This window comes from Pseudomonas sp. NPDC089758 (genome assembly GCF_044748705.1).
Taxonomy (GTDB): domain Bacteria; phylum Pseudomonadota; class Gammaproteobacteria; order Pseudomonadales; family Pseudomonadaceae; genus Aquipseudomonas; species Aquipseudomonas putida_X.
On record NZ_JBIVGN010000016.1, the window covers coordinates 1 to 106388 of the forward strand.

Sequence of the window (106388 nt, forward strand, 5' to 3'; positions counted from 1 at the left end):
GCTCGCACGAGTGGCATTCGCCCTGATGAGAAATCAGGACGAATACGTTACCAAAGGCGGGAAAATGGCTTGCTGATAACCATAGAATCTCCCACCGGCTAGTGCACGCCCCGGGCATGCGCACACCAGTGGGGCCCGCTGAGCGACTACAGGCTCAAGGCCCGTGCGCACCAGTACAAGCCGGCTTGCCGGCGATGAGGCCGGTACAGGCTCAATCGATCAGCCCTGCGGCTGCATCGCCGCAAAGTGCGCCGCGAGGATCATGGCGAATTCTTCAACGGTCATCTTCTTGCCATTGAAGTCGACCATGCCATCGACGTAATGCAGGCTAGCCACCACGTCATTGCCCTGCACGGTGGCCATGCCGCTCTGCAGCGCCATCAGGCCGACCATCTCACCCGCCTGGCTGGATTGCATGGCAATCGCCTGGGCATCGGTCTGCCCTTGCAGCAACGCCTGCAAGGTCGCCAGGTCACCGATCATCGGTTTGGACAGCGACAGCTTGCTCTTCACCTGAGTGATCAACTGCTTGCTCAACTGGTCAGGCGGCAGGTCGAAAGAGGTGGGGCTGGCGAAGTCCATCGCCAGGTTGAACCGGCTCTCACCGTTGGCCGTCTTGAACGAAAGGTTCTCCACCGCCACCTGCGGCTTGGATGCCAACAGCTGCTTCAAGTCGCCCTGAAAAGCCGCCTTCTCCTGTTCACCCATCTGGATCTGCGGGATAGGCTGGCCTGCAGCGGCAGCCTGCTCGAACTCCGGCAGATGGGCCTGATACCACTGCGACAGCGACTGGAAGGCCGGAGCGTTGAGCGACTTGATGCTGACCGCCATCTGCCCGCTGCCAACTGCGCGGCCATCCCAATTGATGTCCGCGACCTTGTAATCCACACGACCACCGACGGTGTCGGGGCCATCGAGGTTCTGCACGGCGTGCTGCTCCAGGCCTTTGAGCAGCAGGACCTGCTGCTTGGGCCCCAGCGTCACCTTGGCTTCGGCCAGCAACACATCGACGTTACCGACATAGATCGCATCATGCTGGGTGGCGGCCAGTTCACCGCCGATTTTCAGCCCCTTGAGCTCGAACGTGGCCGGTGGGTGATCCACCCCAACCATCTTCATTTCGAAACGATCGGCAGCGCCATGGAATTTCGACACTTTACCTTCACTGTCGCCACTGACCTGCAACTGCATGCCTGAAAAATCGAGGCTAGTGCCGTTGTCTTCGGCCAGCTTGACCGGCGCCAGGAGGATGCTGCCATCGACACTGCCGTCAAAGCCCAGGCTGGTTCGCGAGCTGACCGGGGCCTTGTCGCCGGCGGCGGCGAACCAAGGCGCGGTGAAGTCGTCTTTGTCCAGCGAACTGTTGCTGGCTGCCAGCACTGGTATCAGTTTGAAGGCCTTGACCCGCGACCAAGGGAAAGGGCCGTGCTCGATATGGTCGGTGACACCCACCTCGAAACTGACCGGTTCACCGTCAGACAGGCGAATGTCGCGGACCTTGAGGCGGTAGTGCGCGGTACTGGTGAAAAGGTGCTGCTCAAGCGAGGCCACTTCGATGGTCATGCTGCCGCCAACCCCGACAAGGGCCTTCTTCAACTGAGCATTACTCTGGTTGACGGTGCGCTCCAGCTGCGCAGGCAGCTGCTTGCCGGTGTACCAGGCGCCGGCGGTGGTTACGACGGCAATGGCGATGGCCAGGCCGGAAAGGACGCCTACTGATTTCTTCATGAATAGAACCGATTGATGTCCATATGGGCGTGTTCACAGCCAGGAGCTGCGCGGGAGCAGAATAGTATCACTCCTACTCCTGGCCCGAGGGTCCCACGCGGACGCAATGGGCAATCGCGACCTGCCTGACGCACGCTTGGGAATCTTCCTATTCGTTAAATTTTACGAACATCTGCATCGATCATAACCGCAAAAAAGCGCGCAAAAACCGAACATTTAGGCCAATAAATCGATAATTATTTCAATATAGCAACATCTTGTCATGTTTAACTTGACACCAACCTACCCATCGTTTTTTATTTTCACCACCTTGCCCAGCGCCACTCCACGAAGAAGAACAGACGCGCCGTCATGATGCCTCACCGCCCCTGCCCGCACGCTCCACCTTCCTAGACCAGGCACTGCCAGCTCGACCCCGGCGCATCGCCTGCGTCTACCTCTGCTCCAACAATAAAGGTGAACAACATGGAGCCCACCCGCTCGCCATTGCCGCATGCGCACTACAACTCGCCCGCCGTTCACGCCCAGCCGAAGGAGCCATGCCAGTATGCAGCCTGACCACAGCGCCAACGGCAACGGCCAACTGCGTAAAACCTTGCGCCTCTGGCACGTGATCATCATCGGCCTGGCTTACCTGACACCGATGACCGTGTTCGACACTTTCGGCATCGTCTCAGGGATTACCGCAGGGCATGTGCCCAGTGCCTACATCCTGGCGCTGGCCGGCATTCTGTTCACCGCCGTGAGCTATGGCACCCTGGTGCGCCGCTTCCCGCAATCGGGGTCGGCCTACACCTACACACAGCGCGCCATCAACCCTCATGTGGGCTTTCTGGTCGGCTGGTCGTCGCTGCTCGACTACCTGCTGCTGCCGATGGTCAATGCCTTGTTGGCCAAGCTCTACCTGTCGGCCATGTTCCCCGAAGTGCCGGAGTGGATCTGGGTAGCGGGCTTCGTCACCCTGATCAGCTTGATCAACATGCGCAGCGTCAACCTGGTGGCACACTTCAACCTGCTGTTCGTGGCCGTGCAAGTCGCGATCATCGCCGTATTCATCTACCTGTGCGTGCGTGGCCTGGACCAGGGTGAAGGCCTGGGGACCGCGTGGAGCCTGCTGCCGTTCGCCGACAGCCAGACCCAGTTCAGCGCCCTGGCGGCCGGTGCGACCATCCTGTGCTTCTCGTTCCTGGGCTTCGACGCCGTGACATGCCTGTCCGAGGAAACCCGCGACCCGGCCAAGACCATCCCACGGGCAATCTTCCTGACTGCACTGATCGGCGGCCTGGTGTTCATCACCGTGTCGTACTTCATCCAGGCCTACTTCCCGACCATGGCACGCTTCCATGACCAGGAAGCGGCGCTGCCAGAAATCGCCCTCTACGTGGGTGGCAAGCTGTTCCAGTCGATCTTCATCGCCTGCACGGTGATCAACACCATCGCCTCGGGCCTGGCTTCGCAGACCAGCGTCTCACGCCTGTTGTACGTGATGGGGCGTGACAAGGTGATCCCGGCCGGCATCTTCGCTCGCCTGCACCCGCGCTACAAAACACCGGTGCTGAACATAGCCGTGGTCGGCCTGATATCGCTGTCGGCGATCTTCTTCGACCTGGTTACCGCCACCTCGATCATCAACTTCGGGGCGCTGGTGGCGTTCAGCTTCGTCAACCTATCGGTGATCAACCACTGCTATCTGCGTGAAGGCAATCGCCGGGGGCTGGCGAACAAGCTCAGGTACCTGGTACTGCCGACCATTGGTTTCTGCATCATCGTGTCGCTGTGGCTGGACCTCAACGAACACTCGCTGATGTTCGGCGGGGTATGGGCGCTTCTTGGCCTGGTGTATCTGGCCTGGCTGACCAAGGCCTTCACTGCCGCACCCCCGAACTACGTTGCCGAATGACACTTGCCATCTCCACCGCCCGCGCCTGAACGCGGGCGTTGTCCTTGCTCGAAAAGGAACGTTCTCATGCCGCTGCGTCGCCTTTCCATCCAGTGGAAGATCACCTTGCTTGCCGGCCTGTGCCTGCTGGCCATCGTCGCACTGCTGGTGGCCACCTCGCTGACCCAGGCGCAGCGCAGTGCAGCCCTGGTCAGCCAAGCCAACAGTGAAATGCTCGACCACAGCGCACGCCTGCGCCTGCAGGCCCAAGGCGAGACCCAGACCCTGCGCATTCAGCGCTTTTTCATGGACGCCTACCAGTACGCCAACGGCTTTGCCCGCCTGGTGCAGGTGCTCAAAGCCCACGGCGCTAGCGACCTGCGCGCCGAATTGACCCGCCAGGCGCGCACCGCGCTGGCTGGCAACCCGGACGTGATCGGGCTTTATGTGGTGTTCCAGCCCAACGGGCTGGACCACCAGGACAGCCAGTTCGTCGCCCAAGACGCGGTGGGCAGCAACGACAGCGGGCGATTTTCGCTGTACTGGTCGCAACCGAGCCCCGGCACCCTTGAGCAGGAGGCGATGCCTGAAGCGATGCTGGCCGACAGCACGATCGGCGCCAACGGCGTAGCACAGAACCGCTGGCTGACCTGCCCGCAGGATACGGCCAAAGCCTGTGTCGTCGAGCCCTACCTCGATGAGGTCAATGGCCGCCAGGTATTGATGACGAGTATCGCCCTCCCCCTGCTGGAAGGCGGCAAGGTAGTGGGCGTGGTGGGCCTGGACATCGGCCTGGACAACCTGCAGCAGCTGAGCCTGGCGGGCCGCCAAGAGTTGTTCGATGGCCAGGGCCAGGTGAGCATCGTCAGCGATACCGGCTTGCTGGCTGGCCACAGCCGCGACGCCGGCAAGCTGGGCAAACCGCTGGACAACGACGTGGCGCAGGGAGTACTTCGCGTCGGTCGCCCGTTCGCGCCAATCCCAGGCGCTGCCCCCTGGCAGGTGCTGCTGGAACTGCCCGAAGCCGTGTTGCAAGCCCCCGCCGTCGCTCTCAACCACAGGCTGAGCGAACACAACCAAAGCGCCAATCTGACCAGCCTGTTGATCGGCCTGGGCGCCGCGATCGTCGGCTTGCTGCTGGTCTGGCTGACCGCACGCGGTGTGACCCGGCCGATCCTGGCCGTAGCGGCACGCCTGGAGGATATCGCCAGCGGTGAGGGCGACCTGACTCGGCGCCTGGACTATGCGCGCCAGGACGAACTGGGCCTGTTGAGCGGCTGGTTCAACCGTTTCCTCGACAAACTGCAACCTGTGATTGCCCAAGTCAAAGGCTCGCTGCTCGAAGCCCGCGGCACCGCCGACCAGTCTGCTGCCATCGCCAGCCAGACCAGCAGTGGCATGCAGCAGCAGCAACGCGAGATCGAGCAAGTGGCAACCGCCGCCAACGAGATGAGCGCAACGGCCCAGGATGTCGCCCACAATGCAGCGCAAGCAGCCCAGGCTGCACGTGGCGCCGACCAGGCGAGCCGCGAAGGCTTGGAACTGATCGCCAGCACCCGCCAGACGATTGACAACCTGGCATGCAGGATGGATGCCGCCATGGGCGAGGCACGCGCACTGGAGCAGCGCAGCGAGCAGATCGGTTCGGTACTGGAGGTGATCCGCGCCATTGCCGAGCAGACCAACCTATTGGCCCTCAACGCCGCCATCGAAGCGGCCCGCGCTGGCGAGGCCGGGCGGGGTTTTGCCGTGGTGGCCGACGAGGTGCGTAGCCTGGCGCAGCGCACCCAGGTGTCGGTGGAAGAAATCCGCCAGGTCATCGAGGGCCTGCAGCAAGGCACTCAGGATGTGGTCGGCGCCATGCACGATGGCCAGAAACAGGCGCAGGCCAGCGCCTTGCAAATGGAACAGGCACTGCCGACGCTGCAGCGCATAGGTGAAGCCGTGGCGGTGATCAGCGACATGAACCTGCAGATCGCTTCAGCCGCCGAAGAACAAAGCGCGGTGGCCGAGGAAGTGAACCGTAACGTGGCCGGCATCCGCGACGTGACTGACTCGCTCTCGGGCCAGGCGGACGAATCGGCGCGCATCAGCCAAGCGCTGAACCGCCTGGCCAATCAGCAGCAGGCGTTGATGGAGCAGTTTCGCGTCTAGTCTGTACGGGCTCCATCACCGGCTCGCCGGCAATGGGGCCCGCCCAGGCAACCCACCTTTTGAATGAGTTTCACCCATGGAAACACCCAACAGATCCGCCTTCTTCGACATCACCAGCGAACAGGGCCTGCTACGCACCTCGATCGCCGTCACCCTGTTCATCGCCACTATCGGCATCGCTTTCGGCCTGGCTTCCGGCTCGTTCTCGATCATTTTCGACGGTGTCTATTCGCTGGCCGACGCCGGCATGAGTGGCCTGTCGCTGGTGGTGGTGAAGCTGATCACTTCCCATGCCACCAGCCGGCACGTGTCACGCAAGCTGCGCGAACGCTTCACCATGGGTTTCTGGCACCTGGAGCCGATGGTGCTGGCGCTCAATGGCGTCCTGCTCAGCGGAGTGGCGCTGTACGCCCTGATCAATGCCGTCAGCAGCCTGCTCGAAGGCGGCCGCCATCTGGAGTTCGGCATCGCCATGGTTTATGCGGCGCTGACCGTGATCGCCTGCGCGACCATCGCTGCGGTCGAAGCCCGGGCCAACCGCCAGTTGAACTCGGATTTCGTGCGTATGGACGTCAAGGGTTGGGTAATGTCGGCCAGCATCACCGCAGCGTTGCTCGTCGCCTTCTGCTTTGGCTTTGCCGTGCAGGGCACGCAGTGGGCGTGGGTATCGCCGTACATCGACCCGGCGGTGCTCGCGCTGGTGTGCCTGGTCATCATTCCCTTGCCGTTGTCGGTGGTGCGCCAGGCCATGGCGGACATCTTCCTGGTCACGCCTGGCGACCTGATGCTGCACGTGGATGAGGTGGCCCGTGCGTTTGTCGCACGCCACGGCCTGGAATCCTATCGGGCGTATGTGGCCAAGGTTGGCCGCTCTCGGGAGATCGAACTGTATTTCATCGTGCCCAAGCACCTTCCAGCCAAAAGCATCGAAGCGTGGGATGCGCTGCGCTGTGAAGTCGGCGATGCGCTGGGTGGTGAGGGACCGGACCGCTGGTTGACGGTCGTGTTTACCGCAGACCCTGAGTGGGCTGAATAAGGCGGGTCAACAGCACGGGGCGCCTCTGCGGGATCCGGCCGCAGTCGCAGAAGCACCGCTTGGCGCTGATCTGCAGGCGCTGGGTGGTGCCCTGCTCGGTGATACCCCTACCGCTAGTCGGATATTTCTGAGCGTTCTGAAGCAACGGCTAGCCTCCAGCCTAGCGTCAGGGATAACGCTGAACATTCGGTCCATGAAGGGCCAGTACGCCTCGTCGTCCCGACGCTTTATCTGCTGAGGAGACGATAATGAAAATAACCCTGAAACGGTTGGCGTGCCTGGGAGCGAGCTTCACCAGTGCGCTGGCCATGGCCGATGCGGCCAGCCCGCCGGTGCTTTCACCTGCAATTCCCTTCGACGTCCACGCTACATCCCCCTTCACCCTGGACAACCTGCAACACGCTTTCGACGTGCTGTCGTGGCAGACATTCGTTGCCCTGAACTGGCCCGCCGGCGCCGACGGCAGCGCCAACACCTCGGCAAAGATCGGCGCGCCGGGGCAAACGGTGTGGGAGTCGTGGAAGGAGAGCTACGAGATTTTCCTGCCCCAAGGCCAGAAGCCGGTCGCCTGGAACCAGAAGGCGCCACTGCCCGCCGCCTGCCAAGGCAAGGGTGACCTGCCCGTGCTGCAACAGATGGGAAAGGTCGCCGGTGTGCTCGACGAATTCATCCAGCCATTCAAGACCGGCCCACTGGTGGACCAGAACGGCACCTACACGCGTAACGCGATCATGGTCAACCAGCCGATGTTCGACGACATCGTCAACAATGGCCTGTACAGCAAGGAGGGCCAGCAAGCGTTCCTGAGCAAGGCCGATAACCGCATCGCCTTTGCCTGCGGCTCGCAAGAGGCCCAACAGGTCGGCGCGATCATGGTCAAGTCGTCCTGGAAGGTACTCGGCGGCAACGACAACGCCCAGGACTTCCACGCCGTCGACGCCTTGGTCTACACGCCCGGCAACGCCGATCCGAACAAAGGCGCGGTGATACCCGAGTCGTGCAGCGCGCAGAAGGTCGGGCTGGTCGGCCTGCACATCGTGCACAAGACCAAGAGCGCGCCGCAGTGGGTATGGTCGAGCTTCGAACACGTGCGCAACGTGCCGGAAAAGACCACGCCGATGAACGAGCGCAAAGGCCCCTACCTGTTCTACGACGCCCAGGCCAGCGACCGCCCGGTGAACGAGCCGCCAGCGCAGCCGTGGGACCCCTCGAAGAAAGCCACGCCTTCGCAGATTGTGCGCGAGATCCCGCTCACCGCTGCGACCCAGCAGCTCAACGCGCAGTGGCAAGGCGCGCTCAAGGGCACTGTGTGGGCCAACTACCAGTTGATCAGCACCCAGTGGCCGACCGACGCCGCCGAGGACTGCCAAGTACCGTCGCCAACCAATCCGCTGGGCACGCCTGCGCCGAACTTCCTGGCCAACGCCACGCTGGAAACCTACAACCAGGGCACTACGCCGCAAGCTTCATCCAGTTGCATGGAGTGCCACAACAACGCGACCACCCGCGTGACCCAGTCACCGCGCACCAGCTTCGCCGATTTCACCTTCCTGCTTGAACGTGCCCAATCCACTGGCGCCAAGGAGTGATGCCATGAGCGACACTAACCTGCAGAACTTCATCGACCTGTCCGCCATCCTCACCGGCCTGTCAGCAGAGCTGCTGGCGCCTTCGGTGGACCCGATCAACCTGCCGCCGGTGTTCTTCGCCACCGCCCAGCAAGGGATGGGGACCGCAGCGTTCAGCAACCTGCTGGAGCTGTACGTCAGTATCAAGGGCCAAACCCCGGCGCAAATCGCCAGCGCCGTACTCGGCAATGCGGACCCGCAGATCGCCCAAGGCGCCCGTTCGATCATGAAGCTGTGGCTGCTCGGCAGTTGGTACCAGCCATATGACCAAGGCAGCAAGCGCAAGGGTGACACCCGCGTGGTGTCTGACCAAGCCTACAAGCAAAGCTGGGCGTGGAAGATCGCCCAGTCTCACCCCATGGGCTATAGCCAGTACCACTTCGGCTACTGGGCCGAGCAGCCACCGACCCTCAAACAATTCACCGGTGTCGACGCCAAGGAAGGGCAGCAGCCATGAGCAACGTACACACCCAGAATATCGAAACCGCCGATGTGATCGTGGTGGGCGCCGGCATGGCCGGCAGCGTCATGGCCTACCAGTTGGGCCTGGCCGGCTTGAAAGTGCTGGTGCTCGAGTCGGGCCCGGCAATCCCGCCCAACCGCAGCGAGTATCTGGAGCGTTTCTACACTGCCGTGCTCAAGTCGCCGGAGTCGCCCTACCCGCCGGAGCAGACCGAGCAGACCCCGGCCACCCAGTTCGCCCCGCGCGCGACGATCCAGGACTTGATCACCGCCGGCAGCACCGACCCTGACAAGGTGCAGAAAAGCTACCTGGTACAGAAGGGGCCGCAGCTGTTCGCCAGCACCTACGAACGGGTTGGCGGCGGCACCATGTGGCACTGGATGGGCACCGCCCTGCGCCTGTTGCCCAACGACTTTCGCATGCGCACTGCGTACAACGTCGGGGTCGACTGGCCGATCAGCTACGACGACCTGCAGGCCGCCTACTGCCGCGCCGAAGAGGAAATGGGCGTGTCCGCCGATGTCGCCTCGCAGGCCTACCTGGGCGTGACCTTCCCGCAGGGGTATGAATACAGCATGCACGGCATCCCGCCGTCGCTGGTCGACCAGGGCCTGGGCAAGAACGTCACGGGCGCGGTTTACCAGAGCCCGGAGAAAGCACCGGACGGCAAGCCGTACCCCGGTGTCACGCTCAACGTCCGGCAAACCCCGGCCGGGCGCAACTCACAGAGCGACAACGGCCGCCGGGTGTGTGCCGGTAACACCAGCTGCACGCCGATCTGCCCGATCCAGGCCAAGTACGACGCCACCGTGACCATGGCCAAGGCACTGGATACCGGCAACGTGCGCATCCTTTACCAGACCGTGGCGAGCCAGGTGCAGGTCGATGCCAATGGGGTCACGGGGATTGATTTCATCCAGTACCAGAACAATGGCACGCGTCAGAACGGCACGGCCCAGGGCAAACGCTACGTGATCGCCGCCCACGCGATCGAAACGCCGAAGCTGTTACTCAACTCCATCGGCCCCAACAGCCCTAAAGGGGTCGCCAACAGCAGCGGCCAGGTCGGCCAGGCGTTGGCGGACCACCCGGTGTACCTGGCCTGGGGCCTGATGCCCGAAGGCAAGCCGCTGTTCCCGTTCCGCGGGCCGTTGTCCACCTCGGGGATCGAGGATATGCGCGATGGCCCGTTCCGCAGCCAGCGTGCCGCTTGGCGTATCGAGATCGGCAACGAAGGTTGGAACTGGTCGGTGAACGACCCCTACGCCTCGGTCTGCGATTTCATCGACGGCACCAACGACGGCGGCGCTAACCCCAACAACCTGGCGTTGTCTGGCGAGGCGCTGGTGCAGCAGCTCAACAGCGTGCTGACCCGCCAGTTCCGTCTGGGCTTCTTGATCGAGCAGGTGGAGGAAGACCCTGACCATGCGCTGTGCCGGGTGGAGCGCAGCACGGAGTTCACCGACGGCCTGGGCCTGCCCCGCCCGCAGATCACCTACGCGCTGTCCGACTACACCAAGGAGGGCTTCAAGCAAGCGCGCCTGGCCGCCACCCATATCATCACCAAACTGATGGGTGCCACCGAGCTGACCAACCTGAACCCTGAACTCAAGCCCGGTTCGCAAACGGTGTTCAACTACGACGGCCAGAACTACGCGTTCTTCGGCGCTGGCCACCTGATGGGCACCTACCGCATGGGCGCGGACCGCACCAAATCGGTGGTGGACAAGGACCAGCGCAGCTGGGACCACCCCAACCTGTTTTTGGTCGGCGACGGCGTATTCCCCACCACCGGCACGGCCAACCCAACCTTGACCATCACCGCACTGACGTTCCAGGCGGCCGACGTGGTGGCCAGCGACCTGCTCAAACGCACGCTGCAGGTGCAGGCCAACCAGGCATGGCAGGCCACGGGCATGCAGGTCAATGGGCAAAGCTGGCAGCTGGCGGTGTGTACGGGCGGGCAGTGGACGGCCAACCCGGCCACCGGCATGGTAGGCGCGAAGGGCAACCCGGCGTTGATCGCCAAGCCGGGCTACACCCTGCCGGGGCAGAACGAAGGGGCATTGATCGGGCGCATCGGCAGCAACGGCGTGCCGTTCCTGGTGGGTGATCAGGTGCAATTGCCGCGCGGCCAGCAGGGTGAATTGCAGCTGTGCATCAACGACGACCTGGCTGGGCGTTATGGAGCTGGCCTGAGCGATAACCTGGGCAGCCTGTCGGTGGAGGTGCGTTTCGGGGCGCTCTAGGCAATGTCGTACCAACCCCACACTGCTCGGGCAATGGCGCAGCAGTGTGGGGTTGGTTTCTCAGCCCAGGTGGGGCCAGCGGTTCGCGGCAACGTGCGCTAACCGGCCGGCCAGCATGCGGCGTCAGGAAGTGGCTTTGAATGTGGGGTTCATGGAGCGGTTACAATGCATTCTCTGCCGCGTATGGCCCCCAAAACGCGACAGCCCCTGAACCATTTGAAGCGGTAAGCGAACTGCGGGGATCTTGAGCCTGATGCAGTAGGCGCGTATGAACGGGCATGATGCTTAGGGGTATCTCAGAGACTTACTACTGCGGCTTGCTACGCAGCAAGCATTTGAAATTTATCCGGTGTTGCCGCATAAATGGCCGCACCTATGTCATTACTCTTGAGAGTCCTTGTTGGACGGTGGCGCGGATGACCTCATATTCATGTTTACTGGAACTGCCGTCAGTGCAGACTTACCAGGCACTACGGACGGGCTCCGGCCTTAGCGGCAAGACGGATGAAGCCTCTGAACGAGGCCTGCCCAATACGCTCTTCGCCGTTCAGATCCTTTATGGGACGCTACCCGTGGGAATGGGGCGCGTAATCGGTGACGGAGGATGCTTCTTCCAAGTTGTGGATATAGCCGTCCTTCCCGCGCATCAAGGCAAAGGTTTAGGAAAACGAATCATGGCTGAAATCATTAAATACATTCAAGCCAACGTCCCTGAAAGTGGGTACGTCAGCCTTATTGCGGATGGCCAAGCACAAGACCTTTACGCACAGTTTGGTTTCATTCACACGGCACCACGTTCTGTTGGTATGGCTTACAGTTTCCCACCTAAGCCTACCGGTCTCACAGCTTGATGCGATGAACACAGGCTGGCGGTGACAAAGCATTGCGCCAGTTACAGGTATTCCTGGACGATACAGGCCCGGAATGCGTTGGTGAAAGGGCTTCCGCGACGTATGAAATGCTGAAGCCAAGAGCAATCCCGTCCGCTCTCATGGCCAAGGCTGCTCAGGTGCACGCTGGCTTGCTTACAAGTGGGGTGGACGCGGATGATTTTTTCCTGGAGCACTTCGACTTGCTGCAAAGCGTTCTTGCCAACGCTTCAATGGGAGTTGGTGCAGTCGGTGACGGCTGGAGCAGGCATCTGCAAAATATCAAGGACACACTTGAGGAGATCGAGAAATTACATCGCGATTACCTCGGCTCTGGCACCTTGAGTGCCCGCGACGCGTTTTATACCAAGCGCACCGCTTTGTTCATGAAGCTCGAAAAGCAGTTGGGAAACTTCGCCGCGTACGGTTCAGGGTTACGTAACCAAGGAAAGGTCAAGCAGGCATTTGGCATCTCGACCCGCAGCTACCTCCATACAGGCGAGATCGCCGGCTATGCCGATAAGGTATCTGGTGTTGCCAAAGCGTCGAATCTGGTCAAGAAAGGCACGTATATCGGTACTGCGCTGGATGTGGCTGCCACAGGCTTGTCGATTCATAAAGCCTGCACAATGGGCCGGGAAGAGCAGTGCCGCCGCGCCAAATATGTTGAAAGCTCGGCGTTGATAGGTGGCCTGGGAGGCGGCAGCCTCGGGGGGGGCTGCGGGAGGTAAGGCAGGGACTGGTGTTTGTGTAGTCGTCCTGGGGATTAGTACAGGCGGCCCAGGAGCGCTGGCTTGTGCTGTAATAGGCGGTGCAGTAGGCGGTAAAATCGCCGGTGACTTCGGGAGCGAGAGAGGCGAAAAGGTGGGTGAATTTTTATATCGTGAGGTATCGGAGTGAGTGGAGTTGACCCTGGATTGATTGCGCTGTTGATCCTTGCGCCCATAATTCTGTTTATGATCGTGCTGTGTTACATCGCACATAAGTACACTGAGTACTTTGAGTCGTTTCTTCCGAACTGTACGTACGTGACCGGCAATAAAAAAATATTCCAGCATGCAGGCTTACTGGGCAAAGTCATGCGCACGGGGTCGATCTCTCTGGTGCTGGCGATACCGACAATCTTTTTGCGCAGAGGCTTAATTGACTTAAATGAAGTCAAACGTTTCCCGCCCAACATGAAACGATTACTGGTAAGCATGTTAGCCATCCAAATCGTACTGCTCATTGCGCTTACCATTTCCCATTATGCAGATCGCTGAAAATAATTGACTGGCATTATCGGGACGATGGCCAGATAGATGGCCTCGTCCCAGCTGGCCAACTCCAATCATTTTAAGTCCTAGTTAGAAGTGTACAAAATTGCTTGTAGATGAGCTGACTATACTTTTAAGGCGTCGTTCGTGATACCTCTGGTGGTAAGGACTGATCTTCGCCCCCATCTCCCCTGCCCCTCCCAGCTGTCTAATGTCCACACAAACAACCAGCAAAAATTGCCGCGCGCTTCGGGGAGCCCCTTGCTCAAGAACGCTGCGTCGAGCAGTAAGGGGCGCTGCAAGCACCGCATGCCCAGATCAAACCTCATAGCGAAAACACTGCATATCCAAATAACTATTTCCTGGCGCGATCTTCGGGCTGCGGTTGCTATCGTTTATTGAAGCGAAGCCACACGGCGAAAAAACGCCTCGACGTGATCTCGCTGAACGCAAGACCATGTGAGTCGTGACATGACTGGTCTCTCCCCTGTGCAAGCTCCCAGAAGATTGTTTCGACCCTACCGCGTTGATGGACATGGTGCCATCTGCCAACGTTGTCTGGTCGCATAGGTGGAGTTGAAACCTCAGCTATAACTGCTGCATTTTTGAATGCATGCCGGAGTCGGTAGAACCGATAGTCGCCGAAAAACGATGACCCGCATCAGCTATGAAGCTGTTTTGCATAGGATAAATGCTTGACCCATGCGGGCAGGCAGGATGTGAGCAAAACAATGTGCCTAGTCAGGCTGGACCAACGAAAAAGCCCGCAAACCAATGAAGGTTGCGGGCTTTATCATATTTACGTCACGGTGAAGCGCGCCTGTTGCTCGCTCCATTCGGTTGAAAGACTAGAAAGCTGGCTGATACAAGCCCCTCTCCAGCACTCACGAACCGCTTTGCATATGGTGGGTCGTGTAGGATTCGAACCTACGACCAATTGGTTAAAAGCCAACTGCTCTACCAACTGAGCTAACGACCCGTTGGATGGCGCGTATAATACTGATTTCTAACGAGAAATCAACACCCCATCAAAACTTTTTTCAAAAATAACGGGTCGGGTCGTCTACACCGGCAGCCTTGAAGCCATCGGCGCGCAGGCGGCAGCTGTCGCACTTGCCACAGGCACGCCCGTCATCGTCGGCCTGGTAGCAGGACACTGTCAGGCTGTAGTCCACACCACGGGCCATACCGGCCTGTACGATCTGCGCCTTGCTCATGTTCTGCAGTGGCGCCTGGATGCGGAAGCCCTGCCCCTCGACACCGGCCTTGGTAGCGAGGTTGGCCATGCGCTCGAACGCTTCGACGAACTCAGGTCGGCAATCGGGGTAGCCCGAGTAGTCCACGGCATTGACACCGATGAAAATGTCGCGCGCCTGCAGCACTTCTGCCCAGCCCAGGGCCAAGGACAGGAACACGGTATTGCGCGCCGGCACGTAGGTCACCGGAATGCCCTCACCCGGGGTTTCCGGTACATCGATGCTGCTGTCGGTCAGCGCCGAACCACCTATGCCATCGAGGTTCAAGCCGATGACTTTGTGCTCGACCACGCCAAGGTCACTGGCGACCCGCGCAGCAGCGTTCAATTCAGCCCGATGGCGCTGGCCATAATCGAAACTCATGGTGTAGCAGCTGTAGCCTTCGGCTTTGGCCATGGCGACGACAGTGGCCGAGTCCAGGCCGCCGGACAGCAGGATTACTGCGCGTTTCTCAGTCATGTGCTTTTGCTCCTAATCAACGTCCGGGTTCGTCGTTCCACAGCAGCTTGTGCAGCTGCAGCTGGAAACGCACGGGCAGGTTGTCGGCAACGATCCAGTCGGCCAGATCACTGGCCTTCACCTGGTGATGGCTTGGCGAAAACAGCACCTCGCCGGCTCGCTCGGCGAGGTTGTACTGAATCAGCTTGGACACCGCCCAGTCATAGTCTTCGCGCGAGCAGATGACGAACTTGACCTGGTCATTGCGGGTCAGGTGCTCGATGTTTTCGTAGAGGTTGCGGTGGGACTCTTCGGAGCCCGGGGTCTTGAGGTCCACCACGCGGCTGACACGCACATCGGTAGCCGAGATGTCCAGGGCACCACTGGTTTCCAGCGAAACCTCATAGCCCGCATCGCACAGACGCTGCAGCAGCGGCAAGGCATTTGGCTGAGCCAGGGGTTCGCCGCCCGTTACGCAGACATAACGGGGCTTGAAGCCGGCCACCTGCTCCATGATCGAATCGAGGCTACGCACAGTACCGCCACTGAAGGCGTAGGCACTGTCGCAATATTGACAGCGCAGGGGGCAACCGGTCAGGCGCACGAATACCGTGGGCAGCCCAGCCGTGCGTGTTTCACCCTGCAAAGAGTAAAAGATTTCGGTGATGCGTAATGTGTCTTGCATGATCGCCACGGGCGTGACAGCTAAACAGGCTGTCCGCCTCCGTCAGGCACTGTCGCGGACTCGACATGGCGTTATCCGCAGCAGCGTGTTTAAGAAAAAGGGCACTGATTCTAACGAAAAAACCCGCGACTGGCGCGGGTTTCTTTTGAACGGTGTTACTTAGAGCTTCTGCAGGTCACGCTGCGCCAGCTGTGCGGCGGAGGTGCCGGGGTACTGGGTAATGACTTGCTGCAGGATGCCCTTGACCTTGTCGGTATGGCCCATGCGGCGCTCAACGTCGGCCAGCTTGTACAGGGAGTCCGGTACCTTGCTGTGCTTGGGATACTTCTGGCTGACCTGGGCAAAAGCCTGGCTGGCACTTTGCAGGTCACCCTTGGCCAGGTTCACCTCACCCAACCAGTACTGGGCGTTGCCTGCGTACTGGCTGTTCGGGTACTTGCGCAGGAAGGCGGCGAACGCCTGGCTGGCCTTGTCGAAGTCCTTCTGCTTGATCAGGTCGAAAGCCGCATCGTAATAGAGCTTTTCTTTCGCCGGATCACCCGGCTCGCTGTTGGCGGCCGGCTGCTGTGCAGCGGCGCCAGCGGCGCCTGCTGCTGCACCGGCGGCGGCATCGGGTGCAGCACCGGTGGAGGAATTATCGGGGGTCGCGGCAGGCGCGCCACCACTGTTGATGCGGCGGTCCAGATCCTGGTAACGCTCCAGACTTTCCTGCTTCATGCGGGCGACATCGTTTTGCAGCTCTTCGATGATGCCTTGCTGGCGGGATATCTGGTCCTGCATCTGTTGCAGCTGCATGAACAGCTGGCCCTGTGCTGAGGCAGGGGTCGAAGCCCCTGCCCCGGCATAGGCGCCGCTCGTGCCATAACCCGAAGGTGGATAAGCACCTGCGTTGTCATCTACTACAGGAACCGCAGCCCACGCCGAAAGCGGAAGGCTGAGTGCGAGGACGGTCACAGCACGACGGCACATACGCATAAGAACTTACTTACGCAGTTCTACGCGGCGGTTCTGAGCCCAGGACTGCTCGTCGTTGCCGGTGGCAACTGGACGCTCTTCGCCGTAGGAAACCAGTTCCAGCTGAGCAGGGGAAACGCCCTGCAGAACCAGGTAGCGCTGAACGGCCTTGGCACGACGCTCGCCCAGAGCCATGTTGTACTCGCGAGTACCGCGCTCGTCGGTGTTGCCTTCCAGAACAACGCGGTTGCCGTTGGCCTTCAGGTCCTTGGCGTGAACGTCCAGAGCGCGCATGGCTTCTGGCTTCAGGTCCGAGCTGTCGTATTCGAAGTAGAAGGTGGTGATTGCGCGCAGGGCGGCTTCTTCGCTCAGGGAACCGTCAACAGCGCCAGTGTTGGCACCGTAGCCAGCGTTAGGATCGACAGCGCCTTCGCCAGCGTTGTCACCGCCCTTCGAGGAGCAACCTACAGCTACAGCCATGGCCAGAGCCAGCGCAGCAAATTTACCAAACTTCAGCATTTCCATCGTGAAACTCCTAATGAAACCCCAGTGTGTTAAGCAAAACGTATTACGCCGCGATCAGTTCAGGTAAGGGGACCAGGACGGTTCTCTGACTTCGCCTTGAGCGGTAGGAAGTGGGAGCCTCACGCGGCCATTAAGCGACACGAGCATCAAGACTCCCCGGCCCTGCTGGCGGGTGGCGTAGATTAGCATGGTGCCGTTTGGCGCAACAGTGGGAGACTCATCAAGACTTGTTTCCGAGAGAATCTTTACACTTCCTCTTTGCAAGTCTTGCGCCGCCACTTTGAAGTTGGTGAAACCCTGCTGACGATGGATCATTACCAGCGTCTTTTCATCCGCCGAAAGCTTCGGGTTGGCGTTGTAGTTACCCACGAACGTCACACGCTCGGCGCTGCCGCCACTGACCGACTGTTTGTAGATCTGCGGCTTGCCGCCACGGTCGGAGGTGAAATACAGGGTGTTGCCATCCTTGCCCCAGAACGGCTCGGTATTGATACCTGGGCCGGCAGTGACACGGCTGATCTGGCGCGAAGCCACGTTCATCACGTAGATGTCCGGGTTACCGTCCTTGGACAGCACGAACGCCAGGCGCGAACCATCCGGCGACCAGGCTGGCGCGCCGTTGAGGCCTTCGAAGTTGGTCACCTGTTCACGGCGGCCTGTGTCGATGTGCTGGATGAAAATGCGCGGACGCTTCTGCTCGAACGAGACATAGGCGATACGCTTGCCATCCGGGGCGAAACGCGGCGACAGGATAGGCTCACGCGACTGCAGCAACGTCACTGCACGCGCACCGTCGTAGTCCGAACGCTGCAGGGTATAGCGGGTATTGTTGGTCGAGAAGCGCTCGGCGGTCACGTACAGCATGCGGGTGGAAAACGCACCCTTGATACCGGTGAGCTTCTCGAACGACTGGTCGGCAATGTAGTGCGACATGTCGCGCAGCTGGTCGACGCTGCCGGCAACGCTGCCGGTCAGCACTTGCTGCTCGGTGGCGACGTTGAACAGCGCGTACTGCACCTGCAGGCGGCCGCCCGACGGTACGATGCTGCCGACCATCACGTACTGGGCGCCCAGGGCTTTCCAGTCCCGGAAGATCACTTCGCTGGCCTGGGTAGGCTGGCTGATCATGTTCTGCCGCGGGATGGGCGCGTAGTAGCCGGAGTTGCGCAGGTCATTACCAATGATATCGGCCATGTCTTCCGGCAGCACGCTGCCACCCTGCAGACCGAACGGCACTACCGCGATGGGCGTTGCCCGATCGCTGCCGCTGGTGACCAGGATGTTCTTTTCCTCTGCCATGGCCATGCCTGCCACGCAGCACAGCATGACCAGCAGTCCTCGAAGGAGTTTAATCACAACGCTAGATCCTCAGGTGTAAATGTCATCTTGAACGAACGATACGGATTGAACTCGTTCGGCTTCAAGCCCTGCATTTCGGTCAGACGACCGATGTTCTTGACCGCTGCCACCGCCGAACTGTCGAACGGGCCGTCACCACTGGAGCGCGACACGCTGACATTGGTGATGGTGCCATCGGGCAGCATGTTGATCTGCAGGACTACCGTCATGCCCTTGCGCGCTGAAGGGGGACGCGCCCAACCTTCGGCCGCTCGCATGCGGATCAGGTCGTCGAAATCGCCGGCCACCTGGTCACCCTGCTCGTCGGCCAGCGCCTGCTGCCGCTCGGTGGAATCAGACAACAGCTCGGCCAGGGCCTGGGCTTTCTTGTCTTCTGCCGCCTTGCGGGCCGCTTCCTGTGCCTTTTTCTTCTGGGCGTCTGCAGCGGCCTTTTTCTTGGCCTCTTCAGCTGCCTTCTTCTTCGCTTCCTCGGCCGCCGCTTTTTTCTTGGCGTCCTCGGCTGCTTTCTTCTTGGCCTCCTCGGCTGCCTTCTTCTTGGCCTCCTCGGCGGCTTGTTTCTTCGCCTCTTCGGCAGCCTGCTTCTTGGCCTCTTCCTCAGCCTTTTTCTTGGCGATGTCGGCCTGCTGCTTTTCAGCGGCCTTTTTCGCCTCGTCGGCCTTTTTGGCTTCGGCGGCTTTCTTGGCTTCGGCGGCCTTGGCAGCGTCTTCTGCCTTCTTCGCCTCAGCAGCTTCGCGAGCCTCTTCGGCCTTTTGAGCGGCATCGGCTTTCTTTTGTTCCGCGGCCTTCACGGCTTCCTGCTCGACCTTCTTCTGCTCCAGCTGCTCGACTTCGGTCTGACGCGCGGCGGTTTTCTTCGCTTCCCCGGCAATCTTCTGATTGGTCTGGGTGGTCGCCTGGCTCTTGGACTTGAGCTGATACAGCGTAGCCTGAACGATCGGCTTGGAAGGCGGCAATTCTGGCGTCATGGCAAAACTGACGAACAGCAATGCGAACACAAGCACATGCAGGCCGATGGCCCAGACACTGGGCCAGAAGTAGCTTTCCGAGGCGGATGGCTCTCGCTGTTGCATCAGGGCGCCTCGGTAATCAGGCCAACGTTACCGACACCGGCCTTCTGCAACCCGCCCATGGCACCCATGACCGCGCCGTAGTCGACAGCCTTGTCGCCACGAATGAAGACCTGGGTCTGCTTGCCCTGGTCGCGACCGGCGGCAATGATCTTGGTCACTGCACTGGTCATTTCGGGCAAGGTCATGGCCTTGTCCATCTGCTTGTCGGTATCGACTTCGCTGCCCAGGTTCCAGTAATACGTCTTGTCGGCTTTGATGGAGATGGTCAGGATCTGGACATTGTTGTCCTGCGGCAAGGCTTCGCTGGAAACCTTGGGCAGGTCGACCTTCACGCCCTGATTGAGCATGGGAGCCGTCACCATGAAGATGACCAGCAGCACCAGCATCACGTCGATGTAGGGCACCACGTTCATCTCGGCGACCGGCTTGCGTTTGTGGCGAACTCGGGCCATGGGTTTGTACCTGATTACTCTTCGCTGGTGTGCACTTTGCGGTGCAGGATCGCCTGGAACTCGTCGGCGAAGGTGTAGTAACGACCGATCAGCACTTCGCTGCGTGCGGCGAAACGGTTGTAGGCGATAACCGCCGGGATTGCCGCGAACAGACCGATGGCGGTAGCGATCAGCGCCTCGGCGATACCCGGGGCCACGGTGGCCAGGGTCGCCTGCTGGGCGCTGGCCAGGCCGCGGAAGGAGTTCATGATGCCCCACACGGTACCGAACAGACCGATGTACGGGCTGGTGGAACCGACAGTGGCGAGGAACGGCAAGCTCTGCTCGAGTTTTTCTTCCTCACGCGAGATGGCTACGCGCATGGCCCGGCCAACGCCTTCCATGACCGCGTCGGGGTCCACACCCGGCTGCTGGCGCAGGCGAGAGAACTCCTTGAAGCCGGCACGGAACACTTGCTCAACGCCCGAATCCGGGTCCGGGTTGCTGCCTGCCTGACGGTACAGCTTGGACAGGTCGATACCCGACCAGAAGCGTTCCTCGAAGGCATCCAGCGCACGACGACCGGCGCGCAGCATGGTGCTGCGCTGGAAGATCATGATCCATGAGGTGACCGAGGCGGCCACCAGGGTCAGCATTACCAGCTGTACCACCACGCTGGCATTGCTGACCAGACTCCACATGGAGGTATGGTCGACGACGTTAGCTTCCACGCTTATTCTCCTGCATTCGATTGAGTACGCGAGCCGTCCGCCACAAAGGCGTCGCGCAGCTTGGGGGGTATGGCTCGGGGTTTGAAAGTGTCGGCGCGCACGGCGGCCACCAGGAACTGCCCTTCGCAGAGCAGCGTTTCATCCTTTTCCCGCCAGACCTGCTGCACGAAACGCAGGCTGGCGCGATTGAGTTCAAGTACGTGCGCGGTCACTCGAAGTTCGTCGTCCAGGCGCGCCGGCGCGTGATAGCGCGCTTCGCTCGAATGGACCACGAACAACAGGTTCTCACCGGCCAGTTGCTGCTGGGAAAACCCCAGGTGCCGCAGGCGCTCGGTCCGCGCGCGCTCCATGAATTTCAGATAATTGACGTAATACACCACGCCACCGGCATCGGTATCTTCGTAATAGACGCGACAGCGGTGAGCGAAAGGTTCCAGGCCATTTTGCGCGCGCATACTCTAGTGCTTACTCCTCAGCTTGCCAATCCGCTGCAGCAACTGTTTTTTCTTCATTAATGTCTATTGCCAGCGCACCTGAGGCATGCCAGCGGTAGGACCACGAAAAGCGGGTTTCGATCTGTCATTCATCGCCTGCTTCGGAAAATTCTGCCCCCTCACCCAAGCGCCCGGGAACGTTCAGGCCGAAGTGCAGGTAGGCATGGCGGGTGACCACGCGCCCGCGCGGCGTGCGCATGATGTAACCCTGCTGAATCAGATAAGGCTCGAGCACATCCTCGATGGTATGACGCTCTTCGCTGATCGCTGCCGCCAGGTTATCCACGCCCACCGGGCCGCCATCGAACTTTTCGATCATGGTCAGCAGCAGGCGGCGGTCGGAATGGTCGAAGCCACGCTCGTCGACGTCCAGCAGGTTGAGCGCCATGTCGGCCACCGCCTTGGTGATCTGCCCCTTGCCGCGCACCTCGGCATAGTCACGCACGCGGCGCAGCAAACGGTTGGCGATACGCGGCGTGCCGCGGGCACGGCGGGCGATCTCGTAAGCCCCCTGGTCCTCGATGACCAGCCCCAGAATATTGGCCGACCGGCTGACGATGGTCGCCAGGTCCTTGTCGCTGTAGAACTCAAGGCGCTGGACGATACCGAAGCGATCGCGCAGCGGGTTGGTGAGCATGCCGGCGCGGGTCGTGGCCCCCACAAGGGTGAAGGGCGGCAGGTCGAGCTTGATCGAGCGGGCAGCGGGGCCTTCACCGATCATGATGTCGAGCTGGAAGTCCTCCATGGCCGGATACAGCACCTCCTCGACAACCGGTGACAGTCGGTGAATCTCGTCGATGAACAGGACGTCATGCGGTTCGAGGTTGGTCAGCATGGCCGCCAGGTCGCCCGGGCGCTCGAGAATCGGCCCCGAGGTACTTTTGACCGACACGCCCATTTCCTGGGCGATGATATTGGCCAAGGTGGTCTTGCCCAGGCCTGGCGGACCGAAGATAAGCGTATGGTCGAGCGATTCGTTGCGACCGCGGGCAGCCTGGATGAACAGCGCCATCTGCTCGCGCACCACCGGCTGGCCGATGTATTCATCCAGGCGCAGCGGGCGGATGGCACGGTCCTGGACCTCTTCGCGGTCGCGGCCACTGGCGGCAATCAGGCGGTCGGCTTCGATCACTTGGTAATCATCCCTTTGAGGCTGCGACGGATCAGCTCCTCACTGCTCAGCCCGGCCTTGTCCTTGATCGCGGACACTGCCTTGCTGGCTTCCTGCGGCTTGTAGCCCAGGGAAACCAGGGCGCTGACGGCATCGGCCTCGGCGCTGGAGGCGCTGCTGACCGGCACCGGCCCATCCGAAACAAGCGTGAACATGGCCGGTGAGGTTTCCCAGGCCTTGAAGCGGTCCTTGAGCTCGACCAGCAAGCGCTCTGCGGTCTTCTTGCCCACACCAGGCACACGCACCAGCGCCGATGTGTCCTGGGCCTGGACGCAACGCACCAGTTCGTCGGCCTCAAGGCCCGACATCAAGGCCAGCGCCAGCTTCGGGCCCACGCCATTGAGCCGGATGAGCTCGCGGAACAGTTCGCGCTCGCGCTTTTCATGAAAGCCATAGAGCAGGTGGGCATCTTCGCGCACCACCAGATGGGTATGCACGGTGACCGTTTCGCCGACTTTCGGCAGGCGGTACAGGGTGGTCATGGGCACTTCAAGCTCATAACCCACGCCATTGACGTCGATAATCAGGTGCGGCGGTTGCTTTTCCGCCAGGGTGCCGCGCAAACGTCCAATCACGTTTCGATCCTTCCTCTCGGGGAGCCGATCAAAGACCGCTCAACCCTATCAGCAAATACGTCGGGTGAACGCGCCACCCTGACAAAATGTGTATCAGCTCATGAAGCAGCTACAGACGCAAGCGCCCACCGCGCCGCCGCGCCGTGGCCAGGCCGTGCGGCACCAGGCTGGAACGGGTATGGGCATGGCACAGGGCAATCGCCAGGGCATCAGAGGCATCGATCTGTGGTTTCTGGGTCAGCTTGAGCAGGTGCATGACCATCAGCATCACCTGTTCCTTGTTAGCCCCGCCAGTGCCGGCCACGGCCTGTTTGACCTGAGTCGCGCTGTATTCGGCGATTTCCAGGCCGGCCTCGGCGGCGGCGACGATGGCCGCGCCGCGTGCCTGGCCAAGCTTGAGCGCCGAATCAGGGTTGCGCGCCATGAACACGCGCTCGATACCCATGGTCACAGGGCCATGTTGGGCAATGATTTCACTGACACCGCGAAAAACGATCTGCAGGCGCTCGTGCAGCTCGCCGCTGCCGGTTCGGATACAACCCGACGCCACGTACTCGCAACCACGGGCAGTCTGGCGCACAACGCCATAACCGGTGATGCGCGAGCCGGGGTCGATACCAAGAATCAGAGTCATAACGCCTTTCGTGTAGGGGGTGCTTGAAAGCCTGAGCTCAATTCAAGGCTATTGGGGCCGCTGCGCAGCCCATCACCGGCAAGCCTGCTCCCACAGATGCAGCGCAACGCTTGAGGGGTGCGCTTGACTACAGGAGCAGGCCTGCCGGCGATGGGCCGCCCAGCGGCCCCAATTACAACCTTGCTGGCGACACCTTAGCCGAGTTTTTCCATGATCTCGTCGGAAATCTGTGCATTGGAATAGACGTTCTGCACATCATCCAGGTCTTCGAGCATGTCGATCAGCTTGAGCACTTTCTCCGCGCCCTCCTGATCCAGCTCGGCACTGGTGGTCGGCTGCATGACGATTTCCGCGTCTGCGGCCTTGAAGCCGGCTTCTTCCAAGGCGTTACGCACGGCATAGAAGCTGTTGAACGAGGTGAACACCTCGAACGAGCCATCTTCGTTGGCCACCACATCGTCGGCGTCGGCTTCCATGGCGGCTTCCATCAGCGCATCTTCGTCCACGCCCGGCGCAAAGCTGATCTGCCCCTTGCGCTCGAACAGGTAGGCCACCGAGCCATCGGTACCAAGGTTGCCGCCACACTTGGTGAAAGCATGTCGTACAGCGGCTGCGGTACGGTTGCGGTTGTCGGTCATGGCCTCGACCATGATCGCCACCCCGCCCGGGCCGTACCCCTCGTAGCTCAGCTCTTCAACGTTATCGCTTTCGTTGGTGCCGGCACCACGGGCCACAGCGCGATCGATGATATCGCGGCTCATGTTGGCACCCAGGGCCTTGTCCAGCGCCAGGCGCAAGCGCGGGTTGGAGGCCGGGTCACCTCCGCCCTGCTTGGCAGCGACGGTCAGCTCACGGATCCACTTGGTGAAGATCTTGCCTCTCTTGGCATCCTGGCGCTCTTTGCGGTGCTTGATGTTCGCCCACTTGGAATGACCAGCCATAACGACTCCAAACTCTTGAAACACAAACAATTGCGCCCCGAGAGGGGCGCAACGACAAATGCCTGCGCCGAAACGCAAAGGCGCATCCATCTGGATGCGCCCGGGGTCCGCTTACTCGACCTTGGTCTGTTCGCGCAGGCGGATATGCAGCTCGCGCAGGGCCTTGGCATCAACCAAACCAGGCGCCTGAGTCATCACGCACGCGGCGCTCTGGGTTTTCGGGAAGGCAATCACTTCACGGATCGACTGGGCACCGGTCATCAGCATGACCAGGCGGTCCAGACCGAAGGCCAGGCCACCGTGAGGCGGAGCACCGAACTTCAGGGCATCGAGCAGGAAGCCGAACTTCTCTTCCTGTTCTGCCGCTTCGATACCCAGCAGGCGGAACACTGCCTGTTGCATCTCTTTGCGGTGGATACGGATCGAACCGCCACCCAGTTCGGTGCCGTTCAGCACCATGTCGTAGGCACGCGACAGCGCGGTGGCCGGGTTGGCCTCGAGCTCTTCGGGGGTGCACTTGGGCGCGGTGAACGGGTGGTGCAGGGCGGTGAAGCTGCCGTCTTCGTTCTCTTCGAACATCGGGAAGTCGACGACCCACATCGGCGCCCACTCGCAGGTCAGCAGTTCGAAGTCGTGGCCCAGGCGGATACGCAGCGCGCCCAGGGCCTCGCTGACGACCTTGAACTTGTCGGCACCGAAGAACACGATGTCGCCGTCTACGGCACCTACGCGATCAAGGATCACGTTGAGGTTGGCTTCAGGGATGTTCTTGACGATCGGCGACTGCAGGCCTTCGACGCCTTTGGCACGCTCGTTGACCTTGATGTACGCCAGGCCGCGGGCGCCGTAGATGCCGACGAACTTGGTGTACTCGTCGATCTTGCTGCGCGGCATGCTGGCGCCACCTGGCAGGCGCAGTGCGGTAACGCGGCACTTCGGATCGTTGGCCGGGCCTGCGAAGACCTTGAAGTCGACATCTTTGAGCTGGTCGGCGACGTCAACCAGTTCCAGCGGGTTACGCAGGTCTGGCTTGTCGGAACCGTAGCGGCGCATGGCTTCTTCGAAGGTCATGTGCGGGAATTCGCCGAATTCCAGGTCCAGCACTTCCTTGAACAGCTTGCGGATCATGCTCTCGGTCAGGCCCATGATCTCGGACTCATCGAGGAAACTGGTCTCGATGTCGATCTGGGTGAACTCCGGCTGACGGTCAGCGCGCAGGTCTTCGTCACGGAAGCATTTGGCGATCTGGTAGTAGCGGTCGAAGCCGGCGACCATCAGCAGCTGCTTGAACAGCTGAGGCGACTGCGGCAGCGCGAAGAAGCTACCAGCGTGGGTACGGCTGGGCACCAGATAGTCACGCGCGCCTTCTGGCGTTGCGCGGGTGAGGATCGGCGTTTCGACGTCGAGGAAGCCATTTTCGTCCAGGAAGCGACGAATGCTGCTGGTGATGCGCGAACGCAGGCGCAGCTTGTCGGCCATTTCCGGGCGACGCAGATCGATGAAGCGGTAGCGCAGGCGGGTTTCCTCGCCGACGTCAGAGTATTCGTTCAGCGGGAACGGCGGGGTTTCAGCTTCGTTGAGCACGTTGAGCTGGTAACCGAGGATTTCGATGGCACCGGAAGCCATGTTGGCATTCACCGCGCCCTCGGGGCGCTTGCGCACCTTGCCGGTGATCTGCACCACGTATTCGCTGCGCACGCGGTCGGCCGCAGCGAAGGTTTCGGCGCGATCGGGATCGAAGACGACCTGGGCCATGCCCTCGCGGTCACGGATGTCGAGGAAGATCACCCCGCCGTGGTCGCGGCGACGATGGACCCAGCCGCAAAGGGTGACTTCCTGGCCGTCCAGGCTCTCGTTCAGTTGGCCGCAATAATGGCTGCGCATCATGATGGTGGTTTCGCTTCTCGTGATTCGTGTATTCGATGGAGGCCTTGGCCGCCCCAGGGGGCTAATACTGCAAGACCCGGCTACTGCAATTCAACTCAGTCGGCCTTGTCGCCGCCTGCCAGATTCTTTTTAGCCCCGGTCTTGAAGTCGGTTTCGTACCAGCCGCTACCGCTCAGGCGAAATCCAGGGACCGACAACAGTTTCTTCAATGCCGGCGCCTGGCAGGCCGGACAGTCGGTCAGCGGCGCTGCACTGATCTTCTGCAACGCTTCCATCCGGTGATCGCAGGATGCACATTGATAGTCATAAAGGGGCATGGGTGTCTCTCGTCAACCATTACGCTGGCTGCCCGGGGCAGCAAAAAGCGGGATTATATATGGTTAACAGGCACTGCGCAGCCCGCCTGGCGATCAGCGTCCTGCAACCACGCAACACAGATCACCCGCACCAGGCCGCTGAAGTTGCGTACCCCGCCCTGGCGCAGGTGCACTTCACGATCCACATAGGAAAGTATGGCACTGACGGAGCACTCATTGGCCTCTGCGATGCGCTCGAGGATGCGCCAATAGACTGCCTCCAGGCGCAAGCAGGTGGAAAAACCGTTGAGCCGGACCGAGCGCGATACCGGCTGAATCTGCATCATGTCGAAATCCGCCTTGAACGGATCAATGCTTTGCCTGCCCAGGCAGCGGCCTTTGCCTACTCCACGCTTGCTCGCTTGCATCATGCGCCCACATCCTCGCCACAGGTATGTTCCCCTGCACCGCAAGACAGGCACGGATGCAGGAACCAGAGGCTCAATGAAGCGCGTGCGGCCGGGCGCAAAGCAGCGGCAAAGCCTTCCCGCACAAACGAAAAAGCCCGGTGAGCTTCACTCGACCGGGCTTTGCAGGCCGCTTTTCATACAAGCGGCTGATCATTTACCGTCAAGCAGTACCCGCAGCATCCATGCCGTCTTTTCGTGCACCTGCATACGCTGGGTCAGCAGATCGGCAGTTGGCTCATCACTGACCTTGTCCACTACCGGGAAAATACTGCGGGCGGTACGCACGACCGCCTCCTGCCCCTGGACAAGCTGATGGATCATCTCGTCCGCTGCGGGCACCCCTTCCTCTTCCTTGATGGAAGAATGCCGTGCGTAAAAAGCATAGGAACCCGGCGCCGGGAAGCCCAGGGCGCGAATCCGCTCGGCGATGGAATCAACGGCCAGCGCCAGCTCGTTGTATTGCTCTTCGAACATCAGGTGCAGGGTACGGAACGAAGGACCGGTGACGTTCCAGTGAAAGTTGTGGGTTTTCAGATACAGCACATAGGTATCCGACAACAGACGGGACAGCCCTTCGACGATGGATTTGCGATCTTCTTCACTGATACCGATATCGATTGCCATGAAGTTCCCCTTTTTCATATGGCTTGATGATGATCAAGCGGGCCTCACACACTGTATCAATACTTCGCGCCACGCGCCCATGACACAGGGCAACTCATCGCCAGCAGCCACCTGCGGTTTGAGAAGGCCCCGCGTTTGCTGTTAAATAGGCACTGTGCCACCCGTGCGTGCTGTTATTGCCGGGTGCATAGGCTGGCTCACCATGTGTTCGCGCCCTACACCTCATGCGCACCATGCCGCCAGCTCTTCCTGTGATCGGCCTTATCAATTGCGAGCCAACCCCATGTTCAAGATCGTCCATCTGTTGACGGGCGCTGCAGCTTTGCTGCTATCGCTCATACCCAGCCTGAAAAACGACGCAACTCCCTTCCTGCAGCAACCGGACGCGGTCTACCTGGCCCTGCTCGGCCTGCTCAACCTGCTGCTGGCACCTGTCGTGCCGCTGTATTACCGCGGCGCCCGCCAGCAATTGCAGCATCTGGCCTGCGCCTTGCTGGTGGTGGCCGTGGTACTGCAAACCCTGACCTTGCTGGCCCGCCCCGAAATGGGCAACCTGGCGGCGCTGGTCTGCGCAGGCCTCGCAGTCATTCTGCACCTGGCTGCAGGCTTGGCCCGTAGCCCCAGAAAAAACCGACCCAGCCAAGGCGCGCCGCAGGAGACCGGCACGCGCGATACCGGCACGGTGAAGTGGTTCAACACTTCTAAAGGCTTTGGATTCATTTCCCGCGATTCGGGTGACGATATCTTCGTCCACTTTCGCGCCATTCGTGGCGAAGGCCATCGCATCCTGGTCGAAGGCCAGCGTGTGGAGTTCTCGGTAATGCACCGCGACAAGGGCCTGCAAGCCGAAGACGTGGTCGCGGTATCCCGCCGCTGACCCTGTGCAGCCCTGGGGCAAGCCCAGGGCTGGCACCCATTAGTAATGAGGCGGCGGCGCTTCCTCGCCCTCACTGCCATACTGCCCGACCATTTCCTCGTAACGCTTGATCAACTCGGCCATCTGCAACTGCAGGCGCTGAATCACCCGCCCCTGCTCGACCACCACATCATTGAGCTCCTGAATGGTGTCGTCCTGAAACGCCTGACGGGTTTCCAATTCGACTATGCGCGATTCCGGCGACATGTCAGGCCTCCTCATATGTGTCATCGAGCAGGACGCGCAAGCGCTGGCGAATGGCATCGACCTGCCCCGGCCCGTATTCGACAGCGGGCACCTTGCCCCAGACCGGCGCCGGCCAGGCGGCATCCCCATGGCGACGGACAATCACATGCATGTGCAGTTGGCTGACCACATTACCCAGCGTGGCAACGTTCATTTTGTCCGCCGCGAACTCCGTTTTGAGTGTCTCGGCCAGGCAGGTGGTTTCTTTCCACAACTGCGCCTGATCGTCCGGGCTCAGGTCGAACAGTTCGCTCACGCCGGCACGCTTGGGCACCAGAATGAACCAAGGGTAGTTGGCATCCTTGCTAAGCAGCAGACGGCACAGCGGAAAGTCTCCAAGAACCAAAGAGTCCTGCTGCAAACGCAAATCCATCTCAAACACTGAAAACCTCCACCAACGAAAAGGGGCCCGGCGTGCGGGTCTATGGCGCAAGGATACTCTGCTTCGCCCACGCAAGCATGCTGCACGCCCCCAGACTGCACCCTTATTGCACAGGAATCGCTTCAGCCTGCACAGGCGCGGTAACACTCCGCTACTTTTCGCACCAAAATGAGGCCGCAAACGAGTACACCACTGCGCTTTCACACACACAAATGACTCAACTTGAACAGCGAGCGGTAACACATTGACTTGCAAGGCAAGTTTTTTTTTTGCGGGCGGGCTGCTGCCAGATACGCCATCAGCCACCAGCCGCCCCGTGTTTACGGGCATTTTCCGGCCACGTGAGCGGCATTTGTGAAAATTTCATGAACCGTTGTTAATTTTGAGCACGCTTGTTGCATTCTTCTCACATCAAGTCGGCACGACATCTGCATAAAGCGATGGACGCAACAAATAACAACAGCCGCTTTGGATCCACCAGGGAGTTTCCCCAACCGAAATCGATAGTTACAGAATCGTTACGGTGACAGGAACAGCGCTGGCGTTGTACGGCTCGGAATTCCGGGACGTGATTTGCGACATGGAAATACCTGAAAGCGACATGGCCGTAAACTTCGCGAAACGTTGTATATGCCCATATCGCCAACAACAGTCTGCGTGCTATACATTTCCGCCGACATAACAAGAAAGAGCTGCCCCATATAACTAAAAGACTTGGGCGCAGCGGTACTCTTCCTAAAAACCAAAGGAGCAAATCACGATGCGCGTGATGAAGTGGAGCATGATCGCCCTGGCCGTTTCGGCAGGGACCTCGCAGCTGGCCTTTGCCTCTGCACAGGACGAATCCAAGGGTTTCATCGAAGACAGCCAGCTGAACGTCAAGACTCGCATGCTGTACTTCAGCCGTGACGCTCGTAACAATGATCGGGACCCTATTACCGGCGATCGCCAGAGCCGCACAGAAGAAACCGGCCTCGGCTTCCTCGGTACCTTTGAGTCGGGCTTCACCCAAGGCACCGTAGGCTTCGGTGTCGATGCCATCGGCATGCTCGGCCTGAAACTGGACAGCGGCAAAGGCCGTGCCGGTACCGGCCTGTTCCCGCAAGGCTCCGACGGCCGCTCGCAGGATGACTACTCCGAAGCCGGTGGCGCAGTGAAAATGCGCATCTCCAACACTGTGCTGAAGTACGGTAACCAGTTCACCGCCCTGCCGGTATTCGCTACCGACGACAGCCGACTGCTGCCGGAAGTTGCCGAAGGCGCCTTGATCACCAGCGACGAGATCGAAGGCCTGACCCTGCACGCCGGTCACTTCACCGGCATGAACGCCCAGGCCCAGACCTACCGCGACAGCCTGCGCCTGACTGAAGCCAACATCGTCGGTGGTACCTATGCCCTGACCGACAGCCTCAGCACCAGCCTGTACTACTCCAAGGTCGAAGACTACTGGCGCAAGTACTACGGCAATGTCAACTGGGCACTGCCGATTTCGGACAAGCAAGGCCTGGTGTTCGACTTCAACATCTATGACACCAAGAGCGAAGGCAGCGCCCTGTACAAAGCGTACGACGGCGACAAGCTCGACAACACCGCTTTCAGCCTGTCGGCTGCGTGGAACATCGGCGCTCATACCTTCACCATCGTGCATCAGCGCGTCCACGGTGATGGTGACTACGGTTACGGCGTCGACGGTGGCGGCACCGTCTTCCTGGGTAACTCGGTGGCCCGTTCCGACTTCAACGCAGAAGACGAGAAGTCCTGGCAAGCGCGCTACGACCTGAACTTCGCTGAGTTCGGCGTACCCGGCCTGACCTTCATGACCCGTTACGTGCGCGGTACCGACGCCAATGTCGCAGGCACTTCCAACGGTAAGGAATGGGAACGCGACATCGACATCAAGTACGTGTTGCAGGAAGGCCCTGCCAAGGACCTCAGCTTCCGCGTCCGTCAGGCCACCTACCGCTCCTCCGACGGCGTCTACTACGGCTCCCCGTCGCTGGACGAACTGCGCCTGATCGTCGAGTACCCGCTGAGCATCCTGTAAGCCACGCTTATAGTGCCCCGCACCTGAAAAAGCCCGGCACGCTCGCCGGGCTTTTTCTTGGCTGACAATTACCCCGCCCTGGGGCATCCTGTACGCCTTCGTTTCGCCCCCGTACAATGCGGGGTCATTTCAATGTCTTAGGCAATCGACACGGCTAACCATGCGCACCAGTCAATATTTGCTCGCCACCCAGAAAGAAACCCCTGCCGACGCAGTGGTCATCAGCCATCAGCTCATGCTGCGTGCCGGCATGATCCGCAAGCTGGCTTCCGGCCTGTACACCTGGCTGCCGATGGGCTTGCGGGTCATGCGCAAGGTCGAAGCCGTGGTGCGCGAGGAAATGAACGCCGCCGGCGCCCTGGAAGTGCTGATGCCCAGCATCCAGCCCGCCGAACTGTGGCAGGAATCCGGCCGCTGGGAACAGTATGGCCCCGAGCTGCTGCGCCTGAAGGATCGCCACCAGCGCGATTTCTGCGTAGGCCCGACCCACGAAGAAGTCATCACCGACCTGGCCCGCAACGAGCTGTCCAGCTATAAACAGCTGCCGCTCAACCTGTACCAGATCCAGACCAAGTTCCGTGACGAGATCCGCCCGCGCTTCGGCTTGATGCGTGGCCGCGAATTCATCATGAAGGACGCCTATTCCTTCCATGCCGACCAGGCTTCCCTGCAGGAAACCTACGACCGCATGCACCAGGCGTACTCCAACATCTTCACCCGCCTGGGCCTGGATTTCCGTCCAGTGCAGGCCGACACCGGCTCCATCGGCGGCAGCTACTCGCATGAGTTCCATGTGCTGGCATCGTCCGGCGAAGACGATGTGATCTTCAGCGACAGCTCCGACTACGCTGCCAATATCGAGAAAGCCGAAGCCATCCCGCGTGAGACCGTGCGCCCAGCGCCAACCGAGGAGCTGCGCCTGGTCGATACGCCAGAGGCCAAGACCATCGCCCAGCTGGTCGAGAACCACGGCTTGCCGATCGAGAAGACCGTCAAGACCCTGATCGTGCGCGGCGCGGAAGAAGGCAAGCTGATTGCCCTGATCGTACGTGGCGACCACGAACTGAACGAAATCAAGGCTACCAAGCTCGAGCAGGTTGCCGACCCATTGGTCATGGCCACCGAAGCCGAGCTGCGCGATGCGATTGGTGCCGGCGCCGGCTCCCTCGGCCCACTCAACCTGCCACTGGAAATCATCATCGACCGTTCGGTTGCCCTGATGAGCGACTTCGGCATCGGTGCCAACATCGACGACAAGCACTACTTCGGCGTCAACTGGGAGCGCGACCTGCCGGTCCCACAGGTTGCCGACCTGCGCAACGTCGTCGAGGGCGACCCGAGCCCGGATGGCCAGGGTACGCTGGTGATCAAGCGCGGCATCGAAGTGGGCCACATCTTCCAGCTCGGCACCAAGTACAGCGAGGCGCTCAAGTGCCAGGTACTGGGCGAAAACGGCAAACCGGTCGTGCTGTCCATGGGTTGCTACGGCATCGGCGTATCCCGCGTGGTCGCCGCCGCCATCGAGCAGAGCCATGACGACAAAGGCATCATCTGGAACGACGCCCTGGCGCCATTCCAGATTGCCCTGGTACCACTGCGCTACGAAACCGAGGTGGTTCGCGAGGCCACCGACAAGTTGTACGCCGAACTGACGGCCGCAGGCTTCGAAGTGCTGCTGGACGACCGCGACAAGAAGACCAGCCCTGGCATCAAGTTCGCCGATATGGAGCTGATTGGTATTCCGCACCGCATCGTCGTCAGCGACCGCGGCCTAGCCGATGGCAACCTGGAATACAAGCACCGCACCGAACAGGATGCTCAAGCGCTGCCACTCAATGAAGTGCTGACCTTCCTGCAGGCCCGCGTTCGCCGCTGATAATCAATGCACGAGTGATCATGTCCAAGCGAAGTACCTTTACCCTGGGGGGCGCCGCACTGTGCGGCGCCCTGTTCCTCAGCGGCTGCGCGAACCAGATGTCCCAGCGCAGCGAGCATGAGGAGCGCGTCGAGCGCAAGCTGCTCGAACACACACTGCAGATTGATGTCGGCGAGCCCAAGGTGATGGAGCTTCCGCAGCGACGTGTACGCATCAATGAACAGAGGCGCTTCGAAGTCACCGAGTTCGAAGTTACCCGCCGCTATGACCGCTATACGCCCTACCAACCCTGGCGGGAGATCTACGAAATCCCGCTGGGCGCGGTGGCGGTAGTGGCCGGTGCAGGCGCCAACGTGGTCAACGTTTTTGCATTGGGCAACCTTCCGGAAAGCATGACGCACGACTGGCTCAGCTATGGCGTCGCCGGGCTCAACCCGTTCATGAACGTGCAGTCCAACGGTCGCGCCCAGCAGAACCTGGCAGGGATCAGTGAGGTGCAAAAGGACAAGCGCGAGGAGTTCACCAGCCTGCCCTGGAGCGAGCGCCTGGTCGAGGTCAAAGCCGGCAAGATGACCCACGCACTGACCACCGACAGAAACGGCGTGCTACGCCTGAACCTGCTGGACAGCCCTTTCTCGGAGCAGCACCTGAACCACGTCGGCACCCTGCACCTGCAAGTGGTCGATGAAGACAACGCTGTGCGGGGCGACGCCAGCCTGCTGGTCAGCGCCACCCTGCGCAACAAGCTGCGTGAAGCCCATGAGCTGATTTTCGACGACCTGGAAGACGACGATGTCGGCCAGTGGGTACACCGGGTCAAGCGCCTGTCGGAGCTAGGCCTGGAAGAGGAAGCCAGCGAGATGGAGCAGAGCCTGATCGAACTGACCCGCAACGATCCGGAGCTGCAACAGGAGTTTGTGCAGGCACTGACCAAGGCCACCGGCCGGTTGGTGGCTGACCCAGGCGCACAGTAATAAAAGAAGGGGCTGCAGTGCAGCCCTTCTTTTATTCGTCTGCGAACAATTCCAACTGCTCGTGAGCCCCGCGCAAGTCGCGCAACCTCACCCCTACCCCTAGCAACCTAACCGGCTTGCCACCACGGGCGAATGCTTGCCGTAGCAACTGCCTATAGCTGTCCAGGTCCCTACCCGCCCCTGCCTGCTCCAGGGTTGTCTGGCTGAAGTCATGGAATTTGACCTTGACGAAAGGTTTGTCCGGCCGATAACTGCTGTCCATACGAGCGATCCGTTCATTCAGGCTGACCAGCAGTTCAGGCAAGCGCTCCAGACAACTGGCCAAGTCCGGCAGATCCGTGTCATAGGTGTTCTCCACGCTTACTGACTGCCTACGGCTATCGTTGTGCACGGCGCGATCATCGACCCCCCGCGCCAGCCCCCATAGGCGTTCACCGAAACTGCCGAATTCCCGCACCAGCGCCAGCCGCGACCAGTCACGCAGGTCCAGGCAGGTGTCGATACCCAACCGAGCAAGCTTGTCTGCAGTGACCTTGCCGACACCATGCAGCCTGGCAACGGGCAATGCGGCGACAAAAGCTTCCACCTGATCGGGCGTAATCACGAAAAGACCATTGGGCTTGCGCCAGTCACTGGCGATCTTGGCCAGAAACTTGTTTGGCGCCACCCCAGCCGAGACGGTGATGTGCAAGGTGCGCGCGACACGCCTGCGAATGTCTTCGGCGATGCGCGTAGCGCTGCCGGCAAACCACTGGCTGTCGCTGACATCCAGGTAGGCCTCATCCAGCGACAATGGCTCGATCAGGTCGGTGTAGTCGCGGAAGATGCCGTGAATCTCACGTGATGCTTCGCGGTAGGCCTCGAAACGCGGTTTGACGATCAACAAGTCAGGGCAAAGCTTCAGTGCATGGCGCGATGACATGGCCGAGCGCACCCCATAGGCACGCGCTTCATAATTGCAGGTGGCGATCACCCCACGATGGTCCGGGGAGCCACCCACGGCCATGGGGCGACCGGCCAGACGCGGGTCATCACGCATCTCGATCGCGGCGTAGAAACAATCGCAGTCGATGTGAATGATCTTGCGCAAAGACATGGATGACCGTCAGCACTGTAAATTCATACAGATAGTACCGCATGCTCTGTCAGCGAGACAGCCAACGCAGAGGTGCACTCGACAATTGGCCTGAAAGCCGCAGAGCGACTGAGTTGCCTGCCTTATTGAAGGGCTAAGGGTTTGAACGAAAAAGGTTTTTTTGAACGAAAAGCTTGACAGTGGGCGTTAAATCCGTAGAATTCGATCTCACAGGCGCGGGATGGAGCAGCCTGGTAGCTCGTCGGGCTCATAACCCGAAGGTCGTCGGTTCAAATCCGGCTCCCGCAACCAGATTCAAGAAAAGGCCACTGTTAACGCAGTGGCCTTTTTCTTTTGCCTAAAAATAGTCTTTGGTTGAAAACGTAAGCAAATCAATAAGTAACGCTTGACACCGCGCACGTTCACTGTAGAATTCGTTTCCACAGGCGCGGGATGGAGCAGCCTGGTAGCTCGTCGGGCTCATAACCCGAAGGTCGTCGGTTCAAATCCGGCTCCCGCAACCAGATTCGAGAAAAGGCCACTGTTAACGCAGTGGCCTTTTTCTTTTGCCTTCGAAAAGCAGGCCACCCGTAAGTTACTGACCAATCAAAAGTAATGCTTGACCGCCGCAGTCAACGCTGTAGAATGCGCACCTCTGACGCGGGATGGAGCAGTCTGGTAGCTCGTCGGGCTCATAACCCGAAGGTCGTCGGTTCAAATCCGGCTCCCGCAACCATATTCGTCAGAACAAACCTCGCCTGTGTAACAGCAGCGCGGGGTTTGTTGTTTTTCCCCTCCTGAAAAATCCCGGCCCCGTAGCCAGCCTTGGCTTTGCGGCGCCACCTGCTGGATGAACTATCTTTAACCCTCCCAAAGGACTGAAAGTCACGTTGCCCGGAGTAATATCTGGATACGTTTCCACAGGGAGATTCACTTGGCCGCACCATCCCCCTACCTCGCGCTGCTTGCCCGGGGTAACTCATGACAGACCGCAACCCAGAAGCCCAGGCCCCACTCGCCTCAACCCTGCCCACGGCTGCGCAGCGTTTGCCGTGGCTGGAGCGGGTGAGCCGCTATCGCCAACCCATCACCCTGGCAGTCACCCTGGTGCTGTTCGCGATGGCACTGATTGCCTGCCGACACTTGCTCAGCGAACTGGATATCTATGCACTGCACGATGCGATGCTCAGCGTGCCCACCCGCTCGCTGGTCGGCGCACTACTCGCGGCGACAATCGGGTTTTTGATCCTGCTGGGGTACGAATGGTCGGCCAGCCGCTACGCCGCCGTGAAGTTGCCCCGGCGTACGCTTCTGCTGGGCGGTTTCAGCGCATTTGCCATTGGTAACGCCATTGGCTTGTCGATGCTCTCGGGCGGTTCGGTGCGCTATCGCCTGTATGCTCGAGAAGGCCTGGGGGCCGCCGAAGTCGCGCGCATGACAGTGTTCGCCAGCCTTTCCTTGGGCTGTGCCCTGCCCCCCCTGGCAGCCCTGGCCACCTTGAGCAACTTGCCAGCGGCGGCTGCCGCCCTGCACCTGCCCGCCTCTGTAATGGCCGCAGTCGCTATCGGCGTGCTGGTACTGACTGCATTACTGGTGGCCGGCCTGTATCGCCGACGCCTGGCAGAGCAGCCGTTGCCAGACAGCCTGCTGGTACAACTGGGCCGCCGGACGCTGCGCCTGCCCGGCGCACGCCTGGCGGCGCTGCAATTGGTCATCACCGCGCTGGATGTAGCCGCCGCCGCGACGGTCCTTTACCTGCTGCTCCCAGAAGCCCCTCCGTTCGGCGCGTTCGTGCTGGTGTATCTGCTGGCCCTGGCTGCCGGTGTACTTAGCCATGTGCCTGGCGGGGTCGGGGTGTTCGAGGCGATCTTGCTCGCTGCCTTCGCCAATCAGCTGGGCGCCGCGCCACTGGCCGCGGCACTGCTGCTGTACCGCTTGATCTATGTGGTACTGCCATTGCTGCTGGCCTGTGTGCTGCTGCTGGCCAACGAAGCCAGGCGCTTGCTGTTTGCGCAGCAGGCGCTCAAGGCCGCCTCCGGGCTGGCCGCTCCGGTCCTGGCGATCCTCGTGTTTCTCTCCGGCGTGGTGCTGTTGTTCTCTGGCGCCACACCAGAAATCGACACTCGCCTGGAACACATGGGCTTTCTGGTACCCCACCGCCTTATAGATGCCTCGCACTTCGGTGCCAGCCTGATTGGCGTGCTGTGCCTGCTATTGGCCCAGGGCTTGCGCCGACGCCTCTCTGCGGCTTGGCTGCTGACTACCGTTCTGCTACTGGTTGGCGCACTGCTGTCGTTGCTCAAAGGCTTCGACTGGGAAGAGGCCTGCCTGCTGACCTTCACCGCAGCCCTGCTCGCGTTGTTCCGCCGTTCGTTCTACCGCCCAAGCCGGCTGTTGGAACTGCCGTTCTCACCGGTATTCCTGGCAGCAAGTGCGTGCGTGGTCGGTGCTTCGGTGTGGCTGCTGCTTTTTGCCTACCAAGACGTGCCCTACAGCCATGAACTGTGGTGGCAATTCACCCTCGATGCCGATGCCCCACGCGGCCTGCGCGCCACCATGGGCAGCGCGATACTGTTGCTGGCCGTGGCCCTGACCTGGTTGCTGCGCACTGCCCGGCCGGTCATACACCTGCCAGACGACGAGGAGATGCAGCGCGCCAACCGCATCCTGCTGGCTTCCGACCAACCTGACGGCGGCCTGGCCCTGACCGGTGACAAGGCCCTGCTGTTCCATCCCAATGACAACGCCTTCCTGATGTACGCACGCCGGGGCCGCAGCCTTGTAGCCCTATACGACCCGATCGGCCCGGCCCAGGAACGCGCCGAGATGATCTGGCAATTCCGCGACCTGTGCGACCTGCACCATGCTCGCCCGGTGTTCTACCAGGTGCGCGCGGAAAATCTGCCGTTTTACATGGACATCGGCCTGACCGCACTCAAGCTCGGCGAAGAGGCCCGGGTCGACCTGCGCCGCTTCGACATCGAAGCCAAAGGCAAGGAGATGAAAGACCTGCGCTACACCTGGAACCGCGGCGGCCGCGATGGCTTGAGCCTGGAGATCCATGAACCCGGCCAGGCCCCCCTGGCCGAGCTCAAGGAAATCTCGGATGCCTGGCTCGGCGGCAAGAACGTGCGCGAAAAGGGCTTCTCGCTGGGGCGCTTCAGCCCTGAGTATCTGCAGCATTTTCGCATCGCCCTGATTCGCTACCAAGGCCGGCCGGTGGCGTTTGCCAACCTGCTTGAGACTCACGGCCACGAACTGGCCAGCCTGGATCTGATGCGCGCCCACCCCGAGGCACCCAAGCTGACCATGGAATTCATGATGATCGGCCTGATCCTGCACTACAAAAGCCGTGACTACAGCCGGTTCAGCCTGGGCATGGTACCGCTTTCCGGCTTGCAGCCCCGGCGCGGCGCACCCCTGGCGCAGCGCCTGGGCTCGATGGTGTTCCGTCGCGGTGAACAGCTTTACAACTTCCAGGGGCTACGCCGCTTCAAGGACAAGTTCCAACCGGACTGGGAACCCCGCTACATGGCTGTGCCAGCCGGGCTCGACCCGCTGGTGGCACTGGCCGACACTGCCGCCCTGATTGCAGGCGGCCTGACTGGATTGGTGAAACGTTGATGATCCGACGCTACTGGCTGTACCTACTGATACCCCTGCTGCTGGCCGCATTGGCCGGGGCTACCGCCTTCTGGTTGTGGGCCCGTCCGGCCCCAGAGGCGCACCTTGAGCAACTGCCGGTCAATGACACCCACATCACCCGCGTCACCCCGGGCGTTCATGCCAAAGCCTGGGTGGCCATCGGCGTGCCTCAGGACCAGGCGCTGACCGACAAGCAGTTGCTTGACTTGAGCCAGGCCGGTGAGGCCCAGCTGGTGCAGGTCATCCTGCCGTCGGGGGACTGCACTCACCAGCAGCAGTCAATGGACAAGGCCATGACCCTGCTGGCCGAAAAACCGACCCTGGTGGCCGGTATCGGCCCTGGTGCGACCCAGGCATGGCGTTGGCTGGCCACACAGAATGACGACAAGGCCCGAGCCATCTCCGTCGACTTCAACATGGAGCAGCCCGGGTGCACTGCAGCCTTGCCCAAGTCCGCCCCTCATGGCCACTGGAGCGTCGCCTGGAACGACAACCCGGATGATGCCAGCGCCGCGTTCGTGCGCGACCAACGCAATGCCGAGACCAGCATCAGCGACTACGACATTCACCTGCCACAAGTACTCAAGGCGCAGCTGACCCAGGCCTTGGTGGGCCACGATGGTAACGCGCTGGCTATCCCGGTGGTGGAAGTGCCCGCCGGGCAAACCACCGACACCGTCACTCTATTCCTCTCAGGCGATGGTGGCTGGCGCGACCTGGACCGCGATGTGGCCGGTGAAATGGCCAAATTGGGTTACCCCGTGGTCGGCATAGACACCCTGCGTTACTACTGGCAGCACAAGACACCCGAGCAAAGCGCTGCCGACCTGTCGGCACTGATGCAGCATTATCGTCAGAAATGGGGTACCAAGCGCTTCGTGCTGACCGGCTATTCGTTCGGGGCCGACGTGCTGCCGGCCATCTACAATCGTCTGCCTGCCGAGGACCAGCAACGTGTCGATGCGGTGATGCTGCTGGCCTTCGCCCGCAGTGGCAGCTTCGAGATCGAAGTCGAGGGCTGGTTGGGCAAGGAAGGTCAGGAAGCACCTACCGGGCCGGAGATGGCGAAACTGCCGGCGGCCAAAGTGGTATGCATCTATGGCGTGGAAGAGGCCGACGAAAGCGGTTGCACCGACAAGACTGCCGTGGGCGAACGCATGAAGCTACCCGGTGGGCACCACTTCGACGAGAACTATCCGGCGCTGGCCAAGCGCTTGATCGATGAAATTGAAACACGCCAGGGCAAGCCTAGCGTGGCAGAACAGAACTGAGGCCTGGCGAGGGCCGCATTGCGGCCCTCACTGGCGTCAGATCTCGACCTGTGTACCCAGCTCGATCACCCGGTTGAGCGGCAGGTTGAAGAAACGCAGGTTACCGTTGGCATTCTTGAGCAGGAACGCGAACAGGTTGCCCCGCCAGCGCGACATCCCCTCAAGACGCGACGCGATCACCGTTTCGCGGCTAAGGAAATAAGTCGTACGCATCGGGCTGAAATCCAAGCCGTCCAGGTGGCATAGCTTAAGGGCCGCCGGCACATCCGGCTCATCCATGAAACCGAAGTGCAACAGCACCCGGAAGAAGCCGTCGCCATAGGCCTCCACCTCAAATCGCTCCTGCTCGGGCACCCGCGGCCGGTCTTCACTCACCACCGTCAGCAGCACCACCTGGCTGTGCAGCACCTGGTTATGCAACATGTTGTGCAATAGCGCGTGCGGCACCGCATCCGGCCTCGCGGTGAGGAACACGGCAGTACCTTCGACACGGTGCGGTGGCTGTACGCGAATGCTGCTGATGAAAACCGGCAGCGGCAGCCCACCCTCATCGATTCGCTCGACCAGAATCTGCTTGCCGCGCTTCCAGGTGCTCATCAGCAGGAACAGCACACCCCCGGCCAGTAACGGGAAGGCGCCGCCCTGGACAATCTTCGGCACGTTGGCGGCGAAGAACAGCCCGTCTATCAGCAGGAAACCAATCAGAATCGGTACCGCCAGCACTGGCGGCCACTTCCACAACAACAGCATCACCGCCGACACCAGGATGGTGGTCATCAGCATCGTACCTGTCACCGCGACGCCATAAGCAGCCGCCAGCGCGCCGGATGAGCCAAAACCGATCACCAGCAGCACCACGCCCACCATCAGGGTCCAGTTGACCGCTGCGATGTAGATCTGCCCCTGCTCGTCGCTGGAGGTGTGCTGGATATGCATGCGCGGGATGTAACCCAACTGGATAGCCTGGCGTGTCAGGGAGAAAGCACCCGAGATCACCGCTTGCGAAGCGATTACCGTGGCCATGGTCGCCAGGCCCACCAGCGGCAGCAACGCCCAGGCCGGCGCCAGCAGGTAGAACGGGTTGCGCGCAGCATCAGGGTTTTGCAGCAATATCGCGCCCTGGCCAAAATAATTGAGCACCAATGCTGGCAGCACCAGGGCGAACCAGGCCCGGGCAATCGGCTTGCGCCCGAAATGGCCCATGTCGGCGTACAGCGCCTCGGCACCGGTCAAGGCCAGCACCACTGCACCGAGGATGGCCACGCCCATGCCCGGGTGCACGATGAAGAAATGCACCGCCCAGCCCGGGTTGAACGCCTTGAGCACCTCTGGGCTTTGCGAGATGCCATGCACCCCCAGCACCGCCAGCACCACGAACCAGGTGACCATGATCGGGCCGAAGAGCTTGCCGATCTTATCGGTGCCATGCTTTTGCACCAGGAACAGCCCCACCAGCACCACCAGCGAAAGCGGCACCACCCAATGGTCGATACCCTCGAATGCCAGGCCCATGCCCTCCACTGCCGACAGCACCGAAACCGCCGGGGTGATCATGCTGTCGCCGTAGAACAGCGAGGCGCCGATCAATCCGCAGATAACCATCAGCGTGCGCAGGCGTGGGTAGGCCGCCGTGGCCCGCCGCGCCAGCGCGGTCAGGGCCATGGTGCCGCCCTCCCCCTGGTTGTCGGCGCGCAGGATGAACATCACGTACTTGAACGACACCACCCACAGCAGCGACCAAAGGATCAGCGAGAGGATCCCCAGTACACCATCGTGACTGACCGGCACCCCGTAACCGCCGGTGAAAACTTCCTTGAGGGTATACAACGGGCTGGTTCCGATATCGCCGTAGACCACCCCAACAGCTGCCACCAACAGGCTCAGCGACCGCGTCGTCCCCTGACCGCCCTCGGCGTGACTGCTTGCCTGAACCATCGACCACTCCCGCAAACGGCCATCTAGACCCGTAGAATTCTGCCCCACGCCTGGGGATCGCACATACCCCGGCGCAACGGGGCGAAGCATAGCGCAGCGTTCGTCGCATTTGTGCTGGTCAAGCGACCTTGCGCTCGCTAGAATTGCGCACTTTTTGATCAGAGGCGCCCAAAAGCGCCCGTCAGGGTCGCCGCCGTTTCCGGCCGGGCGGCCTGTATTCAATACCGAGGTTAGTCATGTCCACCACTCCCGCCACCCCCAAGGTAGGGTTCGTCAGCCTGGGTTGCCCAAAAGCCCTGGTTGATTCCGAGCGCATTCTGACCCAGCTGCGTATGGAAGGTTATGAAGTCGTGCCCACCTACGAGGATGCCGACGTGGTGGTGGTCAACACCTGCGGCTTCATCGACAGTGCCAAGGCCGAGTCGCTGGAAGTGATCGGCGAAGCGATCAAGGAAAACGGCAAGGTCATCGTCACCGGCTGCATGGGTGTCGAGGAAGGCAGCATCCGTGACGTGCATCCCAGCGTGCTGTCGGTCACAGGCCCCCAGCAGTACGAGCAGGTAGTCAACGCCGTGCACGAAGTGGTACCACCACGCCAGGACCACAACCCGCTGATCGACCTGGTGCCACCGCAGGGCGTCAAGCTGACCCCGCGCCACTACGCCTACCTGAAGATCTCCGAAGGCTGCAACCATAGCTGCAGCTTCTGCATCATCCCGTCGATGCGCGGCAAGCTGGTCAGCCGCCCGGTCGGCGAGGTGCTGAGCGAAGCCGAACGCCTGGTCAAGGCCGGCGTCAAGGAGATCCTGGTGATCTCCCAGGACACCAGCGCCTACGGCGTCGACGTCAAGTACAAGACCGATTTCTGGAACGGTCGGCCAGTCAAGACCCGCATGCTTGAGCTGTGCGAAGCGCTGAGCAGCCTGGGCGCTTGGGTGCGGCTGCACTACGTCTATCCGTACCCGAACGTCGACGACGTGATCCCGCTGATGGCCGCCGGCAAGATCCTGCCGTATCTGGACATCCCGTTCCAGCACGCCAGCCCGAAAGTGCTCAAGTCGATGAAGCGTCCTGCCTTCGAAGACCGCACCCTGGCGCGCATCAAGCGCTGGCGCGAGCAGTGCCCGGAACTGGTGATTCGCTCGACCTTCATCGTCGGCTTCCCGGGCGAAACCGAAGAAGACTTCCAGTACCTGCTGGACTGGCTGACCGAAGCTCAGCTCGACCGTGTCGGCTGCTTCCAGTACTCACCAGTCGAGGGTGCGCCTGCCAACGACCTGGGCCTGGAAGAGGTGCCGGATGACGTCAAGCAGGCGCGCTGGGATCGCTTCATGGCTCACCAGCAGGCTATCAGCAGCGCACGCCTGCAACTGCGTATCGGCAAGGAAATCGAAGTGCTGATCGACGAAGTCGAAGAGCAAGGCTCGGTTGGCCGCAGCTTCTTCGATGCACCTGAGATCGATGGCAGCGTATTCATCGATGGCGACCATGGCTTCAAACCGGGCGACAAGGTCCGTTGCCGGGTGGTCGATGCCGACGAGTACGACATGTGGGCAGAGCCAGTCTGAGGCCGCGCCTGTAGAAGAAGCCCCGCCCCACTGGCGGGGCTTTTTGCATCTATGGTTTCCTCATTGGCCACCGAGGAACACCGGCATGCATTCGGCATTGACGCTGCAAACGCCCCACCTGTCTGATTACCCGGAACTGGTTCAGGTCTGGGAAAGCTCGGTGCGCGCAACCCATGATTTTCTGCCAGACGCTTACATCCTGCTGCTGCGCGATCATGTGCTACGCAAGTACCTGGATGCCGTGATGCTGGTCTGCTGCAAGGACCGCCAGCGCATCTGCGGTTTTGCCGGTGTCGCCAATGGACGTGTGGACATGCTGTTCGTGGCACCGGAATACCGCGGCCGAGGCGTGGGCAAGCGCTTGCTCCGTTATGCCATCAGCGAACTGAACGCTCAGTACCTGGACGTCAACGAACAGAACCCCCAAGCCTTGGGCTTCTACCAGCACGAGGGCTTCGAAGTGATCGGGCGCTCGGAAACGGATGGCCTGGGGCAGCCCTATCCATTGCTTCATATGAAGCTTATTCGTACAGCGTCCTAAGACTTTGTCGCAGGATGCCGTGCAATACTTCCCAATTGACGGATTTGGCACAGATTCCCGTCATCAGCCCCGCATGGACAGGTACAATGCAAGACTTTCCCTGCCTTGCGAATTGCCCGCCATGTCCGAACCCGTCCGCCTGTCCAAACGCCTCATCGAGCAGCTCGGTTGCTCACGCCGGGAGGCAGAGCTGTACATCGAAGGAGGCTGGGTCACGGTCGATGGCGTGGTAGTCGAGCAGCCTCAGTTCAAGGTTGACCAGCAAGCGGTCGAGCTGTTGCCGGGCGCCAATGCCGAGGCGCTTGACCCGGTTACCCTGCTGCTCAACCAGCCTGCCGGTGTCGATATCGATACGGCCCGCGCCAGCATCAACATGGCCAGCCTCAGCGAAGCGCATCGCGAAGGCGTGCGGCCGCTGCACGGGCACTTCACCCGGCTGACCTGTTCGGCCCCCCTGGAGCGCGGAGCCAGTGGCCTGCAGGTGTTCACCCAGGATTGGCGGGTTACCCGCAAGATCGAAGCCGACCTGCGTCGCCTGGAACAGGAATACATCATCGAAGTGCGCGGCGAGACTACGCCACAGGCGCTGGAGCGCCTGGCGCGCGGCGCGACGCGCAATGATCGGGAACTGCCCAAGGCCAAGGCCAGCTGGCAGAACGAGACCCACCTGCGTCTGGCCCTGAAAAATCCACAGCCTGGGCAAATCTCCGAGATCTGCGCCTACCTGCGCCTGGAAATCCTCAGCATGCGTCGTATTCGCCTGGGTGGTGTCTCCATGGGCAAGCTGCCAGTGGGCAACTGGCGCTACCTGGCCGGCACTGAACGTTTCTAAGCAATGCGCCACGCCCTGGCGTGGCATTTGAACAGGATTTTGCAGCAATGAACCACAACGATGTCCTGCGCAGCCTGCGCTACATGCTCAAGGTGAACGACGCCAAGATGGCCGAGATCATCGCGCTCTCGGGCCTGGAGGTTAATCCGCTGGTGCTCGCCACCTACCTGAAGAAAGAGGACGAGGCCGGGTTTGTGCGCTGCCCCGAACGGGTCATGGCGCACTTTCTCGACGGGTTGGTCTTCTACCGTCGCGGCAAGGACGACAGCCGTCCGCCACAGCCCGTTGAGCTGCCGGTGACCAACAACACCATCCTCAAGAAGCTGCGCGTAGCCTTCGAGCTCAAGGAAGACGACCTGCATGCGATCCTCAAGTCGGTCAACTTCCCGGTTTCCAAGCCCGAACTCAGCGCACTGTTCCGCAAGGTGGGCCATGACAACTATCGGCCTTGCGGCGACCAGTTGCTGCGCAACTTCCTCAAGGGCCTGACCCTGCGCGTACGCGGCTGACTCGCGATGCACCATACGGTTTCGCCTGTTGGCATCGTGCGCTCCTGCTTCAAGGAGAAATTCGCCATCCCACGGCAGCCACAGCTGGCGCCGGCTGCACGTGGGATACTTGAGTTGCTGCCACCGTTCGACCAAGGCGAGGCCGTGGCGGGCCTGGAGCAGGTCAGCCATGTGTGGCTGTTGTTCCTGTTCCATCAGGCCCTGGAAGACAAGCCACGCCTCAAGGTGCGGCCACCCCGCTTGGGCGGCAACAAGAGCATGGGCGTGTTCGCCACGCGAGCGACCCACCGGCCCAATGGCATCGGCCAGTCGGTGGTACGCCTGGAGGGGGTGGAACCGGGGCGGCTGCTACTGTCCGGCATCGATCTGCTCGATGGCACGCCGGTGCTGGACATCAAACCGTATGTTCCCTATGCCGACAGCATCGCCGGGGCGAGCAACCTGATGGCCAGCGATGCGCCTGCCGCGATCGCCGTGCAATGGGGCGATAGTGCCCTGCCCCAGGCCCGCGAACACGCCCTGCGCCTGGGCGAGCCACTGGTGGAGCTGATCGAGCAGTGCCTGGCACAGGACCCTCGACCGGCCTATCAGGTGCCAGTACCGGAGCGGGTGTATGGGGTGAAGTTCTGGGATGTGCAGGTTAGGTGGCACTACCCGGAGCCAGATGTGATTCGGGTGCTTGAGGTCGTTGGGGAAAACTGAAGGCACTGGCAGCCTCAGGCGCACAGGCTTAATGGCCTTGTCAGGGCTGCTGCGCAGCCCATCGCCGGCAAGCCGGCCCCCACAGGGACCGCGCAATCATTGAAGCCTGCGCTGTGCCTGTGGGGGCCGGCTTGCCGGGGATGCGCCGTAAAGCGCTTGGCTGACTGGCATCAGGCCAAGCTTGCTACCGGTCGATTACTTCTCGACGAAGGCACGTTCGATCAGATAGTCACCCGGCTCACGCATGCGCGGGGAGATCTTCAGGCCGAAGCTGTCGAGGACTTCGCTGGTCTCGTCGAGCATGCTCGGGCTACCACAGATCATCGCGCGGTCGTCCTGCGGGTTGATCGGTGGCAGGCCAATGTCGCTGAACAGCTTGCCGCTGCGCATCAGGTCGGTCAGACGGCCCTGGTTCTCGAACGGCTCGCGGGTCACGGTCGGGTAGTAGATCAGCTTGTCACGCACCGCTTCACCGAAGAACTCGTTCTGCGGCAGGTGTTCGGTGATGAACTCGCGATAGGCCACTTCATTCACGTAACGCACACCGTGCACCAGGATCACTTTCTCGAAGCGCTCGTAGGTTTCCGGGTCCTGAATGACGCTCATGAACGGCGCCAGGCCAGTGCCGGTGCTCAGCAGGTACAGATGCTTGCCCGGGTTGAGGTCGTCGAGGACCAGCGTGCCGGTAGGCTTCTTGCTGATGATGATCTCGTCGCCTTCCTTCAGGTGCTGCAGCTGGGAGGTCAGCGGACCGTCCGGCACCTTGATGCTGAAAAATTCCAGATGCTCTTCCCAGTTGGGCGAGGCGATGGAGTAGGCGCGCATGAGCGGACGGCCGCTGTCCTGCTGCAGGCCGATCATCACGAACTGACCGTTCTCGAAGCGCAGGCCCGGGTCGCGGGTGCACTTGAAGCTGAACAGAGTGTCGTTCCAGTGATGCACACTGAGGACACGTTCGTGGTTCATGTTGCTCATCGATGGGGCTCCTGAAGAAAACGCAGCGCGCAAAGCGCACAGTTGCGCGATAGTTTAGGGGCAGCGACAATATCTGTTAACTGAATTATCAAGATATGTGTTATCGGTTATATAGATATGCGATTCACACTTCGTCAGCTACAGGTATTCGTCGCCGTGGCCCAGCATCAGAGCGTCTCTCGAGCCGCCAGCGTGCTGGCCCTGTCGCAGTCGGCTGCCAGCACGTCCATCACTGAACTGGAGCGGCAATCGAGCTGCCAGTTGTTCGACCGTGCAGGTAAACGCTTGGCCCTCAATGCCTTGGGCCATCAGTTGCTGCCGCAAGCGGTTGCGCTGCTCGACCAGGCCAAGGAGATCGAAGACCTGCTCAACGGCAAGTCCGGTTTTGGCTCACTGGCAGTCGGCGCCACACTGACCATTGGCAACTACCTGGCCACCTTGCTGATCGGCAGCTTCATGCAGGTGCACCCGGAAAGCCAGGTCAAACTGCACGTGCAGAACACAGCCCATATCGTGCACCAGGTTGCACAATACGAAATTGATCTGGGTCTGATCGAAGGCGACTGCAGCCATCCAGACTTGGAGGTGCAGCCTTGGGTGGAGGACGAACTGGTGGTGTTCTGCGCGCCGCAACACCGGCTGGCCGAGGTGGGCCACGCAGATATCGAAAGCCTGTCCCAGGAAGCCTGGATCCTGCGTGAGCAGGGTTCTGGGACACGACTGACGTTCGACCAGGCCATGCGCCATCATCGCGCCAACCTGAACATCCGCCTGGAGCTGGAGCACACCGAAGCGATCAAGCGCGCCGTGGAATCAGGCCTGGGCATTGGCTGCATATCGCGCCTGGCACTGCGTGATGCCTTCCGGCGTGGCAGCCTGGTGCCGGTTGAAACCCCGGAGCTGGACCTGATGCGCCAGTTCTATTTCATCTGGCACAAGCAAAAATACCAGACCTCGGCCATGCGCGAGTTTCTTGAGTTGTGCCGTAATTTCACCGCAGGCGTTACCCGCAGTGACGAAATTGTTCTGCCGCCGATCGCTTAGAGCAGAATAACGCCCCAGACCAACGCCACCATCGTCAACGCTACGAGTTGCGCAGCACTGCCCATGTCCTTGGCGTTTTTCGAAAGCGGGTGGCGCTCCAGCGAAATACGGTCAATGGCCGCCTCTACCGCCGAGTTGAACAGTTCGACGATCAGCCCGAGGAGGCACACCGCAATCATGATGGCCCGCTCTGCGCGGCTTACCGGCAGCCAAAAGGCAATCGGGATCAGCAGCACATTGAGCAGTACCAGTTGACGGAAAGCTGCCTCGCCTTTGAAGGCGGCGCGCAGGCCGTCCAGCGAATAGCCGGCGGCATTGAAGATACGTTTGAGGCCGGTCTGGCCTTTGAATGGCGACATGTGCGTCACTTCACCGATGAAAGGCCAGCAGACTAGTCCAAAACGAGTCAAAAAAGCGTGAAGCTGCAAGGAGTTAGCTGCTTGCAACCGATTCAAGTTGTTGCAGTAGCAAGGCCGCCTGGGTTCGCGTGCGCACGCCCAGCTTGCGGAAGATCGCTGTCACATGAGCCTTGATGGTCGCTTCCGACACATTCAGCTCGTAGGCGATCTGTTTGTTAAGCAAGCCTTCACAGACCATGGTCAGCACGCGAAACTGCTGTGGCGTAAGGCTGGCCAGGCCTTCGCTGGCGGCTTTGGCCTCGGCCGAAACATCGACCCTTTCGAATGCCTGAGGCGGCCACCAAACGTCGCCATCGAGCACCTTTCTCACTGCATCCTGAATCACTTCCAGCCCACTGGACTTTGGAATGAAGCCACTGGCCCCGAACTCACGGGACTTGACTACCACGGCAGCCTCTTCCTGAGCCGAGACCATCACCACCGGGATCTGAGGGTACTGGCCACGGAGCAGGACCAGCCCGGAGAAACCATAGGCACCCGGCATGTTCAGGTCCAGCAGGACCAGATCCCAGTCGGCTTTTTCGCTCAGTCGGCTTTCCAGCTCGGCGATGCTCGCCACCTCGACCAGGCGCACATCCGCACCCAGGCCGAGGGTGACGGCCTGGCGCAGAGCGCTACGAAACAGTGGGTGGTCATCGGCAATCAGGATTTCGTACATGGCCATCGATCTAAGGATCCTGTTCTGTGCCAGGCGCAGCGGCGGAATGATAGCGCCCGGCGGGGAATCGGCGCCAAGGTGCCGAGCACAACCGGGCGGGTCAAACCACTCGCCCCGCCGCCTCGCTTCATCCTGGCCGCCAGCCCCGTCATTATGAACCAAAGTGGGGCTCGTGCCCCTTGGACTATAGGAAGGTATGCAAACGCTGGTGGGTAGCGTCCTGCTCATCCAGTGGCAGACGACGCTTGCCACTGAGGTAGTGCAGGCTGAACACATCCAGGTACGCATCCAGGGCTTGGGAAGCCTGGTGGTCACCCGCAAGGTCCAAGCACATGGCAGCCACTTCCGCAGTGCAGAAATGATCGTCGCGCTTGGAGCGGCGCAAGCGATAGCGCGACATCTGCTCAGCTTGCAGGCTGAGCACCGGGAAGCGGTCAAGATAAGGGCTCTTGCGGAACATTTTGCGGGCTTCGGTCCAGGTAGCGTCCAGCAGGATGAACAAAGGCCGCTTGCCCGGCACCCGAACTACTTCGCTGACCACCCGCTCCTGGGCGACGAATTCCCCCGGGAAGACGATATACGGCTGCCACTGGGGGTCTGCCAGCAGGGTCAACAATCGTTCGTCCACCGCCGTGCGCAACCAGCCGAAGGCAGAGGTCTCTTCGATGACGTCGGCGATCAGCCAGCCGGTGTTGGTGGGCTTCAGTGGCTCGGTATCATGCATCAACAGGCATACACCCGAGTCGGCCTGCACCTTTGGCTTCCAGGCACATAGACAATGGGTGGCGATAACCCGACAGTCAGGGCAACGTTCGGCACGTGAGCCACGAGCAATGAACGGCTTGATGCTACGGGCCAGCCGTTCGGCGCGCAGGCGCGCTACCGCATGGCTCATGCTGGCAAGCCTCGGAACAGGTTGTAACTGGACACTGCGATAACTCGATGAAAACAAAGCGCCATTCTATCAGAGCGGGCGTCATTTGCCGTGCAGCTGGACGGGCTGGTCCTTTATAATCGGCGTTTGGTGGCCGCGAGCCTACCCGCGATACTGCAGGTTTCATGGAACACCAGCCGTCTGCGCATGTCAAAGCGCCAGTCACCGAACCAGGAGAGATTCATGCTGCGTCTTATCGTCCCGACCCTGAGCCTGTTGCTCACCCTGCCACTGGCAGCCCAGGCGGCCTCCAAGCAGGAGTTCGAGCTGAACAAGCTGCTGGAAAAGGTCGCCAAGCAAAGCAGCGTCGGCACCCCAAGGGCCATCAACGAAGATATCCTCGACCAGGGCTATACCGTTGAAGGCAGAGCACTGGTCAATCACCTGAGCGTACGCGCCGAGCACGCCGCACGCATGCAGGAAAAACCCGCCGAGGTGCGTAGCCAATTGGGTGACAGCGTCTGCCGCAATAGCGGCTACCGCAACCTGATGTCCAAAGGCGCCGTGATGGTCTATCGCTTCACCGTCTACAAGACCAACGAACCTGTCATGGACCAGGCCTTCGACGCTGCCAGCTGCACTGCCGGCAACAAGAAGAAGTAATCAACTGACCCGCTCATCCTCCGCGCGCTGCGGCTCTTCGTCGGCGCGCATCTCTGCCAAAAGCGCCTGCAGATAGGGTGATTGGCATTCCAACGCAGCCAACCGCCGCAAGCACTCCGCTTCCAGGCTCACATGATGGGCCTGGGCCGCATGTTCCAGCTGCTGATACAGCTGCCGGTCTACCTCGATGACCAAGCGATGCATACCGCCACCTCCTGCATCGACACGTTTCGCTTCTCCAGTTAACCAAACCCTTGCCATCAATGGCCGCGTGCCGACGAGTGGCCGCAGCGATAGTGCCTGCACGAAGTGGCGCAAGGGTCTAGATTGATAGCGAAGCGCACAAAAACGACAAGATGAATGACGCACTGCATCAGGGCCTTGAAGGCCTACTGCAATGCTCGGGACGCACACTCGAGCCAGAGCAGCCAGCGACGCACGTAGTGTCGCGGCCGAGCCCAGCCATCAGCTCGGTCAGAGGTTTTGCTGCAGAAGGAGACGTTGAATGCCTTACCAACCCAATGAGTATCTGTTCAATCACTTCAGGGACAGTGGTATCGACCTGAGCAAGCTAGACGAACAACTGCAACTGGTCGCACCGGACAGCCCCAACCTGCCACTGTACCGGGACATGATGCTGACCATCTTGCGCATGGCCCACGACGACAGCGATCGCTGGAGTGCCAAGATCACCTTGCAGGCCCTTCGCGAACTGGACCACTCCTTCCGCAGCCTGCAACGCTACAAGGGCCGGCGCAAGGTCACGGTTTTTGGCTCGGCGCGCACACCGCTGGAACACCCGATGTATGCCTTGGCCCGCGAACTGGGCGCCACACTGGCCCGCTCCGACCTGATGGTCATTACCGGCGCAGGTGGCGGCATCATGGCCGCTGCGCATGAAGGCGCGGGTAGCGACCACAGCCTGGGTTTCAACATCACCCTCCCTTTCGAACAACACGCCAACCCTACAGTGGACGGCACTGACAAGCTGCTGCCCTTCCACTTTTTCTTCATTCGCAAGCTGTTCTTCGTCAAGGAAGCGGACGCCCTGGTCCTTTGCCCCGGAGGTTTCGGCACGCTCGACGAAGCACTGGAAGTACTGACACTGATTCAGACTGGCAAAAGCCCACTGGTACCGGTGGTGCTGCTGGACTCACCAGGTGGCAGCTTCTGGCAAGACTGCCTGGACTTCATCAGCAGGCAACTGGAAGAAAACCGCTACATCCTACCCAGTGACCTCAAGCTGCTACGCCTGGTGCACAGTGCCGACGAGGCAGTGGAGGAGATCAACCAGTTCTACAGCAACTACCACTCCAGCCGCTGGCTGAAGAACCAGTTCGTGATCCGCATGCATCATCGGCTCAGCGACGCAGCACTGAATGAAATTCAGGAAGCCTTCGCCGATTTACGGCTCAGCGGTAAGTACTACCAACATGCCGACAGTGGCGCTGAACATGAAGTAGGCAGCTACAGCCATCTGACCCGCCTGACCTTTGCCTTCAACGGCCGTAATCAAGGGCGCCTGCGTGAGCTGGTGGATTTCATCAATCTGTCGGAGAACTGGGCCAAGCCCCAGCCGATGCATACTACACAGCGGGCAAGGGAGGCGCTGAAGGTCAGCTGAGTACGCCTGCCTGCGATGTGGCTGTTAGATCAATAGTCGTCCAAGTCACGGCCGCTGAGCAGGCGGCCGATCATGTCCATGGGAAACCCACGGTAAGCGAGAAATCGGGTCTGCTGGGCACGGCTGCGGGGGTCCTGCGGACGTTGACCGGCATATTTGCGCTGCCAGGCATCCTGTAACCGCTCTGCCCAGTTCACACCACAGTCACGCAGTGCCTGGTCGACATCGCCACGGTTCAGGCCACGCTGGCCGAGTTCCTCGCGAATACGCGCTGGACCATAGCCGGCATTGGAACGGTACCTGATGAAGCTTTCGAGGTAGCGAGCCTCGCTGAGCAGCCCTTCTTCGGCGAGCCGATCGAGCGCTGGCTCGATCAACTCATCCGTAGCGCCGCGCTGACGCAGTTTACGCGTCAGCTCGACGCGACCATGCTCGCGGCGCGCAAGCAGGTCCATGGCTGTCCGCCGAACGGCGACGGGGGTGTCGAGTACGACGGACATGATCAGGCCAAGCAGCTATCAATAACCGGCGTCGGCATCAGCCACGTCGTCGGCGTTGGCATCGGCTGCAGCAGCCTTGCCCGCTTCGGCAACGACACCCGCCTTGAGCAGCTTCTCACGAATCTGCTTCTCGATCTCGGCGCCAATGGCCGGGTTCTCTTGCAGGTACTTGGCCGCGTTAGCCTTGCCTTGGCCGATCTTGTTGCCTTGGTAGGCATACCAGGCACCCGACTTCTCGACCAACCCTTGGGAAACACCCAGGTCGATGATTTCGCCGTTACGGTAGATACCCTTGCCGTAAAGAATCTGGAATTCAGCCTGACGGAACGGCGGCGAGACCTTGTTCTTGACGATCTTGACGCGAGTTTCGCTGCCGACGACTTCGTCGCCTTCCTTGACTGCACCAGTACGGCGGATGTCCAGGCGCACCGAGGCGTAGAACTTCAGGGCATTACCACCGGTGGTGGTTTCGGGGCTACCGAACATCACACCGATCTTCATACGGATCTGGTTGATGAAGATGACCAGGCAGTTGGCATTCTTGATATTACCGGTGATCTTGCGCAGCGCCTGGGACATCAGACGGGCCTGGAGGCCAACGTGCATGTCACCCATCTCGCCTTCGATTTCCGCTTTGGGCACCAGGGCGGCCACGGAGTCGACGATGATTACGTCAACGGCGTTGGAACGCACCAGCATGTCGGTGATTTCCAGCGCCTGCTCACCGGTATCCGGCTGCGAAACCAGCAGGTCGTCGACGTTTACGCCCAGCTTGCCGGCGTACTCAGGGTCCAGCGCGTGCTCGGCGTCGACGAAGGCGCAGGTGGCGCCGCTTTTCTGGGCTTCGGCGATGACCGACAGGGTGAGCGTGGTTTTACCCGAAGACTCCGGGCCATAAATCTCGACGATACGGCCTTTTGGCAGGCCGCCGATGCCCAGGGCGATGTCCAGGCCCAGGGAGCCGGTGGAGATGGCCGGAATGCCGGTGCGCTCGTGATCGCCCATGCGCATGACTGCGCCCTTGCCGAATTGGCGTTCGATCTGACCCAGGGCCGCAGCCAAGGCGCGCTTCTTGTTGTCGTCCATTGAAATCCTCACGTGTTCGACTTGGCCCTGATGGCCGCAATACCTGTATAAGTAGCCAGTATTATTCCACAGGGAAGCGCTTGAGCAAACCCCTGTCGTCGATTTACTCGGCACCAAGCTGTAACAAGCCGTCTAACGCGGCGATCACCGTCTGTCGGCGCACTGCTTCACGGTCGCCGTAGAAGTGGCGACGCTCGCTGATCACATGACTGCCGTCGGCCCATGCCAGCCACACGGTACCAACGGGTTTGGCCGGCGAGCCACCATCGGGCCCGGCCACACCACTCACCGCCACGGCGAAACGCGCACCGCTGGCCGCTTGGGCGCCGCGCACCATGGCTTCGACCACTTCCTGACTGACTGCACCTACTTGGGCGAACAAATGTTCAGGGACCCCAAGCTGGCGGGTCTTCTGAGCGTTGGAGTAGGTGACATAGCCAGCCTCGAACCAGGCGGAGCTGCCAGGTACGCGGGTGATAGCTTCGGCGATGCCACCGCCGGTGCAGGATTCGGCGGTGGTGACTTGGGCGCTGAAACGGCGCAGGTGCTCGCCCAGCCGGGCGGAGAGAACGGTAATCGGGTCCATGTGCAGTTCCTGGAAGAGGCAGAGCCACACCCTAGCATTTGAGGTGGGTGATCGGGATAGTCGTTGCTGCTTCATACCTCCGCTCAGCGCAGCAATCCCCGCACATAATCCTGGCAAGCCCGCAACGCCATCAATCCTCGGTCGCCTTCATCGGTGATGGCGATAATTCGTGCAGCATGCGCCGGCTCAAGTCGGGCGCGTACGGATGCATGATCCACGCCGCCGGCGCCGGCGGCGGCAGGCACTGCGGAACAAGCGGCGTCGCGCTCGACCAAGGCTGACAACCGTACATCGGCAGTAGCCAGGCGATCACGCAGGCGAGCCTGGGACTGTTGCGCATTGGTCAACTCCTGGTAATGACGGGTTTCACTCTCATGCAACTGCCGCTCCAGGCGCTGGTTTTGCTCGCGCACCTCAAGCACCCTGGTCGCCATCGCCTCGGCTTGGGCTTGCGCCTGCTGCGCCAACAGCCGGCCATAGCGCCAGTTCTGGGCCTGCCATACCAACGCTGTGTACAACAGGATCAAAAGTACGCTTAGCCCCAACCGCAGTCGGCTCAACACAGCACCTCACGTGCCCGCGCCCAGAGCTTCAAACGATCCTCCAGACCGTTCAACCCACCATTTATATGGCGCGTGATACGGTTGAACTCGCCCCGGTCCGCCAACCCATTCAACCCCCGGGAATGCCAGAACCACGCCGCGGACTCACACGCCCAGCGCGGCTGCTCCAGCAGTTGCGGCTGGGCTAGCAGGCGCTCGTCGTTGAACAATGCCCGACTACAGGCCTGGTAGTTGCTGCGACCGGTCACCTGGATCAGGCCCCGTCCACAATAAAACTGGCCGTCGCCGTCCTCCTGCGGTGTATTGCCCAGGCGCCGGGCCACGCTTCCCGTGTCGTAACGGGCCAGGTAGCTATTGCTGCCCAGCTCCTTCACATAACGTAACTGGCTTGACTCATGGCCGACCTGGGCGATGAACGCAGCCAACCGCTTGGGGTTGTCGATCTCCCAACGTGGCAGGGTGATGTTCAGGGCAGGAAGAAAAACACCGGCGACATAACGGGCGTTGGGCAAAATCTGTAGCAATTGCGCTTCTGTAAGCATATCTGACCTCCTTGCGTGGTTCATTCCTCAGGCCTTGGTCACTGCCTCAAGACGCGGGGCGGCGCCCTTGGCCTTCAACTTGCCTGCCTTGCCACCATTCCCCTGCACGGTTGTACGCCAGCCCGACAGGGTGAATACCTGCTCCACCGAGTCGATTTGATACTGCCCGTTCATACCGTCGACAAAGCCATGCAAATCGATGCTGCGCTCGGCAAACAGGTCGGTGCGTCCAGGCAGATCCAGGCGCACATTGGCGCTTTCGCGATTGAAACCGGCTAGCCGCGCCCTGGCCGCCTGTTCGGCTGCCGCACGGTTGGGGTAAAGGTGTCGGTCCGTATGCACCGGCCGCTGGGCGCCTGCAGCCTCGGCGTTGACCAGTTCGAGGATCTTCGATTCACCACTGGCAGTATCCTGATGGCGAGTACGCACAGCCTGGCGCCCCGCCTTGTCGTCCAGCCGCAAATGCCACTGGCTGACCTGGTCATGGGCAATGCCGACCACGTCCAGGGGCTTGCCACTGGCGCTGCGCCCCGCCTGGCGTGGCAGCACCAGCAACTGGCCGTTGGCCAGTTTGGCGGTGCAGTCATACTGGCGGGCCAGGCGGGTGATGAAGTTGAAATCCGATTCGTTGTACTGGTCGACACGCGGTACCTGAATAAGCACCGGGCAGATCGCCTGCCAGCCATTACGCGCTGCAACCTCGGCGACTATGCGTTGCAGCGTCACTGCCTCCCAACTGCCACTGCGCACGGTTCTGCCGCTGCCGCTCAAGTCACTTGCCTTACCGCGAATCAACAGGGTGTCCGGTGGCCCGGAGAGCTCCACCTCATCGACGGTGTAACGCCCCAACCGGGTCAGCGGTTGACCGGCGTAACCCATATGCACCTCAATCACCGCGCCACGGGCAGGCAACGCCACGGTGCCGTCTCGCGCATCGATGCGTAACTCGAAGTCGTCCGACTCCAACCCCGGCTTGTCAGTGGTGCGCAATAGCAACAGACGATCATTGATCAGCGAAGTAATGTCCTGGCCATCGGCCTGGATGCGAAATTGCGGTTGCATGGCCTCAGTCCCAGAGCTGTACGACGTTGGCCGGCGCCAGCGTCAAGGTTGGCAAGCGAATCGTCACCCCGCGGCGAAACGGCTGGGCCTCGTCTGCCAACCCCTGATTGGCTTGCAGCACCGCCTCCACGCTGCCATCCAGGTGCCCGTAATAGTGGTGGCAGAGGGTGTCGAGCACATCTCCTTCAGATGTTTTGCAAGTCTTGTCCATAACTCACGAACTCCAGTGAAAAGCCTTGTTTGCGAGGAATGCCACCGGCCAGAAAAGCGCCCTGCTCTTCTTCGATGCTGGTCATGCACCAAGTGCCGAGCACTTCGCCGTAGCCTGTGGTCAACGACAATGGCAAGAGCTGACGGCCGATGCTTCGCAGCGCCTGCAACTGCCCCACTCCCCCCTTGAAACCGGGGAAGATGGCGCCACGGATGCTGATGGTTTCTTCGCCCAGGCTGACCGCTTGCTGCGCGGTGGCACGTGCCAGGCGCTCCTGGGCAGCCCAGCGGAAACGGGTTTGCCGGCGCAACTGGTCGAAGGCGGCGGTATCGAGGTTGAAATAGTACGGTGGCGCGTTTGCCTTCAATGGCTGCAGCACCAGCAGATGCGCAAACGGTGTGATCGCCTCTGCCGCAGGAGTGGCCTGAGGTAGCAAACCAAAAGTCGACAGCACGCCGCTGGCCAGCGCCCGCACATCGCCAATCACGCGGCGGATTGCCGTACCCGCCTTGCCCAGATGCTCGGCGAAGGCATTGACGCGATCACGCACCTTGCGCACCACCTCCAAGGACTGGTTGTACTTGGCGATCACCATGTCAACACGCTGCTTGGCAGAGTCGATGGCGCGCATCGTACGTTGCAGGCGTTTGCCTATCTCCGGGCCGATCCATGGCAGAGCTTCGAGTTCAGCGGCTGCCTCCTTGGCATGGCCGACCGCCTGGGCCATCGGTTCGAGCATGGCGTCGGCACGTCGACGCCCCTCCTCGCCTGCCTTGACCAGCGCATGCAAGGCGCCTTGGAGCTGTTCCAGATAGATCATGAAATATCCTCACGCGTAGATGGGATCAGAAAGCTGCGTAGCCGCCTTGCGGCTGATCAGTTCCTGTAGCGTGCGTTGCACCATCGCCTCCAACCGTTGCAGGACGGCCGGATCGTCGAGGCAGCCGTTGATCGTTACCGGCATGTTGGCGTTGAAGGTGAAATGTTGAGCGATCGGCGGAGACTGTTTGGCCTGAGGGGGCAAGGGACCGTCAGGGCCTGGAAGTGCGGGCGCCGCCGGGGGTGCGCGCAAGGGGAATGGACGATCGCCTGCTGCTTCATTCAACGCCTCGGGTGAGGCAGGCCGGAGCAGCGACACTGGCGCCGGCCGCTGCGGCTGGACTGCCCTGGGCTGAGCCGCAGCGGGGTGTGCCAGCAGGTGCCTGGTGATCCGGGTACCGACCTGCTCATCAAGAAACGCCGTCTGAGGCGGGGGGGTGAGCGAATGCTTGGGCGTGTCCAGCAGCGACACCTGCGGCAAAGAGCGCTTAGCCACCCACTTTTGTCGCGCCAGTTCCGGCGTCGACATCAGGCGTTTGGCAGTTGCCGTACCTAACTGAAGGCCAAACAACTCATTGGTCGGAATTGGCGTGACGAGCGGCTTGGGCGAAGCCAGAAGAGAAACGGCTGGCAATGGAGTATTTGCAGGTGGATGGGGCTCGTCCTTGGACAGTTTCCGCGCGAGCCATCCGCCAAGCACGGTACCGGCCTTGTCACCGAGCTCCCCCCCAAGCGTGGTACCCACTGACGGGCTTACAAAAGGAAAGAGTCTTTTGAGCACCACTGCCCCTGCAACTGAACCGCCCAATCCTCCAATAGCACCGCCGTAGCCGGCCCAAGCCTCCTCTGCTGTCTTGGCAGTCGCGTAGGTGTGTCCTGCCTTCAGGGCCGCTTCCAGCAAAACACTCTTGCCTTCCTCCTTGAAGACTTCGCCAACTGTCTTCCAGGGCGGCGCACGTTTACCGATTTCTGTAGGAGAAGGGCCTGCATCTGCCCCGAGAGGATAAGGATCATTGGCTGCGGGGCTGCCTTTGCCCAACCAGCCCTTCAGCCTATTCCAGCTCATCGCTGAAGACCGTTTACCGGACTGATGAGCGCGCGCAATGGAGCCAATGCTCACACCAGTCAGCATGCCTTGCTCAAGTGAGCTCTGCGAGGTTTCAGCTTCCGCCGATGGGGCGGTCGTGGTGGGCGCAGCAACCTCTTCTAGTACCCCCTGTTCGGAGTGAGGAGCAACACGCTTACCAAGCGCCGCCCCCACTTTTTCGCCAAAAAAGCCTCCCACCACCTTGCCATATTCGGCATTTCTGCCGGCGTACTTGCTCAAGGCTGCACCAAGCACACTTCCTGCAAAGCCTCCAGTCGCACCTCCCAGCCCTTCACCCCATTCTTGAGCAGTCGAAGCAGTAGCGGCGGTGGAACCTACCTTCAGTAGCGCACTCAGCCTTCCGTCCCGAGCCGCCGCCTTTGCGGCGACCAATGTTTGTGAACCACGTCGCCGAGTGCCATGGCCCGGCTCAGTCGAAGGTGTAGCATCGGCGCCCAGGGGGTAATCATCATGTTCGACAAGTGGTGGTCGCCTCCTGGAGGCTTCACCTATCGAGAGCGGCCCGGCAACAGGGCTAGCCCGGCCTTTACTGTTCTGCTCCAAGGTATCTGCGCCCGCACCATCGACAACCTCGGCCATGGGCACGGAAGACGATTCGACGTCCTCGCTCACTGAAGCCCCTTGCCTCAGCGACTGCACAACGCGCCCAAGTATTCGGTTTTGATGGCTGAATACCTGCGCAAGGGTGATCCGGTCGTGCTCAGGGTCAGCGCGTGGCGGTTGCGACGCATCTGTTGCCGCTGAGTTGTTCGCCATGCTTTTCTCCTTTCACTCCGTGAGCCACCAGACCATGTCGCTGTACGACATGGTCATGATTTCGCTCGCTGGAAAGTTCAGCTCCTTGGCCAGCCGCCGGGCGGCGACCTTCTGCCGGGCCGGGTCAAAGTTCGTCGTCCTGCACCAGGCGAAAGTACCCCGCCTGCAGGCGGCTGTAGTCCTTGAGCGCAAGCCCCTCAAGGTCCTTGATGCCTACCTCTGCCAGCGATGCGAACAGGTTCAGTTCGCGCTGCTCCTCGTCAGCGGTCCCCCCGGTCTGGGCATTGCGGATATCACGTACGGTCGGTGCCCGGAGTGACAGGCTGTCGACCTGCACGCCATTGACCTCGCTGGCGCGGGAGAGGCGGACGGTGACGCGCTCGGCGCTCAGAGTCAGCCATTGCGGAGTTTTTTTTGCTAAAGCCATGATCACCTCCCTACAGGCCCAACGCAGCGCGCTGAGCGGCCAGTTGGTCGACGCCGTCGATCACACGCTTCATGCCCAGCACGTCGATCTCATAAACCAGGCGCCCATCGACTTCGAGCTTGTAGTAGGTCAGGCCGACACTGTGCTTGATCTCGGCCTTGTCGCCGGACTTCCAGTCGCCCATATCGATCTCCTTGAGCGAGCCACGCAGTGTGACCACCACCGGGGTAATCTTGCCCTTTAGGCCTTTGAAGGCTCCGCGGAACGTGCCATTGAAGCCGCTGCCATCGGCAAGGCCAAAGAACCTCAACGCCTCACGGCGTACGCCGGTCGTGGTGAAGGCGGCTTCCTGCTTCTCCATGCCAAGGTCCATCTCGACGGGCATGTCCATGCCACCAGGACGGTACTCTTCCATCTTCAGCGTGAGTTTGGGCAGGGTCAGGCTGGGAACATCGCCCTGGAAGCTGACACCGTCGACGAACAGGTTCAGGTTGGCCAGGGTTTCGGGAATCATTGCCATGTAAGAGCGCTCCTTAAGCGGCGGAATCGAGGACTTCGGTCAGCCACTGGTTAGTGACTTCAACGCGGAAATTGGGGTTTTCAGCAGGCGGCACGTCGGTGAAGCGGATGTTCCAGTACACCTTGCCCTGCTCCAGCTGGCTGGAGGTGTTCAGCTCCGGGTCAGCGAAGACCTCGAAGTTGATGATCGCGCCTTGGTTCTTCAGATCGCGCATGAAAGCCTGCAGACCTTCGGTGACGTCCTTGACGTAGGTCGCAGTAATGGAGCGGTCGACCGCCCACTTATGCCCGTAAAGGATTGCGTCCATGACGATATCCATGGTCCGCACACGGGTGACGAAGGCCCATTTCGGGTCGCTCGACAGGGTGCGATTGCCCCACAGGCGGAAGCCGTCGTCGCGGATGATGGTGGCGATGTTGGCGTTGTTCAGCAGGTTGGCTCGGCAGCTGTCATCGCCGTCGAGGAACTCCACCGGGCGCGTTGTACCGCTGATACCGACGAATTCCTTGTTCGATGGGGACGCCCAAAAGCCGTATTCACTGTCGGTCCAGGCAAACAAGCCGGCGCCCCAGGCCGACCCGGGCCCATTGACAGTGGCTTGCTCAACGTTGTCCCAGTACTGCACCCCTGGGTCGACCAAAAAGGCACGCTTGGCGCCGAAGTTCTTGGCGTAGTCGATGGCCGCCTCATCGGTGGTATTAGGGCCGTCGATGATGGCGATAGCGCGCAGCTTGTCGGCCAGGGCTACCAGTGCGGTCCCCACGGCCAGGGTCGCACTGTGGCGTGGCGCCACCAGCAACCGTGGCTGAGCGTTGAAACGGCTCTTGCCGTCGAGCAGCGCCTGCAGGCCGGTACGTTTCCCGTCAGCCTGCACGGTCCCGATGATCGCCGAAGTCTGCTCAGCGGGATCTTCGAGCTTGAGTACACCACAGGCGACGATGACCGCCTTCGCTCGGGAATATACGGCGCGGCAGGCCTGGGTAATGGCCGCGTTTTCACCGAAGGCGGCGACAGCTTCGCGTTCGCTGGTGATCAGTACGAGGTCGTTGGCCTTCGCCGTGGCATCAGCACTCTCGGTGAAGGTATCGACAAGGCCGATGATCGAGGAGGACGGCAAGGCGATAGTGCGCGCGCCTGTGTCGATGTTTGTTACGGTAACGCCATGAAAGAATCCAGCCATGTTTACTCCAGATGTGAAAAGGCCCCGCGGTGCAGGGCCATGTGGTACAGCGGAAAAGAAAACGCCCCTTCAGGCGGGGGCGTCATTGGTCAACTGAGCAATCCACTCAGGCGCCGGCGGGCGGCCTCGCATGGAGAGAGGAAACGCATCAGCCTGAGGCCAGTTGCGCAGGTCTTGCCGGTACTCCAGAAGTTCCGAAAACTGGGCAGTGTTCAGGGTAGTGGGGCCGCCGATATCACGTTCATCACGGTGACGCGCCACAATCCCGTCGGTAGCCAGCAATTGCATATCGCGCCAGCGGCGCTCAATCACCGCCAGTTCCTCCCCGGTTGGAAGCGGTGGGTCCTCCAGGAAAGGCTCGCTGTCCCCCCAGACAATCACCCTCCCTGCTCGCTCACCTTCGAGCAATTGATTTCGGTAGGCTTCTGTGATTTCCACGGCATCGACTGGGATGCTGCTGGCTGAATCAGAGCTGTAAAACCCTCGGGTACTTTTAGAGGCGAAGAATTGAACAGTCATAGATCAGTACCCGATGAAAATGGAGGTGTATCCAACGATGCCGGAGGGGACAATGATGCTTCCCCCACTCACTGTCCGGGCGATGACGTCTATACCGCTAGTACTTGCGTTCTGCCCGGTAACCCAGTGGCCTGCATTAGCGGTACCCAAGGAATAGGCGACAAGGCTTGTCGTGTACGTTTCGGGGAGGGTGATGCGGGCCGAGCCCTGAGCGGCAGCGATCTGGCCGTTACACCACTGCAAAATCAGCCCGCTAGGCAGCTTTTGATAGCCATTGCTGCCTTTAAGTACGCCGAATAAGCTCGTGTCATGAGTCAGCGAGGCGTTGCCAGCTATGAACCATATGGCACCTGCAGAAATCAGGGTGATATTGCTGTTGCGACCAACTTCCACCCACGACTCAGTGGTCTTTGCGGTATTGACATAAATTACGTCTGTGGCTTGGGCGTTGATAGTGGCGGTATTACTTGCACGGATGTAAACCTTCGAACCAATAGGCACACTGGAAAGTAGTGGGAGCGTGATGTTGGTCGCCGCCGTATTCAAGTTGATTAGACAATTCACACGCGAAGCAGTAATTGTTTGGCCAGCCGTTGTATAGGCGTAGCCGTTTTGGTAACCGCCTATAGCTCGCTGCACGAACTCAGTGGTTGCGATTTTGGTCGTGCGATCGAATTGATCTGAAGTCGGTGCAGCTGCCACGCCCGTGAACACCGGGCTGACCACCGGCGCGGCGCCAATAGCGGCAAGTGCTGCTGCTGAAGTGGTAGCAGCCATTAGGCTCTTGATGACCGATGCAACGTTCGTATTGGTATACGGAGTAACCCAGTCATTCCATGTGCCTTGGTAGCGGCTACGAGTTTTGATCCCGCCGTTGAGGGTTCCAGCTCCGTAGGGAAATGCGACCTGGGTGATGCTGCCCCCGCCGTAGGACAGTACTAGGCAGTACCAGTAAGACACCTCCTGGCCTGGGGAGTTGGCGTTGTTACGGCCCAGTATTTTGGGATTCCATCCCGAGGCGATAACCGCATTCCAGTCGGTGACATCATCAGAATTATTGAACACCGGCCCGGCCGCTGTAATGGCTGCCTGCACGAAAGAGGTGTTAGCCAATTGCGTAGTATCGGTTCCGGTCGCGGCAGTAGGTGCTGCTGGCACGCCAGTGAACGTCGGACTAGCCAGCGGCGCCTTAAGCGCCACAGCTGTGTCAACCTGGGTCTTGGTGTACACGTCTGTAAGGCCATAACCCACCACCGTGCTCGGGCTGGTCGCTGCGGTTACCCGGCCGTAGGCATCTACCGACACACTGCGATAGGTGCCAGCGGCTACACCACTACGGCCAAATGCCATTTCATAGGCCAAGGCGGTGACGCCCAAGCTAATCGGTGCGTCGGTCAGCAGCTGCCAAGCGCTGTTGCCGTTCAACGCACCGCGCTCGACCAGCACCAGCATACCCGGTGTCACCTTGGCGCTGGTATCCGCGTCGCTGCAGCGTGCCCAGGGCCCGCCCGCCACCACAAGGTACAGACCATTATCCTTACCAACCGTCTGGTTCTTCACCAAAACCCGTGCGCCGGCGGTTAGCGCCACCCCGTCGACCGTCTGCAACCCGTTCAGCGGGATATTGGCGGTAGTTGCCGCCAGCACCGAATGCTTGAAATCCTGCCTAGCCAACTCCTCGGTCACCCACTCTCGGGTAGCCAGCACCACGGCCGGGTCAATTTTCAGCTGCACATTACTAGCACTGCTGACCACCAGGTTCATTCGCACCACCTGGGTACGTCCTGAACCTTGGCTTAGCAACGGTTTATAGGTCGGCGCGCAGTTGGCCACAGCAACCATGTCGCCATCGGCATCATAAAGCGCGATCTCACGAATCCACTTACCGCCGACGTCAGCTGGGATGACCTGCTCGGCAATGATGATCGCGTTGTTATTGTCATCCACCTTAAGCTGATTCAACGGCGCACGGCGCCATTCGTTGATGAGGCTGGTCTGAGTGGCGTTGGGAGTCGGGTCTGTGCCGTTGGCGTCACCTACGCCCATTTGAGTGATTTTCCACGCGATGCCCAAAGCATCCGCGTTTGCTTGTTTCGCCGCGCCCACGTTAGTAAGGATGGCGTAGAACTGAGAAGTCTGGTCAACCATGTGCAATGTCCAAGGTATCGATTGTATGTTCGCGGCCGCCGCGGCCGATGGTGGCCACAACCTCAATGTCACGAGGCGCCGGCGGATAGATGTCCAGTTCGTCGCCATCCTGGATGGCGCAGCCGACATGAAGCGCACCACGGCTTTCAAGACTGATGACCAGGCCGGTGAGGTGGCGGCTGACCGGCCGGGCGTCGTCGATCAGCGCCGACAACTCCTGGTAGGTGCTTTCGCTGATGCCGGCATCGGTAACGCCGATCTTCAAAGCGAAAGTGCCTGCCGGCGCCGGCGGTGTAACCTGCCACCACTCCTTCACCTCGATCAGATAGCCAAACGGCTCAACCACCCGCCTGAGCGCACCCAAGGTGCCTTTATGGGCATGGACGAAGAACGCCGAGCGGATTACCGAGCGTTTGATCACCTCGCTCCAGCTGTCTTCCCAGCGGTCCACAGACCAGGCCCAGGCCAACTGGTAGAGCAAGTGGGATGGGCAGGTGTCGGGGTTATAGAGCAGGCGCAGGCTGGCCTTGAGGTCTTCGTCGCCAGCGGTTTCGATGGCCCGCTCCAGTGGCGTGCGGTTCAACGGCAACAGGCTCTGCATGTCAACCACCCCGCTTGAGCGTAAAGCCAGTGCACCAAGCGGCTTGCGCCTTGGTAGGGCGGATGTCGGTCCAATCGGTCAGCTCGACCCGGCTCACGCCGTCGATATGCAATTGCGCGTCGATGCCGGACCGGGATACGTCCAACCCCAGGCGCCGTCGTGGGTTCACCCAGGCTTGGAGCCTGCGCTGGCACTGGGCAAGGATCGCTTCATACTCAGGGCCGCTATCGGCCATGTAGAGCACGGCATCAATGCGGTACGGCAGCACCATGGCGCTGCGCACATTGAGGCGATCGGCCACCGGACGGATATCGTCGTCATTGAGATAGGCCGCCACTTGCGCGAGCAGTTCGGCGCTGGCTGTACCGTTACCCTCCAGGCTCAGTACGGTCACATCCACCACGGCCGGCGACGGGCTTTCGGCGGTGGCGTCAGCTACCTGCCCCGAAGAGTTGCGGGCATGCAAGATGTAACTGTTGCGAGGGCCGGCGGTGGTCAGGCCTTCATAGACCAGCTGTACCCTTTCGCGCAGGGCATCGTCCGATTCGAGCAGCGCAGCAGCGGGTGGCACACTAGTCAGGTCCTCGGCCTGAATAACCAGACGCTGCAGGCCGACATTCGCTGCCAACTGGTCCAGGTCAGTGCCTTGGGCATAGGCCAGAAGCAGCGCTTTGGCCGCATCATTGACACGGGCCCGATTGAGCAGTTTCCGGTAGGCGCCAACCTCCAGCAGCTTGGTTACCGGGTCACTCTCCAGGCTGGCAGTCCAGCCCTCGCCGAGGTATTCGCGGAAGGTTTGCAGATCAGCCTGGTAAAGGCTTTCGTAATCGAGGTCCTCAAGCAGTTGAGGCGCAGGCAGTTTCGACAGGTCTACCAGGCTCATAAGCGTACCTCCAGTACTGCTTCGTCCCCCAGATAACGTCCACTCAGGACCAGGCTGACCTGCCCCTCAAGCACCGCCACAACTTTTACCCGCTCAAGCTGCAAGCGCGGCTCCCAACGGCCCAATGCACGGGCGACTTCCGCTTGCACCGCGCTTTTCCAACCATCGTTGACAGGCAGGTCGACAAAACGGCGCAACTGGCTGCCGTACTCAGGACGCATGCGACGGCTGCCCAGCGGTGTGGCAAGGATGTCTTCGATGGACTGGCGCAGGTGGGCAACGCCGGCCAGTGGCAGGCCGGTGCGGCGGTCCATGCCGATCATGGCGCACCTCCTGCTGGGCGTGCGTCCGGTAAATGGGTATGCATGGCATTCTCCAGGGATGAAAAAGCCCGCTGCGGCGGGCTTGGTTCAGTGCTTGTGATTGGCGGTGTTGCCGGCGGTATCAATGACCCGCCCACCGCTATTGATGTCCCCACTAGCGCTCAGCGGACCGTCGATGACGACGTTGCCGATAAGGCGGATCGCAGCAGCCTTGAGCGTGATGGCATCATCGCGAACCTCCACGGAGCTGGGGCCAACCTTGATACTGACGGTGCCGCTGGGTAGTTGGATGTCGTAACGCCTGGCCTGCCAGTCATAAGTCAGCGAGCCGCCATCCTCGAACTGCCAGACTTCCGTATGGTCGAGCTGAGCTGGTGGGAGGCCTGCGTTGCCGTAGAGGCCGGGGATGAAGGTGCCTTGGGCCGGCTCGCCACTAGGGCTGAGCAACACCCCCTGCTCACCGAGGGTGGGAGCCCGCCAATGACGGGCCTTGCCTGCGGCCTGTGCATGCCAGCGCAGCCAGGCGCTGGTCCACCCGCTGCCATCGGAGACCCGCAACCGGGCGGCTGCAAGATCTACGGCGACCACCCGACAGGGAATGATCATGCACGCCAGCATGCGATCATGCATTGCACTCACGTAACTCATGCCAGATCCTCGGGAGCGATGTAGCGGTCTTGGTTGCCCTGCCCCACCTCGGGTGCAAGGCCCAGCATCAGGCTCCCGGGCGGCTGGTCGGGCCAATGCCAACGCGGATCACCGAGGAGCACCGGCTGATCCCAGCGCACCGTCCATGCACTGCCCTCGAATTGCGCGTGGGCATTACGACTGGCCTCGACGAAATCCAGGGCCCAGTGCTGCTGGCGCAGCAGATCCATCAGTTGCGCGGCCAGCATGCTCCCTTGCAGGCGAGACTCGGGGTTGGTGCTATCGGCGGTGATATCCGCCTCGAAGGTAGCAATCAGCACTGAGCGGCCATCACGCGGGGCTGCATCTGCCGTCATCCGCACGATGCCGTGTCGCAATGCCGGCTGCTCGGGAGTATTTCCTACGACTGTATAAGCATCGACGTATGCCAGCTCTGGTATGAGTTCACGAATGGTTGCGGTCACCGCTGCATGTAATGTGGCTAATTCGCTCATGCATATCTCCTTGTCACTCATCGCTCGACGCGGTGTCACGTAAGCCCAGCCGCCTGATGGCCCAGCGCTCGTAAAGGCGCATGGCGACGTCGGCCCCGCCCACTGCGGTCAGGCAACCAAATGCACTGGCCGTCCAGATAGAAAAGCCGCTGGCGTACAGCAACATCACTGTCGAAACCCCGCATACCATGCAGGCCCCGGAGCGCAATACCAGCCGTCGTAGCAATGACCAGCCGGTGGCTCCCGCCTTGTCGGCCCGCCACATTTCGCCGCTGAGGCCGCCCAGCAATGCCAGGACGATAACCAGCCAGAGCGGCATCTCCAGTAACGCTTGCTGCTCGTTCGTCACTGTCCTGTCTCCTGTGTAATGCCCACCGGCTGTGGCCGGCAGGTTGGTGGTGGGTACTCTGCGCCTGGGAAACCGGCATTCCAAAAAGCCCGGTGCCCAGGCTTTTCAGTAATGCGTTGTCTAACCGACGGCCACGACTGGTGACGCCGAACGGTTACGCTTCAAATTGGTGACTCCGACCACGGCTGCCTGCCCGCCGGATAACTGTTCTTGGTGCTTTACGCTGCACACCCGGGCCAGTTGCCAACCCTCTGAACAGTTGAGGCCTGTTCATCGCTGCCTGTGTAACAACCGGTTTACGTCCGGCTTGAGACACAGGCTATGCATCAATGCATATTTCGTCAATGCATTTATTCATTAATTTTCGTGAACGCATTTGCTGAAATGCATGAAGGCCTTTTAAAACCAGGCCTGTAGGACGTTTCACCAGGCGAAAAAAAACCCGCCAAAGCGGGTTTGTCTGAAAAAACGCCTGGTCAGCGGGCGTACATGCCCCACCAGAACACATGCCCGAGCAAGCTGATCTGCTCCTCCTGCAACTGCAGGAAGCTGTAGTCTTCATCAGGGTGTTCGTCGCGATTGAAGCTGCGCAGGCGGATACCCGTGGGCAACCGATAAACCTGCTTCACACGCAATTGGCCGTTGTGGTTGATGGCGTAGAGATCGCCATCGATGATGTCACCGATCGAGCACTTGCCGGTATTGACACCGACAGTCGCCCCATCTCGCAGCACCGGTAGCATGCTGTTGCCGCGCACGGTCACGCACTTGGCCTGGTCGAATTGCACGCCGTTATGGCGCAGGCTGCGCTTGCCGAAGCGCAGGCGAGCGCGCTCGCTTTCCTCGATGACGAATCTTCCTGATCCTGCTGCCAACTCGACCTCACGGAGAAAGGGTACTGACACCTCGTCGTCCTCGACGGGCGTTTCATCATCCCACAGGCTGATGTCACTGAGGTCCGCATGGCCGTGTGCGGGCACGGCGGCTTCGCGTGAGGCGCCAAGTTCCGCGCGGCCGCGCAGCTGTTCAGTGCTGACGCCGAAATAGTCGGCAATTTTCGACACGTGCTTGTCCGATGGATCGACGATCTTCTCGCTGAGGATCCGCGACAAGGTGGACTGAGGCACGCCCGTGCGCCGATGCAGCTCTGTAGGGGACAGGCCGTGGCGGGCGAGCAGTTCTCTGAGTACGGTAGCTACATTGCGTTTTTGCATAGCGTGCATAATGCAGCGCTGCCGCCGGAAATGCAATCGATGCGGCCGGGTGCAAAGGCGCTCGCCCGCCGCCTGCATCTCGGCCGAAAAGCCTGTACCATTGCCGGTTTCACAATCGCCAACCAGATACCCGCTGTAAGGCCCTGAATGTCTGATCTTTCCGCACACACCCCGATGATGCAGCAGTAGCGTAGGAATCACAGCGCAGGCCCCGCCGTTCGCGGCCTATGCATCGAAGCTGTCTAATATGCATTGGCGAGTTTGGAAGGCTTTCGCCCAGTAAACCCAGCCTTTCTATGCCGAGTTTTAGACACGAATTTTCCACTTTCTGTGTAGCGAATTCCCACCACTGATGGTAAATTGCCGCGCCCCGAGCGGACGACTGACGGGGAATCATGGATAGCCGCTGGATAGGAACAGCTCGATGACCACTACCGTTTGCGACATGGGACGCCGTGTACTCGCCACTGACTGTCGCTGGTCTTGGCAGACCCCTGAAGCGATTCTCTACGTGGACGACGTGGGCTTCGAAAAAATGCTGTACACCGGTGAAGCTATTTACCAATTCGCCGGTAACTCTGCTGTAATCCAAGAGTGGAAGGATTTCATGTCCACCGAACCTGGGTCGTCAACCCACCGACCGACGCTTGACGGGATATCGTTAGTGGTTTATGACGTAGGAAGGCACGAAATTGTTTTGGCGCATAACTGCTTTAACATTGCCGACCCGGAGAACCAGGCGAGAGCTGTTTCGATTTTTTCGGGGACAGGGATGGTACACGCCCTCCCCGCTTGGAGCATCCACCGCTGTGCTTACAAGGCTGTTGAGCACGCGGTGGCAATGGATCCGTTTTCCGGCGGTCCTACAAAGTTTTTTGAAACGAACGATTGTACACACAATCTCATGGATGTCATACGTGTTGACGGCATCAATCGAGCTCTACCACTGAAAGGGTATGTCATGACCAAGCCGAATGTTGAAACGAAATTGGGCGAACCGGTCCCTGCATCGGAAGCTGCGGCTAACGATCCGGCCATCCGAGACGTGGTAGAAAGAATCGCCCAAGGCGAGATGGCTCCTAGCGCGCCGTTCATGTACATGCTGCACAAAGCGACCGCCGAACAGAACGAGTCGGCCGACAGAGCGCTCGACGCTTTCTTCGCAAGAAAGCGCTAACAGAAAAGGGCCGAATGGCCCTTTTTTTGTATCCCTCCGCCGGCGTTCTGCCGACCAATTCCAAATACTCCGTTTACCTAACCGCCAAGCTCGGACAGCCGGGTCTCTGCAGACTGCAAGATCACTAGGTACAACCTCTCAATGGCTTCAGCCGGGATCGCCTTTAGCACCTCAAGCGCCTCGACCAAGCTCTCTGCACGCGCCTGGGCGATCAGGCAATTCGTTGCCGTGTCACTAACCTCGATCTCAGTGACCCGCTGCCGCAGTAGGCCGTGGATCTCTGGCGGCATGGTGATGCCAGGCAATAACTCCCCAGGCTTGAAGTTACCGTAACGATTGTTCACTCCGATTCCTCTCCTTTATAGAGAGGCCATTATAGGTCGCCTCGCACGCAAGCCCAGCTATTCGACTTCGCTCAAGCGCTGCTGCGCAGCTGCCCGCCATTCGGTCAGACTCTTCAAGCAATCCCCCGAGCACCACGACGGCAGCGGTTCCTGCCTGGCGCTGCTGGGTAGCGATGGTATCGCAGGTGGCTCTGTGGCCGGCGCGCAGTCGGGCGATCTCCCCGCGCAGCCCGCCAGCAGCAGACTCAGCAGCAGTAGCGCGGCTGGTGACCTCTTCCAGTTTCTTGCGTGCATGCTCACTCTCCTCGTCTGCTACCTTCTGCCGGCGCTGCTCCTCAGCGCGTGCTTGTGCTGCAGCTCGCCGGCTGTTCTCAGCGATCACCAGGCGATAGTCGGCCAGTTCGGTACGAGCCTCGGCTGTCTCGCCCTGGGCTAGCACCACTCGATACTGCTGGCCTCCGGCAACGACAACCAGCGCGATCAGCCACCAGCACCAGGCTGGTACCGCGCCCAGCCAGGTCATGCCAGAGCCCGCCGCACGCCTTCATCGATGACAGCCGGCGTGTAGGGGTTGCCGCCGTTCTCGTGGATGATGATGCTGACCACCATCCCGCGCAGTGTGGCCGGGTCTTTGATGTTGATCGGGTCTGTGGTGCGCACGCCAATTCGCTTGGCCACAGCCGCGGCATAAGCCTTGGTGTCGTTCTCGTTGCTAGGTGCCCAGCGGTTGATGGTTTCGAGCACGGTGTCGATGCCCTTCCCGCCCACGCCGGGCATGCCGTCCTTGCCCCGGTAGTTGATCAGCAACTTGCCCAAGGCGCGGATGCCATTCTCAGGTGTGTCGAAGATGGCGAACCGCCCGCCAGGTTCCTTGCCGATCTGGCCTTGCCAGTCGTTGCGGGAGTTGAAGTCGATGTTGCCGGGGTTCCGATTACGAACGCCGCGGGGTGTGGTCATGGGTTTTCTCCAGGCGAAAAAAAAGCCCGCGCGTGGCGGGCTGACAGGATTACTTTAGGAATTGGTTCGATTATCCTTGAAGCTTTCCCTGCTAAGGATCAGTGATGAAAGCAGCAAAAATTCATGGGAATTTGGCACCGCACGCTGCCGGTGGTGACTGGGTGTCCGGATGGGGTGTGCTGTCCAGTACTCGAACCAGCTGGCATCTTCCGTCGGTGCATGAAGATAAAGCATCTGCCGAATCTGAAGCGGCTTCTCTTGGTGAGGCGTACCGGGCCGTATGGGGAGCCCACCGACCAGGTACCGAGGACTTCATTCATGAGCATGAGGTCGATTGCTCTGCAATGCCCTTGATTGCTTGAAGAGAGCGCCGCACTACGCGGCGCCTTTACATCTGATCGTCTTTAGGGTCTGTACCGACCTGATAATACACTTGACTGTCAGCCAAAATGTTAGCTCCTTCATGCATAGAGCTCATAAGAACTTCAAAATTATCTTTCACAACGCCAAAGAACTTTGCCGCGTCAAGATATTTAATTGTTGAATGCTCGTTTCTATTAACGATAATTCCGACCGCCTTGCCGGTCCCGGCCGCCAGTCCCGCACCAATCGCGTCTCCCCAATAGTACGTCGAATCATGGGACGACTCTGACATACCTGCAATTACATAGCGTGGAGCATCGTCCGCCTTTTTGAGGCAATCCAGAAGGTCAGGAGCGATATCCTCAGGCATTACTTTACGAATGCCCTTCTCGAAGTACATGCCGTGTGGGTATTTTTTTGGATGAAAAACTTGAGGGGAGAATGCGAACGTAAGAGCGCCGCCAATGTGGATCGACTGATAAAGAGAAGTATAGCCGCCGTATGATTGCCCAATAAGAATGGTCTTCCCAGACCTGGGGCCGGTCAGAAACTCAATATACGCACCCAGACGATCAACAGCTGGCAGCCTGCTATTTGCGCAGTAGTACTTCTCTACCTTGTCCCTGATAAATAGAATATTCCCCCAGAAGCTGAGCATCTTCCTGACAAGGAAGAAGTTTTCTGTTCGACCTGAAAAAACTATAAGCCAATCATCAGACTTGCGATTAACGATGACTGCCGAGGCAGGGCTATCGTTAAGACTAACCATGATGTCAAGCATTTCAGCCTTGTCTTGGCTGAGCTGATCATCATAAATAACGCACGGTGGCTCCCATTTGTGGGAGTTGAGCTCCGGCGCAGAAGCGTCGAAATTTAGGCATTTGCCCTGGAGTGAAGACGGCGAAATTACCGAGCGCTCCTCCTCTGTACCGAACCTGACGTAATGTAGCAGGGGGTTAATGCCTGCTCTGGCCACATCAGGATAACGCTCAAGGTAGTAGGACGACGAAAAGAATTCGCTCGGATCGAACTTGCCTGTCGATCCATGCTCAAGGTAGTGGTCTACTGGGTCTATACCCTCTTCGAGGCTATATTTCTCTGCATAGCCTTTCCTGTCCACAAAATACGAGATTGCTTTGTGCCGTGCCTTGTAAGCCTCTGTATTCTCGGCCATTTAGGTTGCAGTCCCTTGAAAAATTTGAATAGAACCTATCATCCTCATCTTCAAATTTCAAACGGGACCGCCTTAAGTCCGCGCATCAAGCGCCTGTAGGCGCACGAAGCTCTGCCCAGTCGGTGTTCAGCACGTGATTCGCTCCGGTGTTCAGACGCACCCAGCCCATGATCGTATAACGAGCACCAGCAGTCCCAAGGAGGGATGGCGTGGTGTTTTCCGTGACATGGCCGTAGACGTAGGTGCCGGAGTTTGGCATCGCGCCTGCCGACATGCGCGGCGTGGTGGTGATGTTCTTGAACGCAAGCGAGGATGGATCACCGTTGTAGATGACGTGCACAAAGCGAACGGCAGACGGAATATAGCGCACCCCCTTGTTTGCGGCGTTATCGTCAAGCCCTGTGCCGCTCCCTGGTGGCTGCCATTTTACCAGGTTGGAACGTCCCCACGACAGCCGAGTTGGCTGGTCGACGACCGCTGCGCAATGCTCGAACTCATTCGCTTCGGCGAAGCCATGCAGCCCAGTAGCACCACAAGCAATGGCCACGACATTGGCGATAGACGACCACGTGTTGTCAGCGTTGTGGTCGGGGTGGCGCATCAGCGGATCAAGGTTGAACTTGTTACCGCGGACCGACACATAGCGCGCGGCGAAAGCAGTGCGCCGCAGGTCCACACCGATACCCGGCCAGTCGGTGAAGATGTTGTCGTGAACCAGCTGATCCTCATGCACGCCGTTCGAGTCGTTACCGTCGATGATGATTGCCGACTTGTTGATGCCTCCGCCGGAGAACTCGTTGTCGTGGATGTTCAGCCCACGCATGGCGCCAAACACGCGGATGCCGTGCGTGTCGAAGAAAGTGCTGGTCAGGATCGGGTCGAAATAGCCTTCATCAGCCGAGCCGCCTTTGCGGTCCAGAACGTTGCCATAGCCAAGCGTCGACAGCAGCTGACCGGTTGCATCGATGGTGCGGTAGATCTTGTTGTCGTGGATGTTGACCCCGTAAGCGCCAATATTGACGGCGCCGGCTGCGTCGTTGTCGTTCAGGTAGTTGTACGGGAACACCGACGAGTTGACGCCTGGGCGTGTTGACAAGGCGCCGTTGGTGCGATTGCGGAAGGTGATGCTCATCACGCAATCGGAAAGGGTGGTGCGGTAGTTGTTGAAGGTGTCGACGAAATGGTTGTCGTGGATGTTGACCGCGAAAACCGCCGTGTTGCCTTCAAGGTCGTAGTTGTTGGAGATGACCAGCGGCAGGCGGATGGAGCGACGCCAGACGTTATCCGCAACAGTGATCACCTTGGCGCCGAGGATCTTGACACCCTGGCAGAACTCGAAGGTGTTGCCGGTGACCACGGCACCGGAACCGACAGGCGCTGTCGACGCATCCAGCATGTGCAAGGCAATTGCATCGTCGGCAACGCGCTCGAAGTCGTTATCTGTGATCCTGATGTCCTGCGAGTGCGTCATGCGCACGCCATCGCGCATCACATCGCGCAATGTGCAGTGGGTTACCACGCCGCCGCGCACGTAGTGCAGGTTGATCGCCATGAAGCGCAGCGAGTCGAGCGTGACGTTTTCGATCCGCACGTTGCGCACGTTGGTGCCGACAATGGCGTTCTTCTGGTTGGTTTCGGTCGGGTAGGTCTTCACCGTGCCGACGATGCGAAAATCCTTCAGGGTCACGCCAATCGTCAGGCTGAGGTCGATGACGTCCTGGCGCACTGGGTTGTCCGGGCGGTCGTCGTGGAAGATGCCAGTGCCTTCGCCTAGCCCGAAGATGGTAACGTTGTTACCCGGCTTGATAGATACCGAGGTATCGGCCTTGCGGTACATTTCGCAGAGCATGACCGCGCCTCCGCCAGCCGCTGCCGCAATATCGCAGCACTTCTGGATGGCTTGGTAATTGTCGTCGGTAGTTGTGCCGCCGATGGCGCCTGCCCAGCGCACATCGATCGGCCCGAAGAACTGGCGAATCCAGCGCCGACCCATGGCATCAACCAGGATGGTGGCGCCGTTGTCTGCGGCCGAACTGGACGGATCAACGCGAAACTCACCCGCCAGGTTGCGCGACAGCACGCGGCCTGCCGTGGCGATTCCCGAATAGGCGCGGATCGCGGAGTAGTCGGCGAATGGTTTGGCGAAGGCCAAAATATCGGCGACAGTTCCATCGTCAAAACCAACTAGTCCAGCTCCGCCGGCTCCCGATTGCTCTTCGAGTGATTCCTTGTACGCATCGAGCGCTACGGTACTGTCGTTTGCCTCCCAGCCACTCGATTTATAGATGTATTCGGCCTGGTCATCGGTGTTGAACCAGACGTCACCGATCTCAAGAGGGAGCCCATTATCGCGCACTACCGGAGGAGTGCCTGAAGGAGCGAGGTAGCGAGCGGTTCTCGCGGTTGCCACGTCTGCCGCATCTTCCGCCGCTTGCGCGGCCTCATTGGAAGCATCAAGCGCCTGCTGGATTGCCTCGGAGGACATGGCGCTCTTGCCGGTGTTCACCGCAGATCCAGCGTTGTTCTTCCAGACGGTGTAAATCTCGTTGGCGTCATCCGATTGAACCAGGAAAATCTCTTGGTCGACGGTTCCGGCCAGGCCGGCGGCCACGTTCGGGAAGATGGTTGTGGAGATGCTGATCTTTTCGGCGGCATCGGACTGAATGCCCAGAATCACCTGCTTGAGGTTCTGAATATCGCCCGACTCTGTAGGGATGGCGGGTTCACCGGCAGGGTCGTTGGCGAAACGGTAAACGATGTTGCTGCCGACTTCCGCGCGCACAGTCGCGATTTCAAGGCGCTGAGTTTGATCAGCCATGTCATTTCCTTTGGGCGAGTTTTGAGAGCGCGCTAGGCGCGGTCAGCGAATCAAGGGGATTACGAGATCCAGCCGCTGGAGAAGAAGCTGCCGGTGTTGTTGATTAGCATGTCAGCGACGGCGTCGAAGATGGTGTCGACCTGGTCGTCAAAGTCGTGGCTGTCGTCAGCCGTGAAGGCAGAGGCCTCGGTGAGGAATGGAGTTACCCATTCGGTCGGGCCGATGATCTCGCCCCGATGGTCCTTAACATGCTTTATTGGATTGCCTTGATCGTCGAATATGGCGGGCACAAAAACCCGTCCAGATTTGAGCCAGGGCACAGCATCCATGCAGCGAACCACCTTGTTGGAGTTCGGTCCACGCGACTGGGGCTCTATCTGGATAGAGCCTTTTTTGCTGATCGTCTGGATCAGGCCGGTGCCGCTCGACTTGTCCTCAACCTTCATATAGCGCAGCGTGGCGGGTCTGAACTGGTCCCATGGTTTCCAGCGCTGCCAAACCCTCAAGGCTTCGGCCTCAAGGTCGCCAGCATCCCACTTGCCGCGGACGATCTCTATAACGTAGAGGTTTCCGTCGATTCCCAGGCCGCAGTGGGAGAACACCGAGAAGTCGTGCTGCTCGTCTGTTTTCTGAGCCGTGTCCACATAAACGCCGCGCCAGACTAGGAATGGAAGCTGCTCGTAGGTCTTGAACCAGTCAGCGTCGATCATGCCGCCTGTGAGCGCCACGGGCTCCTGCTGGTACTGGCTGACCATGGTGTAGGCGTCTTTGTCCCACAGGGCCATCAGGTCGTAGACCGATTCTTTTGCCGGCCAGTAGGACCAGTATTCGACGCCGCCGCGCACTACCGAAGGACCGCTAAAAACGTCGCGTTCGGCGTGCTCACGGATCTCCGGGGGCAGGCTGGCGATGTACTCGCGGGTCACCAAGGCCGGAACCTTGATGTGCGCGAAATCCAGGCCCATGCCACCCTTGAGCAAAAATCCTGAAACGTCGTCCGTGTGCAGGCGCTGCTGCGTGCAGATTACAGGCGTATCTGGCGAGGCGCGCCGGCTGCGCAGCGTGTTGGTGACGATGCGCTGGGCCTTGGCCCGCATGGTCGCCGAAAATGCGCTGTCGGCCTTCTCCGGGTCGTCCAGGTTGATGAACCCGGTGAAGTCCTTGGAAATGTAGCCGCCCCGGCAGCCGGTGATCTGGCCACCGGTGGAGCGGCTAAACAGCTGGTGCCGGGTACGGCCCTTGCCGTCGATCAACGACCAGTTCTCGACGTCGGCCTTACCCATCGAAACAGGCCAAAGCTCCTGGTATTCAGGGCTAGAGACAATCGACCGAATCCGCCCGGAGTTCTCCACCACCAGGGAGTTCGAGTAGGACACGTTCAGCGTGCGCGTACGGTCGCGCACTGTCATGGCATAGGCTGGGAGGTGGATCGACCAGTATTCGGTCTTGGTGCCACCTGGTGGCATGTTGAACACGACGTTCTTCAGTTCGCCCCTGAGCACACGCAGCGCTGTGTGGTCCATGTACCGGTGGTGCCAGTTGCAGAGCATCTTCATGCCCTGGTTCAGCTGGAACCACACCCTCATGAACGAAAGCGGCGAGTGTTCACTGATGCTTTTGGCGGCCTGCTTCTCCTCGATGCTCATGGTTTCCCAATCGAGGAGTGCACTCATAGGCGAGACAGAACAGATTCAAGGGCTTCCTGGTCAACCTTGACAGTGGATTTCGTCTCGATGGGCGCACCACCCTTGCCGGTCAACTCGACTATCTGCTTGTCGAGACCCAGAAGCTTGGCCTTTCCCATCGAGGCAGTGACCATGGCAGAAGCCTTGCCGGTTTCCTTACCGAGCAGGCGGGCCTCTTCCAGCTCAGCCAGGAGCGTGTCCACGGTGATTTCGTGACGTTCCATGACCTTGATCCTTAATTCTTCGATGCGTGCCTGAACGAGAGGGTTTTGTAGGAGGTTGTAACCCTCCCGCTGGGCTGTTTTGTCGGCCATTTTGGAAGTGTCGTAGGACCGCCGGTAGGCCTCGGAGGCGTTCCCGGTCTCGACATAGGCGAGGCAGAAAAGCTCCATCTTGTCGGTGAAGCGCCTCTTCGCCTTACGTTCCATATCTCACCTACGGGCTGATCAGTTTCCACTTGTAGCCGACCCACTTCGGCAGCTTGCCGGCGGTGAAGATCGGCGGCTTCGTTTCGGTGCACCCGGCTGGAAGAAGCCAGTTACCCGGCACTTGAGGGTCGCGTTCGGCGATCGTCTCACCGAGGTAGAAGCCGTTCTGGTCGTACTGGTAGACGGTTTTCTGGTTCATAGGTATCGAATCCACCTAACCTGGGCGAGGTTGACTGGCCTCGCTTCCGTGCCGCCGTTTGAACCGAGACTTATCGTGTGGGTATGTGTGCCGCCTAGAGATGTGCTCTTTGTCTCAGTGCCGTAGTAGTTTTCATCGCCGTACACGGCGTTGCCAGGCGTACCAACTGTCCGGTCCAGCATGAATGTCATAGTGTGGCTGTGCTGGCCCGCTGCTGCGGCTGATGCGCTGTGCGAGTGAGCCAGGTTTTGACTTGGCTCCAGCGTATTGCCGAGCGTACGTCCTGAGTTCAGCCCGCGCCCATCATCCAGGAAGCGAGGAAATACCCCGCGCCAGTCGGGCAGCCTGAATTCGGTGCTGAGCTCACCACCTGTGTTGTAAGTTGTGCCGATCACAGCGAATAGCTTGGGGTAGGCCGATCGGATAAGTACCGACCCAACACACTTCAGCCAGCCGGGATCAGGAGACCCGTTGTGAGCCACATCCTTGTATTCGCCAACGCTGAATGACGAATAAAGGCTGGCGCCGATCAAGCGCCAGTAGGTCGGACTACTGGCCGGGGCATTACCTACGTTGGCATTGGCAACGGACTCATAGAACAGCCCGTCCTCTGGCGTATAGCATGGTGCCCCGGCTGAATAAACAGCCTGCGGGTGATAGGCCATTACTCCGCGCCGCTCGAGGTCCTGCAGTGCAGAATCTACTCGGTTGTGCCACCAGTTTTCCTGGCCTGCGCGCGGGGCGTCCTTGTCCTGCCCACCCTCCCAGCCGGTATTCTGCCGGGCGTTGTCGGGCACCTTGAAGGTGTTGTCGTTGTCCTGGGTCTCGACGCCTTGTGCCCAGCGGGTATTGAAAGCCTCTCGTGCCATCAGGAAACGTCTCCAGGCAGGGTGAAGTTGGCATAGTTGAAGATCAGGCTTGATGTGCGCTCGATCTCGCTGATGTTGGTGGGCAGGATGTAGATCTGGCCTATCCTGGTTCCCTGAGGCCTTGGGATCAGGTCGAAGTTTTCCAGCAGGAACTGCGTGGTGTTGTCGAGTTCCGATGCAATCCCGATGTCGAACGACTTGTCGCCGTTACTGTTCAGCGCGGTGACCTTAACCCCTATAACGACCTCCAGCAGCTTGATGATGCTGTCGCTGGTGCCGTCGCTGACGTTTCGGGCGATCTTCGCCTTTATCAGCTTGCGATACAGGTCATTGTTCAGCGGTGCATCCACCGCAGCGCCGTCGCCGATGTAGGGCGCGACGTTGTAATTGGTGTAGTTGTCGTTGCCGGCGTAACCGAATACGTCATAGGCGGCGGCGCGCAGTATTGGCCTGGGCACCCCAACGATGCGCCCGATAACATCCAGGTCCTCGCCTGTGGCGCTGTCCACGTCGTAGGCCGAATAGATCTGGCTGATCGGCTTCTCAAGCTTCTCGTTGGCGATAGTCGGGGTGAGCGTGAGCCAGCGCGTCATGCGCTGCTTGCCGCGGTACTGGTTGATGATCCGCTTCTTGGCGCGCGCTACATGGTCCATTTTCATAGCGGTACCAATACCGTGATGTTGTCTGGGTCGAAGGTCGCCAATTCGGCAATCCCTGGCTGAATTGGTGCCACGCCCTGGCTGCCGGCGCTCAGTCCTATGGTCAAGCTGGTGATGTAGCTGTCGCCGTACTGGCCCAGCACCTTGTTGACTGGCGTGTACAGGCGCCCGACGGGTACCACTTCGCCAATGTCGTAGCCGCCCTGGTTGAATCCCTTCACCTGGTCGTCGGAGAACAGCTTTTTGGTCGAGTCCTCAACTATGGCGTCCTTGATGCGCTGCTCGATATCACTTGGCAGGTTGCCCTTTCGCTGCACCTCAACCGAAACGTATATCGGTAGGGCCACTGCACGCTGGAACGTCATCGTTTCGTTGTTACCGGTGGAAGGCGACGTGATCTGCACCTTCACCCCGGTCGCCCCAGGAGGATCTACCCAAGTGTCGGTTTTGGTGCTGTAACGGGGGTACATCGGTGTGCCCGGGTTGTACTTCGAGTACATCGCCTGGCCAACGTCTTGGTCTGAGCCGCCATTCACGATGACCGCGATTGCGGTGTAAGGGATGCCGTCAGGGTCAGCTGGCTCATCGCTGTTGTTCTCAAGGATCTTCACATCCGTCACGCCGGCTACGTTGGCGACAGCTGCCAGCATGTTGTCCTTCATGTTGCTGCCAGGCAGCGACACCGAATTGTTTCTCCTGGCGCGAAATTCAACGTCCGATTCAGCATCTTCGCCCGGGGCGGCGGCGGCATTGGTCACCGATGACCAACCAGGGTATGGGGTGCCGATCACTGTCAGCTCTCCGGCTGCAGCCAGCACGCGACCGGGAGTAACACAGGTAGCGAAGCCGGTGGCGCTCTGCGAGACACCGATCACGATCGCAGCGGTGGTCAGCCAGAGAGTGTTGTCGACCTTGCTGCGAATCTGCGAGTTGGCCGGCAGCACGGTGCCGGCTGGGCCAGTGATGGTGATCGGTGCGACCGAGTAGGTGGCATCGCGAATGGCAACCCCTGAGATCTTGCCAATGTTGCGTAAGGCCTCACCCGTCGCGCTGTCCGGGTCCTTGGCCCGGTAGGCGGCCACGATGCCTTCGTCCAGGTTGGCCAGCATCTCGGCGTCGATACCGAGCTTTTCGCCATCCGGCGTATCAGGGTCAAGGTTCCAATCCGGGTCTATCGCGAGCGTCCGGGTCTGCAGGTCGGCCAAGTACTCATTCAGCGAAGTGCCCGTGATGCCCTGGTCATTGATTTCGGCCATTAGACGATTGCCTGTACGAAGTTGATGTCGGCGCTCTCGCCTGAGGCGCTGATGATGGTCGCGGCCACGGTCAGTTGGCGGGTTACTGCATCCGAGGTGACGCTGAAGGCCGTCATGCCCACGCAACCTGGCGTGAGCAGGATGCGGCGGCGGATGATCGACTCCCGCGTCGCCAGGCGTGATCCTTTTCCCAGCACGCCGCCGAACCAATCGGTGCCGTCGGCTGTGTTCAGGAACCATTCGCCCAGGAAGAACTTGAGGCGGGTGCGCACGTTCTGCGCCACCTCTTCGGCTGAGTAGCCGGTCATGAGCTTTTCCTGCCCCATTGCCAGGTCGCCGTTGGCGTCGAGCTTGCGAACGGTCATGGGATGGGTACTCCACTGATCTGCGTGCCTTGCTGGACGCCGGAGGTACGATGCAGCTTGAGGCTGATCTCGCCCGCTACAACGTCGTTCGGCGTTGTGACCAGGCTGGCAGGGCTGATGGTCACACCGTTGATGTTCACGGTGCCGTCGGCGCCAATGGTGATGAACCCGGCGCCGTTGCTCAGCGAAATTGAGGTGTCATCCTTCAGCCAGGCGTACATCGACCCACTGTTGTTGCGTAGGCGGATGCCGTCATTAGCGAAATCGGTGATCGCCCCTGGTACCGAGCGAATCCCGGGGGTGAAGTAGGCATCATTGATGGAGAACCGGCGCGGCTCGGACTTGGCGGCCACGCCACCTTGGTCTACCCAGGAGTCGATGCACTCCTGAGAGAAGAAAATGGCTCCTTCAACACCGGCCCCAATACGGCACTCAAGAGTTCCGCCTGATCCACCCCAGAACTGAACTGGCACTCGAACAATCTGCCTGCGCGGCTCCGGATCTCCCACCCGAGGCTCTAGCATAAGGCCGATCTGCACCTCTGCCAGCTGCGTGTCGGGATCGAAGCTAAGCACATGCCCGGGAACGCTGGTGCGGACGTTGTCCTTGAGGTATTCGCCGAAGATCTCGCGCAGCATTTTCGCGAACTGTTCCCGGGTGCGGGATGCCAACGGGTCATTCATCGAGTCGCCCTATCAGAGATTCCAGACTGGGCCATGGTGTCCAGCCGCAGGCAGCTGATTTGGCTTTCCCACTCGTCGCCGTGTGAGTCACCGATGATGGCCAGGGAGTTGATGCGGTAGAAGCCTTCGCCAATGGTGCGCGGGACCTCATAGAAAAAGGCCCCGGAGAATTCAAATTGCGGGGCCATGGATTCGAGCTTGATGGTGTCGCCGAGCTTAAGCTTGGGGTTCAGGGCGCACCTGATGCCGACCTCTGTGTCGGTCACCACCGGTGAGCCGATCATGCCGCTGGACGCGTTAATAACGAACACCTCGTTGGGCATCGCAAAGCCTTTCTTGATGATCTTGGTGGCGCCGTTCTCGATCATCCAGTCGAACTCCCAGGCGCTGGCCAGCTCGTTCATGCATGCGACCGGGCTGCCCTGCAGAACCGTGCCCCCGGACCGGCGTTTGAGATCGGCGAAATCTCCGAAGAACTGGATCTCTCCGCCGAAGCGCTGGGCGCACTCCTCGATGATCTGGACAGGGTCAGTCTCTGGCGACAGCGTCAGGTTGATGATTCGCTCATCCCGCTCCTGAGCCTGCGAGCGGCAGAAGAACTTGACGCCCCGAGTTGAGCCGCCGTCTTCCATGACCTTCTGCACGTTGGTGATCTGGCCCAGGAACACGCTGCCGAAGGTGCTGGCATACCCGGCCTCCAGCGAAATGAACTCGTATTTCTTGGCCGCGCCGTCGCCCAGCATCTGCCGAGTCGAGTAGTCGGACACGTTGTAGATGGTGATCTCGGCCACACTGAAAGCATTGCCGGCGAAGTGGATGACCTGGAAAGTAATGCGCAAGCCATCACTGTCAGGCCGCATCTCGTAGATCTTGCCGCCTGAGTCGCGGCCAAGCTTCAGCCGGTACCGGCGTAGATAGATTTCATCGCTCATCGGACCACACCAGCGTGTTGTCGACCCCCAGATTGTCTGGGGTGGGTTGCTTGCCTTCGAGGATCAACGATCCGTAATTCACCTTTGGCGGTGGATACAGGCCGGCCAGCAGGTCTACGTCAGGCAGAAGGAACCGTCCAGCGGTCAGCAAGTTGCCAGAGGCCGTGCTAATGCTCACGCGGAACACCTCCAGCCTGGCCATCCATTGCAGTTCGATAACGAGGGTGTTGCTGCCGAGCGGAGCGTTGAAGGTCTGCGCTGGGAGGGCCTGGATGTCTACCTTATAGCGGCTCACTGGATCACCTCGACCGAAGCTGAGCCGGACGAGACCATCGGCGCGCCTTGAGTCGCCACAGGGTCGTTCTGGAGCAGCTGATCGGACGAAGTTACGCCGCGTGTCACCTGCGAGCTGATAACCCTTACCTGCTGCAGCTCAGCCACGAACACGAGACCATCCTCGTCGTCGGGTCGAGTGCGCTGATCCAGTCGTATCAGGACCATGTTCTTTAGCGTTTCGTACTCGGTGACCAGGTCAAACCTAGCGCGCGACTGGAGGAGCGCCGTCAAAGCCGCCCAGGCGGTTGCAGCCCGGGTTGCCTCGCTGCCTGAGAGCAAGTAGGCCGAAACCGTCGATATCGCAGCCCCGGCCACGCCGCCGATGGCGCTGGAGATTGCGCCAACCCCCATCATGCCCAAATCATCCAGGCCAATACCCAGCGGGGTGTTGGAAACCGCGCCAGTCAGCAGGTAGCGGTCTGGCAGCAGGCGCGCATGGTCGTTGCCATTGGTGCCGAACTCCACTGGGAACTCGGTTAGCTGCACGGCCTTGCTGGTTGCACCCTCAAGCTTGGCGTCGAACTCGATAGGGCCAAGCATGGGCAGCGCCTTCGAAAAGATGCTCATGACCCCATCGGCGATGCTCATTTTTCAGGGCTCCTGAAGTCTTGGGTGGTGTGGTCAATCAGGGTGCTGAGCTGCTCGTTGTAAAGCTGCTTGACCTTCTCGGTATCAGCGCCGTGGATATGGAACTGGCGGTTATCCACGTTATGCACCGACTGTCCTGGCGTCGCAGGGCTTGTCGCAGGCGCCAAAGGCGAGGCTGCCGGCGTAACAACATCGCCTGCGGTGTATTGCTCCGGTGCCCGGCGCTGGTTTTTCGCCCACGCTTCGATCTGCTCCAGGATGCTCGGCCCTTTCTTACCGGATCTGGAAAGATCGGCCTGCACCTTTGCCCACTGCTCGGGGTCGCGCAGGTCCAAAATAGGTGCTGTCGAGCCTGACGCCTGGGGCAGACCGTAGTTGTCGGCGATATCGCCTCGCCTGGACACTTCGCCGTCGGCGTCTGCGGGGCGCTCGTAGTAACGAGAGACGATGCCGGCTGCCTGTCTTGCGCTTGCGGCCAATTTCAGGCGCTCGCCCGCCGACTTCTCGGCTCCCTTGGTCAGCTCGTGATGGATGAACTCGAGCTGCTCGGTCGCGGTGGAACTGCGGATGTCTTTGCCGGAGTACTTGGCGAAGTTCGCCTGCCTGTCCGGGTGCCACTGGGCAAGGCCGTAGGCATTCCCGCCGTCACCAACGGCGTCAGGCCTGAATCCGCTTTCCTGCTCAAGGTTCGCCGCGATGCCAGCCGCCTGCTCCGCAGACCAGCCCTTGGCGCGGAAGAAGTCCATGACCGCCACTGCGGCTTCTGAGCCACCCTTACGAAGACGGTTGTTCAGCAAATCCTGATCTTCACCAGCACTCAGGCTGCCGGAGTACAGCAAAGCAGCCGCGCCACCACCGGCCACAGCCAATCCCGATGCACCAGCAGCCGCACCTCCGGCCGCTGCGCCGGCAGCTCCAGCAGCTCCTGCGGCACCACCCAAGCCAACCAGCGCACGCAGCGCAGCAAGGCCTTTCAGTGCGCTGGCACCTCCCATCAACACCAGGGCAGCCGAGACGAGCTCGATGTTCTTGGCCAGGGTGCCGAAGAAGGCCTCCAGCCCAGAATCCACCAGGTCCTTGTTGTCGCGGTAGAAGGCAGTGAAGTCCTCAGCCAGTTCGGCAAAGGCCGGCACCAGTTCGCCCGCAATGGTGTTCCCCATGTCGGTGAATACCAGGTTGAGCTCAGCGTTCGCCTTGGTGAGGCGGGCCGCGTCTTCGACCTGCTTCTGGGTCATGATCCCCAGCTTGCTGCGGGAATCCAGCTGCTTCTCGACCTCGTCGCGCCCCTTCATCAGTAGGCGTATGGTGTTCTCGTCGAAGCCCAAGGCCTGGCCGGCGAGGCGCTGATTCAGCGGCGTCATCCTCTCGAAGGCGCCGGCGATGTTGGCCAGTGCCTCGGCCGTGTCCTGAGCGCCGATGATGGCGTTCGGATCGAGCCCCAGCTTGGCCACATCGCCAAACCAGCCGACATTCCCGGTGATGGGGGATGCCATAAGGTCCTGGATCTTCTGCATGGCTGCGAAGGCGTCTTGCGCATTCCCACCCTGAGCGGCCAGAGCCTGGCCCAGAGCCTGCACATTCTGGGTGCTGAGCCCAGTCAGTCGGTTGAAGTTGTTCAGCTCGGTGCCGGCGCTCTTGAAGTCGCCCACCACCTTGTCGATGGCCAGCTTGCTTGCCAGCACGGCGCCGAACTGCAGCGCTGACTTGGTGAGCCCGCCGAAAGCCGCGTCGGCCTTCTGGAACGATTTCTCGTCGACCTTGATGCCCAGAGCGATCAGGAAGCTTTCGAGTACTTTCAAGGGTTCGCTCTCCGGATCTCGTCGTTCAGCTGCCGCACGTACAGCATTTCATCCATCGCCAGGTTGGCGCGCTTGACCCAGCCCAGCGAGTAGGTGCCGTCAGTGAGGTCTTTGTAGGTGCAGAGCGGAGGGCAAACCCCGGGGATCCCTATGCAGGGTCGCCAGAGGTCCCAGTCGATGGCTGGGTTGAGGCGCTCTCCTGACTCGCCTCGGGCTCCGCGGCTGAACCGGTAGAGCTCTGGAAGAGGGTCAGGAGTCCGGTAAAATCCTCGAACACATTCCCGAGGGCCAGAACCACCAGGGTGAAGTAGGTTTTCAGGCGGCCTGAGAACTGCTGCATTCCGACCAGTTGGCCATCCTTGTGCAGCTGGCTCAGCATCGTGTCGCAGATGAAGTTGAAGTCATCCTCTGGGATGCGGGACAACATCACGCCCACGATCTGGCCGGCAATGGCCACCGAAGAGGCGGCCCCCAGTTCGGCCTGGGCCAGGCCGCGAATCAGCGGCTCGACACCGTATTTACCAAGGCGGAACAGCACGGCGCGCTGCTTTTCAGCGCTGGGCATGCCGAATGTGTAGGTCACGCCCTCATGCTCGATGGTACGAACGTAGTCTTGAGCCTGGGTCATACCACCTTGTCCTTGTTAAATTCCATGACGAACGTAGCGTCGTTCATGCCTGGGCCGCCGCGTGCCATCGACTTGCCGCGGGTGATGACGCCTTCGGAGAAGACGGCACCTTCAAGGCCGGCAATGGATGCGTAGGAGCCAGACACCTCGGACTTAGCGTTGACCTGGGCCTGCAGTGCCAGGGCCTGGGGGCTGCCTGGCATCAGGTTGACGGTCAGGCGCAGGCCTGGGTTCTTGCGGTGGAAGCGGACAGCATTGCCACCCAGGCCTCGACTCAGGATTGCCTGGTCGTCGATCGGCTCGATCGTGAAGGGAGGGTCAGTCCGCCCCCAGTCATCCAGCACGCCAACGCCGGTGATCACCACGATGGTGTTTTCTACAGACAGGTCACTCAGTGCCATGCTCTGGCTCTCCTCAGTCGACGTTGACGGTGACGTCTACGGCGTGGATGGCGCCGGCACGGAACAGGCGCATGATGATTGGGGCAGCCAAGCGCTCTGCGCGCTCGGCGTCGGTGAGGTCGAGAATGTCGTCAGCCTTGCTGAGGATCTCGTAGCCGTCGCTCAGAACCTCTTCACCTGTCTCGTCGCTGGTGTACTGCCGCGGGCCGAGATAGCCGTTGTCGATGAAGCGCTGGCCGATCTGGGCCGCAGCATCGATCAGCACTTGTTGCCCCTCGGGGGTCTGCTTCAGCTTGGTCGGCACGTTGGCCAGGGCGTTGTAGAGGTTCACGATCAAGGCATTGACGAAACCGTCAAGATTGAACACGTCGTCGATGAACTCGCCGAAGCTCGATGTCGACCTGGAGTTGATCACCCGGCCGGCATCCACCTGGCCACCGGTTTCGACGATCGTATAGAACGGCGCGCCTTTCTCCTTCATCGCGCTGTAGGCGGTGCTGGTCAGGTCTTCGGCAACGATGCCTGGCAGCTTCTTGAACTCGCCGGTGATGGTCGAGTTCGCGGCATTGAAGTTGACCCGGCTGAACACGGCACCCAGCTCGAAACCGGCATACGGGGCAGTGGCATGGCTGAGCAAGAACGACCGGCGCGAACCCTGCAGCTTGGCCTTACTGGCGATGTCAGTGGCCAGGCTAGGGTCGCGCACCGAGGATTGGTTCGTGGTGCCAGCGTAGAACTTGCCTGCAGCGTCACCGGCAGCGATCAGGGCCAGCACATCGGCGTCGTTCGCGCGGATGGTGGTCTCGAACTCATACCAGTAGAACCAGATGCGCTTGTTGATGGCGTCATTGAGAGATTCGACCGGGCTGTCATTCTCCTGGCGCAGGTAGATGCGCAGCGAACGAGGCTTAGGCACTGCCGAGAACCAGGCCAGTGCGGCAAGGTATGGGTCGGACGCGATACTGAAGTCCGCCGCGACCGCCGAGGCGCCGCCGTAGTCTCGGTACGAGCCCTCGGCAAAGGTCGCGTCAGTGGACGAGTCGAAGTCCGCGAATACCATGCCTGCGCCAAAGTTGGCAGTGCCCAGGCCGGCCGCACGGATGTTCGTGACGATGTTGATGATGTTCTCAGCCGGATAAGGCATTTACTTCCCCTTGCGCGATGGCGCCAGATTGTTCGGTTTGAACCTCGAAGCCGACGCGGTAGATCCGCTGAATGCGGTCTTCAGCTACGGATTCGCCGTAGAGGTACAGGGTGACCTGCGAACGCTCTTCCATAGCTGCTTGGTAGAGGCCTGTCAGGTTGTTGATGGGAGATACGCGGGACCAGCCCAGCTTGGCGCGGCGCAGGATGGTCTTGATCGGCTCGCGCTTGTTCGCCTCGCACAGTGACATGGCCATGCCCATGGCGCCGGCGCGGTAGATGTTGATGCTGAACCCGATCGTGAACTGGATCGCCACGCGCTCGATGATGTCCTCGAACCGCGGGTCATCGGCGGCTGGCACGTTGCGCTGCGTCTTGAGCGCCTGACCGAACTGGGCCGGGCTGTCGATGCGCACGGCGGCGTAGGTACCGGCGGGTGCTGATGTGCCCGGGTCGCCCACGATCACCTTGTTGGCTGGCAGGCCAGTGGCGGCAACGACCACCTGGCACACGACCTTCGTGAGGGCGACGGTGTCAACCATTGGCGTACCCCTGAAGCTTCTCGATCTCGGCCGGGTCCAGCTTGGCTATCACCGCGCGGCAGAAGTTGTGCCAAGGGCGGTAGTCGGTGGCCATAGCCTTCCACCAGGTGGCGGGCTTGTCCGGGGTCTCGGCGAAGACGAGGATGTCGGCCAGGTTTCCCGGGGTTGATACCTCGATGCCCTTACCGTCGTTGCGATGGATGACCCGAATATCGTTGACCCGCTCGGCGCCGATCTGGAGGAACTCGATTTCCTTGTCGCTGGCCGGCTGGACGTTGGCATCGAACGTGTCGAGCAGCGTCATGGTCAGCTTCGGTTCAAAGTCGATGATCTCGCTGCTGTAGCGCATCCTCTGCACGCCACGATGCGTCACGAAGGGGCCGCTGACGTGCCCGCGCATGTTCAGGCCCATCAGATGCCCTCCTCGATAGGATCAGCGCCGTCATCGATGACATAGCGAATTGAGCCCAGAAGACCCGCATTGCCGGTATCAATCAGGGGATGATCGGAGCCTTTCTTGTCGATCGTTGATTGCGCGTTAGGCGGCGTGTAGGTATCCAGGATCTGCTGCTTGACGTTGCCCTCAGCGAGCTCGCCGAGCTGATCAAGCAAGGTGCGCATCTGCATATCGCCGGTAAGCACCTGCGGAATCATCAGCTCAACCAGGCGCATATACTGTGGGGCGCCGCGCTCTACGCCCGGGGCTAGAAACGGCCTGGCAGTAATGTGTCCATCGGCGCTGCCGAAGTTGTTCACGGCTGCGACAGTGGCGATCGTAAGGCCATCCTCGTATTCGCCAGCTCCCTTGGGCACGCCCACCAGCACGCGCTGTTCACGCTCCAGGCGCTGGGCAAGGTCCTTCATGGCCTGCTCGACCTGCTGACGGCCGATGAGGCTTACGGTGGGTCGAATCATACGCAGATCGCCCCCATGCCGGCCCGCTGCCGCAGGTGGAGATACTCAAGCCCGTACGGGGTGAGAGCCAGTGCCGCCTCCCAGGCCGTCAGCGATGCGTTCGCGCCTGGGACGGCGTATGACACCGACTCATCACGAACGCTCTTGCTGGACACGGCGTAGGGCGTGGTGGCGCTGCCATCGGCACCGGTCGCGGCAGTGGTGGCCGCATTCCAGGTCAGGTAGTGGGCCGCCAGGGCGAACCAGCCGCGCTGCAGGAACGAATAGGGGCCATAGAGACCCCAGTTGCCGCAGGTGCCGAATTCGCCCTTGGCGATGTTCAGGGCCTTGGTGATCTTGGCGTCTGACCACTTTGCCGGGTCGGCGAACTCTTCGTAGAACTCGCGGAACTCGTCGACCATCTCGGGCGTGACTGAATAGATTAGGTCAGCCATGGAGTATCCTGCTGATCTTGATCTGGATGCCGATCCGAACCATCCACATTGGCACCCAGGGCCTGTAACCCTTGAAGATCGAGCCGATGTTCACGCAGTTGATGGCGTATAGCGCCGGGATGAACCACCAGCGCGGTTTCACAGAGATATTCACGGCGATGGTGGACAGGGCCATAGCTCTACTCCTGATCGGTTTGAGGCTCGGGCGACGGGCCAACCTTGATCCAGCCGGCCCGGTAGTAGTTCGTCGACTTCAGGCGCTCTGCCTCTCGGTCGTCGAAGTGCTTGATCGCTTCGCCCGGGCCCAACGATAGGTCGGCTAGGTCGATTCGGTGCGAGCTGATATTCGTGATGGAAGCCATCAGGGTCTCCAGTCATAGGCCCCGGTGAAGGGGCCGTGACACTGGGTTACTTCTTGGCGGCCAGCTTGGCCTGGGCGTCTTTCAGCTCGCTTTCCAGCTTGCTGGCACGGGCCAACTCCTGGGTGAGGCGATCTTCCAGGGCCTTGACCTGCTCTGGGTGCCCCTTGGTGGCGGCTTCCAGATCGGACAGCTTGGCCTGGGCGGCGAAGAGGTCAGCCTTGAGCTGGGTGTTCTCCTCAGTCAGCGCCTGCAGATCGCCATTGGCATCATCAGGCTGCTCCGGGGCGCCGGCCACCAGCAGGCCGTGCTGCTCCCAGAATGAGCCCTTGGCCAGTTCGAACTGCGCTTCGGTGGTCTGCTCACCCGGCTGCACCGAACTGCCGTCCGAGAGGACGACAGGGTTGGCGCTGACGTTGGTGTAGATCTTCTTCGAAGACATGGTGACCCCCTTAGATGCCGTCGACGTAGGCGTGGGACAGAGGCACACGCAGCTCTGTACCCGCGGTGCGAACCACACCTGCAGCCTCGAACAGTAGGCCGCCCTGCGATGGAATTGGCGCGTTCAAGGTGAACGGCATCGGCAGGTGGAACTTCGCGAACTGCGGATTCTTGGTGTAGGCGACCATGCGGTCGGTGCCGCCTGCGCCCGCGCCTGCCAGCTGGAGAACGGGCTCGAAGGTGACCTTGAGCACTCGCTCCAAGTAGCTGATCAACGTATCCGAAGTGTTTGGGATTCGGTAAGTGGTCAGTTGGCCGTACTGGGTCAGTGGCAGCAGGATGTGCGTCGGGCGGAAGATGCTCTTGGTCTGTACCGAATAAACCTGAAGGATCAGGTTGTTCAGCAGGGTGAGCATTTCCTGGGCGGCAGTATCAGGGTCCTGAGCTAGGATCTGGGCGAAGGTTTTGTTCGAGCCGCCCAGCAGAGCTCCTGTGGCTAGTACTGGCACTCCCGGGTACTTGATCAGGCCTCCGGTGGCCAGTGAGGGCCAACGCGCGTCGCCAACCATTGCCACCCGATCCAGCCACTGCTCGGTCAGGGTGCGGGTGGCGATTGGCTTCTCGGCCAGGTAGTTGATCGCGCCACCGAAGCCCTGGGCATTGGCCATTTCCATGGCCTTGCCGACTTCGATCTGGGTGTAGTCATAGCCCAGGGCTGCCTGTACAACGTCCACGCCGCCGATCTTCGACGCGATTTCTGCGCGAGGGAAGTCGTGCGACTTGTCGCCGATCGGCGCTGGCTCACCCTTGTAGTCGAGCACTTTGAAGCCGATGGACTCGATGTAGTCCGGGGCCGACGTGTCCACATTGAGCAGCTGCGGGTACATGATGTCCGGGTACGGCTGACGCAGCACCTCTTGTTCGATGTACGTCAGGTTGCCGATCAGGAAGCCCAGTTGCGCCTGGGCTTGTGCGTCCATTGTTCTCATAGGTCGCTCCTTAGGCGGCAATGGTGGTTTGGTTGATGGCCTTGACCTGCATCAGGGCCAGCTCACCGGCCGCGGCAGCGGTCAGGAAGGTGCAGCCCGGCAGCAAGTGGTTGCCAGCGGTGGAAGCATTGGTCAGCTCGCCAGTGGTGGGCTTGGCATAGACCTGGGCGCCGACGGTGGCGCCATCAACGGTCTTGACCCAAATACGCCCGTGAGAGACGCGGCTGGTTTCCTCGCCGGCACGGTAGCTGCCGACTACGTTGGCCGAGCCGTTGCCTTGCCCAGTGACGTAGCTGGAACTGACGCCTACAGTCTTGCGAACCGAGATGCCCAGGAAGAAGCCAGCGCCGGCACCGGGAAGCGCGTCACGCTTGGCGGCGGAGCCGGACACGACGGCCCGAGCGAACGGGATCACCACATCGGCTACGCCAGAGGTGATGTCGGCCATGGACTGATCGTTGATCTGGCCCTCGTAGGCCTTGCCGGCGTACTGGTCGAAGGTATCAAAGGCGGTAGCCATTACTTTTCACCTCGCAGGAACTTGTTGTAGGCGTCAGAGCCGTCGCTGGTCAGCTTCGGACGGTTCTTCAGGTCGTTGGCCAAACCACGCAGGCTGTCGTTGGTCGACTTGCTGTCTTCCTCGTCATCCTCGTCGGTGGTTTCCTTCGCGTCCTCCTCGGCGGAGTCGAACGCGGCGGTGATGTAGGCCTCGGACTTGCCGGCCCAGTCGCGGGTGGGCTTGAGCTGGGCCAGGGCGGCGCGCTTGATTTCCAGCGGGGACACCAGGCCCTTGCTGTCGAAGTTCTTCACGATCTTCGAGGCGGAGGCGATGGTGTCGAGGGTGAGCTTGACGCGCTCGCCGATGGCAGCGTCGGAGGTCGATTTCTTCGCCTCTTCTGCCTTCTCTTCGGCTTCGTCTTTGGCCGCTTCGGCCTTGTCTGCGCGCTCGTTGGCTTCATCCAGGGTTTTCATGAGGCCTGACACGGCGTCTTCGACTACCGTTGCGGTCTCTTCGTCGAGGATGACGGAGCGGCTTTTCTTGGAGTCTAGGAAGACTTTCCGGGTCGCCATTGGGGGGATACCTTTCGGTTTGTGGTCAAAAATGCGGGCGACCTTGCCGGCCCGCGCTGCATCAACAACCGCGAAGTGGTTGTATTTGATGATCCGCTGCACGTACTCGTAGGACTGGCCATCGGGGGCGATGCCAGCCTCGGGCACGTATTCGGCGGTGTAGCCGGGCGAGAGCTCAGCCTTGCCCGACTCGATGTCATCGATGGCCGACTGATCCTTGATGATCATGTCGACGACCGCGTTTTCACCCTCGCGCTCATAGCCGCGGGCATGGCCGACAGACACGTCGCGGAAGGTGGTCGAGTCGACCAGATCGTCCGGGTGGTCGTTGGTCACGTCCTTGTCGATCGCCGTGGCCATCGACTCAGGGTTGAACAGCTCCTCGGCGGGCTTGTAGACGTTCACGATGCGGGCCGGGCCCGGTAGGTCCAGCTCCGTCGAAACGTACTGGTAAACCCCCGTGCGGGCCGCAATACCCTTGACGCAGAGGTAACCCTCGGGCGTGCGAGTGCGCGACGTCGGCGTGAAGGCCGCGTCGATGGTCATTCTTTTCATGTGCTACCCGTTCTTGTCGGGGAAGTAGTTCACGCCGGGGATCAGGGAAATCCCTACGCACCGGCAGAGCGGGTGGTGCTTGCCAGGGTGCAGGTTGGTCACGCCGCGCCAGGTGGCACCCTCGGACACCTTGTAAACGCCAGGGCCATAGCCAATGTCCTGCTTGGCGATGCCGTAGCAGCTGATCTTGGCGTTGGGGTACTTGCCGTTGGGGTCACCAGAGACGCGCTGGTCCTTGGCCGTCTCGACGCGGTAGAACTCGATGCCGGCCGCTGCCTGCCGCTGGCGGGTCAGGTCACTGTTCAGCTGCGACACCTGGTCCCGGGCGATGAGCTTTGCCCGCCTGGCGCTGACACCGGTCTGCGCCTGAATCTGCTTGGCGATGGCCGTGGGGGCGAGGCCGCTCTTCATGCCGCCCAGCACGATCGTCTCCACCCGCTGGAAGTACTCTGCGGGAATGGACTTGATCAGGTTTACGTTCTCGGCGGTGGAGGCCTCGAGGTAGTCGACCATGCCCTTGGGCTTGGTGATCAGCTCGAAGTCCACGCCCACGGCCCGGTTGACCGACTTGCGAAAGTCATCAGCATTGTCGGCTTCTGCCCGGCTGATGGTGCCGGCGGCGACCCGGCGGGCCTGTTGATCGAATAAGCTGGTGGTGAACGTCGACGACACGCGGCGTATTACTGCGAGGATTTCGTCAGTCCAGCCGTCCAAGGTGACCTGGCTGTCGGCGGTGTACTGCGGCTTGAGGCGAGCCAGCTCAGGGCCAAGGACCGCATACAGCTGCTGCGACATGGTGCGAACCAGCTGGTTGAGGCTGCCCCGGTAGAACCGCTCCGCGTCACCGCTGGGTCGTACCGGATCAGGCTCCCGGGGTTTTCTCTTTCTCGCCAGCAGGGTCTTGTTTATCGCCGTCAGGGCCTCCAAGGGTGAAGGCGTCGAGGTCTTCTTCGGAGCCAAGGCCATTGTCTTCGTCCTTCTCACGCTGCTCTTGGGCGGCGATTTGCTCGTCGGTGATGGCGTACCGGCCCTTGGCCTGCGCCCGCCTCATGGCGTGGCTCGGGCGAATGATGCGGCTCTCGATGTTGAGCTGGTCGGCCTGAGCGTCTGCCAGGTCTTCCTGAGCCTCTTCCACGCTCGACTTCTGGTAGAGCGGATTCCACTCGAACTCGATGTCTTCGGGGTAGGTACCCAGCGCGGAGCGGATCATCACTTCATCCAGGCGCTCAAGGTCTCGGCGCATCTGGCCGTCCTGCTTGCCCTTGATGGTGCCGTGGTAGGTCTTGAGGTCGCCGTCACCGGTGGCGCTCAGGCCTGCAGCCGACTGCCCCCAGAGCTCGGTAACTGGCATCTCGGCGGCACCGGCAGTCCAGACCATGAATTGCTCCATGATCTGGCTCAGGCCAGAGAAGGCGATGCTCTTGCGGTCATAGACCTCGTTGTCCTGGTCCAGCAGGCCAAGGTTGATGATCCCTTTGAGCATGCCGAACAGGCGGTAGCGCTCGGTTATCTGATCACACTGTGCGCTGGACAAAGCGCCTTGTAGGCCTTTCACGCTGATGGTGTCGACGTTCGCTTCAAGCACCAGGGAGGCGATACCGCCCTTGGTGGCTACCACATCGCGCAGGTCTTCCACGCAGCGGCGCAGGCGACTGTCACCCCAACCCTGCTCGAACTGAGCCATACGACGCGGCAGGCGTGCGCCAGTGCGGCGGATGACGTGCGAGTAGTGGATTGGCTGCTGGCCGTTCACGACCGTGTACACCTCAGGCAGCATCCAGTTGGGCGCCAGAGGATCGGTGAAGTTGAACTGGCTCGGCTGGATGTCCCAGCGGTCGAACACGACGATGTTCTTGAGACCGCCCTTCTTCACCTTGTCCAGGTTGAGTGGCTTGCTCAGGTCCTGGCCGGTGATCAACAACATGGCCGCGCCGCCGTAGAGGTCAGCCCAGCAGCACGCATCCAGGTACTTCTGCTGCACACCCAGCCGGCGCTCTTCAGCAGCGATCTTCTTTGCGTCCTTCCCGGAGAAGGTACGCCACTCACGCAGGGCATCTTCGTTGGGCTTGTCCACGATACGCCGGGCCAGCCAGTTGGACTGGTAGGCCGCTTCGAGCTCATACGGCGTGACGAACTGAAACCCGAACCGGTTGTGCGTGCGCTTGTCGCGATTGGTGCCGATGTTGGCTACCAGGTTGGAAAGACTGTCCGATGTGACAATCCCGCCAGATGGCACTTGAATTCGCGGTTTTGATGTGGTCACAGATTTTTCTCCGCGCCACGAAATGGCACTTCATGATTTTGTGGCGCGCCTACTTGCTCTTGCTGCGCTGGATCTGCGCATCGACCTGGTCAGCGCAGGTGTCGAGCAGGTTGATGGCCCGATCCTTCAGCGCCCACAGGTCGCCGTTCAGGCGCAGGTCTTCGTCATCGTCTACCCGCTCGCACGGAACCATCTCAGGGGGTTCGAGCCGCACCGCTGTTGTCTTTAGCGCTACCGGCTGAGGCTTTGCCGCGCAGGCCGTCAGGAAGAGGCTGAGCAGCCCAGTCACGAACAGGCTTGCTGTTGAGTTTGAGGTCTTCAAAGTTCTTCTCCGCCTTCCGCGCTTTCGCCTTGCTGGCCTCCAGGCGCTTGTTCAGGTCCTTGAGGTAGTCGGCGTTGCGCTGGGCTTCGGCCCGCAGGGTGGTGATGGTGGCCTGGCTTTCTGCGTTGGCGTCGATGGCCTTTTTCTTCTCGCCGGCTTCGAATGCCACCTCACCGCGCAGGGCGACTACGCGGTATTGCTGGATACCTACGAGCAGGAGAGCGACCAGAGCGACGATCAGTGCGGCGGCGATGGCTTTCATGCGGCATCCACCTTGCGACCCAGGAAGCGGGTCACCAGCTCGCGGATGGCTGTCACACCGAGGAAGCCGATCGTGCCGCCTGCCGCTACCGACAGACTCGGCGGCCAGCTCATCCACTCGATCAGGCTGGACGCAACCAGGCTCAGCGACCCACAGATTAGCGACTCGAAGATGATCCGGCGCTTACTGGTTTCTTTGGCGTCGTAGAGGACGCGCAGTAGGGAGACTGTGACGGCCATTATTGCGCCCTGCCATAGCGGGTTCGAAAGGGCCAGCCAGATCTGCGCCCACGTGTCCGGGTTCTTGTCAGGCATGGGGATAATCCGGCTTTCGTCCCTTTCGGGGTTTGAACGAAGAAGGCACCGCTACTTGGCGAGGCCCTGAATAGGTACGCAGTCTTTCCCGCTGTCCGCCAAAGGCCTCACCGACGCCAACACCCTGCTGCATTGGTCTCGCCGATTCCGCCTCAAGCCACCCGCGAAGCATGTGAGGTGCGAGCGCTTGGGCTGCCGGTGTTTTCTGCATCACGGCACTACCGGCTTATCCGCGTCCAGGCATCCCTTGCGGGCCACCCTGGCAGTGGGTCCCAGCTCACCCGACGGGCAACAAAAAACCCGGCGCAATGGCCGGGTTCATGTGGGTGTTTGCCGAAGGCAAAATTATCAGGATGGCGAAATCATGCCACCAGCCGAGCGGGAACGCAATAGGGCCTCAAGCGGCCCTGCGCATTTCGTAAATTGCCGCCGCCACAGGACCCAATGCCTCCTTGTCCAAGTCCTCGCAGCACTCGAAGGCGAGACGCACGTATCCACCCCATTCACGCTCCCAGCGCACCGAATCAAGCTTTACCCCGTAGTGGGCATCCATCCATGCGCGGAATCCCTCAGGAGACGCCAGCGGGTCCTCGTTGGCCGATTGTCCGCCCTGGTGCATGTACCGGTACCGGGCCATGACCCCCTTTACCACGTACTCGAGCTTCTCGCGCTTGGCGGCGGTCATGCGCGGAGAGCGCTGCATCACCATGATGAAAACCGATTCCTCGGCCGTCTCCTTGGTGTCGACATCGAGCCGCGGTGAGTACATGAAGTTGCCGAAGGCCTTCACGTGCGCGGTTAGCTTGCCGATCGCCGACTGCACCTGGCCGGCGATGACCTGGTGTGCGGCATGGCCGGCGTGGCGCTGCCGTTCCGTGGTCTGGACCATGGCCCCCAGCAGGCCGAGTTGCTCGATGAACGACCCCTGGCTGTCCCAGGCGACGTGGTAGCAGTCGTGCCAGGCCTGACGCGCGCTGTTCAGTTGCATGGGCCACCCTCCTCCCGCTTGCGCCGCGCCTTGACCACCATGCCCCGCACGATGCAGTAGCCAGCGATGACGAAGATGCCCAGAGCCAGCAGCTGGGCGCTGTCGATTGGTGTCCAGTTCATGCTGCTGCCCTCCGTAGGTCTTTGAGTTTTTGCCTGTAAAGGGCCTTGATGGCCTGCAGGTCTTCGATGGTGTAGCGCCGGACTGATTGGTCCGTTTCCAGGGCCTCTACAGCTTCCAGGCCGATGCGCTTGATGAGGCCGATGCGGTAGTCCGCCACGTTGCCCGAGAGATAGCGGTTATCGTGCTTGGACTGGGCATGGCAGTTGCTCTCATCGAAGCGCAGGTGCGGGGCGGCGCCGGTGCTGCGGTAGTGCCCGGCATCTACGGCGTTGCCGTTCCAGTCCAGAGGGCGGCCGCTGGAGATGCACGCATACCCCGCCAAACGGTCCCGCTCGCGGATGTAGGCGTTAAACGCCTGCTGGGCCTCCCGTAGGCGCTCCCCCTTCGTCTTGAGCTTCTCCCGGCGCTCCTGCAGGTCCTGGCGCTTCTGCTTGGTGATGGCCTTGGCCGCGATCTTCTGCAGCTTTGGGTCCTTGGCTATGGCCTTGGCGCAGGCAACGCTGCACACTTTCTGCGTGGTCATTGCCGGCTTGAAGAGCTTTCCGCAACCTGGCGCCTTGCACTTCTTCGGCTTGATCTCGACTACGCGCATGGCTCGGCCTCCTTGGCTTTCTGCTGATCGGGTACGAAGTCGCCACGCAGGGGCATCAGGAAGCGCTCTTGGATCAGGAAAATCCCGCCAACATCTACTCGGCCTCCCTCTCCAACTGCCGTAGCTCCTTCTGCATGTACGGCCCACGCCTGGTATTCGCTTGCGTTTCGGGCTTCATGACCGCCTGGAGTCTCGAAGGATTGGCCAGGAATCAGCTTGGTAACTAGCTCGACGGCCCTGCCGATGTTCGGAGATACGCCGGTACGAGATCCGGCTATCAGCGCCAGGTCGCCCGGCTTGAATTGGTGGCTCATGCCGCTTCCTCCCCCAGCAGGTCAGCGAAATGCACGCCGCGCGCGGCAAACTCCTCGACGATCCGGTCGGTGTACTGGCAGCCCTGGGCGCGATTGAACAAGCGGGTCACCGGGAAGCCATCCGGCCCGAACATGGCGCACGGCCCCATAAGGCGCAGCTTCACGTCGTAATCCAGGCGGATGAACGACTCAGCCCAGCCGGTGCGGAACTCGGCGCAGCCCGCACGCATAATTGGCACGCCCAGATGCAGCTTGCAGTAACGACGCACGTCCTCGATGTCGCCCATCTCGGTGCTTTTGGAAATGCGCTCGTACATCGCGAACCACAATGCGTTTTGATCCAGGGTGCGGTCCTTGCCCGGGCGCATGCTGACCACGACGAACTTCTTGTCGCGGAACAGGCGGGTGAGCATGGTGATTGCCTCGGAGAGCTTGGCCTGGCTGTTGACGCTGATCTTCTCAGCCACGGTTCGCCTCCTTCACCCAGCGGCGCATCGAAAGGTCGCAGCCCATGGTCAAGCACACGCCATTGGCCATGCCGCGATAAGTGGCCCGCCGGCCGCAGCCACAACCGCACCGGCGGCGCGACTTCGAGTCGACTGGCTCGTGGTAGCAGATCTGCCCCGGCAGGCCGCCGACCTGGCCCCAGCCGTCCATGCCGCCTCGCATTGCTGCGGACCGCGCTGCAGGAGACATGCTGTTGAGGTTGGTCATGGCGCCACCTTCAGGCCGTGGGCCTCGATGGCGGCGATTACTTCATCGACATGAGCCCATTCCATATCACCAACGTCCACCACCACGGCCTCGCGACTGGCCTGCCAGAACACCCAGGCCTCACCCGTGGCACCCCAGTAGTAGGACTTGCCATCCGATGCCAGCCGAAACTCATCGTCTGACCAATCTAGGACCTCGCGTGCGAAGCTCTCGAACTGCTCGCGCATCTTGTTGGTGTCCATCAGTGCTTCTCCTCGGCCAGGTACTCGTGGCACAGCTTGCCGGTGGTCTTGTGCTCAAGATTCCCCTGGCGGTTGGTGAAGAACTCGCCCTTGGGCAGGTATTCACGCGTGAACACGCCATGCCACTTGCCGATGCTTGGGTCGCAGGCCGCGCACAGCTTGCGGCCTTGGCATGGGTTCCCCGCGTCATTGCGGAACCAGTAGCCACTGGTAGCGGTGTTGTCGCGGCAACCGCACTCTTCACACTGGAATAGGCTCACACCCCCTCCCCGGCCGGCTGCCCGGCGCGCTTGAACTCAACGTGATACCCGCGCTTCTGGGTGCCATCGGCCATCACGACGCGGCGGTCGGCGCCCTTGGTCATGCGGACGATTTCCAGGCCTTCCACGACCTGCTTGAAGCCCTGGCTCTTGAGCTGGGCGACTGTGATTTCTTGTGCAGGGGTCATCAGATGGCCTCCTTGCCGCGGTGCGATTCCCACTCGAACGGGACCACGATCATTCCGCCCTCGCGCAGGCGGTCGACGCAGCGCTCGCCCATGGCCACTGGCAACTGCTCTGGGCCCAGGTTGGAGATCACCACGGTTGGCTTCACCTGCTCGTAGCGGCCGTTGATGATCGCGAACAGGGTCGTCAGTTCGAAGTCGCTCGGCTGCTCCTTGCTCACGCCCACTTCGTCAAGCACCAGCAGCGACGGCTCGATCAGGCTGGTCAAGATGCTGGCCTCGGTCGCATCGCTGGAGCGGTCGTAGGTGGCGCGGATGGCCTGCAGGATCGAGCCGACAGTGCGGTACACCGCCGAGTGCGACGTGCTGCGCATCAGGTCGTTGGCCATGCCGGCGCCCAGGTGGGTCTTGCCGGTGCCTGGCTTGCCCAGCAACACCATGCAGCGCCCGTTCTCGGCGATCTGGTCGAAGGTCTTCACGTAGTGGCGGCAGAAGCGCAGTGCCTCGGCCTGCCCCTTGTGCTCGGCCTTGTAGTTCGCCAGCGAGCGATCAGCGAAGCGCTTCGGGATCAGCGAGTCGCCCAACTTGCGGGATATCGCCAAGCGCACGTTCAGGGCCTGCTCAGCCTCGGCGCGGGCCTCGCGCTCCTCCTTTGCGATTCGGGAGCACTCCGGGCACTGGCTGCGCAGCGCTTTGCCCATCAGCATGGTGACCTTCTGCTCGAAGGCGCCGTGTTTCTCACACTCGGCAGGCTGGGTACGGTCGCAGAGGGATGCCTGGTTGATCGGGGTGACTTTTTCAGAGCGCATAGCTGCCGTCCTCCCGTTTCTTCAGGCCGGTGGTGTAATCGCGATCAGCGAAGCCGTGGTGGCGACTAGTCGGCAGGTGGTGGACGTTGTCAGCAGGGATCTCGACCTCGTCCTCCCAGCGCTTGCCGTTCAGCCAGGTCGAGGCGTGCGGGATGAACTGGCCGTTGTCCTTGGTCCAGCTGGGCAGTAAGCGATGCTTGGCCAGGGCCGAGACGATCGTGTCGAACAGGTCCTGAGTCAGCTTGAGCTTCGCCCAGGCCTTCTCGGCTTTGTCCTTCCCGACCTTGCGCGGGTACAGCTTCCAGAACCGCGAAAACAGCTCGGCCGAATCAACCGGCGCGGGCGACGGAGTGAGGGAATCAGGAATCAGGAATCCGGAATCAAGAGAGAGGGAATCAGCAGGGAAAGAACTGTGCGAGTCTGGTGCTTGCACGGTGCTTTCCTCATGCTTTCCCTGGCATGCGTCTATGACGGGCATTTCAGGGATGGTGCTCTTGGCTTCCTTGACGTGTGGGTTCTGGTGCTTCGACCAGTTGATGACCTGGATGGCCTTGAGGTCGCCCACGGTGTAACGCTTGATGAACCCCAAATGGTCCAGGTCATCGAGCATGCGGTCGATGTCCACATTGTCAGCCGGGAACAGGGCCATTTTCAGACGGCGCGGACGATCCTCAAGGCGCCCTTCACGGTCTGCCTCAGTCCACAAGCCGATGAACAGGAGGCGCGTGGCAAAGTCCAGCTCTGCCAGGTGTTCGTTCGAGAAGAACCCTGGCTTGATGTTTCGGGATCTGGCCATCATTGGGCCTCCTGGGTGTTCTGGGCGGCGCGTTTGAGCGCAGCGGTAAGCAGTCGGTAGTAGCGCTTGAAGCGCTCGGGCTGGTCGACCTCAAGGCTCCAGCCAGGCGAGTGGCAGCCGCACTCATCGTCGTTGCACGAGAGCTCATCCGGAAAGTGCTTCTTGATGATCGCGCGGGCTTCCTTGTTGATCGCCGCAGCCTTGGTCAGGAAGCGGCGGCCAGCAGTCGGGGCCAGGTAGACGGTGGTTTGTTGGGCGACGATGCTCATGGCTCCTCCTGCTCGATCATGGTCCGCAGATCACGGTCTAGATCAGTGACCTTGGCCCAGTCGTGGCCGATGTTCATGTACACGGCAACGACGTCATTACTGGGCTCATCGCATTTCTTGCGCAGCCAGGTGTACAGGACATGGGTCTTGGCCAAGGCCTCGATCTTCTCGGCTTGATTGCCCGAGTAGGCTTTCCAGTTGTCACGCTCACGCTCCATGGCGAGGAACTTGAACCACAGGGCCGAGTGATCGGTCTTGGTCTGGCTTATCGCAGCCAACAAGGCTTGAGCCGATGCGTAGAACTCGCGGCGAGACGCCTCGTCGGCCATGACCAGCTCATACGGCAGGCTGATATTCACCTCGTCCATATCGCTCATCATGGCGCCACCTTCAGCCCTTTGGCCTCGATCGCCTCTCGGCACGCCTCTTTCCCTGCATCGAAAAGCCCATAACCGATACCTCGGTTTGGTGTCTCGGGCAGGCCGACCACCACGGCATCACGGGATGCCTGCCAAGCCCATGCAGCGGACTTAAGCATCGCAGCTGCATCATCGTTGGCCGTGGCCGTCATCTCGCCGAAGCCGAATTCTGCGCGGAACGCGGCTAGGAACTCGGATTTCATGCCATCAGGCATGTCGTGAATGCTCATGCTGCACCCCGCACGGCCTTGTCGTGGGTATGCAGGCCATCCCAGTTCTTCTTCATGGGCAGCTCGCCGGCCAGGTAGAGCTCGTACAGGCGCGCGGCGCCCTTGCGCAGCAGGATCGGCGTATAGCTGATGAAGGACTCCCGTCCGTGCGGGGCGATCTCCTGCTGATGCTCGGTCATGTACTTGTCGCGGGCGTAGGCGGCGACGCGGTAGCGGGTACCTGATTTGCTCTCGTTGTAGAGCCAGTTGCGGCCTTCAAGGAAGTGGCCCACCTGCATCACATTGACCCCATTCAGGCCCTTGCAGAACTGGACGTGGCTCATGCCTTCCTTGAAAAGGTTCTCCAGGTGGTCGATCTTCTTGGCCTGGGCCTCGACTTGGACTGTGAGCAGCACGCGGGCCTTCTCCGACTCCAGGGCCATCTGGAGGATTTCCAGCTTGCTGAGATCGGCAGGCTGGGCTGGTGCGCTATATCCACCGGTTTTGCGAATGCTGGGCAGAACCTCGCCCACCACCCATTCCTCGAAGCGTTCGGCTTGAGGCATCTTGGAGCGCATGACCAGCCTGTAGACGTCACGCTCAGGGATGATGTTTGCCGATGGTCCAAGGGTGAACGAATCGTTCACCCCTACTGGACGAGGGCTTTTGCAGTGGTCGCGCACTGCTTTCTGAGGGTTGGTGTAACCAAGGCGCGCAGCAACGTCGCTGGCGGAGAACCAAGGTTCACCATCAACGAGCACGATGCGCACGTCGAACCCCTCGAAATTGAAAAGATTTACTGTCCGCGCCACGAAATCGTGGTTCGCATTTTGTGGCGCGATAGCCACGGTATTGCTTTGGATGGTCTGGTGCATATATGATGACCTCACACAAGCGTTACGAATGCAGTACAAGAAGCCACCCTGCCCGGTGGTTTTTTTGTGCCTGCCATTTGAGGGTCTCTTCAGTCCCTATGTGAGGGCCTCACCTAACCGGTAGAGGGCCTCTTCAGTCCCACCAGCTCCAGAACCGGTGCCTTGCGCCTTCCTACGAATACCGTTGCGCCGGACGTAATTGCTTCGAGCAAGACCTCGTTAACGGCCTCCTCAAACGTCCAACCCCTGGCTTCCATAAGGCGATGAATCTTGGCTCTGGTTTCTGGCGGCACGTTCTCTTCACAAAATTCCATCGTGCCCTCCTGAGGGTCTCTAGCCCGCGATATCCTTCAGATCGTCGGGCATGAGGGCTTCGATGCCGCCGTTCACAGCGGCCCACTCGAGCATCTCGAACAGGTAGGTCGCGTACTCGCGCCGGGCCTTGTGAGCAGCACGCTGCAGTTGCCGATCAAGCAGTGGATAAAGTCGGACCTTCCTCGCCAGATCTCGACGCTGTGTCAGGGGGTCTTTGAATCCCATAGGGGTAATGCTCCTTGCGGTTGAAATTGATTAAGCGGCTTCAGAGGGGTACAGGTCCGGGCGCAGCTCATGCCGAGAAACGCCGGTGACCTTCTCGATAGGGAGTGCTTGGCGGGCTGGCACGCCTCTGGTTTTCCAATAGGAAACAGCCATTGGCGTAACGCCCAGAAGCTCAGCCAGGGCCTTACCCGAGCCGGCGGCGTGAATTGCACGCTCCAGAGGTGTGATTTCCATAAACAGTCCGCCCTAGGCGAATAAACATATCTCAACAATACGTTTATTTAATAAACAACGCAAGCCCGGTAAACTTTGTGTTTATGAATACCGAGACTTCAGGCGATCGCCTGCGACAACTGATGAATCAGCGGGGCTTGACCCCGAAGATGCTGGCTGACCAGCTGAATGTGACCCCCCAGGTCTTGAACAACTGGTTCAAGCGAGGCTTGCCAACGCGCGCGGCCTTCTTGGCGGCTAGAGAGTTGCAGGTTTCGGTGGAGTGGCTAGAAGATGGCACCGTGCCAATCAGTGGAGGTCCGCCAGACCCATATGTGCCTGCCTCAAATGCAAGGCTTATAGGCCCAATAGATGTATGGGACGACGACACGCCACTGGATGATGACGAGGTTGAGGTGCCGTTTCTCAAGGAAGTAGAGCTATCTGCCGGAAGCGGCCGCACTGTAGTAGAGCAGTCTCATAAGCAGAGGCTGCGCTTTGGAAAGCTGACCTTGCGCCGCCAGGGCGTTCAGCCTGGGGATGCGGTTTGCGTGACGGTCAGCGGAAACAGTATGGAGCCTGTCCTTCCAGACAAGAGCACCGTTGGCGTTGATCAGGGAAGCACGGCAGTGGTGGATGGCAAGATGTACGCGATCGACCACGACGGGCAGCTGCGGGTGAAGACCCTCTACCGCCTTCCAGGCGGCGGCATACGCATGCGCAGCTTCAACCGTGACGAGCACCCAGACGAGGAATACACCGCACAGGAGATGATCGACCAGAACATCCACATCAAGGGGAAAGTCTTCTGGTCGTCAGTCCTCTGGTAGATCCTCCAATCGCCACAGAGCCCGCCTAGCGCGGGCTTTTTTGTGCCTGAGATTTGGCCGCCCCAACCATTCGATAAACAAAAATAAACAAAAGGTGTTGACGTGTTTATAAACATCGCGTTTACTTGGCTCAACACCGAGGCGCTACACAGCCCCTCGGGAGGCCCTCAAGCCTCACACCATCTGGACGCGCCAGATAGCAGACGACAGCGAAGTGTCGATCCAGGCCCCGCAAGGCGAAAGCATCAAGCGGACCCGACCTGAACAAGCTCTTTAGGAAACGAGATTTCCGGCCCTTTCGACTGGGCCGGATGCTCTCCAGGCGACCTTGGCGACAGGGTCTCGTGGAAAGCATCGGGAGGACATATGAGCAGAATCGCTCACGATGAGCTTCTTCGACTTGCGCATTACAACCCAGAAACCGGGGTCTGCACTCGGATAGAAGACGGGTATGTGCTGGGCAAGCCGGACCAGAAAGGCTACCTACTTGCCTGGATTGGCAGCCGAAACTACAGGCTCCACAGGCTCGCCTGGTTTTACATAACAGGCGAATGGCCGGCAGATGAGATTGACCACATCAACGGAAAAACCGATGACAACCGGTGGGCCAATCTTCGCCAGTGCACTCATCAGCAGAACAACCACAACCAGGGCAAGCGCGTACACAACACGTCTGGCTTCAAGAACGTCAGCTGGAACAAGCGCCAGGGCAAGTGGCACGTTCAGGTATGCCTGAACTACCGCGTCCACCACGGCGGGTTCTACGTGGATGTGCATGAAGCCGACCTTGCCGCTCGAGAGCTTCGCCAAAAACTTCACGGCGAATTCGCCAACCACGGATAAATCAACCGCCCTGGAGGGCAAATAGATGATCTGTCGAATCAAGGCATTTCTGCTTGGCGTCACGGAATTTCGCCTCACCGTAACTACCTCGTTTTCAGACCTTGCCCACCAAGACGCATATGACTGGGGTCGTGAAATAGCTCACCTCTGCACGCTTCGTAGGCTTGAGCCGCACTGAACAACCAGCGCCACTTCAGCCTGACGTTAACTGCCCGATGCCCTGCTCCCCATCGCAGGCTGCATCGGAGTGTGATCTGTGAGACGTGGCCGCTGAAACCCAAGCGCCTAGATGGATGCGCCGAAACGCGGAAACGGGGCGCTCAATACCAGATCACACCCCGATGCAGAGAAGCGCCCAGCTCAGGGCGCGGTTACCGAAGCACCTGTGGACGTCCCTCCCTCGCACTGAGGGTAAACGAATTGCGCCGCTGGATGGGTCCACGCCAAGCCAGCTGCCGGGGTAGCGCCCGGCCTCTGCATCCCTTCCCTTCACATACGACCGCATTGGCGGGTACCAGGCTGGCTTTTCACGCCCAGTTTGGTCACTGCGCCTGGTGCCCGACCAATGCGGTCATGAGGACATACCCATGTGCGATTGCAGACAGAAATTCGAAAAGGCTGCAGCAGATCGGCACCCGGAAATCATCGGCGCCAAGGCGACCTTGCAGGGCTACATGCTCATTCCTGCCGGCCGCCAGTACGCGGAATGCGAAATCGTTGGAACCCGCACCACCGCCAAAGGCAAGGAAGTGAAAGCCAAGGCAACTATCAACGTGCTTGG

General features: G+C 60.6%; 126 protein-coding genes, 4 tRNA genes and 3 pseudogenes (1 of these 133 running past the window's edge). 32 read left to right on the forward strand and 101 right to left on the reverse strand.

Annotation, left to right across the window (positions count from 1 at the left end; all coding sequences use genetic code 11):
* Positions 1-219 precede the first annotated feature (219 nt).
* A complete protein-coding gene (locus tag ACIPZH_RS19785; RefSeq protein WP_400637481.1) occupies positions 220-1728 on the reverse strand; it encodes a YdgA family protein in 1509 nt (502 codons plus the stop codon).
* A 547-nt stretch (positions 1729-2275) separates the two neighbouring features.
* On the opposite strand from ACIPZH_RS19785, the gene ACIPZH_RS19790 reads away from it, so the two are divergent.
* The 10 genes and pseudogenes from ACIPZH_RS19790 (at position 2276) to ACIPZH_RS19835 (ending at position 13268) form a co-directional block, all read left to right on the forward strand.
* Complete coding sequence (locus ACIPZH_RS19790; RefSeq protein ID WP_400637483.1) at positions 2276-3628, forward strand: APC family permease; 1353 nt, start codon at positions 2276-2278, stop codon at positions 3626-3628.
* A 285-nt stretch (positions 3629-3913) separates the two neighbouring features.
* Positions 3914-4903, forward strand: a pseudogene (locus ACIPZH_RS19795) (HAMP domain-containing protein); the annotation flags it as partial.
* Positions 4904-5005: 102 nt separating this feature from the next.
* The gene (locus ACIPZH_RS19800) at positions 5006-5761 is read left to right on the forward strand and encodes a methyl-accepting chemotaxis protein (RefSeq protein WP_400637634.1); all 756 of its coding nucleotides are present in this window, start codon (positions 5006-5008) and stop codon (positions 5759-5761) included.
* Positions 5762-5837: 76 nt separating this feature from the next.
* Complete coding sequence (locus tag ACIPZH_RS19805) at positions 5838-6797, forward strand: cation transporter (RefSeq protein WP_349974709.1); 960 nt, start codon at positions 5838-5840, stop codon at positions 6795-6797.
* Between the two features lie 248 nt (positions 6798-7045).
* A complete protein-coding gene (locus ACIPZH_RS19810) occupies positions 7046-8386 on the forward strand; it encodes a cytochrome C (RefSeq protein ID WP_400637485.1) in 1341 nt (446 codons plus the stop codon).
* 4 nt (positions 8387-8390) lie between these two features.
* Positions 8391-8882 (forward strand): sorbitol dehydrogenase, encoded by a 492-nt coding sequence (locus ACIPZH_RS19815; RefSeq protein ID WP_241805979.1) that lies wholly within the window; start codon positions 8391-8393, stop codon positions 8880-8882.
* Positions 8879-11137: a GMC oxidoreductase gene (locus ACIPZH_RS19820; RefSeq protein ID WP_400637487.1), complete on the forward strand. Its 2259-nt coding sequence runs from the start codon at positions 8879-8881 to the stop codon at positions 11135-11137. Before ACIPZH_RS19815 ends, ACIPZH_RS19820 begins: the two co-directional genes overlap by 4 nt.
* A gap of 416 nt (positions 11138-11553) precedes the next feature.
* Complete coding sequence (locus tag ACIPZH_RS19825) at positions 11554-11988, forward strand: GNAT family N-acetyltransferase (RefSeq protein ID WP_400637488.1); 435 nt, start codon at positions 11554-11556, stop codon at positions 11986-11988.
* A gap of 137 nt (positions 11989-12125) precedes the next feature.
* Positions 12126-12906, forward strand: a pseudogene (locus tag ACIPZH_RS19830) (hypothetical protein); the annotation flags it as partial.
* Complete coding sequence (locus ACIPZH_RS19835; RefSeq protein WP_400637490.1) at positions 12903-13268, forward strand: hypothetical protein; 366 nt, start codon at positions 12903-12905, stop codon at positions 13266-13268. The pseudogene ACIPZH_RS19830 and the gene ACIPZH_RS19835, both read left to right, overlap by 4 nt.
* An 897-nt stretch (positions 13269-14165) precedes the next feature.
* Here ACIPZH_RS19835 and ACIPZH_RS19840 read toward each other — a convergent pair.
* The 18 genes from ACIPZH_RS19840 to ACIPZH_RS19925 all read right to left on the reverse strand — a co-directional run bounded on the left by ACIPZH_RS19840 (position 14166) and on the right by ACIPZH_RS19925 (position 27803).
* Positions 14166-14241, reverse strand: a tRNA-Lys gene (locus tag ACIPZH_RS19840).
* 61 nt (positions 14242-14302) lie between these two features.
* Positions 14303-14977 carry a 7-cyano-7-deazaguanine synthase QueC gene (queC, locus tag ACIPZH_RS19845; RefSeq protein ID WP_267818127.1) on the reverse strand — a complete coding sequence of 225 codons (675 nt, stop codon included), beginning with the start codon at positions 14975-14977 and terminating at the stop codon, positions 14303-14305.
* A gap of 16 nt (positions 14978-14993) precedes the next feature.
* The gene (gene queE, locus ACIPZH_RS19850) at positions 14994-15641 is read right to left on the reverse strand and encodes a 7-carboxy-7-deazaguanine synthase QueE (RefSeq protein ID WP_267818129.1); all 648 of its coding nucleotides are present in this window, start codon (positions 15639-15641) and stop codon (positions 14994-14996) included.
* A gap of 159 nt (positions 15642-15800) precedes the next feature.
* Positions 15801-16616: a tol-pal system protein YbgF gene (gene ybgF / locus ACIPZH_RS19855; RefSeq protein WP_400637492.1), complete on the reverse strand. Its 816-nt coding sequence runs from the start codon at positions 16614-16616 to the stop codon at positions 15801-15803.
* Between the two features lie 6 nt (positions 16617-16622).
* Positions 16623-17120, reverse strand: a complete 498-nt coding sequence (gene pal, locus ACIPZH_RS19860; RefSeq protein WP_023381906.1) for a peptidoglycan-associated lipoprotein Pal — start codon at positions 17118-17120, stop codon at positions 16623-16625.
* Between the two features lie 54 nt (positions 17121-17174).
* Entirely contained in the window at positions 17175-18446 is a 1272-nt protein-coding gene (gene tolB, locus ACIPZH_RS19865) for a Tol-Pal system beta propeller repeat protein TolB (RefSeq protein WP_267824068.1), read from the reverse strand.
* Positions 18447-18472: 26 nt separating this feature from the next.
* Positions 18473-19549, reverse strand: coding sequence for a cell envelope integrity protein TolA (tolA, locus tag ACIPZH_RS19870; protein WP_400637494.1), 1077 nt, complete (start codon positions 19547-19549; stop codon positions 18473-18475).
* Complete coding sequence (gene tolR, locus ACIPZH_RS19875; protein WP_012315816.1) at positions 19549-20001, reverse strand: protein TolR; 453 nt, start codon at positions 19999-20001, stop codon at positions 19549-19551. The genes tolA and tolR overlap by 1 nt, the downstream gene beginning before the upstream one ends.
* Before the next feature lie 14 nt (positions 20002-20015).
* Positions 20016-20711 carry a protein TolQ gene (gene tolQ, locus ACIPZH_RS19880; protein ID WP_010952367.1) on the reverse strand — a complete coding sequence of 232 codons (696 nt, stop codon included), beginning with the start codon at positions 20709-20711 and terminating at the stop codon, positions 20016-20018.
* A 2-nt stretch (positions 20712-20713) separates the two neighbouring features.
* Positions 20714-21166, reverse strand: coding sequence for a tol-pal system-associated acyl-CoA thioesterase (gene ybgC, locus ACIPZH_RS19885; RefSeq protein WP_400637496.1), 453 nt, complete (start codon positions 21164-21166; stop codon positions 20714-20716).
* Between the two features lie 124 nt (positions 21167-21290).
* Positions 21291-22337, reverse strand: a complete 1047-nt coding sequence (gene ruvB, locus ACIPZH_RS19890; RefSeq protein WP_241805972.1) for a Holliday junction branch migration DNA helicase RuvB — start codon at positions 22335-22337, stop codon at positions 21291-21293.
* Positions 22334-22951, reverse strand: a complete 618-nt coding sequence (gene ruvA / locus ACIPZH_RS19895; RefSeq protein WP_241805971.1) for a Holliday junction branch migration protein RuvA — start codon at positions 22949-22951, stop codon at positions 22334-22336. The genes ruvB and ruvA overlap by 4 nt, the downstream gene beginning before the upstream one ends.
* Positions 22952-23060: 109 nt before the next feature.
* Positions 23061-23585 carry a crossover junction endodeoxyribonuclease RuvC gene (gene ruvC, locus ACIPZH_RS19900; RefSeq protein ID WP_012315820.1) on the reverse strand — a complete coding sequence of 175 codons (525 nt, stop codon included), beginning with the start codon at positions 23583-23585 and terminating at the stop codon, positions 23061-23063.
* 194 nt (positions 23586-23779) lie between these two features.
* Positions 23780-24526: a YebC/PmpR family DNA-binding transcriptional regulator gene (locus tag ACIPZH_RS19905; protein ID WP_012315821.1), complete on the reverse strand. Its 747-nt coding sequence runs from the start codon at positions 24524-24526 to the stop codon at positions 23780-23782.
* Positions 24527-24637: 111 nt separating this feature from the next.
* On the reverse strand, positions 24638-26413 hold the full coding sequence (gene aspS / locus ACIPZH_RS19910; protein WP_241805970.1) for an aspartate--tRNA ligase: 1776 nt from the start codon (positions 26411-26413) through the stop codon (positions 24638-24640).
* A gap of 95 nt (positions 26414-26508) precedes the next feature.
* Complete coding sequence (locus ACIPZH_RS19915; protein WP_046787975.1) at positions 26509-26730, reverse strand: FmdB family zinc ribbon protein; 222 nt, start codon at positions 26728-26730, stop codon at positions 26509-26511.
* Positions 26731-26783: 53 nt separating this feature from the next.
* Positions 26784-27140: a ribbon-helix-helix domain-containing protein gene (locus ACIPZH_RS19920; RefSeq protein ID WP_241805969.1), complete on the reverse strand. Its 357-nt coding sequence runs from the start codon at positions 27138-27140 to the stop codon at positions 26784-26786.
* A 189-nt stretch (positions 27141-27329) separates the two neighbouring features.
* Positions 27330-27803 (reverse strand): Dps family protein, encoded by a 474-nt coding sequence (locus ACIPZH_RS19925; protein ID WP_012315825.1) that lies wholly within the window; start codon positions 27801-27803, stop codon positions 27330-27332.
* A 283-nt stretch (positions 27804-28086) separates the two neighbouring features.
* Between ACIPZH_RS19925 and ACIPZH_RS19930 the strand changes: the two genes are divergently transcribed.
* Positions 28087-28680, forward strand: coding sequence for a cold shock domain-containing protein (locus ACIPZH_RS19930; protein ID WP_277818202.1), 594 nt, complete (start codon positions 28087-28089; stop codon positions 28678-28680).
* A gap of 39 nt (positions 28681-28719) precedes the next feature.
* On the opposite strand, the gene ACIPZH_RS19935 is transcribed toward ACIPZH_RS19930, so the two are convergent.
* Positions 28720-28926 carry a SlyX family protein gene (locus ACIPZH_RS19935; RefSeq protein WP_039602955.1) on the reverse strand — a complete coding sequence of 69 codons (207 nt, stop codon included), beginning with the start codon at positions 28924-28926 and terminating at the stop codon, positions 28720-28722.
* Between the two features lies 1 nt (position 28927).
* Positions 28928-29347, reverse strand: coding sequence for an HIT family protein (locus tag ACIPZH_RS19940; protein WP_400637498.1), 420 nt, complete (start codon positions 29345-29347; stop codon positions 28928-28930).
* A gap of 760 nt (positions 29348-30107) precedes the next feature.
* On the opposite strand from ACIPZH_RS19940, the gene ACIPZH_RS19945 reads away from it, so the two are divergent.
* From ACIPZH_RS19945 to ACIPZH_RS19955, 3 genes are all read left to right on the forward strand, one after another.
* Positions 30108-31391, forward strand: coding sequence for an OprD family porin (locus ACIPZH_RS19945; protein ID WP_267818153.1), 1284 nt, complete (start codon positions 30108-30110; stop codon positions 31389-31391).
* A gap of 160 nt (positions 31392-31551) precedes the next feature.
* Positions 31552-33267: a proline--tRNA ligase gene (locus ACIPZH_RS19950; protein WP_241805966.1), complete on the forward strand. Its 1716-nt coding sequence runs from the start codon at positions 31552-31554 to the stop codon at positions 33265-33267.
* 20 nt (positions 33268-33287) lie between these two features.
* Positions 33288-34241 (forward strand): hypothetical protein, encoded by a 954-nt coding sequence (locus tag ACIPZH_RS19955; protein ID WP_400637499.1) that lies wholly within the window; start codon positions 33288-33290, stop codon positions 34239-34241.
* A gap of 31 nt (positions 34242-34272) precedes the next feature.
* Here ACIPZH_RS19955 and dinB read toward each other — a convergent pair whose 3' ends face one another.
* Complete coding sequence (gene dinB, locus ACIPZH_RS19960) at positions 34273-35331, reverse strand: DNA polymerase IV (protein WP_241806130.1); 1059 nt, start codon at positions 35329-35331, stop codon at positions 34273-34275.
* A gap of 220 nt (positions 35332-35551) precedes the next feature.
* Here dinB and ACIPZH_RS19965 point away from each other — a divergent pair.
* The 5 genes from ACIPZH_RS19965 (at position 35552) to ACIPZH_RS19985 (ending at position 40232) form a co-directional block, all read left to right on the forward strand.
* Positions 35552-35628, forward strand: a tRNA-Met gene (locus ACIPZH_RS19965).
* A gap of 135 nt (positions 35629-35763) precedes the next feature.
* Positions 35764-35840, forward strand: a tRNA-Met gene (locus tag ACIPZH_RS19970).
* Positions 35841-35975: 135 nt separating this feature from the next.
* Positions 35976-36052: transfer RNA gene (locus ACIPZH_RS19975), tRNA-Met, on the forward strand.
* A 245-nt stretch (positions 36053-36297) separates the two neighbouring features.
* Positions 36298-38940 (forward strand): bifunctional lysylphosphatidylglycerol flippase/synthetase MprF, encoded by a 2643-nt coding sequence (gene mprF / locus ACIPZH_RS19980; RefSeq protein ID WP_400637500.1) that lies wholly within the window; start codon positions 36298-36300, stop codon positions 38938-38940.
* Entirely contained in the window at positions 38940-40232 is a 1293-nt protein-coding gene (locus tag ACIPZH_RS19985; protein ID WP_400637502.1) for a virulence factor family protein, read from the forward strand. The genes mprF and ACIPZH_RS19985 overlap by 1 nt, the downstream gene beginning before the upstream one ends.
* A 36-nt stretch (positions 40233-40268) precedes the next feature.
* On the opposite strand, the gene ACIPZH_RS19990 is transcribed toward ACIPZH_RS19985, so the two are convergent.
* Entirely contained in the window at positions 40269-42167 is a 1899-nt protein-coding gene (locus ACIPZH_RS19990; protein WP_400637503.1) for a potassium transporter Kup, read from the reverse strand.
* 236 nt (positions 42168-42403) lie between these two features.
* Here ACIPZH_RS19990 and rimO point away from each other — a divergent pair, with 236 nt between their 5' ends.
* From rimO to tsaA, 5 genes are all read left to right on the forward strand, one after another.
* Positions 42404-43735: a 30S ribosomal protein S12 methylthiotransferase RimO gene (rimO, locus tag ACIPZH_RS19995; protein ID WP_241805961.1), complete on the forward strand. Its 1332-nt coding sequence runs from the start codon at positions 42404-42406 to the stop codon at positions 43733-43735.
* Positions 43736-43820: 85 nt separating this feature from the next.
* Positions 43821-44276 carry a GNAT family N-acetyltransferase gene (locus ACIPZH_RS20000; RefSeq protein ID WP_400637504.1) on the forward strand — a complete coding sequence of 152 codons (456 nt, stop codon included), beginning with the start codon at positions 43821-43823 and terminating at the stop codon, positions 44274-44276.
* A gap of 121 nt (positions 44277-44397) precedes the next feature.
* Complete coding sequence (locus ACIPZH_RS20005) at positions 44398-45108, forward strand: rRNA pseudouridine synthase (RefSeq protein WP_241805959.1); 711 nt, start codon at positions 44398-44400, stop codon at positions 45106-45108.
* A 47-nt stretch (positions 45109-45155) separates the two neighbouring features.
* Entirely contained in the window at positions 45156-45617 is a 462-nt protein-coding gene (locus ACIPZH_RS20010; protein WP_241805958.1) for a DUF1456 family protein, read from the forward strand.
* A gap of 6 nt (positions 45618-45623) precedes the next feature.
* Positions 45624-46319 (forward strand): tRNA (N6-threonylcarbamoyladenosine(37)-N6)-methyltransferase TrmO, encoded by a 696-nt coding sequence (gene tsaA / locus ACIPZH_RS20015; RefSeq protein WP_400637506.1) that lies wholly within the window; start codon positions 45624-45626, stop codon positions 46317-46319.
* Between the two features lie 195 nt (positions 46320-46514).
* Here tsaA and fpr read toward each other — a convergent pair whose 3' ends face one another.
* Positions 46515-47294 carry a ferredoxin-NADP reductase gene (gene fpr / locus ACIPZH_RS20020; protein ID WP_012315841.1) on the reverse strand — a complete coding sequence of 260 codons (780 nt, stop codon included), beginning with the start codon at positions 47292-47294 and terminating at the stop codon, positions 46515-46517.
* 117 nt (positions 47295-47411) lie between these two features.
* Between fpr and finR the strand changes: the two genes are divergently transcribed.
* Positions 47412-48338 (forward strand): LysR family transcriptional regulator FinR, encoded by a 927-nt coding sequence (finR, locus tag ACIPZH_RS20025; RefSeq protein WP_400637508.1) that lies wholly within the window; start codon positions 47412-47414, stop codon positions 48336-48338.
* On the opposite strand, the gene ACIPZH_RS20030 is transcribed toward finR, so the two are convergent.
* The 3 genes from ACIPZH_RS20030 to ACIPZH_RS20040 all read right to left on the reverse strand — a co-directional run bounded on the left by ACIPZH_RS20030 (position 48335) and on the right by ACIPZH_RS20040 (position 50310).
* The gene (locus ACIPZH_RS20030) at positions 48335-48697 is read right to left on the reverse strand and encodes a diacylglycerol kinase (protein WP_008094698.1); all 363 of its coding nucleotides are present in this window, start codon (positions 48695-48697) and stop codon (positions 48335-48337) included. The genes finR and ACIPZH_RS20030 overlap by 4 nt on opposite strands.
* 73 nt (positions 48698-48770) lie before the next feature.
* Positions 48771-49421, reverse strand: a complete 651-nt coding sequence (erdR, locus tag ACIPZH_RS20035) for a response regulator transcription factor ErdR (protein WP_012315844.1) — start codon at positions 49419-49421, stop codon at positions 48771-48773.
* Between the two features lie 178 nt (positions 49422-49599).
* Complete coding sequence (locus tag ACIPZH_RS20040) at positions 49600-50310, reverse strand: tRNA-uridine aminocarboxypropyltransferase (protein ID WP_267818177.1); 711 nt, start codon at positions 50308-50310, stop codon at positions 49600-49602.
* Positions 50311-50532: 222 nt separating this feature from the next.
* Between ACIPZH_RS20040 and ACIPZH_RS20045 the strand changes: the two genes are divergently transcribed.
* Positions 50533-50952 carry a quorum-sensing-regulated virulence factor family protein gene (locus ACIPZH_RS20045; protein WP_241805954.1) on the forward strand — a complete coding sequence of 140 codons (420 nt, stop codon included), beginning with the start codon at positions 50533-50535 and terminating at the stop codon, positions 50950-50952.
* Here ACIPZH_RS20045 and ACIPZH_RS20050 read toward each other — a convergent pair whose 3' ends face one another.
* The gene (locus tag ACIPZH_RS20050) at positions 50953-51156 is read right to left on the reverse strand and encodes a hypothetical protein (RefSeq protein ID WP_400629422.1); all 204 of its coding nucleotides are present in this window, start codon (positions 51154-51156) and stop codon (positions 50953-50955) included.
* Positions 51157-51457: 301 nt separating this feature from the next.
* On the opposite strand from ACIPZH_RS20050, the gene ACIPZH_RS20055 reads away from it, so the two are divergent.
* Complete coding sequence (locus ACIPZH_RS20055; RefSeq protein ID WP_400637510.1) at positions 51458-52576, forward strand: LOG family protein; 1119 nt, start codon at positions 51458-51460, stop codon at positions 52574-52576.
* A 29-nt stretch (positions 52577-52605) separates the two neighbouring features.
* Here ACIPZH_RS20055 and recX read toward each other — a convergent pair whose 3' ends face one another.
* The 21 genes and pseudogenes from recX to ACIPZH_RS20160 all read right to left on the reverse strand — a co-directional run bounded on the left by recX (position 52606) and on the right by ACIPZH_RS20160 (position 69124).
* Positions 52606-53076: a recombination regulator RecX gene (gene recX / locus ACIPZH_RS20060; RefSeq protein ID WP_241805951.1), complete on the reverse strand. Its 471-nt coding sequence runs from the start codon at positions 53074-53076 to the stop codon at positions 52606-52608.
* 18 nt (positions 53077-53094) lie between these two features.
* On the reverse strand, positions 53095-54162 hold the full coding sequence (gene recA / locus ACIPZH_RS20065; protein ID WP_241805950.1) for a recombinase RecA: 1068 nt from the start codon (positions 54160-54162) through the stop codon (positions 53095-53097).
* 103 nt (positions 54163-54265) lie between these two features.
* The gene (locus ACIPZH_RS20070) at positions 54266-54748 is read right to left on the reverse strand and encodes a CinA family protein (RefSeq protein WP_400637512.1); all 483 of its coding nucleotides are present in this window, start codon (positions 54746-54748) and stop codon (positions 54266-54268) included.
* Between the two features lie 83 nt (positions 54749-54831).
* On the reverse strand, positions 54832-55308 hold the full coding sequence (locus tag ACIPZH_RS20075; protein ID WP_241805948.1) for a lysis system i-spanin subunit Rz: 477 nt from the start codon (positions 55306-55308) through the stop codon (positions 54832-54834).
* Positions 55305-55853 carry a glycoside hydrolase family 19 protein gene (locus ACIPZH_RS20080; RefSeq protein ID WP_241805947.1) on the reverse strand — a complete coding sequence of 183 codons (549 nt, stop codon included), beginning with the start codon at positions 55851-55853 and terminating at the stop codon, positions 55305-55307. The genes ACIPZH_RS20075 and ACIPZH_RS20080 overlap by 4 nt, the downstream gene beginning before the upstream one ends.
* Positions 55854-55880: 27 nt before the next feature.
* Entirely contained in the window at positions 55881-56915 is a 1035-nt protein-coding gene (locus ACIPZH_RS20085) for a phage late control D family protein (protein ID WP_400637514.1), read from the reverse strand.
* Between the two features lie 4 nt (positions 56916-56919).
* On the reverse strand, positions 56920-57126 hold the full coding sequence (locus ACIPZH_RS20090; protein WP_400637515.1) for a tail protein X: 207 nt from the start codon (positions 57124-57126) through the stop codon (positions 56920-56922).
* Positions 57101-57946, reverse strand: a complete 846-nt coding sequence (locus ACIPZH_RS20095) for a phage tail protein (RefSeq protein WP_241805944.1) — start codon at positions 57944-57946, stop codon at positions 57101-57103. Before ACIPZH_RS20095 ends, ACIPZH_RS20090 begins: the two co-directional genes overlap by 26 nt.
* A 9-nt stretch (positions 57947-57955) precedes the next feature.
* Positions 57956-59272 (reverse strand): hypothetical protein, encoded by a 1317-nt coding sequence (locus ACIPZH_RS20100; RefSeq protein WP_400637517.1) that lies wholly within the window; start codon positions 59270-59272, stop codon positions 57956-57958.
* 661 nt (positions 59273-59933) lie between these two features.
* Complete coding sequence (locus ACIPZH_RS20105; RefSeq protein ID WP_400637519.1) at positions 59934-60236, reverse strand: phage tail assembly protein; 303 nt, start codon at positions 60234-60236, stop codon at positions 59934-59936.
* Between the two features lie 10 nt (positions 60237-60246).
* Positions 60247-60756: a phage major tail tube protein gene (locus tag ACIPZH_RS20110; RefSeq protein WP_241805940.1), complete on the reverse strand. Its 510-nt coding sequence runs from the start codon at positions 60754-60756 to the stop codon at positions 60247-60249.
* A gap of 13 nt (positions 60757-60769) precedes the next feature.
* The gene (locus tag ACIPZH_RS20115) at positions 60770-61936 is read right to left on the reverse strand and encodes a phage tail sheath subtilisin-like domain-containing protein (protein WP_400637520.1); all 1167 of its coding nucleotides are present in this window, start codon (positions 61934-61936) and stop codon (positions 60770-60772) included.
* Positions 61937-62005: 69 nt separating this feature from the next.
* A complete protein-coding gene (locus ACIPZH_RS20120) occupies positions 62006-62455 on the reverse strand; it encodes a phage tail protein (protein ID WP_400637521.1) in 450 nt (149 codons plus the stop codon).
* 1314 nt (positions 62456-63769) lie between these two features.
* A pseudogene (locus tag ACIPZH_RS20125) lies at positions 63770-64603 on the reverse strand (phage tail protein); the annotation flags it as partial.
* Positions 64596-65204 (reverse strand): phage tail protein I, encoded by a 609-nt coding sequence (locus ACIPZH_RS20130; RefSeq protein WP_400637522.1) that lies wholly within the window; start codon positions 65202-65204, stop codon positions 64596-64598. The pseudogene ACIPZH_RS20125 and the gene ACIPZH_RS20130, both read right to left, overlap by 8 nt.
* Position 65205: 1 nt before the next feature.
* Positions 65206-66087 carry a baseplate J/gp47 family protein gene (locus ACIPZH_RS20135; protein WP_241805936.1) on the reverse strand — a complete coding sequence of 294 codons (882 nt, stop codon included), beginning with the start codon at positions 66085-66087 and terminating at the stop codon, positions 65206-65208.
* Complete coding sequence (locus tag ACIPZH_RS20140) at positions 66084-66410, reverse strand: GPW/gp25 family protein (RefSeq protein ID WP_237860048.1); 327 nt, start codon at positions 66408-66410, stop codon at positions 66084-66086. The genes ACIPZH_RS20135 and ACIPZH_RS20140 overlap by 4 nt, the downstream gene beginning before the upstream one ends.
* 87 nt (positions 66411-66497) lie before the next feature.
* The gene (locus tag ACIPZH_RS20145) at positions 66498-67058 is read right to left on the reverse strand and encodes a phage baseplate assembly protein V (protein ID WP_400637523.1); all 561 of its coding nucleotides are present in this window, start codon (positions 67056-67058) and stop codon (positions 66498-66500) included.
* The gene (locus ACIPZH_RS20150) at positions 67055-67552 is read right to left on the reverse strand and encodes a hypothetical protein (protein WP_241805934.1); all 498 of its coding nucleotides are present in this window, start codon (positions 67550-67552) and stop codon (positions 67055-67057) included. Before ACIPZH_RS20150 ends, ACIPZH_RS20145 begins: the two co-directional genes overlap by 4 nt.
* Before the next feature lie 13 nt (positions 67553-67565).
* Positions 67566-67901: a phage holin family protein gene (locus ACIPZH_RS20155; RefSeq protein ID WP_237860057.1), complete on the reverse strand. Its 336-nt coding sequence runs from the start codon at positions 67899-67901 to the stop codon at positions 67566-67568.
* A 476-nt stretch (positions 67902-68377) separates the two neighbouring features.
* Positions 68378-69124, reverse strand: coding sequence for an XRE family transcriptional regulator (locus ACIPZH_RS20160; RefSeq protein WP_267818188.1), 747 nt, complete (start codon positions 69122-69124; stop codon positions 68378-68380).
* A 415-nt stretch (positions 69125-69539) separates the two neighbouring features.
* On the opposite strand from ACIPZH_RS20160, the gene ACIPZH_RS20165 reads away from it, so the two are divergent.
* The gene (locus tag ACIPZH_RS20165; RefSeq protein ID WP_400637524.1) at positions 69540-70292 is read left to right on the forward strand and encodes a hypothetical protein; all 753 of its coding nucleotides are present in this window, start codon (positions 69540-69542) and stop codon (positions 70290-70292) included.
* 77 nt (positions 70293-70369) lie between these two features.
* Here the strand turns inward: ACIPZH_RS20165 and ACIPZH_RS20170 are convergent, their stop codons facing one another.
* Genes ACIPZH_RS20170 through ACIPZH_RS20180 form a run of 3 tightly spaced genes read right to left on the reverse strand, consistent with a single transcriptional unit; the run spans position 70370 to position 71593 of the window.
* Positions 70370-70636 (reverse strand): hypothetical protein, encoded by a 267-nt coding sequence (locus ACIPZH_RS20170; protein WP_400637525.1) that lies wholly within the window; start codon positions 70634-70636, stop codon positions 70370-70372.
* Positions 70617-71159, reverse strand: coding sequence for a DUF2514 family protein (locus ACIPZH_RS20175; protein ID WP_400637527.1), 543 nt, complete (start codon positions 71157-71159; stop codon positions 70617-70619). Before ACIPZH_RS20175 ends, ACIPZH_RS20170 begins: the two co-directional genes overlap by 20 nt.
* Entirely contained in the window at positions 71156-71593 is a 438-nt protein-coding gene (locus ACIPZH_RS20180; protein ID WP_400637528.1) for a structural protein P5, read from the reverse strand. The genes ACIPZH_RS20175 and ACIPZH_RS20180 overlap by 4 nt, the downstream gene beginning before the upstream one ends.
* 104 nt (positions 71594-71697) lie before the next feature.
* On the opposite strand from ACIPZH_RS20180, the gene ACIPZH_RS20185 reads away from it, so the two are divergent.
* The gene (locus ACIPZH_RS20185; protein WP_400637529.1) at positions 71698-71955 is read left to right on the forward strand and encodes a hypothetical protein; all 258 of its coding nucleotides are present in this window, start codon (positions 71698-71700) and stop codon (positions 71953-71955) included.
* Positions 71956-71981: 26 nt separating this feature from the next.
* On the opposite strand, the gene ACIPZH_RS20190 is transcribed toward ACIPZH_RS20185, so the two are convergent.
* The 49 genes from ACIPZH_RS20190 to ACIPZH_RS20430 form a co-directional block, all read right to left on the reverse strand.
* Positions 71982-73130, reverse strand: coding sequence for a hypothetical protein (locus ACIPZH_RS20190; RefSeq protein WP_400637530.1), 1149 nt, complete (start codon positions 73128-73130; stop codon positions 71982-71984).
* A gap of 85 nt (positions 73131-73215) precedes the next feature.
* Positions 73216-75948 (reverse strand): right-handed parallel beta-helix repeat-containing protein, encoded by a 2733-nt coding sequence (locus ACIPZH_RS20195; RefSeq protein ID WP_400637531.1) that lies wholly within the window; start codon positions 75946-75948, stop codon positions 73216-73218.
* Positions 75949-76007: 59 nt separating this feature from the next.
* Positions 76008-77594, reverse strand: coding sequence for a phage terminase large subunit (terL, locus tag ACIPZH_RS20200; RefSeq protein WP_400637532.1), 1587 nt, complete (start codon positions 77592-77594; stop codon positions 76008-76010).
* A gap of 23 nt (positions 77595-77617) precedes the next feature.
* Positions 77618-78061 carry a terminase small subunit gene (locus tag ACIPZH_RS20205; RefSeq protein WP_400637533.1) on the reverse strand — a complete coding sequence of 148 codons (444 nt, stop codon included), beginning with the start codon at positions 78059-78061 and terminating at the stop codon, positions 77618-77620.
* A gap of 7 nt (positions 78062-78068) precedes the next feature.
* On the reverse strand, positions 78069-78260 hold the full coding sequence (locus tag ACIPZH_RS20210; RefSeq protein ID WP_197879367.1) for a hypothetical protein: 192 nt from the start codon (positions 78258-78260) through the stop codon (positions 78069-78071).
* Positions 78257-79129: a phage tail protein gene (locus ACIPZH_RS20215; protein WP_400637534.1), complete on the reverse strand. Its 873-nt coding sequence runs from the start codon at positions 79127-79129 to the stop codon at positions 78257-78259. The genes ACIPZH_RS20210 and ACIPZH_RS20215 overlap by 4 nt, the downstream gene beginning before the upstream one ends.
* A complete protein-coding gene (locus tag ACIPZH_RS20220) occupies positions 79129-79788 on the reverse strand; it encodes a DUF2612 domain-containing protein (RefSeq protein WP_400637536.1) in 660 nt (219 codons plus the stop codon). The genes ACIPZH_RS20215 and ACIPZH_RS20220 overlap by 1 nt, the downstream gene beginning before the upstream one ends.
* On the reverse strand, positions 79785-81044 hold the full coding sequence (locus ACIPZH_RS20225) for a baseplate J/gp47 family protein (RefSeq protein ID WP_400637537.1): 1260 nt from the start codon (positions 81042-81044) through the stop codon (positions 79785-79787). Before ACIPZH_RS20225 ends, ACIPZH_RS20220 begins: the two co-directional genes overlap by 4 nt.
* Positions 81044-81409 carry a hypothetical protein gene (locus ACIPZH_RS20230; protein WP_400637539.1) on the reverse strand — a complete coding sequence of 122 codons (366 nt, stop codon included), beginning with the start codon at positions 81407-81409 and terminating at the stop codon, positions 81044-81046. The genes ACIPZH_RS20225 and ACIPZH_RS20230 overlap by 1 nt, the downstream gene beginning before the upstream one ends.
* Entirely contained in the window at positions 81406-82092 is a 687-nt protein-coding gene (locus ACIPZH_RS20235) for a Gp138 family membrane-puncturing spike protein (RefSeq protein ID WP_400637541.1), read from the reverse strand. The genes ACIPZH_RS20230 and ACIPZH_RS20235 overlap by 4 nt, the downstream gene beginning before the upstream one ends.
* The gene (locus tag ACIPZH_RS20240) at positions 82089-83024 is read right to left on the reverse strand and encodes a baseplate hub protein (RefSeq protein WP_400637543.1); all 936 of its coding nucleotides are present in this window, start codon (positions 83022-83024) and stop codon (positions 82089-82091) included. The genes ACIPZH_RS20235 and ACIPZH_RS20240 overlap by 4 nt, the downstream gene beginning before the upstream one ends.
* Positions 83014-83319: a phage baseplate plug protein gene (locus ACIPZH_RS20245; RefSeq protein ID WP_400637544.1), complete on the reverse strand. Its 306-nt coding sequence runs from the start codon at positions 83317-83319 to the stop codon at positions 83014-83016. Before ACIPZH_RS20245 ends, ACIPZH_RS20240 begins: the two co-directional genes overlap by 11 nt.
* A complete protein-coding gene (locus ACIPZH_RS20250; protein ID WP_400637545.1) occupies positions 83316-83948 on the reverse strand; it encodes a phage baseplate protein in 633 nt (210 codons plus the stop codon). The genes ACIPZH_RS20245 and ACIPZH_RS20250 overlap by 4 nt, the downstream gene beginning before the upstream one ends.
* Positions 83945-85747, reverse strand: coding sequence for a phage tail tip lysozyme (locus tag ACIPZH_RS20255; RefSeq protein ID WP_400637546.1), 1803 nt, complete (start codon positions 85745-85747; stop codon positions 83945-83947). The genes ACIPZH_RS20250 and ACIPZH_RS20255 overlap by 4 nt, the downstream gene beginning before the upstream one ends.
* Positions 85748-85895: 148 nt before the next feature.
* Complete coding sequence (locus tag ACIPZH_RS20260; protein WP_400637548.1) at positions 85896-86375, reverse strand: phage tail assembly chaperone; 480 nt, start codon at positions 86373-86375, stop codon at positions 85896-85898.
* Entirely contained in the window at positions 86372-86776 is a 405-nt protein-coding gene (locus ACIPZH_RS20265) for a hypothetical protein (protein WP_400637550.1), read from the reverse strand. The genes ACIPZH_RS20260 and ACIPZH_RS20265 overlap by 4 nt, the downstream gene beginning before the upstream one ends.
* A gap of 13 nt (positions 86777-86789) precedes the next feature.
* Entirely contained in the window at positions 86790-87920 is a 1131-nt protein-coding gene (locus tag ACIPZH_RS20270) for a DUF3383 family protein (protein ID WP_400637551.1), read from the reverse strand.
* Positions 87904-88461 (reverse strand): LIC_12616 family protein, encoded by a 558-nt coding sequence (locus ACIPZH_RS20275; protein ID WP_400637552.1) that lies wholly within the window; start codon positions 88459-88461, stop codon positions 87904-87906. The genes ACIPZH_RS20270 and ACIPZH_RS20275 overlap by 17 nt, the downstream gene beginning before the upstream one ends.
* The gene (locus ACIPZH_RS20280; RefSeq protein WP_400637553.1) at positions 88454-88873 is read right to left on the reverse strand and encodes a hypothetical protein; all 420 of its coding nucleotides are present in this window, start codon (positions 88871-88873) and stop codon (positions 88454-88456) included. The genes ACIPZH_RS20275 and ACIPZH_RS20280 overlap by 8 nt, the downstream gene beginning before the upstream one ends.
* Positions 88873-89325, reverse strand: a complete 453-nt coding sequence (locus ACIPZH_RS20285; protein ID WP_400637554.1) for a hypothetical protein — start codon at positions 89323-89325, stop codon at positions 88873-88875. Before ACIPZH_RS20285 ends, ACIPZH_RS20280 begins: the two co-directional genes overlap by 1 nt.
* Positions 89326-89372: 47 nt before the next feature.
* Positions 89373-89810 (reverse strand): DUF4054 domain-containing protein, encoded by a 438-nt coding sequence (locus ACIPZH_RS20290; RefSeq protein ID WP_400637555.1) that lies wholly within the window; start codon positions 89808-89810, stop codon positions 89373-89375.
* Positions 89803-89985, reverse strand: a complete 183-nt coding sequence (locus ACIPZH_RS20295; RefSeq protein WP_400637556.1) for a hypothetical protein — start codon at positions 89983-89985, stop codon at positions 89803-89805. Before ACIPZH_RS20295 ends, ACIPZH_RS20290 begins: the two co-directional genes overlap by 8 nt.
* A 4-nt stretch (positions 89986-89989) precedes the next feature.
* On the reverse strand, positions 89990-90172 hold the full coding sequence (locus tag ACIPZH_RS20300; protein WP_400637557.1) for a hypothetical protein: 183 nt from the start codon (positions 90170-90172) through the stop codon (positions 89990-89992).
* Between the two features lie 46 nt (positions 90173-90218).
* On the reverse strand, positions 90219-90611 hold the full coding sequence (locus ACIPZH_RS20305) for a hypothetical protein (RefSeq protein ID WP_400637558.1): 393 nt from the start codon (positions 90609-90611) through the stop codon (positions 90219-90221).
* A 10-nt stretch (positions 90612-90621) separates the two neighbouring features.
* Positions 90622-91599, reverse strand: a complete 978-nt coding sequence (locus ACIPZH_RS20310; RefSeq protein ID WP_400637559.1) for a major capsid family protein — start codon at positions 91597-91599, stop codon at positions 90622-90624.
* Positions 91600-91609: 10 nt separating this feature from the next.
* Positions 91610-92119 carry a hypothetical protein gene (locus ACIPZH_RS20315; protein ID WP_400637561.1) on the reverse strand — a complete coding sequence of 170 codons (510 nt, stop codon included), beginning with the start codon at positions 92117-92119 and terminating at the stop codon, positions 91610-91612.
* Complete coding sequence (locus tag ACIPZH_RS20320) at positions 92119-93225, reverse strand: DUF2213 domain-containing protein (protein ID WP_400637563.1); 1107 nt, start codon at positions 93223-93225, stop codon at positions 92119-92121. Before ACIPZH_RS20320 ends, ACIPZH_RS20315 begins: the two co-directional genes overlap by 1 nt.
* A 3-nt stretch (positions 93226-93228) precedes the next feature.
* Positions 93229-94020: a phage minor head protein gene (locus ACIPZH_RS20325; RefSeq protein ID WP_400637565.1), complete on the reverse strand. Its 792-nt coding sequence runs from the start codon at positions 94018-94020 to the stop codon at positions 93229-93231.
* A 67-nt stretch (positions 94021-94087) separates the two neighbouring features.
* The gene (locus ACIPZH_RS20330) at positions 94088-95488 is read right to left on the reverse strand and encodes a DUF1073 domain-containing protein (protein WP_400637566.1); all 1401 of its coding nucleotides are present in this window, start codon (positions 95486-95488) and stop codon (positions 94088-94090) included.
* Positions 95489-95537: 49 nt separating this feature from the next.
* The gene (locus tag ACIPZH_RS20335; RefSeq protein ID WP_210668946.1) at positions 95538-95681 is read right to left on the reverse strand and encodes a hypothetical protein; all 144 of its coding nucleotides are present in this window, start codon (positions 95679-95681) and stop codon (positions 95538-95540) included.
* Position 95682: 1 nt separating this feature from the next.
* Positions 95683-96072, reverse strand: a complete 390-nt coding sequence (locus ACIPZH_RS20340; protein WP_400637568.1) for a hypothetical protein — start codon at positions 96070-96072, stop codon at positions 95683-95685.
* Complete coding sequence (locus ACIPZH_RS20345; protein WP_024718232.1) at positions 96069-96386, reverse strand: phage holin, lambda family; 318 nt, start codon at positions 96384-96386, stop codon at positions 96069-96071. Before ACIPZH_RS20345 ends, ACIPZH_RS20340 begins: the two co-directional genes overlap by 4 nt.
* Before the next feature lie 397 nt (positions 96387-96783).
* The gene (locus ACIPZH_RS20350) at positions 96784-97374 is read right to left on the reverse strand and encodes a hypothetical protein (protein ID WP_400637570.1); all 591 of its coding nucleotides are present in this window, start codon (positions 97372-97374) and stop codon (positions 96784-96786) included.
* Positions 97365-97496, reverse strand: coding sequence for a hypothetical protein (locus ACIPZH_RS20355; protein ID WP_400637571.1), 132 nt, complete (start codon positions 97494-97496; stop codon positions 97365-97367). The genes ACIPZH_RS20350 and ACIPZH_RS20355 overlap by 10 nt, the downstream gene beginning before the upstream one ends.
* Positions 97493-98089, reverse strand: coding sequence for a recombination protein NinG (locus ACIPZH_RS20360; protein ID WP_400637572.1), 597 nt, complete (start codon positions 98087-98089; stop codon positions 97493-97495). Before ACIPZH_RS20360 ends, ACIPZH_RS20355 begins: the two co-directional genes overlap by 4 nt.
* Positions 98080-98403, reverse strand: coding sequence for a hypothetical protein (locus tag ACIPZH_RS20365; RefSeq protein WP_400637574.1), 324 nt, complete (start codon positions 98401-98403; stop codon positions 98080-98082). Before ACIPZH_RS20365 ends, ACIPZH_RS20360 begins: the two co-directional genes overlap by 10 nt.
* The gene (locus ACIPZH_RS20370) at positions 98400-98870 is read right to left on the reverse strand and encodes a hypothetical protein (protein WP_400637575.1); all 471 of its coding nucleotides are present in this window, start codon (positions 98868-98870) and stop codon (positions 98400-98402) included. The genes ACIPZH_RS20365 and ACIPZH_RS20370 overlap by 4 nt, the downstream gene beginning before the upstream one ends.
* Positions 98863-99117, reverse strand: a complete 255-nt coding sequence (locus ACIPZH_RS20375) for a hypothetical protein (RefSeq protein WP_400637576.1) — start codon at positions 99115-99117, stop codon at positions 98863-98865. The genes ACIPZH_RS20370 and ACIPZH_RS20375 overlap by 8 nt, the downstream gene beginning before the upstream one ends.
* The gene (locus ACIPZH_RS20380) at positions 99114-99359 is read right to left on the reverse strand and encodes a hypothetical protein (RefSeq protein ID WP_400637577.1); all 246 of its coding nucleotides are present in this window, start codon (positions 99357-99359) and stop codon (positions 99114-99116) included. The genes ACIPZH_RS20375 and ACIPZH_RS20380 overlap by 4 nt, the downstream gene beginning before the upstream one ends.
* Positions 99359-99619, reverse strand: coding sequence for a hypothetical protein (locus ACIPZH_RS20385; RefSeq protein WP_019471829.1), 261 nt, complete (start codon positions 99617-99619; stop codon positions 99359-99361). Before ACIPZH_RS20385 ends, ACIPZH_RS20380 begins: the two co-directional genes overlap by 1 nt.
* On the reverse strand, positions 99616-99807 hold the full coding sequence (locus ACIPZH_RS20390) for a hypothetical protein (protein WP_400637578.1): 192 nt from the start codon (positions 99805-99807) through the stop codon (positions 99616-99618). Before ACIPZH_RS20390 ends, ACIPZH_RS20385 begins: the two co-directional genes overlap by 4 nt.
* Positions 99807-100613 carry an ATP-binding protein gene (locus ACIPZH_RS20395; RefSeq protein WP_400637579.1) on the reverse strand — a complete coding sequence of 269 codons (807 nt, stop codon included), beginning with the start codon at positions 100611-100613 and terminating at the stop codon, positions 99807-99809. Before ACIPZH_RS20395 ends, ACIPZH_RS20390 begins: the two co-directional genes overlap by 1 nt.
* Positions 100603-101409: a hypothetical protein gene (locus ACIPZH_RS20400; RefSeq protein ID WP_400637581.1), complete on the reverse strand. Its 807-nt coding sequence runs from the start codon at positions 101407-101409 to the stop codon at positions 100603-100605. Before ACIPZH_RS20400 ends, ACIPZH_RS20395 begins: the two co-directional genes overlap by 11 nt.
* Entirely contained in the window at positions 101409-101678 is a 270-nt protein-coding gene (locus ACIPZH_RS20405; RefSeq protein ID WP_400637582.1) for a hypothetical protein, read from the reverse strand. The genes ACIPZH_RS20400 and ACIPZH_RS20405 overlap by 1 nt, the downstream gene beginning before the upstream one ends.
* Positions 101675-102058: a hypothetical protein gene (locus ACIPZH_RS20410; protein ID WP_400637583.1), complete on the reverse strand. Its 384-nt coding sequence runs from the start codon at positions 102056-102058 to the stop codon at positions 101675-101677. Before ACIPZH_RS20410 ends, ACIPZH_RS20405 begins: the two co-directional genes overlap by 4 nt.
* A complete protein-coding gene (locus ACIPZH_RS20415) occupies positions 102055-102327 on the reverse strand; it encodes a hypothetical protein (RefSeq protein WP_400637585.1) in 273 nt (90 codons plus the stop codon). Before ACIPZH_RS20415 ends, ACIPZH_RS20410 begins: the two co-directional genes overlap by 4 nt.
* Positions 102324-103181 carry a Bro-N domain-containing protein gene (locus ACIPZH_RS20420; protein WP_400637587.1) on the reverse strand — a complete coding sequence of 286 codons (858 nt, stop codon included), beginning with the start codon at positions 103179-103181 and terminating at the stop codon, positions 102324-102326. The genes ACIPZH_RS20415 and ACIPZH_RS20420 overlap by 4 nt, the downstream gene beginning before the upstream one ends.
* Positions 103182-103514: 333 nt before the next feature.
* The gene (locus ACIPZH_RS20425; RefSeq protein WP_019751332.1) at positions 103515-103721 is read right to left on the reverse strand and encodes a hypothetical protein; all 207 of its coding nucleotides are present in this window, start codon (positions 103719-103721) and stop codon (positions 103515-103517) included.
* Between the two features lie 30 nt (positions 103722-103751).
* Positions 103752-103955: a Cro/CI family transcriptional regulator gene (locus ACIPZH_RS20430; protein ID WP_060476700.1), complete on the reverse strand. Its 204-nt coding sequence runs from the start codon at positions 103953-103955 to the stop codon at positions 103752-103754.
* An 83-nt stretch (positions 103956-104038) separates the two neighbouring features.
* Between ACIPZH_RS20430 and ACIPZH_RS20435 the strand changes: the two genes are divergently transcribed.
* The 3 genes from ACIPZH_RS20435 to ACIPZH_RS20445 all read left to right on the forward strand — a co-directional run.
* A complete protein-coding gene (locus ACIPZH_RS20435) occupies positions 104039-104764 on the forward strand; it encodes a helix-turn-helix transcriptional regulator (protein WP_400637590.1) in 726 nt (241 codons plus the stop codon).
* Positions 104765-105130: 366 nt separating this feature from the next.
* Entirely contained in the window at positions 105131-105607 is a 477-nt protein-coding gene (locus tag ACIPZH_RS20440) for an HNH endonuclease (RefSeq protein WP_400637591.1), read from the forward strand.
* Between the two features lie 587 nt (positions 105608-106194).
* A protein-coding gene (locus ACIPZH_RS20445) for a hypothetical protein (RefSeq protein WP_400637593.1) crosses the window boundary here: on the forward strand, positions 106195-106388 show its 5' portion. The gene runs 46 nt beyond the window's last position; only the first 194 of its 240 coding nucleotides appear in the window; it begins with the start codon at positions 106195-106197; the stop codon falls past the right edge of the window.

Bases quoted from the DNA above. Each gene is read 5' to 3' on its own strand.
- ACIPZH_RS19825 (WP_400637488.1), top strand. From the start codon at position 11,554: ATGACCTCATATTCATGTTTACTGGAACTGCCGTCAGTGCAGACTTAC.
- rimO (WP_241805961.1), top strand. From the start codon at position 42,404: ATGTCCACCACTCCCGCCACCCCCAAGGTAGGGTTCGTCAGCCTGGGT.
- ACIPZH_RS20165 (WP_400637524.1), top strand. From the start codon at position 69,540: ATGACCACTACCGTTTGCGACATGGGACGCCGTGTACTCGCCACTGAC.
- ACIPZH_RS20405 (WP_400637582.1), bottom strand. From the start codon at position 101,678: ATGAGCATCGTCGCCCAACAAACCACCGTCTACCTGGCCCCGACTGCT.
- ACIPZH_RS20415 (WP_400637585.1), bottom strand. From the start codon at position 102,327: ATGAGCATTCACGACATGCCTGATGGCATGAAATCCGAGTTCCTAGCC.
- ACIPZH_RS20265 (WP_400637550.1), bottom strand. From the start codon at position 86,776: ATGGCACTGAGTGACCTGTCTGTAGAAAACACCATCGTGGTGATCACC.
- erdR (WP_012315844.1), bottom strand. From the start codon at position 49,421: ATGGCCATGTACGAAATCCTGATTGCCGATGACCACCCACTGTTTCGT.
- ACIPZH_RS20205 (WP_400637533.1), bottom strand. From the start codon at position 78,061: ATGGAACGTAAGGCGAAGAGGCGCTTCACCGACAAGATGGAGCTTTTC.
- ACIPZH_RS20380 (WP_400637577.1), bottom strand. From the start codon at position 99,359: ATGGACACCAACAAGATGCGCGAGCAGTTCGAGAGCTTCGCACGCGAG.
- ACIPZH_RS20390 (WP_400637578.1), bottom strand. From the start codon at position 99,807: ATGACCCCTGCACAAGAAATCACAGTCGCCCAGCTCAAGAGCCAGGGC.
- ACIPZH_RS19820 (WP_400637487.1), top strand. From the start codon at position 8,879: ATGAGCAACGTACACACCCAGAATATCGAAACCGCCGATGTGATCGTG.
- ACIPZH_RS20210 (WP_197879367.1), bottom strand. From the start codon at position 78,260: ATGAACCAGAAAACCGTCTACCAGTACGACCAGAACGGCTTCTACCTC.
- ACIPZH_RS19810 (WP_400637485.1), top strand. From the start codon at position 7,046: ATGAAAATAACCCTGAAACGGTTGGCGTGCCTGGGAGCGAGCTTCACC.
- ACIPZH_RS20095 (WP_241805944.1), bottom strand. From the start codon at position 57,946: ATGATCTATCTGGAACAGCTCCAAGGCGCCTTGCATGCGCTGGTCAAG.
- ACIPZH_RS20195 (WP_400637531.1), bottom strand. From the start codon at position 75,948: ATGGCTGATCAAACTCAGCGCCTTGAAATCGCGACTGTGCGCGCGGAA.
- ACIPZH_RS19925 (WP_012315825.1), bottom strand. From the start codon at position 27,803: ATGGCAATCGATATCGGTATCAGTGAAGAAGATCGCAAATCCATCGTC.
- tsaA (WP_400637506.1), top strand. From the start codon at position 45,624: ATGCACCATACGGTTTCGCCTGTTGGCATCGTGCGCTCCTGCTTCAAG.
- ACIPZH_RS19805 (WP_349974709.1), top strand. From the start codon at position 5,838: ATGGAAACACCCAACAGATCCGCCTTCTTCGACATCACCAGCGAACAG.
- ACIPZH_RS20135 (WP_241805936.1), bottom strand. From the start codon at position 66,087: ATGAGCCTGGTAGACCTGTCGAAACTGCCTGCGCCTCAACTGCTTGAG.
- ACIPZH_RS20275 (WP_400637552.1), bottom strand. From the start codon at position 88,461: ATGGTTGACACCGTCGCCCTCACGAAGGTCGTGTGCCAGGTGGTCGTT.
- ACIPZH_RS19945 (WP_267818153.1), top strand. From the start codon at position 30,108: ATGCGCGTGATGAAGTGGAGCATGATCGCCCTGGCCGTTTCGGCAGGG.
- ACIPZH_RS20050 (WP_400629422.1), bottom strand. From the start codon at position 51,156: ATGCATCGCTTGGTCATCGAGGTAGACCGGCAGCTGTATCAGCAGCTG.
- ACIPZH_RS20365 (WP_400637574.1), bottom strand. From the start codon at position 98,403: ATGAGCCACCAATTCAAGCCGGGCGACCTGGCGCTGATAGCCGGATCT.
- pal (WP_023381906.1), bottom strand. From the start codon at position 17,120: ATGGAAATGCTGAAGTTTGGTAAATTTGCTGCGCTGGCTCTGGCCATG.
- ACIPZH_RS20355 (WP_400637571.1), bottom strand. From the start codon at position 97,496: ATGAACTGGACACCAATCGACAGCGCCCAGCTGCTGGCTCTGGGCATC.
- ACIPZH_RS20000 (WP_400637504.1), top strand. From the start codon at position 43,821: ATGCATTCGGCATTGACGCTGCAAACGCCCCACCTGTCTGATTACCCG.
- ACIPZH_RS20055 (WP_400637510.1), top strand. From the start codon at position 51,458: ATGCCTTACCAACCCAATGAGTATCTGTTCAATCACTTCAGGGACAGT.
- ACIPZH_RS19800 (WP_400637634.1), top strand. From the start codon at position 5,006: ATGCAGCAGCAGCAACGCGAGATCGAGCAAGTGGCAACCGCCGCCAAC.
- ACIPZH_RS20140 (WP_237860048.1), bottom strand. From the start codon at position 66,410: ATGATCGGCATGGACCGCCGCACCGGCCTGCCACTGGCCGGCGTTGCC.
- ACIPZH_RS20435 (WP_400637590.1), top strand. From the start codon at position 104,039: ATGAATACCGAGACTTCAGGCGATCGCCTGCGACAACTGATGAATCAG.
- ACIPZH_RS20300 (WP_400637557.1), bottom strand. From the start codon at position 90,172: ATGGCTTCCATCACGAATATCAGCTCGCACCGAATCGACCTAGCCGAC.
- ACIPZH_RS20395 (WP_400637579.1), bottom strand. From the start codon at position 100,613: ATGCGCTCTGAAAAAGTCACCCCGATCAACCAGGCATCCCTCTGCGAC.
- ACIPZH_RS19985 (WP_400637502.1), top strand. From the start codon at position 38,940: ATGATCCGACGCTACTGGCTGTACCTACTGATACCCCTGCTGCTGGCC.
- recX (WP_241805951.1), bottom strand. From the start codon at position 53,076: ATGTCCGTCGTACTCGACACCCCCGTCGCCGTTCGGCGGACAGCCATG.
- ACIPZH_RS20080 (WP_241805947.1), bottom strand. From the start codon at position 55,853: ATGCTTACAGAAGCGCAATTGCTACAGATTTTGCCCAACGCCCGTTAT.
- ACIPZH_RS19930 (WP_277818202.1), top strand. From the start codon at position 28,087: ATGTTCAAGATCGTCCATCTGTTGACGGGCGCTGCAGCTTTGCTGCTA.
- ACIPZH_RS20230 (WP_400637539.1), bottom strand. From the start codon at position 81,409: ATGACCGTTCGCAAGCTCGACGCCAACGGCGACCTGGCAATGGGGCAG.
- ACIPZH_RS20215 (WP_400637534.1), bottom strand. From the start codon at position 79,129: ATGGCACGAGAGGCTTTCAATACCCGCTGGGCACAAGGCGTCGAGACC.
- ACIPZH_RS19790 (WP_400637483.1), top strand. From the start codon at position 2,276: ATGCAGCCTGACCACAGCGCCAACGGCAACGGCCAACTGCGTAAAACC.
- ACIPZH_RS20340 (WP_400637568.1), bottom strand. From the start codon at position 96,072: ATGAAAGCCATCGCCGCCGCACTGATCGTCGCTCTGGTCGCTCTCCTG.
- ACIPZH_RS20315 (WP_400637561.1), bottom strand. From the start codon at position 92,119: ATGGCTACCGCCTTTGATACCTTCGACCAGTACGCCGGCAAGGCCTAC.
- ACIPZH_RS19935 (WP_039602955.1), bottom strand. From the start codon at position 28,926: ATGTCGCCGGAATCGCGCATAGTCGAATTGGAAACCCGTCAGGCGTTT.
- ACIPZH_RS20250 (WP_400637545.1), bottom strand. From the start codon at position 83,948: ATGAGCATCGCCGATGGGGTCATGAGCATCTTTTCGAAGGCGCTGCCC.
- ACIPZH_RS20400 (WP_400637581.1), bottom strand. From the start codon at position 101,409: ATGGCCAGATCCCGAAACATCAAGCCAGGGTTCTTCTCGAACGAACAC.
- ACIPZH_RS19920 (WP_241805969.1), bottom strand. From the start codon at position 27,140: ATGATGCAAGCGAGCAAGCGTGGAGTAGGCAAAGGCCGCTGCCTGGGC.
- ACIPZH_RS20160 (WP_267818188.1), bottom strand. From the start codon at position 69,124: ATGCACGCTATGCAAAAACGCAATGTAGCTACCGTACTCAGAGAACTG.
- ACIPZH_RS20145 (WP_400637523.1), bottom strand. From the start codon at position 67,058: ATGAGTTACGTGAGTGCAATGCATGATCGCATGCTGGCGTGCATGATC.
- ACIPZH_RS20030 (WP_008094698.1), bottom strand. From the start codon at position 48,697: ATGTCGCCATTCAAAGGCCAGACCGGCCTCAAACGTATCTTCAATGCC.
- ACIPZH_RS20280 (WP_400637553.1), bottom strand. From the start codon at position 88,873: ATGGGCCTGAACATGCGCGGGCACGTCAGCGGCCCCTTCGTGACGCAT.
- recA (WP_241805950.1), bottom strand. From the start codon at position 54,162: ATGGACGACAACAAGAAGCGCGCCTTGGCTGCGGCCCTGGGTCAGATC.
- terL (WP_400637532.1), bottom strand. From the start codon at position 77,594: ATGAGCATCGAGGAGAAGCAGGCCGCCAAAAGCATCAGTGAACACTCG.
- ACIPZH_RS20110 (WP_241805940.1), bottom strand. From the start codon at position 60,756: ATGGCAATGATTCCCGAAACCCTGGCCAACCTGAACCTGTTCGTCGAC.
- ACIPZH_RS20225 (WP_400637537.1), bottom strand. From the start codon at position 81,044: ATGGCCGAAATCAATGACCAGGGCATCACGGGCACTTCGCTGAATGAG.
- ACIPZH_RS19950 (WP_241805966.1), top strand. From the start codon at position 31,552: ATGCGCACCAGTCAATATTTGCTCGCCACCCAGAAAGAAACCCCTGCC.
- ruvC (WP_012315820.1), bottom strand. From the start codon at position 23,585: ATGACTCTGATTCTTGGTATCGACCCCGGCTCGCGCATCACCGGTTAT.
- tolB (WP_267824068.1), bottom strand. From the start codon at position 18,446: ATGCTGTGCTGCGTGGCAGGCATGGCCATGGCAGAGGAAAAGAACATC.
- ACIPZH_RS19915 (WP_046787975.1), bottom strand. From the start codon at position 26,730: ATGCCCCTTTATGACTATCAATGTGCATCCTGCGATCACCGGATGGAA.
- ACIPZH_RS20005 (WP_241805959.1), top strand. From the start codon at position 44,398: ATGTCCGAACCCGTCCGCCTGTCCAAACGCCTCATCGAGCAGCTCGGT.
- ACIPZH_RS19990 (WP_400637503.1), bottom strand. From the start codon at position 42,167: ATGGTTCAGGCAAGCAGTCACGCCGAGGGCGGTCAGGGGACGACGCGG.
- ACIPZH_RS19785 (WP_400637481.1), bottom strand. From the start codon at position 1,728: ATGAAGAAATCAGTAGGCGTCCTTTCCGGCCTGGCCATCGCCATTGCC.
- ACIPZH_RS20130 (WP_400637522.1), bottom strand. From the start codon at position 65,204: ATGCAGAGCCTGTTGCCGTTGAACCGCACGCCACTGGAGCGGGCCATC.
- aspS (WP_241805970.1), bottom strand. From the start codon at position 26,413: ATGATGCGCAGCCATTATTGCGGCCAACTGAACGAGAGCCTGGACGGC.
- ybgF (WP_400637492.1), bottom strand. From the start codon at position 16,616: ATGCGTATGTGCCGTCGTGCTGTGACCGTCCTCGCACTCAGCCTTCCG.
- ACIPZH_RS20115 (WP_400637520.1), bottom strand. From the start codon at position 61,936: ATGGCTGGATTCTTTCATGGCGTTACCGTAACAAACATCGACACAGGC.
- ACIPZH_RS20270 (WP_400637551.1), bottom strand. From the start codon at position 87,920: ATGCCTTATCCGGCTGAGAACATCATCAACATCGTCACGAACATCCGT.
- ACIPZH_RS20420 (WP_400637587.1), bottom strand. From the start codon at position 103,181: ATGCACCAGACCATCCAAAGCAATACCGTGGCTATCGCGCCACAAAAT.
- ACIPZH_RS20175 (WP_400637527.1), bottom strand. From the start codon at position 71,159: ATGACCTGGCTGGGCGCGGTACCAGCCTGGTGCTGGTGGCTGATCGCG.
- ACIPZH_RS20105 (WP_400637519.1), bottom strand. From the start codon at position 60,236: ATGGCTTTAGCAAAAAAAACTCCGCAATGGCTGACTCTGAGCGCCGAG.
- ACIPZH_RS19815 (WP_241805979.1), top strand. From the start codon at position 8,391: ATGAGCGACACTAACCTGCAGAACTTCATCGACCTGTCCGCCATCCTC.
- tolA (WP_400637494.1), bottom strand. From the start codon at position 19,549: ATGCAACAGCGAGAGCCATCCGCCTCGGAAAGCTACTTCTGGCCCAGT.
- queE (WP_267818129.1), bottom strand. From the start codon at position 15,641: ATGCAAGACACATTACGCATCACCGAAATCTTTTACTCTTTGCAGGGT.
- ACIPZH_RS20045 (WP_241805954.1), top strand. From the start codon at position 50,533: ATGCTGCGTCTTATCGTCCCGACCCTGAGCCTGTTGCTCACCCTGCCA.
- ACIPZH_RS20260 (WP_400637548.1), bottom strand. From the start codon at position 86,375: ATGACCCAGGCTCAAGACTACGTTCGTACCATCGAGCATGAGGGCGTG.
- ACIPZH_RS20345 (WP_024718232.1), bottom strand. From the start codon at position 96,386: ATGCCTGACAAGAACCCGGACACGTGGGCGCAGATCTGGCTGGCCCTT.
- ACIPZH_RS20305 (WP_400637558.1), bottom strand. From the start codon at position 90,611: ATGTCTTCGAAGAAGATCTACACCAACGTCAGCGCCAACCCTGTCGTC.
- queC (WP_267818127.1), bottom strand. From the start codon at position 14,977: ATGACTGAGAAACGCGCAGTAATCCTGCTGTCCGGCGGCCTGGACTCG.
- ACIPZH_RS20440 (WP_400637591.1), top strand. From the start codon at position 105,131: ATGAGCAGAATCGCTCACGATGAGCTTCTTCGACTTGCGCATTACAAC.
- ACIPZH_RS20190 (WP_400637530.1), bottom strand. From the start codon at position 73,130: ATGGCCGAGAATACAGAGGCTTACAAGGCACGGCACAAAGCAATCTCG.
- ACIPZH_RS20090 (WP_400637515.1), bottom strand. From the start codon at position 57,126: ATGGACAAGACTTGCAAAACATCTGAAGGAGATGTGCTCGACACCCTC.
- ACIPZH_RS20375 (WP_400637576.1), bottom strand. From the start codon at position 99,117: ATGACCAACCTCAACAGCATGTCTCCTGCAGCGCGGTCCGCAGCAATG.
- ACIPZH_RS19905 (WP_012315821.1), bottom strand. From the start codon at position 24,526: ATGGCTGGTCATTCCAAGTGGGCGAACATCAAGCACCGCAAAGAGCGC.
- ACIPZH_RS20235 (WP_400637541.1), bottom strand. From the start codon at position 82,092: ATGAATGACCCGTTGGCATCCCGCACCCGGGAACAGTTCGCGAAAATG.
- ACIPZH_RS20185 (WP_400637529.1), top strand. From the start codon at position 71,698: ATGAAAGCAGCAAAAATTCATGGGAATTTGGCACCGCACGCTGCCGGT.
- ACIPZH_RS20320 (WP_400637563.1), bottom strand. From the start codon at position 93,225: ATGAAAAGAATGACCATCGACGCGGCCTTCACGCCGACGTCGCGCACT.
- ACIPZH_RS20350 (WP_400637570.1), bottom strand. From the start codon at position 97,374: ATGCAACTGAACAGCGCGCGTCAGGCCTGGCACGACTGCTACCACGTC.
- ACIPZH_RS20240 (WP_400637543.1), bottom strand. From the start codon at position 83,024: ATGAGCGATGAAATCTATCTACGCCGGTACCGGCTGAAGCTTGGCCGC.
- tolR (WP_012315816.1), bottom strand. From the start codon at position 20,001: ATGGCCCGAGTTCGCCACAAACGCAAGCCGGTCGCCGAGATGAACGTG.
- ACIPZH_RS20220 (WP_400637536.1), bottom strand. From the start codon at position 79,788: ATGAAAATGGACCATGTAGCGCGCGCCAAGAAGCGGATCATCAACCAG.
- ACIPZH_RS20070 (WP_400637512.1), bottom strand. From the start codon at position 54,748: ATGGACCCGATTACCGTTCTCTCCGCCCGGCTGGGCGAGCACCTGCGC.
- ACIPZH_RS20180 (WP_400637528.1), bottom strand. From the start codon at position 71,593: ATGACCACACCCCGCGGCGTTCGTAATCGGAACCCCGGCAACATCGAC.
- ACIPZH_RS20410 (WP_400637583.1), bottom strand. From the start codon at position 102,058: ATGATGAGCGATATGGACGAGGTGAATATCAGCCTGCCGTATGAGCTG.
- ACIPZH_RS20040 (WP_267818177.1), bottom strand. From the start codon at position 50,310: ATGAGCCATGCGGTAGCGCGCCTGCGCGCCGAACGGCTGGCCCGTAGC.
- ACIPZH_RS20295 (WP_400637556.1), bottom strand. From the start codon at position 89,985: ATGGCCCTGTCCACCATCGCCGTGAATATCTCTGTGAAACCGCGCTGG.
- ACIPZH_RS20120 (WP_400637521.1), bottom strand. From the start codon at position 62,455: ATGACTGTTCAATTCTTCGCCTCTAAAAGTACCCGAGGGTTTTACAGC.
- ybgC (WP_400637496.1), bottom strand. From the start codon at position 21,166: ATGCGCGCGCAAAATGGCCTGGAACCTTTCGCTCACCGCTGTCGCGTC.
- mprF (WP_400637500.1), top strand. From the start codon at position 36,298: ATGACAGACCGCAACCCAGAAGCCCAGGCCCCACTCGCCTCAACCCTG.
- ACIPZH_RS20430 (WP_060476700.1), bottom strand. From the start codon at position 103,955: ATGGAAATCACACCTCTGGAGCGTGCAATTCACGCCGCCGGCTCGGGT.
- ACIPZH_RS20085 (WP_400637514.1), bottom strand. From the start codon at position 56,915: ATGCAACCGCAATTTCGCATCCAGGCCGATGGCCAGGACATTACTTCG.
- ACIPZH_RS20290 (WP_400637555.1), bottom strand. From the start codon at position 89,810: ATGGCTGACCTAATCTATTCAGTCACGCCCGAGATGGTCGACGAGTTC.
- ACIPZH_RS20425 (WP_019751332.1), bottom strand. From the start codon at position 103,721: ATGGGATTCAAAGACCCCCTGACACAGCGTCGAGATCTGGCGAGGAAG.
- ACIPZH_RS20285 (WP_400637554.1), bottom strand. From the start codon at position 89,325: ATGAAGGACCTTGCCCAGCGCCTGGAGCGTGAACAGCGCGTGCTGGTG.
- ACIPZH_RS19955 (WP_400637499.1), top strand. From the start codon at position 33,288: ATGTCCAAGCGAAGTACCTTTACCCTGGGGGGCGCCGCACTGTGCGGC.
- ACIPZH_RS20010 (WP_241805958.1), top strand. From the start codon at position 45,156: ATGAACCACAACGATGTCCTGCGCAGCCTGCGCTACATGCTCAAGGTG.
- fpr (WP_012315841.1), bottom strand. From the start codon at position 47,294: ATGAGCAACATGAACCACGAACGTGTCCTCAGTGTGCATCACTGGAAC.
- ACIPZH_RS20325 (WP_400637565.1), bottom strand. From the start codon at position 94,020: ATGTCGCAGCAGCTGTATGCGGTCCTTGGCCCTGAGCTGGCTCGCCTC.
- ACIPZH_RS20360 (WP_400637572.1), bottom strand. From the start codon at position 98,089: ATGCGCGTAGTCGAGATCAAGCCGAAGAAGTGCAAGGCGCCAGGTTGC.
- ACIPZH_RS20310 (WP_400637559.1), bottom strand. From the start codon at position 91,599: ATGAGAACAATGGACGCACAAGCCCAGGCGCAACTGGGCTTCCTGATC.
- ACIPZH_RS20335 (WP_210668946.1), bottom strand. From the start codon at position 95,681: ATGGTTCCGTGCGAGCGGGTAGACGATGACGAAGACCTGCGCCTGAAC.
- ACIPZH_RS20150 (WP_241805934.1), bottom strand. From the start codon at position 67,552: ATGAGCGAATTAGCCACATTACATGCAGCGGTGACCGCAACCATTCGT.
- finR (WP_400637508.1), top strand. From the start codon at position 47,412: ATGCGATTCACACTTCGTCAGCTACAGGTATTCGTCGCCGTGGCCCAG.